Genomic DNA, 115343 nt, shown 5'->3' on the forward strand with positions numbered 1-115343 from the left:
ATAATTGTTCGATTGCTACAATGACATTGGATAAAACTACTTTTGATTGTTCTAATGTTGGAATCAATACGGTGATTTTAACCGTAACAGATACAGGTGGAAACTCTGATTCGGCTACTGCAACGGTTACCATAATCGATGATTTGAAACCAATAGTTTTGACTCAAAATATTACGGTTCCATTAGATGCTTCTGGAAATGCTACGATCACTGCGGCGGCTATAAATAATGGTTCGACAGATAACTGTTCGATTGCTACGATGACTTTGGATAAAACTACTTTCGATTGTTCGAATGTTGGTGTAAATACCGTAATACTTACTGTTACCGATGCAAGTGGAAACTCGGCTTCAGCAAACGCAATTGTTACTATACCGAGAGGTACACCTCCCACCATAGCCAATACGCTCCAAGAATTTTGCAAAATTGATAATCCCCTAATTTCTGATATCGAGGTAAATGGTCAGTCCGTACAATGGTATGAAACAAGTATATCAACGACAGCGCTTTCTTCAACGATGGAACTTAAAACAGCAAATTATTTTGCAGTAATTACTCAAAATAACTGCAGTAGCGACAGAATTGCTGTAACTATTACTGTAAATGATGCAGTAACTCCTACAGGTGCATCGATACAATATGCATGTACAGAAAACAAGGGAAGAGTTGTTGATTTAAAAACCGATCAGAAAGAAGTAATTTGGTATGAAACTCCTACTGGAGGAAATCCTTTGGATTTTTCAACTCCGCTTGAAAATAATAAAAAATATTATGCAGCATATTTGGGGGCTTACTGCGAAAGTGCAGCACGATTAGAGGTGTTAGTCATTCAAAGCTATTGTGATGTTAGGATTCATAACGGTATATCAGCAAATGGTGATGGAAAAAATGATTTCTTAGCTATTGAGGGAGTCAATGAATTTTTAGATAACAGTATTGAAATCTTCAGTAGTTCAGGAGTATTGATTTATAAGGTCAACCATTACGGTTCAAATGGAAATGTATTTCGAGGCTATCCCAATGTAGGTACAAATTCAAATGGATCACTGCTACCTTTTGGAACATATTATTATGCATTTACTTTTATAAATCAAAAAGGGGAGAGCAAGGTAAAAACAGGCTTCTTACATTTTACTAATTAATTTAGAGTTTAAAACATGAATTTAAGATACATCATAATCCTATTTTTTCTCACATTATTCCCTGTAACAGCGCAGCAAAACCCTCAGTTTTCAGATTATAAATTAAATCGCTCTATCTTTAACCCAGCTTTTGGTGGTTTTTTTGACGGAAGTGTTTTATTATTAAACAGAAGTCAATTTACAGGAATTGAGGGAGCACCTCAAAGTGTGAATTTGAGTATAAATGCCCCTTTAACAGTCAATATGGGAATGGCGCTAAATGTCATAAGTGAAAAACTTGGAGTTACAGATGAGGTGACTATGACAGCTGATTACTCCTATACTATTTATGTTGGGGAGTTAAATATGCTAACCTTCGGGCTAAAAGCGGGCTTCAGTAATTTAAACATTAATTATTCACTACTTGATTTAGAAGATACTACAGATATCAGCTTTGCAACAAATATTGAAAATAAAATTTTGCCTCGAATGGGTATTGGTTTTTTATTTAATACACCTAATTTATACATAGGACTTTCTACTCCAAATTTTATTAATAAAAATTATGATGCAACAGTAAGCGGATCGACAATTTCGAGAACTCCAAGTTTTTTTTTCAATATGGGGTACAATATGCGATTAAACAACGATCTAGTTCTAGAACCCTCTGTTCTAGTAAAATTCGTGGAAAACGCTCCTTTAGCGGTTGATATGGCGCTGAATTTTGAGTACCAAGAAGTGATGCGTTTTGGAGCATCCTATCGATGGAATAATGCTGTAACGGGATTAATTGGTTTTGAAGTTTTAAGAGACTTTCAAATAGGATATGCTTACGATTATAATATTAATGCACTTGCCAAATACGCACCTAGTTCACACCAATTTTATTTGAAATATACGTTCAAACGACCTAGAGAACTGATGAGACAATGGCAGTTATAAGCAATTATCCAATTTATCAAATTATTTGATAGCGGAATAAAGTATAAACAAATAATGTGCTTTGTATAGTATAATTACAACATAGTCAAATTATAATTAAATTTAGCGAGTAATTAAAAAAAGAGAACCCTTCGAAGCAGAATACTTTGATGGGTTCTTAATTTTGTATCATTTGATGTGAATGTCTACGCCAATCGCTGCTTCTATCTTTTTGCCTAATCCCCAACTTTTGAACTTGATCCCCTTAATCCTATCTTAGGATGGTAAGCATTATAAACGAAAAAAGCTGCAATTAAAATTGCAGCTTTTAGTTTAGTGGGGAGAGTAGGATTCGAACCTAATCGGCTGAACCCTTATCTATGCTGCATCTCTATGAATTTATAATCAAATGTGCCACGATTTTGCCATCAAATTCTAACTAATTAACCTCACAATTAAATAATTATTGCTATATGTAAATCGACCTAATTTTAAAGATTATAATAATTCTAATATTCTAAATAACAAAAGTATATAAATTTTTTAAATAATTGTAGTGAAATTATTTATAGTAATAAAATTCAACTTATGATTATTAAATATTTAATCGTAATTTTTGATATTAAATTCAAAAATATATTAAGAAAAGTGATCCTTTTACTGGGCAAGAAATTACGAACAGTAAAAAAGTTGAGAATGGAGGTTACGCTTCAATGGTAGATTATACAGATGATTGTATCAAGTAAGTCATTATTTTTTGGATAAAAACAACCTTAGACAAAACACCTTAATAGCTGCCAGTCGAATAATCAATATAACTAAGGGCAAAGTGTTAATAACTTGTTAAAGACTCAAATAGCAGGAACACTTCCAATAGGAAAGATTGTGGTTTATACCAATAATTTAAGAACTGATGTTGGTATTTAAAAAGTAACGGCTACTGTTTCAGGATCTAATTATACGACTTTGGTTATAGAAGCCGATTTAGTAATAATAATAAAGGTGATTTTTAAAAAAGAATCCTATAATGTTGACTATGTTGTAATACGAAGTTAAGCTTTTTACATTTTGGCCCATGTCCTGCGTATAACTATCGTTTGGAAGCAAATACTACTGCTCGCTTGGTTAATAATGCCTATAAAACATTGTCTGTAACCGAAGATTTGTACCGCTTCCTAGCTTATTTTCCCCAATAAACGAAAGACCTTAAAGGTCAAACAAAAGAGTACATGAACACCAATATTGCCGATGGTGGCGGTTGCTTTTTTGAATACCATCAAGAAGGTGTTGTAGCCAAAGTTATTTTTACCATCCTTTACAGCACCGATAAAAAGGACGCTGCTTTAATCGCTTTCAAACATTATATTTATGAGAGGATTGCGTATTTGAATGGGGTTAAATGATTGGTCTAAATTAAGCATAGGTCAAAATAAAGCTTCCTTTTTTATTGTCTCTTCTAAAACTATTAATTAGTTCATTCTCCTTTATAATAGTTAAAAAGTTTTTGATCTCATCATTAATATCAAAAACAACATCTTCATTCTCTAAAATACCTTTAAATTTGCCTTCCATTTTTTCTAAAATATCTGAAATTTGATGTTGATTTTCAGGGTTAGAAAAGTACATATTAAATAAACCTATCCTATAACCTTCATCTAAAGCTGAAAAAACTAATTTCTCAAACAATTCTAAAGAAAAATCCTCTAATTTATTTTCATTGTAGAATCGAGCAATTCTATTTAGAAGTTTCAAATTTTCAGTTTCCATTATGTTAGACTCTTTAAAATCAATGATTACGTTTAAATTTTTAATTGATAATTTTGAGTTCAATAGAACTTCAATGAAATCAATATCAAAAGTATAATCTCTTAAATCCGAAATGAATCTGTTTTCATTTTGTTCAATTAATTTAATTAATAGTTCTCTATTGTTTTCTAATAAAAAATTAAATTGATCTTCATCAAGTTTTAAAGCATCTTTTTCAATTAAAAATAGAATCCTAGACTCTAATGTAATTTTATTGGATTCTAATTTTAAATTCCCTGACTTTTCAAAAATGTTTTTAAAAGAATCTTCAGTAAGACCTTCATCATTTATAAGATCATATATAAAATCATGACCATCTTGTTTGTCTTTAAAGAAATCAGCTAATCCTTCAAAAAGTTCAGTTATCAAAAGCTTTGTGAAATTCTCTTCAATATTTAAATAATTAGTTAAAATTGGAGTTAATGGACCGAAATGATTATAATATTCAATAATATTTATCCATGAAGCTGAAATTTTATTTTGTTCAATTAATAATGACTTAACTTCTTTTGATTGGATTTCTCCAAATTTTTCTAATTTACTATTAAACCCTTTTTGTATTATTTTTAATTTATTTTCTAAACTGATTACTTCATCTTTTAGTTCTAATAAATGTAAAACCTCTCCACTATTTTCATTTATATTTTCTTCAATTTTAAGATAAACATTTTCTATATATTGATTTAAATCTGAACTAATTCTTTTATATAATATTGTATCTGTCTTAGATTTTAAAAAAGTAAAATTGGCTTGCGAAAAATGTTCTTCTTTATAATCATATTTTTTGTCAACTTGAGCAAAAAGTTTTAAGTTGTCAATATTGATTTGATAAAGATTATTTTCATAAATTTTAATTAATAACTCTTCAATTTTTTTATCGGGATTTATTAATTCAAATTTTACTTCTAAAAGCATCAAGGTCTTTGTAAATTGATTTATTGAAATTCTGTCAAATATATCTTTTAAGAAATTTTCATCACTATTAATATATTTAGTCATCCCTTTGTTTTTATTCAATTTAATTAAAGTTCTATCTCCTATATCATCAGAAAACAATTGAATTAGATCAAACAAAACTACTCTTTTAAAATTTTTTGAAAACTTTACCTCCACTAAATTCCAGAAATTATCCCATTTTGTTATTTCAATATAAAAATTAGATAAGATTTCATTATTGTCACTTATTTTTTCAAAAAAACCTTCTAAAAAATAAGTACTATTATCATTGTAATTTTGAATTTGACTAAGTAAAAAATCAAGTTTTTTGTTTCTCAAACTAGGTTCTTGACAGTCTTTTAATAAAAAATAAAAAATATCATAAATTAAAATAGACTGATTTTTAAATCTAATATCTCTTGTACTCTTCACTAAATTCTCTACATTGTCAATTTTTTCATCAAAAGAAGTGAATTCGTTTTGATTTATTTTCATCATTAATTTATGATCATTAGAAGATAATGATCCTGGATAAAAGTATGATACGTATTCTATAAAATCTTCATTTAAATAATCATTTATAAATAAATATTTAAAAAGACCGATATTTGGATTTAATTTAATGTATTCAAATTCTTTACCATCGACGTTATTATATATTTTAGAAGAATATACTAAATCTAAAAATTCTTCAATTCCGTCATAGTAATTTTGATATAATTCTAATAAACTTAGATTTTTAATATTTTGTTTTTCATTTTTTAAATACAGTATTCTTCTCTCTAATAGACCAATTTTATTTTCACGGAAGGATTTAATAAGATTTTCACGAGTATCATATGTTGATTTGATATTTACTTTATTTTCGACCTCTTTGAATGAGATATTAGAATAATTATCGCTAGAATATTTATAACTATATTTAATATTACTAGAAGTTTTTATTTTTTGAAAATTGTCATCAGTAATCAACTTACTATCCAGTTTCAATTCCTCAATGTCTATAATTTCTACATCATGTTTTTCAACAATCATAGCAATAAGATTGAAAATATAAATATTCCTTAGTTCGGCAACATCTCTTATAATCAAATCACTTAATTCTTTTTCTAGCTTGACCTTTTCCTCAATTTCTTTTTTTAATTTCTCCTCAATTTCTAAAATAACCTTTTCTAGTTCTTTATCATTTTTAAAATCTTTCTTAAAGATTCGGTGCAGTTTTGATTCGTTTTTTTGAATTCGTGCAAAGTCATCTGGATAGATGTTTTTATAAAATATGATTGCAAATAATTTGTTTTTGTCAATATTAGGTTTGTCTATTTTCAAAATTTCATTATACAGTTTGAATTCATTACAAATATTAATAACTGTTCGCATATCATACACGTAATTAGAAACTTCCGAAATAAAATATCTATCTAAATAACTTTTACTTATTTCAGTTTTTATATTTACAACTACTTCTTCTTCAAAAAAGCTCTTTAATTTTAAAAGAAACATATTTTTTGAATTGCTATAGTCTGTAATAGGAATAACAGGAATTATAATGTCAAAAAATTTAGTTTTATCTTCTAATATAAGTTCATCTTTGACTGAGTAAATAAACTTGACTGGTTGAATAACATCCTTCGACTGCTTTATCAAAATAGAAAGCTCTCTAATTTTAGAATATAATTTGATTGCTATATTATCACTAAATCTGTCAATGTCTTCACGATAACAATATTAGTATTAGTTTTTTCAAAGAAGTAGATTATTTCGTCAATATTTCTATTGAAAACGGATAAATCCTTATCTGTTTTCTCATTAACTATCTCTAGACTATTTGGTGTTAACTTTGAGAATTTTATGTTTTTTATTTTATCAAATGATTTGAATAGAATATAGAAAAGACCCAAAATAAAAGTAATCTGTATGAAATTTGTATTAGTGTTGTCAGTGTGAAATATTGTAATCTTACTATTTATATTTTCAAAAAATAAATAGACTACAGTGTAAAGCCAGACAACTAATGAAAATATAAATATAAATTTGTACGATGGTTTTGTGAAGTGAATTCTTTTGTATGAGGATTCTTTAATTTTTAATTTTTTCTCGTAATAAAGAATTTGTTGAACGATACTAGTTTCAATTAATTTTTCATCTGCTTTTTCATCATTAAAACCTGCTAAGGAAATGTGTAGATATTCAAATCCTCTATTTTTTTTACAAAATTCATTAATAATTGTACTTTTACCTGTTCCAAAACCACCTGTTAAAGCTATATTGATTACATTTTTATTACTTACAGCAAACCGTAAAGAATTTAAATAAGTTTTTAATTGATCAAAGTTTTTCTCATTAATAAGATTAGCCGTTAAATCTTCTAGTAATAGATCATTTTGGATTACATTCTTTTTGGATAATATAAGTTCAATTTTAGCTAAATTATCAATACTAGTTTTAAGAATAAATTGTAAACTTGTTATCATAAAAAGTTTTAAACTCTTAAGTTTTTCCTGTAAAAACTTTTTACTTCTTTTAAAAAATATCAATATTATTAAAATAGTTAATAAAGCTAGAATGTTTGAATAGATATATTCTATCATTGTTTGAAAATTTATTTCCTCAAATATAATTATAATAATTTTCCTAACATTACGGCAATCCGTAAAAACCCAATAAATCCGTTTATTTTCGAATGAAATAAATCAAATCCATTCCTTAGCGCCTTAGCGCCTTTGCGCTACATGACAGTCATTAGTTTTTGCGCAGTCAAATAACAATGAGCGCTAGTGCTCCTGTACAGCACTAGGCCTTACAACTCAGTAATGCAACAAATGTTTTTAATAGTTGTTTTTTTTGAGTTCTATTGCGGTTGTGTACCTGTAAAGACATAAGTTTTACTGTGAAACACATGTTTTGTATAGAATAGCAGAATCTTTACCATTCTAAATTTTGTTCCATACTAATAAACGATTTCATGATTACTAGAAACCGAAAATTAATAGCTCCTGTGGTATTCCTTTTTTTATTGGGTTGCTCTCAGATAGGTATCGCTCAAAAACGCAAGGGGAATACGGTGTATTTTGATACTACCATTGCGGCTGATGCTACTCCCGCCGTTTTGGCTCAGTTTATGAAATCGGATGCCAAATCGATTGCAGAAATGAAATTTGAAAAAGGTATCTATCACTTTTATCCTGATAAAGGTTTTGAGATATATGCGCAATTGTCAAACCACAATAACGGATTGGCAAAAACAGCGTTTCCGATTTTCAACATGAAAAACTTGACGATTGATGGGCAAGAGGCTACCTTTATATTTCATGGTATCAATATTCCGTTTTCGGTAGAGAATTCACAGAATATCAAAGTCATGAACCTATCGATTGATTGGGGAATGTCGTTTCATAGCGAAGGGAAAATCGTAGCGGTAGATCCGGTCAAGAAAACCTTTGACATGCAAATTGCAGATGAATATCCGTATGAAATTCGAAACGGTCAGCTCATTTTTATCAAAGAATATTACGAGCACAATATAGGACAATCGATTTTGTTTGATCCTAAAACTACGGCAATCTCCTATGACACCGAAGCCTATACGTCATTGACCACCAGAACCAAAGTAAAAACACAGCACAACGTCAAAAACATCAAATACAAATATCCTGTAGATCCAAAAGCACCTGAAAATTCAAGAGTGGGAATGGAAGATAAATTGGTAGTGGAGCAACTACAACCAGGACTGCTAAGAGTTTTTAACCACGGAAAAAAAATACCTGAAGTGGGTAAAATTCTAACGATGAAAGGTGAACAAGGACAAAATCGATTTGCACCTGCTTTTCATGTGGTTGCTTCTCAAAATTTTGAAGCCAACAATGTCAATGTGCACCACGCGTGTGGCATGGGGATTATTGTAGAGAATTCAGAGAACCTGACTTTGGATAACTTCAATGTTACCCCATCACAAGGAAGAATGGTTTCGACCACGGCTGATGCGACTCATTTTGTAGGCTGTAGAGGTAAAATCACGATCAAAAATTGTACCTTCAACAACCAATTGGATGATGCGGTCAATGTACACGGTACCTACCAAGAAGTGGTGGATGTTCTAGGCGAAAACAGCATCGGAATCAAAGTCGGGCACTACCAGCAACAAGGCTTTAGCATCGGAGTTCCTGATGATACAATTGGTTTGGTTAATTTGCACCAATCCTTTTTTGAATATGATAAATTAACGTTAAAGTCTATTGAGAAAATTAATAGCCGCTACCAGATTGTAACGTTCAAGGAAAAAATACCATCTTCCTTAAAAAAGGGAGATTATATCGAAAACTTGTCGGCTTATCCGGAGTTGCTGGTGCAAAATTGTACCATTTCAAAAAATAGAGCAAGAGGATTGTTGCTGTCAACGCCCAAGAAAATTGTGGTCGAAAATAATTATTTCGCTACCGAAATGGAAGCGATTTTAGTACCTGTAGAAAGCGGGTACTGGTACGAGTCTGGCAGTGCTTTGGATTTGACCATTCGAAACAATACCTTCCAAGACTGTAACATTGGTGGACAAAACAGAGGAATCATACGTTTTGAAACCGATGACGAAAGTAAAAATGTAGCTTTCAAAAACATTCTTATCGAAAACAATAAAATCAATCAATTTGACGATTTAATTTTGGAAGTAAACAATACTGACGGCCTTAGATTCAAAGGGAATACAATTTCAAACTCTGGTACTTTCAAAATGATCTATCCAGAAAACCCTGCTTTTTCGATTAAAACATCAAAGAATATTATTTTCGAAAATAATAAATATTTAGGCAAAGCAAATCCTATTTTGAAAACAGATGGCTCTGTTCCTAATTTAAAATTTAAATAATAACGATGCATACATTTTTAAAAATAGTCTTAGTCGCAGGACTTTCAATCACGACTATTTAAACACAAGCACAAACAAAACCAAAGCCCAATGTCATTTACATTTTAGCCGATGATTTAGGCATTGTAGATTTAAGTTGCTACGGACAAACCAAATTTGAAACGCCAAATATTGACAAATTAGCGGCTCGAGGAATAAAGTTCACGCAACATTACTGTGGTTCGGCCGTTTATGCGCCTTCTCGCTCAACTTTGATTACGGGACAACACACAGGACATACTTCTATTAGAGGGAATCTCGAAAGAGGTAAAGGTCTAGAAGGGAAAATTGCAATGGACGGTACCGAAGTTACAATTGCAGATGTGTTCAAAAAAGTAGGTTATGCTACTGGAGCTTTTGGAAAATGGGGATTAGGATTTATTGATTCTGAAGGAGACACATTAAACCAAGGTTTTGATGAATTTTGTGGCTACAACTGCCAGGAAAAGCACACCGCTATTTTCCTCCGTATTTATGGCGCAACAAAGAACAAGTGTTCTTAAAAGGAAATATTTATACCAATAAAGTGACTTATGCAACTGATGAAATTCAGAAAGCAACTCTTGATTTTATTACAAAAAATAAAAAGAAACCGTTTTTTGCTTATGTGCCATTTGTATTGCCGTATGCCGAGATAATTTCGCCAGAAGATGCTATTTACAATGCATTCAAAGGGAAATTTAAAGAGGATAAACCTTTTGTTTTGCCAAACGATTATTTGTCGGATTACGGACCTAATATGGTCGAGTACAAATATGCTTCGCAATTAGCGCCTCACGCGGTTTATTCTACGATGGTCACACATTTAGATAATTATGTGGGCGAAATCATGGCTAAGTTAGACGAACTAGGAATTGCAGGTAATACACTAGTGATTTTTACAAGTAATAACGGCCCCGCTGTGGAAGGAGGTGCAGATCCTGAATTTTTCAATGCTGCATTAGGCATGCGCGGTGTAAAAAGAGATTTGTACGAAGGCGGAATTCGTACGCCATTTATAGCAGTTTGGCCTCATAAAATTAAGGAAGGGACAACCTCAGATGTTGTTTCTGCTTTTTGGGATATGAAATCAACCTTTGCTGAGATGACCAATGTAAAAGAAATAGGGAATACAGATGGAATTTCCTTAATGCCTACTTTTTTGGGACAAAAAAATCAAAAACAACATCCATATATGTACTGGGAATTTCCACAAGCAGGTGGTCGTAAAGCAGTTCGTTTAGGAAACTGGAAAGGTGTGATTTATAATATTGATAAAAAAGACAAACCAGAATTTGAATTGTATGATTTAGAAAAGGATCCTTCTGAAAGGAAGAACTTAGATTCGCAAAACCCAAAGATAGTTGCCGAAATGAAAGCCATTATGAAAAAGGAACATGTTGACTCGGCTTTGTTTTCTATGGGGAAATAGATTTATTAGTTTGGTAGAGAGCGATTCTAATGATGAAAATTATTGGGGTCGCTTTTTTTTGTCTCATAATTTGAGATGTAAAATGGATTTTATAGTATAATAGATTTTATATAACATTGATACTGAGTGAACCAATGCAGTTTGTAATTAATAATTATTTAAAATCTGTATCAGTAAAAATATTACCTATATATTATGATAATTTATTTAATGATTATTTTCGTTATACGGATATGCTAATGGGTTGTTGTTGAAGTGTTTGTATTTTTTTATCAGTATTATTTACTCAGGAATACATCTCCTGTACGTGTAGAAACAAATTAAATTAAGTTTTTATTAACCTTTACAATGATGATGTTATAATTTTATATGTATGTTTTTATAAAAAGTAGAAATAATAACTTAAATAATTAAACATTTATAAACCGTATAATGCATCAAGCAACTAAAATTTAAATATTGAACTAAACAAACCAATTATGAAAACAGAAAAACCAAAAATTAATTTTAAAAAATTCAGAATGATAAATAAGGGGCCTTTCAAGCTGAAGTCACCTGAAAATTATCAAATTATAGTTCATTTCTAATTATTAAAATACAATATAATACTGTCCAGTTTTTAGTAAAACAATCTAATATTTTAATTGAGATATACTGTTACTAGGTAGTAGAGTGACTAAAACTAATCAAATGAAGATAAATAAAACAATGAAGTCTAAAAGTAATACCTCACATTTCTTACTAATGTTGTTATTGGTATTTCTCTGTAATTTCACTACGCATGCACAGGAAGTTATTATTCAAGGAATTGTCAAAAGCAGTGATGATAATTTACCTATTCCTGGAGCTACCGTTATGGTGAAAGGATCTAAAAATGGAACAGTAACTAATTTTGATGGAGAATATTCTATAAGAGCTAAAACAGGAGATTTATTAACTTTTAGCTACATAGGTATGATGACCAAGAACGTTACTGTCAACAGTAAGTTTATGAACGTTTCATTAAAGTCTAAAAGTCAAGACTTAGATGAAGTTGTGGTAATTGGATATGGTACAGTGAAGAAAAAAGAAGTGACTGGAGCGGTATCAAGTTTGAAATCAACTGATATTGAAAACTTTGTAACTCCTGATTTAGGTAGCGCTATGCAAGGTCAAATTTCGGGAGTTAATATAGTTAGTTCTTCTGAGCCTGGAGGGGCTTCAGAAATTTTAATCAGAGGAATAACTTCTGTCTCAGGTTCAAATACACCCTTGTTTGTTGTTGATGGTGTGCCTCAGGAAGGCGATCCCGGAATTAGCCCTAACGATGTCGAATCAATCGATGTTTTGAAAGATGCTGCCTCGGCTGCTATCTACGGTACTCGTGGTGCTGCAGGTGTTATTTTAATTACTACAAAACAAGGAAAAGCAGGTGTAATGCAAGTGCGATTTGACGGAAGCATAGGATACGAAAAACTTAAAGGAGGTATTGATTTGATGAATACAGCCCAACAAACATATTTTGATTTAATTTATAACAGAAATCTATCTCCAGGTACTCCCGATGATCAATTTGCATTAAATTTAGATAAAACTCCCTCAGGATTTCAAAATGATTCAAAATTAACAGATATATTATTTATTGACAATGCTAAAACGCAGAATTATAATCTAAACCTTTCGGGAGGTTCAAAGGATTTAACTTATAGTATTTCCACCAATTTATATGATAAAACAGGGGTAGTGCGCAATACTAGTTTTCAACGTTTCAATACGAGAGCAAATGCCACATATAATAAAGGTAAGTGGAAAATCAATGCAAGTGTTGGTGTTTATCAAGAACAAACTAGTAAAGGAGCATCAGGAGCAGTAAATCAGCTTTTGAAATATTTACCTACTCAACCTTCCATTGATTTTGACAATCTAGATGGTCCGATTTTAAGTGAGGATAATGCTCAAGCACTTAATAGCTTAGCAAATGTTTTAGGGAGTTTTAATAATTCCGATATTACGAAATCGGCCAAATCATTAATCAATTTCAATCTTGGATATGATCTTGCAAAGGGATTAAATGTTTCGACTCAAATTGGCTTTAATCAATCAAATAGTTATAGGAAACGATTTGTACGCTACCAACCTATTATCTTTTCTACAGGAGCAGATTCTGGTAGAGCAGATAACAGTAATGTTCAAAATGATGCACAAATAAAGTCGTCTTTGGTTTGGACAAGTGCTATTAATTATAAAAATTCTATTGGAGATCATAATTTTGGACTGATGGCTGCTTACTCGAGGGAGCAGTACAATACCGAACAATTCTCTGCCCAGAAATTTGGAGTACTGGATAACGCAGTGCAAGTGCTTAACGGAACAACAAATAGACCTGAAGTGAGCTCAGGACCGGATGAGGTACGAAAGTTGACGGGTTTTATAACAAGATTTCAGTACGATTATAAAGGGAAATACCTAATTAGTTCTAGTGTACGCCGAGATGGATCTACTCGTTTTGGAGCGAAAAACAGATACGGGACCTTTCCTTCAGTAGCCCTGGCGTGGAATGTTTCAGACGAAGATTTTTGGTCAAAGATGAAAAATGTAGTTAATAATTTCAAAATTCGTTTGAGTAGCGGTACCGTTGGTAACGAGAGTATTCCATCATACCAATATTCAGGTAATATTACGCCGGGATATGATTATGTATTTGGTGGGATCTTGAATTATGGCTTAGCGCAAGATGCCTATTCTAATCCGCTTATTAAATGGGAAACTTCTAAGCAAAACAATATAGGGATTGATTTGGGTTTCTTCAAAAACAAATTGACCTTATCTGCAGAATATTATGATACGAGTAAAGACGGGATGCTGTTTCCTGTAACACTGCCAGGTTCTGCAAGTGGTGAAGATGGATCAACGGTTATATACAACATTGGGGATATGACCAATAGCGGATTTGAATTAGCCTTAGGTTATACCGGGAAAATAAATAAATTAAATTACAGAATGAATGCTACATTCACGACCAATCAAAACGTGATTAAAAAAATTAATGGCGAAGGAAGCTACTTGTTTACTGACGATTCAGGATTGGTGAGTGGCGCTAAGGCTGATTCTCAAGTCACTGTTTTGGCAGAGGGTCATGAAGCTGGTGCGTTTTATTTATTTACTACAGATGGTATTGCCAATACAGCCGAAAAATTAGCAGCGTATCAAAAAGTGATGCCGACAGCAAAAATTGGCGATTTGATTTATAAAGACAATAATAGTGATGGAGCGATTACGAACGCAGACCGTGTATATGCGGGTAGTGGTCTGGCTAAGTATCAAATTGGATATAACTTAAATTTAGATTATAAAGGCTTTGACTTCTCCTTTAATTTGTATGCGGCTTTAGGACAGGAAATTATGAATGGAGCGAAGGCTACTGCTTATGGATATGGACGAAGCGAGGATTTGTTGTATGCCTGGTCTAGTGCGAACCCAGATTCAACAATCCCAGCCTTTAGAGGAGATATAAAATCACATTCAAACTATAAAGGATATACGGATCAATGGCTGGAAGATGGGTCATATTTAAGGGTTAAAAATATAACTTTTGGTTATAGTCTTCCAAAGAAAGTGGTTAGTTCACTTGGGATTTCTAAATTCAGATTATATGTGACAGCTCAAAATCCTTTTACATTCACTAAATATACTGGTTTTGATCCTGAAATTGGTGGTGGAATTAATTCTAGAGGATTAGATAAGGGAAACTATCCATTGGCTAAATTCTATTTAGTTGGAATGAATTTTAACTTTTAAAAGTACAAAGAAGATGAAAAAATCAAATTATAAATATATTGTAATCCTAATGATTGGACTTTTGAGTTCATGCAATGAAGATTATTTAACAGAATCGAATCCAAACTTAATTGCTAGCGAAAATTATTGGAAAGATTTGACAGACACCAACAAAGGATTAACGGCAGCTTATTCAGCACTTTTGAATCCATCTACGCTTAATATCGCCGAAGATGCTTTGCGATCGGATATGGGATGGCCCGGCTTCGGTCGACCAGTTCCCACAGGTAAAGGGGATGGTAGTTTTTGGTATTATCAAACATACAATAATGGTACTTCTGGAGTAAATGACCACTGGAATGCTTGCTATAAAGGAATTTACAGAGCCAATCAAGTGATTGAAGCGTTGAACAACCTTCAAAATAACGGTACTATTACTGCAGCTACAACAGCTAGTTGGACAGAGCAAATGGCCGAAGCTCGCTTTTTAAGAGGATTGTTTCATTTTTATTTACACTCGTCTTACAATAAAGGGAATATTATTATTCGAAATTCAGTACCAAAAGTACAATCGGATTTCACTACGCCACTTTCTAATTCTAGCGATGTAATTATGTTTTTTAGAGAAGACCTAAAATTTGCTTTCGATAATTTGCCTTATGCACCCTCAGTCAAGGGAAGAGCAACCAAAGGAGCTGCTGCCACTATTTTGGGAACGAGTCATCTTTACGAAAATCAATTGGTTGAAGCTAAAATTTATTTTAATGACATTATTACAAACCCGGCCTACGGGTATGAGTTGGTGACCGATATGTCCTTGCTTTTTACATCCAAAGGAGAATTTAATAAAGAGTCTATTTTTGAAATAGAATACAATAATGTCAACCGATTGGATCTTAGTAATTTTGATCCTCAAAGTATGACGAGCCCTTTGGCAACGTACACTATGAGTTCTGGGGCAAACAGTTTTTATGTTCCAACCTGGTTAGCCTACGCTTACAAGACAGAAGTAAAAGATCCGAAAGATGCTCGAAATCATATTGGCAACGATTTGACCAAAGCATTACGTAATGTACCGTTGCGTGCTTCAGCCATGGTGACTTTGATCGAAGACGAACAAACTTTATATTATTTAACGGGTTCTGTTACAGAAAATGTAAGTACTTCTAGAAACGGTAAAGGTTGGGGATACTCTTTTTATAAAAAATATTCTAATCATGACTATTTAGCTTCAGAAAACAGCTTGCCTGTTAATAAAAATTATTCAGGTAAAAATGTTACGGTGAATCGATTGGCAGATGTGTACCTCATGCAAGCTGAATGTTTACTTAAAACAGGAGATGTACAAGGAGCAATTGTTTTGATTAATAAAATTAGAGCGAGATGGGGTTTACAATTGCTAGGCGTCAGCTATGATAGTAGTAAAACATTTGATGGTGTCACATATACGGCCACAACGCTGATGAATCGTTTGATGTATATCGAGAAGCCACTGGAGCTTTCAGTAGAAGGTCATTCTATCCGATACAATGATTTGCGTCGATGGGGAATTTTGGCATCTAATTTTCAAAGGTTAGCAAATGATAATTATTTTGTTGAAGATTACACGTATATCTCGGCAGTAACCGGTAAGTCAGCAACAAAGCAATTAATGTCAATTGTAAAAACAAAAGGAACAAAACCTAGTCTAGCAGTTGATTATGAATATGATATTTCAGTGAACAATTTTAACGAAGCAACACAAAGTTATTTACCGATTCCGTTTAGTGAATATGCTAATAATAGCGCTATCAAACAATAAGAAACAAAATATGAAAAAGATATCAATAATCATCTCAAGTTTACTACTGCTATTAAGTATTGGTTGTACTAAAGACGAAACTGAAAGAACAGTATTTAATGAATTTACTTGGTACACAAGCATTCCTAATGGATTGGCTTATACTGTTAAAGCAGGCGAAAACATCTCGTTTATAGATTTGTCACAAGGAGCGCTCTCGCATGAATGGACCATTCAAGAAGGCAATTTTTACTTGTCTCCAAAATTTGTAAAAGGAACCAATTTAACGCCCTATATTATTCCGAATAAAGGCTTGGTTACTGACGACACAACCGTACATGTGCTTTTCCCTGCTGAAGGTACGTATACTGTAAAGTTAAAAAACACCTACAATAGCAAGATTGTTTATCCTGGAACTGTACCTATTGAAGCAGTACAAGTAGGCGATGTTTGGATTGCCGAGAAGGTGTTTACGGTTATAGTTACTCCTCTGTAAGCAGTTTTAAATACAATTTTAAAAGGTTGTAAAATGATGTAAACGCTCATTTTACAACCTTTTTCTATTTCAATAAATAACAAAATAGAAAGTGTAACCGTCATATTAAGACTATCTTGACTGTTGAGCTGGTTAGTTATTACGTTAATATTGTGTTGTTTAAGCTTCTGTGGAGAGTTTAATTATTTCAGGTCTGCTATTCCGATAGTAATGAGGTTTTTTCATGAAGATTAAGGAGTGGGCTGCAGTAGTATTACATTTTAAACTAAGGTTATAATACACTGTGAATCATATTTTTGCTTCTTTTTACGGGTAGATACATTTAATTTACTTAGACAAACAACTGTTTTTGCTGTGTTCTCTAGTTTTAGATGAATAAATAATTTTAAAAAACTATATTATGAAAAAACAACTACTTCAACTCATTGTACTAGCTATTTCAGCTGTATCTCTTTCAGGTTTGCATGCGCAAGTTGCCAGTTTTGATTCTGCTGCTTGGGGTTTCGAAAAAACGGCGGTCTCTTATGGAGGCGCCACAGGAAACATTGTCGAGGCTTGGACGCAAGTAAATGGGTTTACGCAATCGCCTGCTCAGAAACATTCTGGAAGCTTTAGTATGGAAGCAGATTTTTCTGCAGTAGGCGGATTGTCAACTGCACCCAAATTGCAAACTTTTAGATCGAATACAAATAAAGAAGGGAACTTTGATATACTTAGCCCTGGTAATTATCAAGTTTCAGCTTGGTTTTATGTTACCAATGTTACTACAACAGGTGTTTTTAAGTTAACAGTTCAAAAAAATGGAGAAACGGCTAATGCAGTTACCTTCGACTTAACAACTTTGCCTGCTGGTACTTGGACTCAGGTTTCAGTACCATTGACAATCCCTTCTTTTGTTACCGATGGAACAGCAGTATGGAGTTCTATTAATTTTCCATCGACTCCAACAAACACTGTTTTTTATGTTGATGATATTAATGTGAGTTATGTTTCTAGTTTAGCTACAACACAAAATACGCTTGAAAGGGTTGCTATATATCCTAATCCAGTTTCTGATTTTGTGACTATAAATGCTCCAGATGGAAGTGCGGTACAAATTTATAATGCATTGGGCGCCGTAGTGAAATCTATTTCAGAATTTAATGCATCAAAAACGGTGTCGATTAGTGATTTGTCGGCAGGATTATACCTAGTGAAGGTAAGCAATAATGGAAAAGTATATCAAGACAAGATAGTGAAAAAATAATTTTACAGTATTTTATTTCAGCCGCTTAGAGAAGTCTAAGTGGCTTTTTATTTTTAAGGAAATTAGTAAAGGAAAGGACTTGTATTAACAACCAATTCTAATTGTTAAAAAGGTAAGTGGTAGATTTGATTGGTTGCTACTTCAGGGATTGTTCTTCGGGATAATCCTTTTTGTCGTTTATAAGAGCAAGACACCACTGGGCCGATTCGATGTCTTTCGTGAAGTTAAATGTCGAATTTCAAACTGTTTTTTAGATAAAAACAAAAGTGTTAATGGCATCTGAATTTTTTTAAGCTAAGTAGAGTGAACTGGGGCTTGTACGGCATTTATTTCGAGCGAAATAGACCTCAGGAGACAATAAAATAACCTACAAATACAATAAAAATGCGATGTTGAAATAGATTTGTTTACTGTTCTAATAGAAAAATTATTTTCCTTTTCTAGCAGTTAAAAATGAAGTTCGTTACGTGATGCTATTCAGGAAGTGAGTTCTTCTTGATACCTTACGATAATTGCACTTTTAAACCAAAAAAACAAACTAAAATTTTAATTTATGAAACAAAGTACACATTTTAGTCGCACTTCTTATCTGTCTTCTAGGCTGAAGATGACGTGTAAGTTAACGGCTCTATTTTGCATGGGCACTGTAGCATCTCGAGGCGCTACAGCTCATTTTAACAAAAAATATGACTTGATTCAAACGGAAGTATTGAAACCTGCCTTGCAACAAATTACAATCAAAGGGACGGTAACAGATGCGGACGGAATGCCAATTCCAGGTGCTAATGTTTTGGTCAAAGGAACTGCCATTGGCACTACGACAGACATCGATGGGAATTATGTATTGGGTGTGCCTGTGACGGCGAAAACATTGGTCTTTTCTTATTTAGGTTTAAAAACTACAGAGTTTGCCATTAATGGTAAGAAAGTAGTTAATATTTCGCTGCAAAATGATGCCGCAACCTTGGAAGAAGTTGTAGTAGTAGGGTACGGAACCGTACGAAAATCAGATGTTACGGGTTCATTATCTTCTGTAAGTACTGATGAGATGAACAAAACACAAAATACCTCGATTGCTCAAGCCATTCAAGGTAGAGCCGCTGGGGTTACGGTATCCAAAGGGTCTGGTGGTCCGGGTGCTACACCAACGGTACGTATAAGGGGTGTGGGTACGGTAAACAATGCCGATCCTTTGTATGTGGTAGATGGAGTTCCAATTGGCGATATATCAAGTGTGAATATGGCCGATGCCAAATCGGTTGAAGTTTTAAAAGACGCATCAGCAACGGCAATTTACGGTTCCCGTGGAGCCAATGGAGTCGTTTTGATTACAACAAATGGTGGTAAAAAAGGAAAAACAGTCATCAGTTACAAAACCTATACTAGTTTTGACAAACGCATTGACAACTTAGATGTTTTAAATGCACAACAATGGGGTGCCTTATATAATGAGGGTAATGTTAATGATGGTAAAGCTGCCGATCCTAGTCTTGCCGATCCTGCATCGTTACCAAATTACGATTGGAAGGATGCTGTGTACCGAGGAGGAAGCATTCAAAGTCATCAATTATCTGCTTCGGGGGGTACTGATAAATCTACTTTTTATGTTGGTTTTGGTTATATCAATCAAAAAGGTATTATTGATGAATCAAGTTATAAACGAACCAACTTTAGAGTTAATAATACCTATCAAATTACACCTAAAATTAAATTAGGAAACAATATGCAATACGCTGTTTCCAATACACAATCTATACCGTCATTTGGATTTAATTCAAATGCCAAAGCGGCTTTTAGTGGTTTTTTTATCGATCCAGTAACACCATTTCATAATCCAGATGGAACATATTCTATTCCAAAATATGCAGCTCAACCAATCAATCCCCTAGGCCTGACTACGTTTGGTGTAACTCCAGAGAAAAAAGAAAACTTTTTAGGAAGTGTTTTTATTGAAGCTGAAATTATCAAAGACCTTACTTTTAAATCAAATTTTGGATTGCAAATCAATAACACTTCGGTAGACAATTACAAACCGGCTTACTATGTTTCCCCTATTTTTAGTGCTCCTGTTAGTTCCTATAATTTGAGCCGTTCAGAGAATCGTTCTATTATAGTATCCAATACTTTGAATTATAATAAAACAATCGCCAAAAAACATTATTTCAATGCCTTGCTGGGGCAAGAAATCCAGAATGCAAGCACGAATAATGTTAATGCTAGTAGAAATTCAATTCCTACAAGTGTTGGTCAGCCAACCCTTAATGCAGGTGATGTATCTTCATCTACAAATGGAGGGTTTATTTCAGAATCGAAATTATTATCCTTCTTTGGAAGATTGAATTACAACTACGATGACAGGTATTTGCTGACTGGAACTTATAGAATGGATGGTTCTTCTCGTTTTGGAGCCAATAATAGATGGGCAAAGTTTCCTTCATTAGCTGCGGCGTGGAATTTGCATAAAGAAAACTTTTTTAAGATTGATGCCATCAGTCAGTTCAAAGTTCGTGCGGGATGGGGTGAAACAGGTAATCAAAATATTCCTAACGCGGCCATTTATAATACGCTAAATGTAGGAACCAATTCAATCGTTGGGAAAGATGAATCAACAGCGTTAGGAATTGCTCCTTTGACCCCCGGAAATGCAAACCTAAAATGGGAAACTACGATCACAACCAATATAGGGTTAGACTTGGCTCTATTCAGTAATGCTATTACGTTTACAGCAGATTACTTTATCAAAAACACCTCAGATATGTTGATGGCTACTCCAATTTTATATTCGTCAGGATATGCAAATAGTCCATACACAAACGCAGGTAATATTCAAAATAAAGGTTTAGAGTTTACGACCAATTATAGAAAAAAGATCAAAGATTTCTCTTTTAATGTAGGAGGTAATATTTCTTTTATTCGAAATAAAGTAACGGCTTTGGCCTCTGAGGGAAGTGTTATTTTGACGGGTGACGGTAATAATTTTTATAATATCAGTAGAACTGAAGTAGGACATCCTTTGGCTTCTTTTTACGGATATCAAATGATAGGTATTTTTCAAAATCAAAAAGAGATTGATGATAATGCCTCTTTGTTGAACACCCAACCTGGGGATGTGAAGTATAAAGACGTGAATGGTGATGGACAAATTACAGATAGCGATCGTACGTTTATTGGTTCACCTTTTCCAAAATTCACATATGGAATGAATCTGGACCTGTCTTACAAACAGTTTGATTTTACAGCTTTCTTTCAAGGCAGTCAAGGAAATCAAATATTTAATTCCACAAATTACTGGTTGGAGGGTGACTTAGCATCCAACTCGAGTACATCAATCCTAGGAAGATGGACGGGCGAAGGAACTTCCAATACCATTCCTAGAGCTACTTTTACCAATGCGGGTAACAATAATCTTCAATCGAGCCGCTTTGTCAAAGATGGTTCGTATTTGCGATTGAAAAATGTGCAGTTGGGATATACGTTTACCAAAAGCGTTTTGGATGCCATTAGTTTACAAAATCTAAGAATTTATGTAGCGGCACAAAATCTATTGACGTTTACAAAATACGACGGAATTGATCCTGAGTTAGGAGTTGATGCTTCTCAAAATAGTCCATTGGATATAGGGATTGATAGAGGTAGATACCCTTCGGTGCGGTCATTTTCTTTAGGTTTAGATATTAATTTTTAATCAGTACTAGCGATGTATACATACAATATAATTAAAAAGAGCATAACATATTCAAGTCTTGTGCTAGTAGCAGCTTTGACATCTTGCAGCAAAGATTATTTAGAAATAGAATCGTTTGGTACGCCCGAAGTCGAAAATTTCTATCAAAATCCAGCCGATGCGGAGCAAGCATTGAACGCTGCTTATTCTCCAATGAGAGAGATTTATGGCAAAGAAAATTTTTGGGCTGTAATGGGAACCGATATTATTCAAGGGGATATTGGAACGGATGATTTTATAAAAGGAGGAAACCGATTAAATGATAATCTTCCATTATTTGAAAAAGAAAGTTATACCATTTCGAGTACCAATGTTGCCATAGAGCAAACTTGGCAGACCAACTACAAAGGAATTTTATACGCCAATCTAATTTTAAATAAAGTAGTCAACATTGCTTTTGATGATGCCAATCGTAAAAAAGAAATCCTGGCTGAAGCACATTTTCTAAGAGCTTACTATTATTTTGATTTGGTGAATTCTTTTGGAGGTGTTCCCTTAATCGATAAATTGCAAACAGCGGGCGAGTATGATATTCCTCGTGCAACAACACAGGAGACTTATATCTTTATAGAAAACGATTTGAAAGCGGCCATTGCCGATTTGCCTTCACGTTTTACAAAAACTACAGCCTACCTAGGGCATGCAGACAAAGGTGCTGCTTTGGGCTTGATGATGCGGGTGTCTTTGTATCAAAACAAAATGGATCAGGTAAAAACCTATGGTGAACAATTGTTTGCGTTGCCCTATGTGTTGCAAAATTATGCGACTATTTTTCAAGTAGAAGGGGAGTGGTCACCAGAGTCAATTTACGAAATCAACTTTGTGACCAATGCAAGTATATTAGGAACCGGAATCACGCAGCGTATCTCCCCTAGATCAAAAAAAGGTGGAGGATTCATGCAAGCGACAGACGATCTTTTAAATGAATTTGAAGCGAATGATCCACGCAAAGCAGCCACTTTTTATAAATTAAATGAACCCACTGCCTATGGAACCGGTTGGTACATTCGAAAATATTCATGGGCACCTTATAGTAATTATGCTAGTCCTACTATTGGAGGAACAACCAACAGCGCCAACAACATTCGTGTGATGCGACTGTCTGATGCTTATTTGATGTATGCAGAAGCGATTTATAGAACAGATGCTCCTACTGCAGTGGCGTATGTTAACAAGGTACGCAAGCGCGCGAGAGGTACAGCAGCAAGTACGGTAGTACCTGATTTGGCACTCACTTTGAGCGGTGATCCGTTGCGTGATGCGATTTATCATGAACGAAGAGTGGAGCTGGCTGGTGAAGGGTACCGTTACCATGATTTGATTCGTACAGGTAGAATTCAATCTGTCCTAGTGCCACGAGGCTTTATCGCCGGTAAAAATGAGGTAATGCCCATACCGTACTCACAAGTCACTTTGTCAAAAGGTATTTTACTTCAAAATAATTATTAATAAAGGATAGGTTAGTTTGTTGGTAATAGGGGCTTAATCTTCAATAATTAAGCCTCTTTTTTATAACTATAGTTCCTTCCTAAAATAGCGATAAATTGATCGTTATGCAGACAAAATCAACTGATAGCTTTTTTACTTGCCAAATTTTTATAGTAGTACTCATTATTAAAACTAATAAAATTTTAAATTAATTGGAATCAAATAATAAATTTTAATTTACTCAGAATATCCATTTTGCTGTAGTCAACTTTATGATTTTAAAATTAGTTAAATTGCATTGAAGGGTAGTTGTACTAGTAGTGATTACTGAATACGACAGGGAGATATAATTAACTTATGATAACAGCAATTTTGTTAACTAAAGTATATAGTGTTATAACTGCTAGTAATTAAATTAAACCTTTTTTATTTTTTTTTTATATATATTGGGAGTTAATTAATTATACTAAAACAAGATGATATTACGTTATTTTAAAGATAAATATTATAATAAGGTTATTTTAAAATATAAGTGTAAATAATGTTAAATATATATATTGCAACTAGAGACAGTGGCGTGGCTACGGGAAGTCATTAATTTTTTAGAAATAATAAAGTACCATTAGAAAGTAAATCATGAAAATATATACATTTTGCAGTCTTGTTTTTCTTGCAGGAACAACATTAGCCACAGCACAAACAGATTTCTTTAGAAAATTAAAAAAAGAAGATGTGGCTTCTAATCCTAGTATTCAATGGACACAGTTTGGCCCAGGAATGAGCGGAAATAATAAGTCAGCTTTTTGGCATCCATTAGATCCCAATGTTCTTTTTATTTCGCCAAATATGGGAAATTCATATCGAACTACGGATAAAGGATTAACATATGAAACTGTTTTAGACGAAGATGGTTCTTCTATAAAAATGGGAACTCGTGGCCCAGACGAATTCAATAGTATTGATTTCTCTAGACAAAACCCCAATTTTGGTTTCAGTACAGATTCTAGGCCTTTGGGGTTATTTATGACGACCAATAAAGGGAAAACTTGGGTCAAAAATGAAGAGTTAGTAAAGGTATTTGGTAAATCAAGATTATCCTGTATCACGGTGAATCCAAAAGATGAAAATGTTTGGTATGTTGGCGCAGGAGCTATGAGAGAATGGGGTCGAATTCTTTTCAGTAAAGCAGAACCACATGGAACATATATTGACGCTAACAGCCAAGGTAAAATTTGGAAATCTACTACTAAAGGAAAAACATGGGAACTTATCAATTCAGGTTTGCATGAAAAGGCAGAGATAGAAACCATTATTGTAGATCCTGTGGATACGAATATTATTTATGCCAATTCCAATTATGGTTTTTACAAAAGCACCGATGCTGGCAAACATTGGGAACTAAAAATAAACGGAATTGATACGGATGTGATTCGCTCGTTTACGATGCATCATGACAAACAAACGAATAAGGTGACACTATTTGTTATCGCTAGTGTTTTGTGGGAAGCCGATGGTAAAACCATAAAAGATGCTGCTGGAGGAATTTTTAAAAGTACCGACAAAGGAGAAAATTGGACTAAAATAAATGGTGATTTGGCAGTTGATATGAATCAATTTGCTAGTGATAAAAGCATCATCAAAAGTTACTACAATGTTGTGGGGTACTTTTTTGGTGTGTCTATTGCCAAAGCACAGGCGATGTTTCCAGAATTACCCCAAAGCCTTACGTTTCGATTCAACGAATTAACTGTGGATCCTAATAATGCTAATAATTTGTATTTGGTCAATATGTACTCTAATGCGTCGAGGAATAATTTTATTCCAGGTTGTTTGTGGCGCAGTAAGGATGGAGGGAAACATTGGTTTGTAACGTTTAGAAACGGAAAAAATTGGAACCAAGGCAAAGATGTTAACTATTGGAAACAAAGAAATAATCCAATGGGAACGAATGTGTCTTTACTGTATTTGCACGATTGGATTAACCGTGATACGTATGATCGAAAAGCTTGTAATTTTGCCCGATTCAATGCCGATGGAACAGTATTGCACACCCAATTGGCCAAAATTTCGCTGATGTCTTATGATAAAGGGGATACTTGGGTAGATATTGATGATGTAAAAACAGCTTCAAGTGACGAAAGTTATATTGGTGCAGGAAATAGCAATTTACCTGGTCATGGTTTTTATCAGGATTTGCGTTTTCCAGGGAAAGTTTTTTGTGCTGCTGGAGAAAATTCACTTTGGGTTACCAATGATGACATCAGTAAAGAAAGACCTAACCGCCAGTCAGCAACGTATCACGATTTACTTGAAAGCGAATCTTCTTTGAGTTGTTACGCTATTCATCCTAAAAATCCATTAATTCATTTTGCTTTGTTTTTTAGACAAGATAAAAGAGGTAAATTAATGAAATCAATTGATGGAGGTAAAACATGGAAAGAACAAGGAACTCCAATCCCTGCTTGGGAAGTAAAAGCACATAGCGGTGATCAATCCGTACATCAATTGAGTTTGATTATTGATCCTGTACAACCTGATAATATGTATTTCTGTGTACCAAAAACAGCAAAAAACATGGAGTTTGTAGGCGATAGCGAAACGGGTTTTGGAGTGCATAAATCAACTGATGGAGGTTTTACATGGTCTGAAATTAATAACGGATTAGCCCCATCACGTGATGTCTCCATGCTTAAATTTGACCCTAACAATCCTGCTGTTTTATATGCTACCGTGCAAGGAAATAAGGGGGAATTATACAAATCAACCAATCGTGGAGAACAATGGGAAGAAGTAGAAAGTACCAGTGATATCAAAGGTAAATTTGGAATTAATGACATTCACTTTGCTCCAGATGGAAAAGTCTATATCACATCGGGTTACAAAAATGCAGCTGCTGATGATGGTGGACTTTGGGTAAGTGATCAAAAAATGAAATCTTGGAAAAAAATATTTGATTATCCTTGGTGTAATCGCGTTGAGGTGGCTCAATATGATTCGAAAGTGATCCTGCTTTCAACACTGGCAAATACAAATGTCGAAGGCCGCAACGCAGGGGTTTACCTGTCTAAAGATGGCGGTGCAACCTGGATAAAAATGAACAAAGGAAACGGACAATCAGACCGTGTGAATGATATTGCAATCGATTATTTCACTCCAGGAAAATATTACGCATCTACTTATGGAAGTGGGTTTTATGTAGCTAAGGAGTAATCGTAAAGTATAATTAATTATGAGTAGCATCAAGTGGAGTCTTTTATTAAGTTCGTTTTATTAGGAGCAGAACGTAGCGTTCATTCAGGTAAATACCGTCCTGCTATCCGCTCTATCTTGTGGCGGCATAAATGCCCGCCGCCACAAGGATGCCGCTTCTATCAGGGCTCAAGAGTCCGTTTTTTGCATTTATTCAAGCATCAAAAAAGGAGTAATTACCTATTTGAAAAGCAAAGCCATGACACCGTATCATGGCTTTTTTACGTTTCGTCTGCACTAAATTATCAACAGATACATAATAAAAACGGATACATACAAAAATCATCTAGTTTTCAAATATTTTTGAAGTAGTGTTATATGCACTTAACTTTAATCAAATGAAAATCAAACTTACTTTTTTATCATTTCTCCTTTTTGGAATCACGATTGTTGGTACTATTAATTCTTACGCAAATGGAACTCCACCGTCCAAAGGAATTTTTAGTATCGAAACAGGATACACAATCACCAAAGTGCGTACAGCATTGGATAAGAAAAAATCTTTTGTAGTAGCAAGTAGCTATGAAGGAACGCTTTTAGGAATTTCCTATGAAGGTAAAATTCTTTGGAAAAATGCCTTATCGGGTTTTATGAATCAGGACATCTGGTGTCAGGACATTACTGGCGATGGAAAAGACGAAATTCTAGCCGCCAATTCGGATGGAACACTATATTGCTTAAATGCTGACGGAAAATTGATATGGCAATTCAAGAAAGACGATACTCCTATGTATGCCGTTTGTGTAGTCAAAAAAGACAAAGTTCCGTATGTAGTTTGTGGTGGTTTTGACAAAAGTATTTACTACCTCAATGCTGATGGAAAAGAAGTAAAACAACTGAAATCAAAATCGTATTCGATAGAGAAAAACTCAGGGAAACTAGAAGGCAAAATTCCAGAAAACAATACACATACCCCAAATTTTATTCGTTCTATTCCGCAAGCGGATGGGAGTGAAGTCTTAGCAATTTTAGGAACCAACAATCACATGAGTTCTTCTGGTACGATCTATTTATTCAAACCATTGGAAGACCAGCCTTTTCGCAAGGATAAAGTAACGGTTCCAAGATCGATGGGAGATTTTAAAGTAATGGATCTAAACGAAGATGGCGAAAACGAAGTTTTTTTAGGGAATTCTGTTCATACAAGTGATACGGGTTACGGGATTTACTACCCCAAAACAGGAAATACTAAAGTGGTTAAGATTAAATCAAAAGACCTAGATACCGGCTATTTAATTGTTCAAGGAGAGAAAATAGGTGCTGGTAAGAATAGTCAATTGTTGGTTTTAATGGGAGATCGCATCTTGTTAGTAAACCCAAATTTGGATATGAAAAAAGCAGAGACCTTGGTGTCCAAACATGCTTTTAATGATGTATGGAAAGATCCTTCTACAGGCAAAATTATTTTGGCAAGCGATCAAAGTGGTGGGAGTTGCATTCATATCATCGATACCGAAGAGGCTAATTGGAAAAAAGAATACATCAATATCAACCCTCCGGGGAAAATACAATCAATTCTAAAAAACACCGAAGTTATTGTAGAAAGCATCAAGAAGTTCAAACCTTTGGCTTGGGAGCGAAAACCTTTGCCGGTTTATTTCATGTCTGAGAATTTCAAAACACCTTTGGCAATTTCAGTTTCAGATAATATCAAAAAGAATTTTAGTAGTCCTGTTTTTCTAAATAGCAAACACATGACGCAAGTGCAATCTCCCGAGAGCTGGAACAGAGATGCAATGACCAACGAAAAATACCGCAACAAACGTGATAGAAGAAAAAAATACAATTTAAGTCAACAGGAAGTACTTGATATTTTGGGTAAGGAGTACATAAACAGTCCTGGTTTAGCGACTTGGGGTGGTCATGGAAATGATCCTTATTTCTACAGTTTACAAACCACCGAAAAATTAATTGATATTGCAGCAGGAAAAAAAACAGTATTGATTTATCCTGAATTGGAAGATCATACAGATGATTTTCAATTTGTATTGAATGACTTAATTAATCCTTTAGCGAAATATTCGCAAGGAAAAAATACCAATTTGTTTTTACGAACCAAAAATATTTTTTGGCTAGGTTCTATTTACAAACCCGAATGGAAAAATTTCATGTCGGGAGAATATGCTGATGTTTTTGTACCCTCAATGGAAGAAACCACCGATAAAATCATGGAATTAAGTCTTTCGGGTCGTTTAGGAATTTGGACGAGTGGCGCTACAAACAGTTGGGGATCACGTGCTGTGAGAGACAACACTAGTTTTGACCGCCAACGTCAGGTGTCGTATCAAACCATTCCAAACCATTATTTGCGCATGTTGGTGTATCATATTTCGTATGGAGCTACTTATTTAGATAATTTTCCTATTGACCAAGATTATATGAGTGTACTTTGGGATTTGATTGCCAAAGGAGCTTTGTATGTGCCTAAAAGCGAAGAGATTTTAAGTTTTTCGCCAGTACATTTGGCTATGACAGAACCAAATGAGAATTTTATTCAAGAGGGTGGAAATAACAAATACACCACATTCTTCGATAAAAAATATGAAGACGAGAATCCAGCAGTTTTCAGCAGAATGACAGGTTGCTGGCCAGGAGCTCAGGTGACACCTTGGGATTTTTCAAGATATGCGGCTGGAGTAACCGATCGCCGTTTGAATTTCTTAGCGCCCTATAAAAACGGAATGGTATTAATTGTGCCTCCGCAAAAAGGAGCTTTGGCTAAAACGGATGAACCTAGAGGAAAACTTACCGATCATTTGCATCCTTTCTATAAAAACAATATCAAAGAATACATCACAGATGGTAAAGATTATATTTCAGCTGATGGAAAAGAAAAATATCCAGCTAATAACTATTACAAAGGAATTGAAAAAGACATCAATGAAAGTGCAAAATTATTGCCTATCACGGTTTCAGGAGAAGTGGCTTGGGTAGTTGCACAAACAGCTCCAACACATTTACGCCTAACCATCATCGATAGTGGATACATTAACCCTGCAGAACGCCTAGCAAATATTAGTTTCAATGGCGTAAAACCTGTAAAAATCACAGATGTTTTGACTGGTGAAAAGTGGGATGCTAAAAACACAGCTTCGGTAAAAATTGATGTGCCCTTAGGTTCTTTCCGTTTTATTGATGTGGAATTAGAGAAAGCTTTTTAAATAAATTTTGTCATCCTACAAGGTCTTTTTTGACTTTGTAGGTATAAATTAACTCTAATTTGGATTTTCCTAATAAGAATTATTTTAAATAAGACTAAATTAAAATAAGTTATTAAACCTTATTTTATTTTTAAGGTCTTACTTTAAAAATGACTAACAAAAAACTAAAATGAAATCAACCAAACAATTAATTTTTATTGCCGTCTTATTCGTAACAGCCTTATGTTTTTCGCAAGACCGATTGACCGATAATGAAGACCGATTTTACACCAATAAAATTCCCAACAAAGAAGTTGAAATAATATTCACGGGTAAAAAGGATAAAACCGATAGTGAGTTGTTGAACGCTAAAATAAATTCCCTATCAAAATCAGGAGGTGGAATCATCCGAATCAAAAAAGGAAATTATACCCTTAGTGATATAAAATTACAATCGAATATTCATATCAAAATTGACGCTGAGGTAACGATTGAACCCAATCTAAGCGGAGATACAAAAAAGATGAGTAGTGTGATTTTTGACGTTGGAAATGAATTCTTGGTCGAAAATGTAGCGATTACCAATACCGATGAAAATAATGAAAATAAAAACAGTTGGTATCGTGTGAATTTCCCAAAAGGAGATTACCGCATGAAATTGATTGAAGGGAGCAATGTTAGAAATTTTAAATTCTCAGGAGCTCAAATTATGGATTGTTTTACACCCTTCTCGGTTATTGTTTTGAATTTGGCTGATAGTGGTGATCGTAATGAGATTCCATTCAACGGTATTGTAAAAAATATTTTGTTGACCAATGCTCATGTAGGTTATGGTGTGATCCAAATTCAGGTTGGTAAAACGATTTTGTGTAAAAACCTAGAAGGAATCGGCGGAGTAACTTTGCGTGTAGAAACGGGAAGTGGAGAAACTGGTAAACTAAACGAAATGACTGTTGATGATATCGTAGGAAGAAATATTCGAGTTCGTAATGGGGATTCAGGATTCAACTGTTCACCACACAGAGTCGATCAAGGACGATTTGATGTCGAAGGTGTAGTAGCAATCAATTCGACTTTTGCGGTACAGTTTGCAGCTGGTTTTTTGGATAAAAAGTCAGGAGGCGTAGATAATATAGGTACGTTTGATAGCCGCTCCTATATAGGTAATATAACCGTTACTGGCGGAAAAGGAGCGCAAATAAAATCCAAAGACTTTATTTATTTTGATTGTGCTGAGAGAAAAGAATTGGAATTAAAATGTCAAAATGATGATTTCGAAAGTACCTCTTGGAGGTCAGTAGGAGTGATTCGCACCAACGCAACCTTAGCGAGCGGGTGCAAAAACGGTGGTGACGGTGGTTGCTACGAAGTAAATGTTGGAAAAATTACCAAAACAAATACTGATTTTTTAAGTCCTGGGAATTACACCTATAAAAATATGGGAATTAGTGGTTGTGAAAAAACTAAAAAGCTAGAAAATAGCGATTGCTTAGAGCGACCAAAAGAAACTAAGAAAATGAAAAAATAATAATTTGGCAAACAATCCAAAGTCTGCAAAAATAAAAGTAACTCTTTTGTCCAAATTAAAAAATTGGAGAACAAATAGTAATCAAAGACAAAGGCATTTTGGATGGATTTGAGGCTTGAATGTGTTTCCATACAAATGCCCAACAGCAACAGTAAATGAGTGAATTACGATTTTAATAAAGTAGGTTGGCCAGCATGGTATCCTACAAGTAAGCTAGAAGAATGGGAAAAAGCAAAAGCCTTATGGAAACCGAATGTGTTTCGTAGTCCAACGGCTCCAATGGAAAATCCTAATATTAATAATTTACCTGCAAAACATAAAAAAGAAGCAGACTAACAGATTAGTGTTTTTAAATTATTTATTCTAAAAGTCTATGAATGTTATGGTGTCTATCGCAAAATTAAAAATTAGTATGAAGAAGTTTTTTGTAAATATTGTAGTATTCGTTTTACTCTTAGGTTGCCAAATACTTTTCTCAAAAGAGTTAGGTGTTTATAAAAAACATTACAAAGAAGGGAAATCTTTGATTGTTGAGTCTGCTCAAGGAGATAAACTCAGGTTTACACCTTATGGAGATTATATGTTACGGGTTCAAGTGGTTGAAAAAGGACAAAATTTCACTCCAGATGATCGATATGAAATGGTAATTAGCCATGATTGGACAGGGGATTTCACATTGAATGAAAAGAGTGATATTTTAGAATTAGCATCTGCTGCACGGGATGGATATGTATTACAAATACAAAAAAGCCCACTGCGTTTAACTTGGTTCAAAAAAGGAGATCCTACTTTTTTATTGAAAGAGAAAAAAGGATTTATTTGGAAATCAGCATTAGAGAAAGATAAAAACCACACAATTCGTACCCTATTGATGGATTATGAGTTGGATTCAAAAGAACATTTTGCAGGTTCTGGTGGTCCAGATCGTGATGAATTACGTCCATTAGATCTAAAAGGGAAGTCTATTTTTAATCAATATCCTGGTCATGGAGAAATGTTTATACCGTTCTATATCAGTTCTAAGGGATATGGATTGTATATAAACAGTACGTTTGGGACTAATTTTAATTTTGGTAGTGATGGAAATTACCAAATAGCACTCTATAACCGTAGTGAAGCTAATTTTGCAATGGATTATTTTTACATTTCAGGGCCTAGTTTACTATCTGTTATCGAACGCTATACGGATCTAACAGGAAAACCTCGATTATTTCCTAGAGCTTTTTTAGGATTACAGTTAAGTGATAGAGGAGCACATTTACCTGAGAAAAATAGCATCAGTGAAAAATGGAAAAACACCGTCGAAACACTTAGAAAGCAAGATTATCCTTTAGATGGAGTGATTTTTGATAATTTTTGGCGAGCAGGAGGAGGGAAAATGAGGGAATCTCGTTTTGAATGGGATTTAAAGCAAACTCCAAATCCAACCGAATTGGGCCAATGGTTAAAAAAAGAAGGCCTAGTACTTTCATTAGACTTAAACCGTCAAAACAATAAACTATGTACGGGCTGGAAACCGAGTTATAATATTCCGGGTACCACAAAAGTAAAAACGCCAGAAGGAGAGTGGGTAGAAGGAACAGATCAACAAATGAATGATCCCGATTCTTGTCCTGATTATACAAATCCAGAAGTGCGTCAATGGAGTTGGAATTTAATTAATAAAGAAGGTTTTGGCCCCAATGGAAGCTATCCAATGGATGCAATTTGGTTGGATGGCACAGATCATATAAAATCGGATCCAGATGATATTCAGTTTAATGGATGGCGTTGGGAAGAAGTGAAAAATTACTATACATTCTTAATTGCCAAAACTTTTGTGCAAGATGGATGGGATAAAACTGTCGGCGAGAAGCAACGTTCCTACATCTGGAATAGAGCCGCTTTCCCTGGAGTACAACGGTATATGATTCATTGGTCTGGAGATACGCATCCTAGCTATGAAGGCTTAAAACAACAAGTAGTGAATTTACAGTCTTCAGGGATTTGTGGTTTCTCCTATTTTAATCATGATGCAGGTGGCTATTTAGAAAAAGGCCCAAGTGAAGAATTGTACCGTCAATGGACCTGTGCTTTCTCAAGTTTTACACCTATATGGAGACCACATGGTATGGGGCCAGAGGGTTCAAGACGTCCGGATACAAAATCAGAAGACACCCAAAAAGACTTCAAACGCTTTGCGAAAACGAGATATGAAATGATTCCTTTTATTTACTCGTATGCTCATGAATCTGCAACCTCTGGAATACCAATGGCTAGAGCTATGTTCTTGGAGTTTGAAGGAGAAAAAGCTTGGGATTATCCGCACCAATATATGTGGGGAAATGAAGTTTTGGTAGCACCAAACGTAAACAAAGAAACTGAAAAAACAGTTTGGATTCCAAAAGGGGATTGGTATGATTTCTGGACTAAAAACATAGTAAAAGGAGATCAAGAAATAAAGTTAAATGTTGCTTTGGGAACTATTCCAGTGTATGTGAAAGCAGGAGCTATTATTCCCAAATCACCTTATCGTTTAAGTACGCAGTTTATTCCGAAAGACGAACTTTTGATTGATGTTTATACAGGTGCAAATGGATTTTTTGACCTGATGGAAGATGATAATGTAACCGAAAAATACAGAAAAGGCGAACTTCAAAAAACAAAATTAGAATTCAATCAAGCGAATCAAACGCTTACTGTCAATGCTGCAAAAGGAACGTATGAGGGGGCACCAAAACAAAAAAAATATACCATTACCGTATTTGGACTTACAAAGGAAGGAAAGGTAAAAGTGAATGGAAAAAAAATAGAAAATAGTGCTATCACTTGGAATAAAACAGAGCAAATATTAACGATAAAATTGGCTCCTCAGGAAGTTTCAAAGGAGTTAACTATTGCTTGGTAATGAATACGATTTATAAAACTATAGTTTTAGAATAAGCGTCTTTTCCGTAATTAAAATTATAATATTGAACTACTTAATATAAAATTTATGAAAACAATTAATATAGTAAAAACAACCTTGTTAGCGATAATGGTTAGTATACCATTCATAAAAACACAAGCCCAAAAGAAACCCAATTTAATAATCATTCATACTGACGAGCATAGTTTTAGAACCTTAAGTTGTTATCAAAAGTTAATGCCCGAAGAGCAAGCGTTTGTTTGGGGAAAAGGAAACAATGTAACCACAACTAATATTGATAAATTGGCAGATGAGGGAGCGATTTGTACCCGTTATTATGCTTCGTCGCCAGTCTGTACGCCATCACGTGCTTCCTTAGTAACTGGCTTACATCCTCAAGCAACAGGTGCGCCCGTGAATGGGATGCATTTAAGTAAGGACGTAACCACTTTTGCACAGGTTTTAAAAGGCGATGGCTATGCTACATCATATGTTGGAAAATGGCATTTGTCTGGAGATGATAAGTACCAGTTTGATGTCGAATATACGGCAGGTTTTGATGATGGTCGCTATATAATGCAAGGCGGTCATGCTAAATATTTGTATTTTAAAGATGGAAAAACAACCGGAATTGGAGATAAACAGTACGCTAAATTAGAGGAAGAGGATCGTAAAAAGAATGCTTTTTATGTGACGGATTATTTTACTGATCGATCTTTAGAAATATTAGAAAGAGATAAAAACAAACCCTTTTGTTTGATGTTATCTATTCCAGACCCTCATACTCCAGATTATGCAAGACCACCATATCATACGATGTATACTGATATGAATGTAGAGGCACCTATGACTATGAATTCTAATTTATTAGCCCAAAGACCTAATTGGGGAAAAGGCAGTAAAAAAGATAAAAATGAAGGAAACGGTTTTGAAGGCGAGGCTTTGCAACAATATTTCGGAATGGTAAAATGTATTGATGATAATGTGGGTCGAATTCTTTCCTTTTTGGATAAAAATAATTTAAAAGAAAACACCATCGTTGTTTTTACCTCAGATCACGGAGATCAATTTTTTGAGCACAACCGTAAAAATAAAGATACGCCTTACGAAGCTTCGGCCAGAATACCTTTTGTAATTCGTTATCCCGAAAAAATCAAACCAGGAAAAGTAATTGAAACCGCTTATACTAATGTCGATTTTGCACCTACTATTTTGAGTATTATGGGAGTTAAGAATAATGTTCCTTTTCATGGAATGGATACTTCGGCAGACTTTTTGAATGATAAAAAGGAAATCACTAGCAATAGAATCACCTATTTCGCCAAAGTTGGTGGAGGTTGGGTTGCTGCTGTAGATAATCGATACAAATTAGTCTTGGCCAAAAACGAAAAACCTTGGTTGTTAGATTATCAAAAAGATCCATTTGAATTGACTAACTTTTATAACGATAAAGCATATAAAGAAGTAGCTCAAAAATTAGAAAAAGAACTTTTTATTCAAATGAAAAAATATAAAGAACCTGCTTTGGAAAACAAACCAGATTTAATGAATTAGAATCAATTCATTTAAAAGAAAAGGAACTATCAAAAACGATTATGAAAACAAAAAATATTTTTAGGTTCGCTATTTTAGCAATACTACTATGCGTACCCTTGGTAAAAATGAATGCCCAAAAAAGTCAGAAAACCAATTTGATTTGGATTATTACTGACGAACATAATTTTAGAACCATCGGTGCCTATAGAGACCAATTGACCCCAGAACAAGCATTGCTATGGGGGCCAAAAGCCTTTCCAGAAACCCCAAACTTGGATGCTTTGGCCAAAAACGGAACTATTTTTAACCGCATGTATTGCAGTGCGCCTGTATGTTCGGCTTCGCGTAGTTCTATGTTTACAGGCATGTATCCTGTGACCTTGGGTATTCCAAACAATTCAAACACTAATGGCGATGGGAAATACTTAAAACCAGATGTAACGACTATTGCTGATGTTTTATCAAAAGCAGGATACATGACTGGTTATACAGGCAAATGGCACCTAGCTGAAAGTAGAGATGCATCGGGAGATAAAGACCATGATGAGTGGTGGTCTCCTTATCCAGTAGGTGCTCCTGAGGACACTTATGGTTTTCAAGATAAAAGATTCATGTTCAATGGTGGACATGAGAAATACAAAGGGATTGACGCCAATGGAAATCCTTATTTTGCAAGCAAAAATGTAAAATTAATTGGAAAAGACAAATATGGTCAACCGTTATTTGAAGATACTAAGTCTAAGAATGTAAAACATACTACCGACTTTTTGACGGACCGAGCATTAGAATTTATTGATACCAATAAAAGCAAACCTTTTTATTTGGTGCTAAGTATCCCAGACCCTCATACCCCTGATGTAGTGCGTGCTCCTTATGATGCCATGTACAAAGGAACGGTAACACAATTGCCACCAACTTATAAAACAGCTTACGAGAATAAAACCAATCCAGACCTACCTTCTTGGCAAAAACCAGATGCAAAAACCAAGAATGAAACCAAATTAAAAAATGAAATCGAACAGTATTTCGGAATGGTTAAATTGATCGATGACAATCTAGGACGTTTGGTTCAAAAACTAAAAGACGACGGTGTTTATGAGAATACGATTATTGTTTTTTCATCAGATCATGGAGATTTGTTAGGTGAACACGGACGTGTAAACAAAGGAACCATTCACGAAGCTTCGTCTAAAATTCCTTTTATCGTTGCGCAAGGAGCAACAGGAAAATCGCCTTTGATTCCAAGAGGAAAAGTAATCAATGAAGCAGGGAATACAACGGACTGGATGCCGACTTTCTTAAAAGTTTTGGGCGTAGATTGTCCAAAGGTCGCTGGACGTGATTTATCACCTTTGTTGAATAAAAAACCAGTTAATTGGAACGATGTGACTTTTGTAAAGTTGGGTTTCTACGCTGCCGTTACAGATCAATACAAATTGGTACTCGCTCAAAAAGACGAGCCTTGGTTATTGGATATTAAAGCGGATCCAACAGAAAGAATCAACTTTATCAATGATTCAAAATACAGTGCAGTAATTAAAAAACTAGCAATGGAATTAAAAGGTTATATGAAAAATAATAAAGATAAAAATGAGGGTGTTTCTAAAAAACTAGACGTACTAATTTCGAAATAAAACAAATAATGATGAACAATTTAGCAATAGTAATTTTTGTAACTGTATTCTCTTTTTTTGGCGCAAAAGCACAAGATTTAAAAAGCAGTCCGTATATAGATGTTTCAGATATGGATTTATTTCCACCAAAATTTGATTCGAATGATGCAGGTTCTTCTTCAGAGACCACGCCTGGACCAGTAAAAAACTTTAGTCACATCAATGGGAAAGATGATACAACTCGTTTGAATAAAGAAATTGATGGACTGTCAAAAGGAGGAACAATAAATGTAGTTGCTGGAACTTATATTTTTGAGAGTGTAAACATTACATCCAATATTCGTTTGAATTTTGCCCCAGGGGTTGTTGTCAAAATTCCAGCAGGTAAAGATGGTTTTTATATAGGTAAAGAACCTAATCAAGCTAGAGTAGAAAATGTTAAATTTATTGGCACAGGTAGTCTTTCAACCAGACCTAAATTTATTTTAGAAAGAGATGGAAAAAAAGTAACCAGACTGATGCAAATAGGATATGCGTATAATGTTTTACTGCAAAATTTCACCATTGAAGACAATCAAACAAAAGGAGCAGCCATTGCATTTAATCCTGTTCAAATAGGGAAAACCACCACAGCCTACAGACCTGAAAAAGTGACGCTAAATAACATTGGACAGACAGGTGGATCGGTTGGTTACGGACTAGCACAATTAAACGTAGGGCAGAACATAACCATGCGAAATTTAAGCTGTGAAGGAGGTGTAACCTGCAGAATAGAATCGCACAATGGTCGTAAATATGATTTAGGAACAGCCGATCTTCGAATGTTGAATGTTTCTAATAAATTTGGTTTTGCTACGGTACTATTGCAACCACACTCTGTAGAAAATGGGACAATCACCGTTGATGGAGCAACTTCTTACGGAAGTGCTTTTACCGCATTTATTGTAGAAGGTTTTGTAGCTCAAGAATCCAAAAGAAAACAAGTTGGAACTTTCGCAGCCAATTCTTCGTTTAAAAATATTAGTATGGTATCTTTTGATGAAAAGGCGACATTACCGTATAAAAATTTGAAATACTTAAATAAGGAATTGAATAAATTATACAAAAATCCTGAGTTTTCCATTGACAAAAATGATGTAAATGTGCAGTTTGATTCTAATGGATTACCTTCGGATAACACACCACTTTTAGGACCTTCGGCAGCTGCTATTTATACAAGTGCCGTAACCTATCAACCGATATTTCCCGCTTTGAATGATATTAAAATTGAAGGGAAAACAGACTTCAGAGAGAAAATTCTAAGGAAACCAAAAGCTAAATAACTGTAATAAAGTTCTTTTTTGAGAACAGGTATTACGGTTTGATTTAGGCTAACATATTCAGCAATTCTTTAGACCTTAGGTCTACATAAAATATTTAAAATGAAGTTATCAATTATCACAATCGTAGTTTTCTTGAATTTAGTTTGCTGCTCCATGTTTGCACAAACCAAATTGGCTTCCATTTTTGGAGATCACATGGTCTTGCAGCGCAATACCAAAGCAGCTGTTTGGGGAACTGACACACCCAATACAAAAATTAACATTCAAGCCAGTTGGGGAGAAAAAATAACAACGACCACAGATAAAGAGGGAAATTGGTCCACTTTTATTAAAACAACCAAGGAGGGCGGACCTTATATTTTGACCGTTAGTGGTTCCAATAAAGTTGAAGTTAAAGACATTCTTTTAGGAGAAGTGTGGTTGTGTTCTGGTCAATCCAATATGGCTAGAGAATTAAAAGGAGCCAAAGACCAACCTGTTGAAGGAAGTGAAGGGGCTATTGCGAATAGTAACAATCCAAATCTGAGATTTTTCACTGTTAAATTAGCGATGAGTTTAAGTCCGTTGAACAGTTGTAAAGGAGCATGGGAATTATCAGAACCTAAAACGGCAGCAAATTTTAGTGCTACGGCTTACTTTTTTGGAAAAAAATTACAAGAAGAATTAGGTGTTCCCGTTGGGCTTATTTCAAGTAATCAAGGATCAACACCTGCAGAAGCTTGGACACCAAAAGAAATAGCAAGTAATTTCCCAAGATTGGATAAAATACTAAAGGAGCAAACTGATATCACTATAAAGTCACCAACAGTCCTTTATAACGCGATGATCAATCCTTTAATTCCATTTACAATTAAGGGAGCGATTTGGTATCAAGGGGAAGCGAATAGAAAGTATGCAACAGAATATACTACCTTATTTCCTGCAATGATTAAAAGCTGGAGAGACCAATGGAAACAAGGTGATTTTCCGTTTTATTTTGTTCAGTTGGCGCCTCTAGGTTTTGGAGGAGAAGAGTTAGTGGCTTTGCAACAATCGCAATTGAAAGTCTTTTTGAATACACCCAAGACAGGCATGGTGGTTACCAATGATATTGGGGATGAAAAATGCATTCATCCACCCAAAAAGAAAGAGGTAGGAGATCGTTTAGCACTATGGGCTTTAGCCAAAAATTATGGTTTTGATAAAATAGACTACTCGGGACCTATTTATAAATCGATAGTAATAAATAAAAATCAAGCCATATTAAATTTTGATTATGCTTCTAAAGGATTATCAAGTAACGGAAAAGAATTAACCGATTTTGAAATGGCGGGTAAAGATGGTGTTTACTATCCAGCCCAAGCAACCATCATAAAAGGCAATCAGTTGCAGGTTACTAGCGATAAAGTAGATGAACCCGCTGCGGTTCGCTATGCTTGGAAACCCTTTTTAGTAGGTAGCTTATTTAATACTGCTGGATTGCCAGCATCAGTATTTACAACAGACTCTAATTTTGTGTTTTCGGAAACTAGTGTCAAAAAATCAAAAAAGAAAAACGAATAAAATTAACTAACAATGAAAAACCGCTTAACAATACTATTTTCCTTGATTGTAACTATAATCTTTGCTCAATCAGTAATAATACCTGCTGATAATGTGTTTTATAATCCAGATATAAAATCATATCGTAAAACTATTTCCGAGCCGACAAACACTACAAACCATTCCGAGTTACTTCAAAACGCTATTGACGAAGTAGCCAAAAAAGGTGGCGGAATCTTGACCATTGAGGCAACAAAAAACAATACTAAATACAATATAAATACTGAGATTGAAATAAAGTCAGGAGTTCACATTCGAGTAAGTCCTAACGTGGTTTTCACTACTACAAATGCTAAAAAAACAGTTTTATTTTCAGCAGGAAAAAATGGAAACAAACAAATTTCCAACATTAGTTTTTCTTGTACTGATAGTAAATCTTTTTTCACCTTTGATTTTTCAAATCGTCAAGGCGGGAAAAGCACCACTGAATTTGGAGTTATAGCTTTAGCTTTAGGCGGGGTTCAAAATTTTAGAGTGGCAGATTTCAAAGTGATTGATAATTTCACACCATTTTCGGCTATAACAGTTAATTTATTAGACTTGAATAACGGTAAATATTTATTTGCTCATGACGGTATCATCGAACATCTTGAAATCACCAAAGGACATTATGGTTATGGTTTGATTCAATGTCAAGCAGCCGTTAATGTATTGTATCGCAACCTTAATGGAGAAGGAGGAGCAACTCTTCGATTAGAAACAGGAGCTATTGGTAAAGCCTATTTAACCGATAAATCGATAAAAATCGATCAAGTCTACGGTAAAAATATAATTTGTAAAAACGGACAAGCGGCGATTACTTTATCTCCGCATACCATCATCAACGGTAAAGTGTTTGTCGACGATCTTACAGCTATCAGTTGTGAAGCTGGAGCGATTATCGCTTCAGGATTTTTAAGCGAAAAGAAAGGTCAAAAAGATGAAACTGGCGAGATGATTGAAGGATATGAATTGGGGATTTTTGATCCTAGTTCTGTTATTTCAAATTTAAAAGTGACTTATGGTACTACGGCTCAATTGAGAGGTTCGCGACGTGCTTTTGTTCCTTGTAGTCAAAGAAGTTTAGTCAATTCAGAATTTAATACTGATGGCGAAAGTTACCAAGGACCTACAGTAACGGGATTAATGTATTATGCCAAAGGAGGAACTGACTTATCAAAAGGATATTATACCGTAAAGACACCTGGTTTAGTTTTGAAAAACTTCCCAATGATCGACGGAAAAATGGAAAATAAAGAAGTAATCGTTTCACCAAAAGAAGCTATTAATGGATGTGATATCACTTTCGAAAAAGAGAAAGCACAACCAAAAGAAGAGAAAGCGAAGAAAGGTCAAAATAAGGGACAGAATAAAGGAAAAAAAAAAAAGGATAATTAATCAACCTATAGAATTTAAAATTAAAAATATTTCAAAGGCAGCAATTTTAATTTGCTGCCTTTTTTGTTGTTTGAAAGTTTTTAAATGGAGTCTGAGGCTATGGTATTAGATAAAAGGGATTGTAGTCTTAAAAGAATAACGACCAAAGACAAATTATAAACTAACAAAGACATTGTATCAATCTTGTTTTAAGTACTTAGCACTTAATTAAAACAACTCAATAGTATTGATTAGTATCAAATTAATGATAACCAACTCCCTCTCTAATAATGAAAAATAAAATTACTTTATTAACCATCATTCTTTTTGTCACATTAGGTAGCGGATTAAAAATGAATGCACAATTTGCACCGCAATTTGATGGTATAGTGGGTTCGTATGAAAAAATATTGGTAGTCAATAATTTTAACGATGGTACTGCTGCTTTACAAGCTTTAATTGATGATGTCACTTTACAAGCTACTGGTGGAACTATCAAACTATCAGGTAATATCAAATTATCTAATATTTATTTGAAATCAAATGTTCATATTGATATTTCCAAAGGAACAATTATCAAAGGGGATTTAACTTTGACCAAAGCCGCCATTTTTGAAATAGGAGATACCCCAACTTTAGTAGAAAATGTTAAGATATTTTGTAGCCAAAGTGATCGTTCAAAACCGAATGATGATCTCACTGAGAAATTTGTATTTGATCTAACCGAATTTGGAATGAACGGAAAAATTAGAGCGATTATGTTGTCGAATGTGGCTAATTTTTGGCTTTCGGATATCTATATTAAAGATGCGCTCACGCAATTTAACGGTATTACCTTGAATCCTTATATTATTCAAACAAGTACAGATAATTCAGTACATCAAGGATTACGGGACTACAAAATAATAGGATCGCCATCCAAAGGAGAAATTCGGAATGTTTATGGTAAAGACCAACATTATGGATATGGATTAATCCAAATTCAAAGTGCTAGAAACGTAAATTTTGTAAAACTTTCAGGTAATGGTGGGGTTATTTTACGAATGGAATCAGGATCTAATATTCAGTATGTCGGTACCGATAATGAACAAGAGCTTGGAATTATAAAAGGAATAAAAGCAAGTGATATTAATCAAACAAATGGTTTTGCCGCTGTGATGATGTCCCCACACGGACGCGTAAACGGTGATGTGTATTTAGAGAATATAAAATCAACATCTTCAACTTTTGCAATTGTTATGGCAACCGGTTTTTTTGATGCCGAATTGAAAGACGCTAACGGGAATTTAGTAGATCCTGTTAAATTTAAAAAAGGTCGTTTTGCAGGTCCCATAGTCATAAAAAATGTTGATGCTACTTTTGGTATAAACGCTTATGGAAGATTAGGTCAGGAATACAGCTATGTCGAAAAAGGTATACAGGCGCAATATCCATGGGCAACGTTAACCGTTTCGCCAGAAACTGACAAAGCCCGAATCATGCCATCAGCAGCAGCAATAGGGCATTTGTGTCTTCCATCAAAAGGGGGAACTCCTGATATTGTTGAAGGCGAATATGTAGCTCAAATTGATGGTCCTGTTACAAGTAGTGGTTTTAAATCTTGCATTAACTCGTTTTATAATAACACTTTATACGAAAATGATAGTAAAAATGTAGATTGTAGTACTCTTTCATTAAAAAAAAATCAGCTCAATCCGAATGTATTTTCACTCTATCCAAATCCTACGACCGAATATGTAGCTATTAATTGGACTGTACAAACAAATCGATTAGAGGTTTACAACGCTAGTGGAATTTTGGTGCAGTCAGTTTCTAAATTGGAGGATGTCAACACTTTTAATTTAAATGTTACAGGCTATGCTAAAGGAATTTATTTTGTAAAAATGATAACCAATGATGGAATCATAGCAAAGAGAATAATAGTGAATTAAAGACTTGTCTTGGGTAATAAGGTATAAAAATGGGACCGTTTTTTGGTATAAATTGCGGCCATCTTATTGAAATTAATAGCATATTTAAAAGTAAGACTGAAATGAAAAAGTATTTAAAATTATCTTGTGTAAGCATGCTGTTGGTAGTTGCATTATTTGCTACAATGACAGCTTGTAGAAACAAAGCAGAAGGAAGTGAAGCAGGGAGTTCAAAACCTAATATCATTCTTTTTGTGGCTGATGATCATGGTATTGATGCCTTAGGTAGTTACGGGAATCCCGTTATTAAAACGCCAAACCTTGATAAATTAGCGGCCGAAGGAACTCGATTTACAAATGCTTATTGTACTAGTGCCAGTTGTGCTGCTAGTCGTTCTGTGATTTTATCAGGTAAATATGGTCATGCAACGGGTTCGTATGGGCACGTACATGATTACCATCATTTTAGCACTTTTGATGATGTGAAAACATTGCCTGTTTTATTAGAAGAAAACGGATACTTGACAGCTAGAATTGGGAAATACCATGTCGCTCCCGAAAAAGTATATCATTTTCAAGAAGAACTAAAAGCCAATCCGAGAAATACATACGAAATGGCCGAAAAATGTGCTGCTGTTTTAAAATCAGACAAGCCGTTCTTTTTGTATTTCTGTACAGATGATCCACACCGCGAAAAATCAACAGATGCAGGTAGATGGGATGCTCCCAATAGTTTCGGAAACAAACCCGAAGGATTTCCTGGTGTAAAAACTACAATCTACAATCCTAAGGATGTTCTCGTACCATCGTTTTTACCAGACACGAAACAGTCACGTGAAGAAATTGCGCAATATTACCAAAGTATCTCTCGTATTGACCAAGGTTTTGGAAAATTAATGGAGATGTTGAAAGCATCAGGAAAAGATAAAAACACGATTGTATTTTATATTTCAGACAACGGAATGGCGTTTCCAGGAGCAAAAACCACAGTATATGAACCAGGACTTAAATTGCCTTGTATTATCAAAGATCCTTTTAAATCTGCAAAAGGAAATGTAAACAATGCCATGATTTCATGGGTAGATTTAACGCCAACGATCCTTGATATGGCGGGAGTTGATGCAGGAAAAACCAAATTTCACGGGCGTTCATTCAATTCCATTATTGACGAACAAAATCCTAAAGGCTGGGACGAAATCAATGCTTCGCATACTTTTCACGAAATCACCATGTATTACCCAATGCGCGTAGTACGTAAAGGAGATTATAAATTGATTTGGAATATCGCTTATCCTTTAGAATATCCATTCGCATCCGATTTGTGGGCATCTTCCACTTGGCAACAAGTGTACAGAGATAAGGCAGAAAATTACGGAAAACGAAAAGTTCAGGATTATTTACACCACCCAGAATTTGAATTGTTTGATTTGAAAAACGATCCCGATGAGACTAATAATTTGGCTACCGCTAAAAAATATACTTCCACTTTGGAAGCAATGAAAACCAGTTTAAAGGAATTTCAAAAAAATACGCGAGACCCTTGGATTATCATGTGGGATCATGATAGCAGTTTTCAAGGAACAGGAGTAAATCTATAATATTGACTATATATAATGAAAAAGATGAATCATTTATTTTTAAAACTAGTGGCTGTTGGACTGTTGTTTGTATCCGTACAATCTTCAGCTAAGGCGGTAATTGAAATCAAACATCAAGAAGGTGATATGACTACTATTGTCAGAAACGCTATTGAGAAAAACACCGATAAAGACCTGAAAATAGTTTTCGAAAAAGGAAAATACCTTTTTCTGCTTGACTATGCTCAAAATAAATACAGTTACATTACCAATCACGGAAACGGACTTAAGAAAATCATTTTTCTATTAGAAAATTATGATTCTGTTGAAATCGAAGGTAACGGTGCCGAACTTATTTTTCACGGTCAAGTAGCGCCTTTTCAAATTAAAAACTGCAAAAAAGTAACCGCCAAAAATTTGACTATTGACTGGGATATTCCTTTTGTTTTTCAAAGCGAAGTAACCGCTGTCAACAAAGCCGAAGATTGGATTGAAGTAAAACCGTTTACAAAAGGGTTTTCATGGAAATTAGTTGGAGAGCAAATTTCGTTTCCAGATATTGATGGTTTTTCGTTTTTTGAAATGGGAAGTACATTGGCTTTCGATTCAAAAACAAGACGTGTCGCACACGGTGCTTATGATATATCTAGTCGTCCTCGTTATGTAGAAAAACGTCCTAACGGAATTTTAAGAATCCACGAAAAGCTAAAAAGATATACCCCTAATGTAGGTGATATTTTAAATTCAAAAGGTGAAGGCGAGCAAAATCGATATGCCCCCGCTTTTCAAACCTTAAATTCACAAAACATCCTTTTCGAAGATATTACCATTCATCATGCCCTTGGAATGGGATTTTTATTCGAAAGATCAGAGAATATTGTTATCTCAAAATGCGGTATTTTTGTTCGTCCAGGTTCTGATAGAGTCGTTTCAACCATTGCAGATGCTACTCATTTCAGCAATTGCAAAGGCGATATTTTGATCGAAAATTGCAAATTCCAGCACATGCTTGACGATGGTACAAATGTCCACGGAACCTATGTTGAAATTAATAAAATTGTAGATGCAAAGACCGTAATTGTAGAGCTAAAACACTTTGAACAACTAGGATTTGAATTCGCTGGCAAAGGAGACGAAATGTGGTTTATCCAACAACCAAGTCCCGATAGAGCATCGGTAAACACAGTAAGTTCTGTAAACACCATCAACGACCGATTTATCCAAATCGCCTTCGAAAACAACTTACCAACCAACCTTAAAATTGGCGATAATCTAGAAAATAAAACATGGAATCCAGTCTTTACCATGCGTGGTTGCACCATTAACGACCACCGCGCTAGAAACGTGATCATCAAAACACCTTTGAAAATCGTAATCGAAAACAATAATTTTTCGTCCATGATGTCGGCCATTCAGTTGCGTGGCGACAATTATTATTGGTTCGAATCGGGTGCTGTCAATGATGTAACCATTCGCAACAACCGCTTTGTACATTGCGGATATGGCGGAGGCGAAGCGGCTATATTGTACGTGACCCCACGTTTAGGGAAAACTTTTGACGAAACGGCTTTGTTCGATAGCAACATTCGATTTGAAAACAATACCATCGAAACTTTTGGTAACCGAATCATTTGGACCGATAGAGTGGATGGATTAACGGTTACCGGAAATACAATTATCAAAACTAAAGACTCAAAGGAATTGTATCCTGATGCGCCTATGTTCGATTTAATCAATTGCAAGAATGTTGAAATTTCCAAAAACACCTACACGGGTAACGCAAAGAATACCGTTCTAGCCGATGAGAAATCCAAAAAGAACTTAAAAGTAAAAGGTAATAAAGGATTTTAATATCATGATTTCTTGGGCGTGCCCATCCGTTATCCCGAAGCTTCGGGACGGGTCGGGCTGTACGTTCCCGCTTTTTTTATTTGTTTATTGCCTTAGAATAAAAGGCAATAGATAAATAAAAAAGAGCTCTCCCGACAGTTCGTGACAATCCCTCACGCAAACCACCGTGCTAAAATGCCAACACCCAATCCTAATTATGATCCTTCAAAAATAGATAAAAAACGTGCATATTAGCATGTTTTTTTTATTTTACAAATTATCCAAGTCGATGTCCTATGTCACATTGAGCTTGTCGAAATGCATAGTTATAAGGTCTTCGACACTCGACGCTTCGGGACAGACTGACAGTATTGGTGCTATTTCAATTTTTGTTTAATTAAATTTATCCCCATTTGGTTACCTATGTCACATTGAGCTTGTCGAAATGCATACTTATAAGGTCTTCGACACCCGACGCTTCGGGACAGACTGATATTATTAGTTTTATTTCAAATGTATCATTATTTAACCGATCATTGTTTCGTTAAATTATCCCAACTGCTTATTAACCCTATATTGAACCCACAGAGACATCTTATTTATTAGGACCATTATATTTTACCCAATATATGCTGAATTTTAACCATCTAAAATGTATTAATTAATAACTAAGAATAATTAAGAATGTCAAATATTAAAAAAATAGGAGTCGCAATTGCATTAGCACTATTGAGTTTTTCGTGTAACAGCAGCAAGAAAACAACGGTAACCGAAAACACAAAACCCAATGTAATCTATATTCTAGCCGATGATTTAGGATATGGCGAAGTAGGGTACAATGGTCAAAAAATGATTAATACCCCTGAGTTGGATTTATTAGCTAAAAACGGTCTGCGTTTTACGGATCATTATTGTGGGAATGCGGTTTGCGCTGCTTCTAGAGCAGCTTTGATGACCGGATTACACCCAGGTCACGCTTACATCAGAGACAATAGCCCCGGTTATCCTGATGGACAAACACCTTTACCAAAAGGCACGGAGACTGTTCCTAAATTAATGCAACGTGCGGGCTATACTACAGGATTAATTGGGAAATGGGGATTGGGTTCTATCAATGATTCAGGAAGTCCATTGGCACAAGGATTTGACCATTTTTATGGCTTTACCGACCAAGTTTTGGCACACAATTACTATCCAGAATATTTATGGAGTCAAGATAAAAAAGTAATGTTGAACAATTCAGCTACTGAGGAAAACGATTACAGCCACGATTTATTGACAATCGATGCCTTGAAATTTATTCAAGACAACAAGAAGAAACCTTTTTTCTTGTACCTAGCCTATACCATTCCACATGTTGATTACCAAGTGCCAGATTTGGCACAATACAAAGACAAAGACTGGCCAGAGGATATGAAAATTCATGCGGCTATGACTTCGCGTATGGATGGTGATATTGGTAAAATAAAAAGATTATTGGAAAGCATGGGGATTTCTAAAAACACCATCATCATGTTCAACAGTGATAATGGAGCACACGGACAATTTGGTTCAGCTGATTTCTTTAACCTTCGTGGAGAGTTACGTGGATTAAAACGAGATATGTATGACGGGGGAGTTCGTTCGCCTATGATAGCTTACTGGCCAGGAACGATAAAACCAGGTTCAGTAACAGATCATATTTCTGCTTTTTGGGATCTATTACCAACACTTTCTGAATTGACAGGAGTCCCTGTTAAAGGGAGAACGGATGGGATTTCGTTGCTACCTACCTTATTAGGAAAACAAAAAGAGCAAAAAGAGCATGAATATTTGTATTGGGAATTGTACCCTGGTAAAACGCCTAATCAAGGGGTGCGCTACGGAAAATGGAAAGGTGTTGTTGCTGATAGAACCAAAGGAATGAATATCGAATTATACGATATGTCCAAAAGTGAAAGCGAACAAAAAGACGAAGCAAAAGTGTATCCTGAAGTCGTGGAGCAAATTCGTAAAATGATGTTGGAAGCACATGAACCGAGTCCGTTTTGGGATGCTACAACCAAGCCTTTTTTCAATTTAAAAGCGGCAATGGAAGCGAGTGGATTGAAATATGTACCTAAGTCTAAAAAAGAGGAACATTCTTCAGCGGAATAATTTACACGGTTCTACACTCAACTGTGTGGATTTTAACAAATAGATTTTTTTGTAAAATAAAATCTGAAAAACGCACCATTAAGAAATTAAGGCTAATTAAGGGATTTTATGTCTTAACGAATCTTAATTTCTTAATGGTGAAAAATTTAAAATTTTATAACCCACACAAAACGTGGTAGAATAATTTATATACAAAGAGATGACAAAAAAGAACCTGTTAATTATATGTGCGTTAGTAGTATCATTGACCAGTTTTGGACAAAAAACAAGCTTCAATCAAGATTGGCTTTTTGTTCAAAAAGAGGTGGTTGGTGCGGAAGCTATGCAATTTAGTGATGCGTCTTGACGTAAGCTAGACCTTCCGCACGATTGGAGTATCGAGGGAGATTATGATATTAACAACCCTATGGGAGATAAGTGTGGGTATTTGCCAGCAGGAATTGGTTGGTATCGCAAAACCATTACGGTGCCTAAAGCATGGAAAGGCAAGCATATCGAAATTATTTTTGATGGTGTTTTTATGAACAGTACCGTTTGGGCTAACGGAAAAGAGCTAGGAAAACGTCCGTATGGGTGGATTAGTTTTGGCTATGATATTAGTGAAATAGCTAAAAATTCAGATAAAATCACCTTTGCCGTTCGAGTAGATAATAACCAACAACCATCAGCGCGCTGGTACACTGGAAGCGGAATTTACGCGAACACATGGATTGATGTTCGTGAGCAAGTGAATGTGGTAAACGATGGTGTCTATGTACGTACGGATGGAAATACGATAAAAATTGATACAGAAATCAAAAACCATTCGTCCAGAAAATCCAAATTATCGTTGAAAACTTCGATTGTTGATGCTTCGGGTAAAGAAGTGCAATCAGTAGTTACAAAATTAAAAGTAGGTTCGAATGAAGTTCAAAAAATCGCTCAAGTAACCACGATTAAAAATCCTGTATTGTGGTCAGTGGAAATACCGAATTTATACAAAGCAGTAAGCCAAATTTACGAAGGTAAAAAAGTAATTGACCGTTTTGAAACCACTTTTGGTATTCGTGATATCAAATGGATTCCAGAAACGGGTATGTGGATTAACGGAAAAAATGTCAAAATTCAAGGGGTTTGCAATCATCAAGATGCAGGCGCATTGGGAGCAGCCGTACCGGATAAAATTTTGCGTTTTAGAATTCAGCAGTTAAAAGACATGGGAGTGAATATCATTCGTACCGCTCACAATCCACAAACACCACAGTTTTATCAGTTTTGTGACGAAATGGGAATGATGGTCATGGACGAAATATTTGATGGTTGGAAACAAAAAGCTACCCACGATTATGGAGAAAAGGACTTTGAAGGTTGGTGGAAAAAAGATTTAACTGATTGGATTCGCCGTGATAGAAACCATCCATCAGTTGTGATTTACAGTGTAGGAAACGAAACCGAAGGCGAAGTAGCCAAAGACTTAGTAGCACAATGCCATGAAATAGATCCTACCAGACCAGTGACTTCGGGACATTCAGGTTCTGAATTTATGGATGTTTTTGGGGTAAATGGACATAGTGAAAGAAGAGGCTTTTTTGATGATTTAAAAAAAGAGAGTGGTGGTAAAGTTTTCATTGGAACCGAAAATACGCATACGTGGCAAGTAAGAGGTTTTTACAGAACCAAAACTTGGTACCGTGACGGCTATCCAAATAAAAAACAACAACCGTACGAAATTCCAGATTTGACCGAAAAAGAGGTTTTTACCAACGACTGGATTGAAGAGGCTAAAAGAGGCAATCGCAAGCAAATTTTCAATTCAAGTTATGACAATGCCATAGTGCGCATGACTTCTCGACATAATATTGCTCAAATACGTGATATTCCTAATTATGCGGGTTCTTTCCGCTGGACAGGACACGATTACATTGGCGAAGCGGGCTACGTTCATGGTGGTTTTCCATTCAAATCCTTTATGGGTGGTGCGATTGATATGGCCAATTTCGAAAAAGATTTATTCTATCTGTACCAAAGTCAGTGGATTACGAAGCCAATGGTGCATATTTTACCACATTGGACACATCCAAAAATGGAATTAGGAACTGAAATTCCGGTTTGGGTCTATTCTAATTGTGATACAGTCGAATTGTTTTTTGATGGAAAATCTTTGGGAAAAATAAACCCAGGAACGGATTGGGATAAAATGCAATGCCAGTGGATGGTACCTTGGAAACCGGGAACACTAAAAGCAGTAGGTTATAAAAACGGAAAACAAATTACTGAAGAAACCATTCGCACAGCTGATGTTCCTTCAAAAATAAAGTTATCGGTCGATGGTGAAGGTTTAGCGACCAAAGGAAAAGACATCGTTCAAGTACGCGTTACCGCAACAGATGACAAAGGCGAAATGTATCCTTACGGCGAAAACAGAACTTATTTTACCATTTTAGGAGCAGGAAAAATTTGAGCCTTGGACAATGGAAGTCCTATAGATGTTGAAAAACATTTTGAAGCAACAAACCGAATCGCTTTTTATGGTCTGACTCGTGCGTATATAGAAAGCACCGAGGATTCTGGTGATGTAACAGTAGTCGCTTCAGCAATTTTAGGAGAGAAAAAATTAATCAGGTCTGATAAAGTGAGTATCGATACTCAGGTTTTGGCTTTGAGAGGAACGGCCCCGAAGTTAAATAGTCAGGCTTATTATACGCTCGATGGTTCAGAACCTACGGTGCAATCGACAAAGTTTACTGCCCCTTTTGCGGTAACGCTTGGAACCACGGTAAGGTCTTTGATTACTATTGATGGCAAGCCAACACAATTCTTGTCGGAGCGTTTTGATCTTGATGAAGGTTTTGTTTGGAACGAAGACAGCGTTCAAGGAAAAATCATTGGCGACCAAGCCGAAAAAGCTAATTATGAAGGTGTTAAAGTCGCTTCGGATGGCGAAGGATTCAATGGGACAGGTTATCTTGTTTTTGGTAAAAAAAATAAAGGATATGTGGAATGGTACCAAGAAAACGACGGTATTAAAGGCATTTTTACTATCAAAATAAGATACAGTGCCAATAGCACTTTGCGTTCCACATACAAGGTTCTATTAACAGTGAATGGAAAAAAACAAGAAATTGAAATTCCGGCTACTGCAAAATTTAAAAAAGACTGGGGAGTACTAAAAGCAAAAGTTACTTTTGGTTCCGGTGCAAATACTGTTCGATTAACATCACTTGAAGATGATGGATTGCTGATTGATGAGATTCAGGTGGATTAAATATATCTACAACGACATAATAGTTACTAGTAACATTATTGATAAGGATATAAAACATGAATTTTGATTTAACAAAATCTAAGATTGAAACGTATTCGATAATACGTCAAAAAACATTAAAACTAACAAAAAATGAAACTAAAAAACCTAGTACCAACTTTATGCCTCTTTTTGTTTTCAGTGGCTATTACAGCGCAAATTGATAAAGAGAGTAACTTTTATAAAGTAGTTAAAAATGCAGGAATTCAAAAAAATCTAGTTAAGGATTACAAAGCCGTAGCTACTTTCGAATCTAATTCGACTACTAAATTACAAAAGTCAATTGATGAGGTTGCTAAAAATGGGGGAGGAACAATTGTGTTACCAAAAGGGAATTACCTTTTGTCTCCTGTTGCTCTAAAATCGGATGTACATATAAAAATTGACAAGGACGCTGTTATCCGATTTGTAAAAGAAGGAAAAACGAGTACTGTTTTTCTTTTTGGAGAAAAAAATGAAGGAACTGTCAAAAATGTGAGTGTTACTTGCTCTGACGATAAGAAAAAATACACAGTTGATTTTGAAAATTCAGGTGATGACCCCGCTTTATTTCAATTGGGAAATGTAGAGAATTTTTTAATTTCGGGTTTTGAGGTTAAGGATAATTTTACCAAGTTTTCTTCAATTCGTTTAGGGATTAGTGAGTACAATGGTGAATATTTTTATCCAACAAATGGAGTTGTTAAAAACTGTAGTACTATTAATTCTCATTATGGTTATGGTTTGGTCCAATCTCAAGCGGGACGTAATCTTTTATTCAAAGATTTGAGTGGTATTGGTGGAGCAACTTTGCGATTAGAAACAGGTGCGAAATTGGTAAATGATCTACAAATTGGTGGAAATCATGATATCGTAGTTCGAAATATTTCTTGCAAAAACGGAAACTCAGTAGTGATGCTTTCTCCACATGCAATGAAGAATGGAAAAGTTGATATTGACGGTGTTTATGGTGAAAGCTGTGGTTTTACACTCCGAATCGAAAATGGATTTATCGCTACAAAATACAATGTAGATGACAATATTAAAGTGGGTGGTTTTGAAAACGTAGTAGCCAAAAATATCAAAGCGGTTTACGGTGTGGAATCACAATTAAAAAGCAAGCATTTTAAATTCATGCCTTGTGAGTTGGTTAGTCAATTACACCTTGCTCCTGAAAACATGAATAGACCAGCAATTGCTGATATGCCAATTTATTTAGGGCCATCTATAGGTGCGGTAGTAGATACGGATAATTATCCAACGACTATTTCGAATGTAGAAGCAATCGGTTTTGTTAACAAACCTATTTTGAAAGAAGCCGACGTAACGAATTGTGGAGACGCTATTGCTAAGATTACAAAAGGAGAAAAGAAAGTGGTTAAGAAAGATAAATCGAAAGGCAAAAAACCTCTGAAAGACAAAATGAAGACAAAAGTTAAAAAAGAGAAAGCATAAGGATAACACAATTTTACCGATTATAAAATATATTCAAAAAGTCACCAATTCACGAATCCTATAGGTAATTCGTGAATTGGTGGCTTTTGTTTATGTGGCATAAAAAGGATTCGGTTTTTAATCAAACTTTAATCAATTTGATAATATTTTGGCTAAAATGCGATAAATAAATGTATAGGGACATCGTTTTTACTATTACATACAAGTTTTGTTTTTGTCTAAACGTATTTTGTATTTCTTGATAGTGGATAAGTCATCATTCATTTCAAGAGATATAAACTAACAATTCTTAATTAGTACTCAAATTAATCTATAATGGTTGATTTTAGTTATTAATTACAAACATCTTATCTATTATGAAAAAAAAAATATTGAATTGCACTTTTTTACTTTTGTCACTTAGCTTTTTTGTAAAAGTAAATGCCCAAAAAAAATCCCCAAATATTGTAGTGATTATGGCGGATGATATTGGTTTGGGTGACATTGGTTACTACCATAAGCAACGCACAGGTAAAGATGCGGTAGCACCTACCCCAAATATTGATGCTTTGTTCGGTCAAGGAATGCGTTTTTCTGATGCGCATTCTCCTGCATCTTTGTGTGCGCCAACACGTTTCTCGATGCTGACAGGGAATTATTCGTATAGAAATAGTCGTCCTTATGGTGTTTGGTCGCCCGAATCAGATGCATTGATCGACCCAAAATTTACTACTAGTGCAAGAATTGCCAAAACGGGTGGTTATAAAACAGCTTTCTTTGGTAAATGGGGTTTAGGTGGTGTTTGGAAATCTAAAAAAAGTGCTGATTATACTAAAATTGAAGAAGGGGCTCTAACTTATGGTTTTGATTATGCGGTTGAATTACCTCAAGGAATTCAAAATCAGCCATATGCTTTTTATGAAAATCGCAATTGGGTAAAGCTAAACGCAAATTCAACTATGGTTGATTTAACCGCTGACCAAACAGGGTATTCAAGCGAAGGAAATAATAAAGACGAACATGAAGATAGAGGTGGAATTGGAGATTCTTTTTGGGATCCAAGAAACGCTGGTAAGTTTCTAGCAGACAAAGCAGTTTCGTATATCAATAAACAAAATAATGCGGCTCCTTTCTTTTTATACTACTGTAGCCAAGCGGTTCATGTACCACACATGCCACCAACAGAGTTTAACGGAATGAAGATAGCAGGAGCTACACCAGGTAGACATGGTGATATGATTCACGAGTTAGATGCGCAAGTAGGACTCATCATCGCGGCTCTTAAAAAAGCAGGAGTGTATGAGAATACATTATTCATTTTTACGTCGGATAATGGTGGTTTGAACATTGACGATGCTATGAAAAAAGCAGGTCACGACTCAAGCAACGGATTGTCAGGAAAAAAGGGGTCGATTAATGAAGGTGGACATAGAGTTCCTTTTGTAGCAGTTTGGCCTGGGATTATTAAACCTAATACAGAGTCGAAAGTGGCTATTGTTGGTCAAGATATAGTAGCTACTGTGGCAGCGCTAACCAATCAAAAATTAGATACTTCAAAAGTATTTGATTCGGCTAACTTGATTCCTGTTTTCAAAAACAATACTACCGAGCCAGTACATCAATATTTAATGCATCAATCAAAAGTAGGACCTACTTACGCTATCAGAGACGGTCAGTGGAAATTGATTATCAAAGGAGTGTCCTCAGGTGACATGAGCAAAAATAAAGCCGTCGCATTGTATGATTTGAATGCAAATCTAAATGAAGTAGAAACAGAAAATTTGGTAGCAAATCCAAAATATGCAAATCAAATAAAGGAAATGTTGGCAAACTATGAACGTTTAAGAACTTCGGGAGTAGCCACTACAATTAAAAAATAAATTTTATAAAAAGTATTAAGATAATTGTAATTGTGACCTTCTGTCCCTATAATACGGTGCTAAATGTACCCACAAAGACATTTTATATATAGATAAAGACATCTGTTGTGTACAACAAACTTAATTTTGGTAGATTAAAATAGCTGACTGAGACAATCATCACATGTATGCGATCTTGACATCAAGAGCTTTTTTAAAACAGTGCTATTTTCTACCAAAACCAACAGAAATGAATTTTATCGAACAAATTTACCACGAAAGAATAAAGCAACGCAAGCCTTTTTTTAATCTAAAAATGGCTTGTGTTCTACTACTTTTTTCGAGTCTAGATATGAAAGCACAACTAGAGCAAACCGCTTTGTCAAAGATTAAAGAGTTACAAACTTTGATGACTCAAGCCGAAAACAAAGGTATTGATGTTACCAAAGAAAAAATGACCATTCGTACCGCTCAGGTATTCTTGAATTATGCTAATTGGGATCAGGATAATATGTCTATAAACACCGATCAGTTTGCATTGGTGACGGCGTATAAAAAAAATGCCGCTCAAATGGCGCAAGATTTACCTGATTTTGAAAGAAATGATATTATCAAAATGCTTGATGATTCAAAGGCGTATTTAAGCAGATTGATAGCAGGAGATATAAAAAGAAAACCAACTCCTAGTATTGATTGGGCAGCTGTGAACATCAATGGAAATAAAGTAGTTTATCAAGGCAAGCCTGTTTTCTTATCTGATTTTAGCTGGAAACCAGAAATTGGAACACTAACGGACTACTTTGGTAATTTAGATGGTTTTTTCCTGAGCCCTGTTCATGTTAGCAATGCTATGGGAACCATCAAAACTTCGGTTATAAGTGACTTGCAAGGTAAACCTTCAGGACGTTTTGGAAGTGTATTTTTAAATCATAAAAATGTACCTGATTGGGCTGAAACAAAATACGGCCCTGGTTTTAAAATGCGTGAAGGTACTTTTACAGCATACGATATTGACAACCCTGGAGCAAGAGAAATGCAAGGCTATTTATTGGGAGCAACTGTTCCTAAAATGGCAGGAAAAAAATATACTGAATTAGGGTATTTGTTATGTAACGAACCTCATTTTTTCACTACCGAAGGCGTGTGGGCAACAGGGCCCGTATCCACTTACACTATAGAGAAATTCAAGATTTGGTTAAAAGACAAACACAATACTATTGCGGCTTTAAATGCTGTTTGGGGAACTAGTTTTACTTCTTTTGACACGGTTACGATTACGATTCCTATCGCGGCTAATTTATTAGGAACACCTAAGTGGTATGATTGGGTTACTTTTAATTCAGATCGTGTTACAGATTGGTACACTTTTTTAAAAACAGAGATTAAAAAATATGATTCGAATGCAAAAGTGCATCTCAAAATCATGCCTAATCTATGGACAGAAAACAATCGGAATCACGGTATTGACTTGGAGAAATTAACCAATTTAAGTGAAATAATTGGTAACGATGCCGGTGCTATCGATTCTCATATGTGGGGAGCAAAGCAAGAGTGGGAAGATCATTTTGGTTTTGAATGGCGAGAATTATGCATGGGATATGATTTTATGACTTCCGTAAGTCCGGATAAAATTATATACAATTCAGAAACCCATTTTTTATCTACCGCATCTTTTCGAGATTTATATCTTAAGCCAGACTATGCTCGTTCGGTCTATTGGTTGGGTTTTTTACAAGGATTGAATGTGAGTCAAACCTGGTATTGGTCACGTAGGGAAGATGGATCCATGCGCAATCTTGGCGATAAAGGATATGCAGGTTCCAATAATCAACAAGCTCGAATTATTAATGAAGTCACGTCTACAGTAATGGACTTGAATACGTTCTCGGAAGAAATTGATGCATTGCAACATCTAAAAAAGCCTATTAGAATTTTCTATTCTGAAACTTCAGCTACCAATAAAACGTCGCATATGGATGATATTTTCCATTTGTATCAAGCATTGTATTTTAATGGATTACCAATAGGATTTGCAACTGAAAATATATTATCAACTCAAAGCAAGGCCAATTGGGATGTTGTTTTGGTGTACAAAACACCTTTTGTGACAGATAAGGAATTTGCGGCTTTACAGGCCTACTTGAATGCAGGCGGAACAGTAATAGCGGATACGGAGAGTCTACAAAAAAATGAATACAACCAGCTGCGTTCGGCAACTTTGTCAGCAGGTAGTGGTTCGTTAATTAGTCTTTCAAACTACGATGCGATGGCTTCAAAAGCTATTGAAGTCGTAACAAGTAAAAACCATGCCTCACGATTTGATTTAGTTGAAACCAATGCTTTAAACGTAAAAGGGTGTATGTGGAAAGCAACTACTTTACCGGATGGGAGGAATATTATTTCGATTGTGAATATAGGGAAGGGAACCGCAACGATAGCGCTTTCATTCGATGGAAAAACAACGACTCCGTTTACAAATTTACTGACAAATGAGGTTGTTCCTGCTACATTTACGATGAATTCAGAAACCGTTTTATTATTAGAAGCAGGTAGTGCGTTAAAGGTACATGATTTTAATACTAAAGAAGAAACATTACATGTCTTTCCAAACCCAACTACGGGCAGTGTAACCATTGATGTAGATACTAATAAGACTCAAGTAGAAGTGAAGCTCTATAACTCAAATTCTCAATTGGTGATGTCTAAAATGGCGGTTGTTCACAATAACCAAATACAGTTGCATCTAGAAAGTGTACCGGCAGGAGTCTATGTTGCAAAAGTGGCATTAGAAAAAAAATATGCTATAAAAATCATAAAAAAATAATTCAGATATCACCTTGTAAGTTAATGTTCTACTACTGTAATAAGTAGTAATTGCTTCTGATCAGATTGAAAAAGAAAACACTAAGTTAAACCTTATGTAACGTAATAATCTAATCTACACTCCTAGTTTGTATGCAGCATAGGATTAAAAACTGGTTTTAAATTTATAAATAACTGGTACGGTAGCCGAATGTTTAAGTCATTATTAGACTAGCTTTGTTTATCACGTAGCAAACAATCAATTCGAATTATCAACAATCAAAGTATTAAAAAAATAATAATAATCTAAATATGTGTTTAAAATTCTCTAGTATGAAATACTCTTTAATTTTTGTCCTTTCATTGTCTTTGTTAGGATGTAATGTAAGTAAAAACAAGCATGAAGATCATGCACAAGCAGAGGCAAATTCAAAACCAAATATCATCATTATTTATGCTGATGATTTAGGATACGGTGATCTTGGTGCTTATGGTGGAACAGGAATAAAGACGCCAAATATTGATAAATTAATCAATGGGGGAATGATGTTTACAAGTGGTTATGCTACATCTGCAACCTGTACACCTAGTAGATATGGATTATTGACGGGTACGTATCCTTGGAGAAATTCAGATGCTAAAATCCTACCAGGAACAGCACCATTGTTGATTGATGTGAACCAAATGACTATCCCAAAGATGTTGAAAGACTCGGGCTATGATACTGGAATTGTAGGGAAATGGCATTTAGGTTTAGGGAACGGCGATGTAGACTGGAACAAGCACATTAGCCCAAGTCCAAACGAAGTTGGTTTTGACTACAGTTTTATCATGGCAGCTACGCAAGACAGAGTGCCTACAGTATACATTAAAGATGGTAATGTAGTGGGCTTGGATCCAAAAGATCCCATCATGGTAGATTACAAAAAGAATTTTGAGGGAGAGCCTACTGCAATTAGTAACCCAGAAATGTTGACAATGAAATGGCACCACGGTCATAACAACAGTATTGTTAACGGTATTCCAAGAATTGGTTACATGAAAGGTGGAGAAGCTGCAAAATGGAAAGACGAAGATATGGCCGATACTTTTTTGGCAGAAGCTAAGAATTATATTGGAAACCATTCCAAAAGCCCATTCTTCTTGTATTATGCTTTACAACAACCACACGTACCACGTACGCCGAGTCCACGTTTCGTAGGAGCATCAGGTTTAGGACCAAGAGGCGATGTAATTGTAGAAGCGGACTGGTGTGTAGGTGAATTGATGAAAAAGTTAGAAAGCGAAGGACTTTTAGAAAACACTTTGATTATCTTTTCTAGTGATAACGGACCCGTTTTAAACGATGGTTATTATGATGATGCGGTCGAAAAATTAGGAAATCACAAACCAACAGGACCATTAAGAGGTGGGAAATACAGTTTACTTGATGGTGGAACGAGAGTTCCATTCTTTACCTTTTGGAAAGGGCATATAAAACCAGGAAAATCGGATGCTGTAGTGTGTCAGATGGATTTGTTGGCCTCATTAGCCTCTTTAGTAGGAAGTAAAGAAACAAGTCTGAGTGATAGTCAAAACTTACTAAGTGATTTTTTAGGAAAAAGCAAAGATGGGCGAGAAGCTTTGGTTTTAGAAGCCAATTCAAAAACACTATTGAGAAAAGGAGATTGGATTATGATTCCACCGTACAAAGGCTCACCAAAAATAAATACAGAGGTCAATATCGAAATGGGTCCTGATGACGATTACCAATTGTACAATACTAAAAAAGATATTGGTCAAACCAATAACGTAGCAAAATCAAATCCTGAAAAATTGAAAGAGATGATAGCTACTTTTGTTAAAGTAAGAGGTGCTGACTATAAAAACACTACAGAACTTAAATTGCAATAAAAATAGTTTGTAATAGTATTGATTAGCAACTCTCTAAAAGTGTGAAACTTGAGGAGAGTTGCTTTTTTTATAGGATGCTCAGTTACCCTAGTGCCGCCAATCTATTTGCTATTGTTGGGGATTGTTCAGCTGTTTTTGCTTATATTTAGCCTTACCAAAAAACTAACCATACCACACCGCCAAATGTTAAACAAAATCATACGAATCCTTGTTTTTACTCTGTTTGCCTTGAAACTTCAGGCGCAGGTGGATCAATTAACTTATTCCAAAAATATTTCGATATCCAATGGCTTGGCGCACAATGGTGTTACTTCTATTTTAGAGGATTCCAAAGGGTACATTTGGATAGGAACTTATGATGGATTAAACCGCTATGATGGTTACGGATTTTCAATATTTAAAAATTCTGTTGACAATGATATTTTGGTCAATAACCGTATTCGCACATTAGCTGAAGACAAAAAAGGCAACTTGTGGATAGGTACCGATGAGGGCATTTCGATCTACACCTATACCAAAGAAAAATTCACCACCTTATTTTCTAATGATTTAGTGAAAAAAGGAACTACGGGGCCTATTGTAAGAAAAATACTTTTCAATACCGTAAAAAGAATAGTTGTTTGTGCCACCGAACATAAAGGACTCTTAATCTTCAATGATGATTACAGTTTTAATCATCAATATGTTCCTGTTCTCAAAGGATCTAAAAGCATTTCATTTTATGACGGAATAGCTATTGATGATGAAAATTATTTATTTTCTACTTCGATCGGAATAATTTCGTTTAATCTAGCGACTAAAAAATACAAATTAGAACTAGCAACAGCTATCCGTTATTCTAAATCACTTTTAAAAATAAACAAGACGCAATTGGTCGTAACTCTAGATAAAGGTGTAGCAGTAGTAGATTATAAAAAAACAGGAAGCAAAATTCAGTATCACCTTAACCATACCGATTTAAAACAATATGAATTTGTAACGGCAGCGGTTGACCATCATAACAATTTATGGTTAGGAACCACGAGAGATGGATTTCTTCACATAAACAATGCTTCGTTGTTGGGCAACAAAAAGCAATATAAAATTAAGGAGTGCAGCTTTGCGCCAAGTTTGCTTAGAGTGAGTTGCTTTGCACCCTTAAAAAATAGTTGTTGGGTAGGAAGTTATAATAAAGGACTTTTTAAATTCGAATTGAATGAAAACCCGTTCAAGCATTATAATAAAAGTAAAAATCTCCCTTATGGTTTAACGACAAACGAGGTTTTGAATATAGCGCCTATTGATGCCAATCGAGTATATCTCTCAACGATTCAAGGTGGTTTGAGTTTGTTTAATACGGCTACAGATGTTTTTGAGCCTATTCCTTTTGCTATTTCAAAAGAAAATTTAGATAAAGTAGGAGCTGTTTTTGTAGATAGCAACAAGAGCATCTGGTTTAAAGTAGCAGAAAAAGGTCTTTTTAGAGTCAAAAAAGGCAGTACCCATCCGGAATTTATTTCACTTTTAGAATCTAAGAAGTTCGGCTATGATTCAGTTAAAGTACTTGCCGAAGATGCCGAAGGGAATATCTTAATTGGAGGTTCTGAGGACTTTTATAAACTTGTTTTGGACGCTAATAAAGCGGTGGTTAGGGTAGAAATGCTCAACAATAATCCTTATTTTAAAGATACAAAAATCTCATTGATTCGTTGCATATATCCAGATCCGCTCTACAAAAACTTGCTGTGGATTGGTACCAATGCCGATGGCTTGTACCGACTCGATTTGAGCCATAACAAATCAATAGAAAAAGCTAAAATTGACCGTTTTACCAATGACAAAAGAAACAAAAAAACGATTTCTAGTAGTTTTGTTACTTCCGTTATTCGATTACCCAACAAAGATTTATGGGTAGGAACAGAGAGAGGCGGAATTTGTAAAGTCATAAATAGTGATAAAGATCCCGAGTTTATTTCTTTTTCTGAAAAACAAGGACTCTCAAATAATGTGGTGAAGAGTGTAATATATGATGGAGCCAAATCATTATGGATCACGACCAACATTGGTCTGAATAAATTCAATATTGAAGATTATAGATTTCAAAAATTCACCATGACAGATGGTTTGCCTTTTGAAGATTTTAACTATGCTTTTGCGGTTTTAAAAAACGGCTATATTGTTTTGTCGGGTTTTGATGGGTTTAGTTATTTTAATCCAAAAAAGTTACCCACCAATGAAAAACTACCTCGTTTAGAACTGGGAGATCTCAAAGTATTTAGTGCCAATATCAAAGCGGGCGACACGATCAATGATCGAATTTTGATGGACAAGCGCTTGAGTGATTTAGAGCAGCTTACACTCAAATACAATGAAAATGTGTTTTCAATTGGGGTTACTTCTTTGCATTTTTCCACACAAAGCAATCATTTTATAAAATACCAATTACTGCCGATTAATAAAGAATGGATCGAAATTCCTTCGGATCAACGAAATATTTATTTTAACGGATTACCTCCTGGAGATTATGTACTGAAAGTGAAAGCATCAAATACGTTAAATAGATGGACCAAAAGTAAAGAGTTGAAAATAGTTATTGAACCACCATTTTGGAAAACCTCTTGGGCGTATATTTTGTATTATTTGACGGTGATCATCGGAGGTTATTTTGTGCTTCATTTTATATTGAGAATGCAGCGATTGAACCACAACATGCAAATTGAAGAATTAGAAAAAAGCAATATCAAGGAGATCAATGCGGCCAAGATGCGCTTTTTTAGTAATATTTCGCATGAAATTAAAACACCTCTAACATTAATTTCGGGACCAGTCGAGACACTCTATGCCCGATTTAAAAACAATCCAGAGGTTGAGGAAACTTTGAAAATTGTCCAAAAACAATCGCGTAAGATCTCAAAATTATTAGATCAAGTTCATGATTTTCAAAAAGCTGATGCTAATTTATTGAAAATGAATTATACTTATTTCAACTTCAATTCATTTGTAAATGAGTTAATCTCAGAGTATCAATTCTTGGCACAAATGGAGCATAAAGTGATTGAATCGGTACCAAGTAGTGACAAGGTATATGTGTACGCAGATAAAGATAAGCTCGAAAAGATTTTTAATAATTTATTGACGAATGCATTTAAATACACCAAAAAAAGTGATTTGATTCAGATACGCTACCATGCGGAGGCAACCGATTTGTTCATTTCGGTGATTGACAAAGGTCGTGGAATCGATGCAGATGATTTGCCACACGTTTTTGAGCGTTTTTATCAATCCAAGAAAAAAGAAAATATTTATATCGGCGGATCGGGTATTGGGTTGGCATTTTCAAAACAGTTGGTCGAAATGCATTATGGATACATTAATGCGGAGAGCGAGGTAGGTGTTGGAACAACTATCAACGTCAAATTACCAATCGTGCATACGGAGTACACTGAGGATCAAAACGAAATTGAATATGAATTGTTGTCTGCAGAGCAAATGGTCAAACACAGTTTCTCTTTCAGTTCTATTGATTATAAAACGCTTCAGTTTGATAGTAGTTTTGCTGATGCCAAAATATTTATTGCAGAAGATAATGCCGATTTACGCAATTATATTTCAACTACACTTTCTAAGTTCATGACTATTGAGGTCTTTGTAAACGGAAAAGAATGTGATGATGCGCTAGAAAACACTTGGCCAGATTTAGTTTTAAGTGATGTTTTGATGCCGGAGTTAAACGGGTTTGATCTGTGCAAACGAATTAAATCGGATATTAAAACGAGTCACATTCCAGTGGTGCTATTGACCGCATGTACAACGATAGATGATCAGGTAAAAGGGTTGATTGATGGAGCCGATGCTTACATTCAAAAGCCGTTTAATATGCAATATTTGTTGTCTACAATTGAGTCTATTTTACGCAATAGAAAATATTTACGTGAACGTTTTCAAATTGATCTTCCTCTTAAGTTAACGTCAAAAGACAATAGTAACGACAATGTTTTTTTAGAAAAACTCTACAGTTTGATGGCCGAAAACTTAGACAATCAAGACTTGGATTTGGATCATTTTGCCAAAGATTTGTATTTGAATCGAACCCATTTTTACCAAAAGGTGAAGACGTTGACCAATTGCACGCCATTTGAATTATTAAAAGGATATCGATTGAAAAAAGCTGCCGAATTCTTGGTCGAAGGTACCTTATCTGTCAATGAAGTTTACATGATGACAGGTTTTAAAAGTAGAACACATTTTAGCAAATTATTTAAGGATAAATACGATGTAACTCCGGGTAAATATGCTAGCGAAATGACCAATAAGTACGCAGACTCAAAAGGCGAAAGCCCAAGTTGATAGAGTGAAAGTGGGTAATTTAATACCTATTTATGATAAAAAATGTTTAATAATCCAATTGAAAATTTATTTTCTTTGAATAACCAATGTAGCAGGATGAAAAAGAGTATGAGTATGTTCATGATGCTGTTTGTCCTATGTACGGTGACGGCACAAGATAAAATAGTGAAATTATATCAACAGGTTCCCAGTAGCAAACAAGCGACAGGATATGCTGAAAGTGCTGATACAGCTGCTGATGGTAACATTCGAATAAAAAACATTACAGATCCAGAAATGATCGTCTTCTATCCCAAAAAAGGGAAATCCAACGGGGCAGCAGTCGTAATTTGTCCTGGTGGAGGATACGGAATTGTATCGATGACCAACGAAGGCTATTCGATTGCTCAAAAATTAAACGAGAACGGCATAACTGCTTTCATTTTAAAATACCGTTTGCCATCAGATGGAATCATGGTAGACAAGACTATTGGGCCATTGCAAGATGCACAGCAAGCCTTAAAGTTAGTTAGAGAAAATGCAACAGAATACCACACTGATGCGAATAAAGTTGGGATCATGGGCTTCTCTGCCGGAGGACATTTAGCTTCTACGGCAGGAACACATTTTAATCAAGTGGTGATTGATAATCCTAAGAATACCAATTTGAGACCAGATTTCATGGTATTGGTTTATCCTGTTATTTCGTTTGGAGACTACCAACACAAAGGAACAAGGGTGCATTTAATTGGCACAACTCCATCTGCAGAATTGGTGAATTTATATTCGAATGAGTTGCAAGTAACAGGATACACCAATTACATTTCTAGTCCATGCAGCCGATGATACAGCGGTGCCGTACCAAAATAGTATGCTGTTTTATTCCAAATTAATTCAAGAAGGTGTAAAGGCAGAGTTGCATGTGTACCAGCAAGGAGGTCATGGTTTTGGCTTACACAATAAAACGACAAAAGCATCTTGGTTTGACTCCATGCTTACATGGCTTGAGGCAAATAAAATGATTCCATAAGCAGCCCAGTCCAGTTTTTTTATCGAATAAGAAAATGAGTTAGTAGGATTTTGTCTTACTACCTATGGAATTGCCATGCATATTTTTTAATGTTTTTATTCGAAAGTGTCTTAAGTCGATATTGTTTTTCTTTTTCGAAAAAAATACAGAGGACCAGCAGCAAAAAGTTGGTTCTGTGCAAAAACGGGACATAAAACACTTGATATTTACGCAGAGAGACTATTGAAATACCGCTAGAGACATCTGTACGCCATAAAATTTGAAACTTTGTTACCCTAATGCTATACTAATCGATACAATGAAAAGACTATTATTAATTACCATAAGTTCCTTGTTGGGTTTTGGGCACACCACAATGGCACAAAAAAAAATAAACAAACAACCAAACATCCTCTTTGCAGTGGCCGATGATGCGGGCTGGAAACACTTTGGAGCCTATGGATGCAAATGGGTAAAAACACCAGGCTTTGACAAAGTGGCCAAAAACGGAATCCTATTCAACAACGCTTATACGCCCAACGGAAAATGCGCCCCCTCACGTGCCTGCATTATCACAGGACGCAACAGCTGGCAATTAGAAGAAGCAGCAAACCATTCGCCAAGCTTTCCTGCAAAATTCAAAACCTATGCTGAAGCATTGGCTGACAATGGCTTTTTTGTAGGGTATACTGGCAAAGGTTGGGGACCAGGAGATCCTGGAAAAGTAAACGGAAAAGAAAGAGATTTAACCGGAATCGAGTTTGACGAATTCAAATTGACACCGCCTACCAAGCAAATTTCAAATGTTGACTATACTAAGAATTTTGATGCTTTTTTAAAAGCGAGGCCCAAAGACAAACCTTTTTGTTTTTGGTATGGAAGCAAAGAGCCACATCGTGCCTACGAATTTATGTCGGGGGCAAAGTTGGGCGGAATGGATGTTAATTCCATTGATGAAGTACCCTCTTTTTGGCCAGATAATGAAGTGGTTCGTAACGATATGCTTGACTATGCTTTTGAGATTGAATATTTTGACAAACACTTACAAAATATTTTAAAATTATTAGAAGAAAGTGGCGAGTTAGAAAACACCATCGTCATCGTCACCTCTGATAACGGAATGCCGTTCCCACGTGTGAAAGGGCAAGTGTATGAATATTCAAATCATTCTCCTCTAGCGATTATGTGGCCAAACGGAATTAAAAATCCAGGTAGAGTGGTAGATGATATGGTGAGTTTTATTGATTTTGCACCGACCTATTTAGAATTGGCAGGAATTTCAGACAAACAATCCGGAATGGCATCCTTGACCGGAAAGAGTTTGACGGATATCTTGTTCTCAGAGAAAGCAGGGATTGTCAATAAAAAACGCGATTTCCAAATGGTGGGTAAAGAACGTCATGATGTAGGTCGTCCTAACGATGAAGGCTATCCTGTGAGAGGAATTATCCAAAACGGATTTTTATACTTACATAATTTTAAAATTGATCGTTGGCCAGTGGGGAATCCAGAATTGGGTTACCTAAACTGTGATTCAAGTCCAACAAAAACCGAAGTTTTAAATTCCAGAAGAAAGGACGGAATTATGAAATACTGGGAACTTAATTTTGGAAAAAGAGGCGAAAACGAATTGTACGATATCAAGAAAGATCCCTTTTGTGTCAACAATTTAGCAGATGATGCTAGTTATGCTAAGTTAATGGCTAATATGCACAAAGCCATGACAAAGCAATTAATCAAAGAAGGGGATCCAAGAATTTTAGGCAATGGAGATATTTTTGATCATTACCCGTACTACGGTGAAGGTGTTCAAAATTTGTACAACAATTATATGAGCGGAAAACCACACCGAAAAGCTCGAATTGAGAAAGAAGATATTGATCTAGATATGATGGATAAAAATTCACCAGTACCCACGGTTACCTTACCTAAAAAAATAAAACAATGAGAATAGTTTTTTTTACACTCTTTTGTTTGCTCAGTTTTGGTGCAATCAGCGCTCAAAACGGTAGTGATAAAATTGTACAAATAGTACTTTTGGCAGGGCAATCCAATATGGCTGGAGCGGGAAATTACACAGCTTTAGGCCAATCTGTAAAAGATAGAGTAGCCAAAGTCCAAGATCGAGTTTTAGTAAGCAATTCAGGTAGAAAACCGATGCCTTTGTCTTTTTATTTGGCAAAAGGACATAAAGAAAGATATGGTTTCGAAGAAGCTTTTGGTCCTGAGTTAATGGTTGGGGTTACTCTAGCGGAGAAAAATCCAAATACTCATTATTTGCTTATCAAAACTGCGCAAGGAGGAACGGCTTTGTATGGTGCTTGGAATCCTGAATGGACAGCTGAAAAAGCCATTGAAGTGGAAACTGAAGGTTTTAAAAGAGAGTTGAAATTGTATTCCAATTTTGTGAATGATATCAAAGAGAATTTAAAAAATCTGGAAGCACAAGACAAAAAATATAAAATCATCGGTATGGCATGGATGCAAGGCGAAAACGATGCTGCCAAAGAAGTTTCGGCTTTGAGTTATGAAGGTAATTTGGTAAAATTGATAACAGGAATCCGCACGGAATTTCATGTGAACGAAATGCCTTTTGTATTGGGGCAAATCAATTCACATTATGGTAGGTTTCCTGCAGGTCCTGAAACCGTTCGTACTGCTCAGGTACAAATTACCAAAGTTTTGAAAAATGTAGCGGTCATAAAAACGACTGCTGATGAGCCTTATGATGATTTTCCTAAACATTCGGATAAGGTCCATTATAACGTATTAGGACAATACCGTTTAGGAACAGCATTTGGAGAAAAATTACTTCAAATGCAGAATAAGAAATAATTACACGTCGCTTTAAATATAATAAAAATGAAAAAATTAATCGTTGTTTTAGTGTTTTTGATGGCACTACAATTAAGTTTTGGACAAAAGAAACCCAATGTCGTTCTGTTCTTTGTGGATGATTTAGGATGGGCAGATGTAGGGTATCGCAATGCAAAATTTCATACTCCTAATATTGATCAATTACGTCAAGACGGAATGGAATTTAGCCGTGCTTATGTGGCTACACCTACTTGTAGTCCTAGTCGTGCTTCGATTTTGACAGGAATGGAGCCGGTTCGTTTTCAAATGGTACGCCACGTTGATGATGGTAACGGAATTGATTTTGACGACAAAGGAAATTCTATAAATGACTTTAGCTTATGGCCTAATGATCCAGTGCAAATGCCATCAATCAATATGTTGCCATTGAAAGAGGTCACCTATGCAGAGCGTTTGAAAGAACTAGGATATTATAATTTTTTCTTAGGAAAATGGCATTTGGGTGATGCTCGTTATTACCCAACGAAACAAGGATTTGACGAAGAATATGGTGTTTGTAATTACGGACATCCAAAGAATTATTATCCACCATTTTTCAAGGATGTTAATCCATTGGCAAATTTTGATAAAACGGATTTATATTTAGAAACGGTTTTGGCAAACAAAGCTTTAGATTTTATTTCGAATTATAAAAATGAAAAACCATTTATGCTTTCGTTCTTTCATTATGATGTGCATGGACCACAAATAGGTCGAAAAGACTGGGTGGAACAATACAAAAAAGAAGGATTAAAAGGAAAAGATGCCGAATATGCTGCGATGATTTCGGCTGTTGATGAATCAGTAGGAAGAGTTAGAAAAGCATTGATCGAAAAAGGAATTGCTGATAATACCGTGATTATATTTACTTCTGATCAAGGAGGTTTTTTTACCAATGCGCCTTTGAGCGGTGGTAAAACTGGTGGAAATACCTTAGGTGAAGGTGGTGCAAGAGTACCGTTCTTACTATATTATCCGGGGGTGACTAAAGCCAATACCATTTCGGATATTCCAATTCAAACCACAGATGTTTTTCCAACATTAGTAGATATTGCTTCAGGAAAAACGTGTACTGATAAACAAGTAAACGGAAAAAGTTTAATGCCTATTGTAAACGGGAAAAAGTTTAAAGACAGAAGTTTGTATTTCTTCCGTAGTTATGAAGACCAATATGCGGCTGTGATTGCAGGCGATTGGAAATTGATTAAATACCACAGTGGGAAATTCCAATTGTTTAATATCAAAAATGATCTTTCTGAGCAAAAAGATTTGATTACTATCGAATTGAAACAAGCAGAAAAATTGAAAAAAGATATTGCTAAATGGGAGAAAGAGGCGGTTCCAAATTATAAAAAAGGATAACTAGAGAGATGATAATTTTAAAAAAAATAATACCTGTAGCAATTGCTTCCTTATTGAGTATTTCTGCAATTGCTCAAAAAGAACTCAAAAGACCGAATATTATTTGGCTGATGGCCGAGGATATGAGTTTGGATTTAGAGTGTTACGGAATGGAAGCCGTGAAAACCCCTAATCTGAATAAAATGGCGGCCGAAGGAGTGCGTTATGACAATTGTTTTGTAACCAATCCTATTTGTTCGCCAAGTCGTTCTGCAATGATGGTGGGGACACATCAGCTTAAAATTAATGCACAAAACCACCGTTCGAATCGTGATGTGCCTTTGGATTCTCGATTCAAACCGTTTACCGCTTTGTTAAGAGAAGCTGGATATACAACAGTTCTAGGGAATCATGCCGTAATGGGACTAGGTCGTAAAACGGATATGAATTTCAAGTCGACGGCTATTGGGCCTTGGGATGGAAAAACGCAGTTTGGTTTGTTTGACAAATACGATACGTTTGAAAATGATGGCAAACCTTTCTTTGCTCAAATTCAGTTGGTGGCAAGCCATAGAGGAGATTGGTGGAACGAGGTTAGAGAAAAATCAGCACATCCAGTTGATCCAAATAAGGTGAAATTACCTTCGTATTTAGCGGATGATCCTGCTATTCGTTTGGATTGGGCGAAATATTTAGACCAAATTGAGTTTTTGGATAACGAAGTCGGAATGATTTTCAAAGAATTAGAAGATAAAGGATTGGCTGATAATACGATTGTCGTTTTTATTGGTGACAACGGAAGATGTAATTTAAGAGGAAAAGGCTATCTGGCCGATTCGGGTTTGCGTATTCCTTTTATTGTTCATTATCCTCAAAATTATAAAGGAGCACATGTGAGTAAAGAAATCGTTTCGGCGGTGGATATTACGGCTACTATTTTGGATTGGGCAGGAGTAAAAGTGCCGTCTTATATTACCGGAAAGTCAATAGCACAAAAAGGATTTAAAAACGATTATGTGTATGCAGCCCGTGATTTATGGGATGAGATTGAGGAAAAATCAAGAGCAGTAACCTCGGATAAATGGAAATACATTCGTAATGATAAGCCTGAAGTTCCGTATGATGCTCATCAAGCCTATCTGGAGTTTTACCGTCCTGCGGTACATATTATGCGCAAATTGAACGAAGAAGGAAAGTTGAACGAAGCTCAAAAACCATTTTTTGCTAAAACAAAACCAGTTGAAGAATTGTATGATTTAGAAAAAGATCCAGAGGAATTACACAACCTCGCTTTCGATAAAAAATACAGTAAAACACTTGCCGAATTGCGTAAAAAAACACTTTGGTATGATAAAGAAATGACGCCTGTAAGTGATGTTTATATTCCCGAAGAAGCTGATGCTGTGAAAATTTTTGAATGGGTGAAAAAAGAAAAGCCCGAATTGTACCAGCAAATGCTTAGTGGTGTTGAAATTGGTTTCAAAAAAATGGGAAATCAGTATAAAGCAGCAAACAAAACAAAAAATAATACAAAACAAACAAAAAATAACGATGAATAATTCCTTTTTAAAGACATCACAGTTGTGGTTACGGTTTTTTTTTATAGGCTTTTCTGTGGCTACAATAGCTCAGGAAACGAGTGTAAAAATTGATTTTAATAAAGATTGGAAATTCACCAAAGTTAATGGTACAGTAAATGCCGATAAAGATTTGGTGCAAGCAAATTATAATGATTCCAATTGGGAAAAAGTACGTTTGCCTCATACTGCTAATATCGAACCTTTGGTTGTTAATAATCAATGGCAAGGCATATGTTGGTACCGTAAAGCCTTTAAGGTTGAGGCTTCTGCCAAAGATAAAAAAGTATTTCTAGAATTTGAAGGTGCGATGAATATTGCTACCGTTTGGATTAATGGCGTTCAAGTGGCATACCAACAAGGTGGATATTTACCTATTTTGATTGATGCTTCAAAGTTTGTAAAAGCAGGTGAAATCAATACCATTGCTGTAAAATTAGACAACACCGATAATCCTATTACAGGTCCTAAACCACTAAAAATATTAGATTTCAATATGTACGGTGGTTTGTATCGTAACGCTTGGATTACCTACAAGGAAAAAGTGTATATTTCGCATCCTTTATTGGCTAATAAAATGGCCGGTGGTGGTGTTTTTATCACATTTCCAAAGGTTGATAAGCAATCTTCAGATGTGGCTGTTAAAACGCATTTGGTAAACGAAACGAATGCATCACAACAAGTAGAATTGATTCAATCGATAACATTTAAAGGAAAAAAAGTTACCGAAAGAAAATCTCAAACTACGATTGCTTCTAAAGGGGATGTTGAGTTACAAGCTATAATTGCAATAAGTAACCCAAATTTATGGACACCTGAAAACCCTAATTTATATCAATTGGAAACTAAAGTCTTAGTAGACGGTAAGTTGAAAGATAAAGAGACTACTAATTTTGGAATTCGTTCGTTAGAATTTAGAGGAACGGATTTGTATGTGAATGGAGTGAAAACTTATTTGCGTGGTGTGAATCGCCATCAAGAATATCCTTTTATTGGTTATGCATTATCAGATAACGCACAATACCGCGATGCTAAAAAGATTAAAGACGCAGGATTCAATTGTATCAGGTTGTCACATTACCCACAATCGCCTGCGTTCTTGGACGCTTGTGATGAATTAGGATTGTTTGTGGTTGATGCTATTTTAGGATGGCAATATTATAATGAAAATGAAGCTTTCAAAAACTTCTGCTATGAGTCGGCTACTAATTTAGTGCGTCGTGATCGCAACCATCCATCTGTAGTTTCATGGGAAGTATCATTGAATGAAACGAAGATGCCGATTCCTTTCATGGAAGAATTGGATAGAAGAGTACACCAAGAATATCCAGGAAGCCAAGCTTTTTCTTGTGGATGGATGCCTGATGTATACGATATTTATTTTCAAGCCAGACAACACCGCATTATGCATGGGAATGAAAACCATGATACAAAACCGAAACCTTATTTTGTTTCAGAATATGGGGATTGGGAATACTATTCGAGCAATGCTGGTTTGAATCAAGATAAAATGCCAAAAGACATTCGTTTGGAAAAAAGCAGTCGCCATTATAGAAAAGAAGGGGAGCAAGCCTTATTGCAACAAGCGTTTAACTTACAAGAATCTTATAATGATAACTTAAATACAGCCGCTTTTGGTGACGGCTATTGGGTAATGTACGATTACAACCGTGGATATCACAATGATATTGAAACTTCGGGGATTATGGATATTTTCCGTTTGCCAAAATTTGGTTTCAATTTCTACGAAAGTCAAAAAAGCCCTGAAGAAAATATAGTATTAAGAATAGCTAGTTATTGGAATACAAAATCGAATTTGAATGTAAAAGTATTCAGTAATTGTGACCAAGTGGAGTTGTTCCTGAACGGGAAAAGCATTGGGAAACAAAAACCAGATAGCGATAAAAATACCACAAAACTACCTCATGCACCTTATACATTTAAGGTAGCTAAGTTTGAAGCAGGAGAGTTGAAAGCAGTTGGTTTTAGGAATGATAAACAAGTAGAAACGACTACAGTTAAAACTCCAGAATCAGCAGTTAAATTAAAAATTTGGGTAGATGAAAGTGGCAAGAAACCACAATCAGGAGTAAATGATGTTGTTTTTGTTTATATCGCTGCGGTGGATAAAAACGGAACAATACTTCCAGATTATGATGGGAAAATTGATTTTTCAATCAAAGGTGACGCAAAAGTGATGAACGTAGGTGGCGTAAATGCCGAAGCCGGAATTGCCACTGCATTGCTACAAATAGGAGACAAGAAAAGTAAAATTTCAATGACTGCGACAATTAATGACTTGAAAGGGAAATTAGTCGTTAAGCCAGTTAAATAAAGATTTGAATAGGATGGTTTTCTAATTTTAGTAAATTAAATTTTCAGTTTGAAAGACAGTAATTAGGGAAACCTTGTTACTGTCTTTTTTTTTAATATAAATTTATAAAAAGAGAATTATTCGAACTGAATGATGATTATAAAAAATGATTAGATTCATCAAATTGAATGTAGTATTATTTTAACTATATGAATTTTGCACTCTATTTTTGTAATTATACTTTTTATTAGCGTTAAAATTATGTTATTGGTATTTTTTGGGTAATATTTTCTTTATTTTTGTATTTCAATGTTTAATATCACTATGATAAATGGAATTGTATTTGATATTTAATTAAGTATAGATAATGCTATGAAACTAACTTACAAACAAACCGAAAGCAAACCAGAAAATTCTTTTTCAGTAAAACATGATAAAAAACCTTGTTTAGATCATGACTGGCATTTTCATAAGGAGATCGAATTGATTTATTTTATTAAAAGCTCAGGAACCCGTTATATAGGGAATTCCATTGGGACTTTTAATGCGGGTGATTTGTATATGATTGGGAGTAATGTACCGCATCTTTTTAAAAATGATAAAGTGAATCCACTTTCACCTGTTGAGGCTGAAACAGTAGATATGATTGTTGTTAAATTTGATCCAGAGTTTTTAGGAAAACAGTTTTTAAATCTATCTGAAAGTCGTGCGTTGCAGTTATTGTTAGAAAATGCTGAAAAAGGATTGAAATTCTCAAAAGCTATTTCGAAGGTAGTGCATCAAATTATGGTGGAGCTAACGCAAAATAATGGACTTAAGAATATTATAGGTCTTTTAAATGTTTTAGAAGTTTTGTCATCGACGGACGATTTTCATTCTTTGTGTTCAGAAGTAGTGGTAAGCAGTTATACTAATAAAGAAAAAGAGCGTATGGCAAGAATTATTTCGTTTCTAACGGAGAATTTTGATAAAAAAATTGAGCTTGAAGAAGTAGCTTCGGTAGCTTATATGACTCCCAATGCTTTTTGTAGGTATTTTAAAAAGAGAACTAGAAAATCATTTACACAATATCTTAACGAAATCAGATTAAGAAACGCTTGCAAATTATTGATTGAAGGTGAGATGCAAGTAGCAACAGTTTGTTATTTATCAGGTTTTAATACCATTACTAATTTTAATCGTCAGTTTAAATCACTTATGAATGTGACGCCGTCTGAATATATTAGCCGTTATGCTATTAATGCAATTAATTAAAATATAGATATAAATTAGGATTCTGTTTTAGTCCTGATGAAGAGAAGCTTATTGAAACCCAGTTTCAATAAGCTTTTTTTGTTTTACAGTTTCGGAGTTTAAAAGTCTTATTTTTTCTTCTTTTTTAAGTAAAAATTTAACTGTCAGCAAGGAGTTCTATCATGTATAATATTAAAAAGAACCGATTTTGATTAAAATGTTAAAATAGTGCCATAGTAAGGTAAATTCAATTACGGTAAACTCGTTTTATTCCCTTTTATTTGTTAAAAGAAAAAATTTATGGAATTTACATTTATACCTTTTGCTTTAGTATTGTTAGCAAGTATTTTTCAAGGATCATTTGGACTTGGAATGAAGTTTATGGCACCTCTTAAATGGGAGGCATGGTGGTTAGTGCATGCAATTGTTGCTATGCTATTAATCCCTTTAGTTTGGGCTATGATAGTAGTACCTAATTTGTTTGATGTAATTGCTCAAGCACCCTCTGACGCTATTTTACAAGGGATGTTCTTTGGAGCACTTTGGGGTGTTGGTGGAATTATGTTTGGAAAAAGTATTCCTTATATCGGTATCTCATTGACTTATGGGATTGTTATGGGAGTATGTGCTGCGGCAGGAAGTTTGATTCCTTTCTTTTTGATTGAAAATGCAACTAATTTACCTGCTTTCCCTTATGTAATAGGCGGGGTTTTATTGATGTTAGTGGGAGTAGCATTTACTGCTTTTGCTGGAATTCTTCGAGATAAAAACACACAAGATAGTAATGATACAAAAATTGACCTTAAAGCAGGTTTAATTATCGCTGTTCTTAGTGGTTTGTTATCGGCGGCATTGAGTGTTGGTTTTGATAAAGGAAAATCAATTGGGGTCCTTGCAGAAACTGCTGGGGCATTAACAAGAAATACCAGTTTAGCTATTTGGGTAGTAGTGCTTTGGGGTGGATTTATCATCAATGCAGGTTATGCTATCTTTTTATTGTTCAAGAATAATACATGGAATTCTTTTGGTGTCGAAAAATCAGGTAAGGCATATATGTGGGCAATCATTGCCTCCATACTTTGGTTTGGAGCTTTAGGGATTTATGGACAAGGTGCTACTTTGATGGGAGCAATGGGTTCTGTAATAGGATGGCCTATTTTATTAGGTGTTTCATTGATTGTTGGGAATTTATGGGCATACCTAAATAAGGAATGGCTAGGTGCAGGTAAGGCTTCATCTTATTTGTTAGTGGGACTTTTTATTTTAATTGGAGCCACTATTATTTTAGGATATGCTAATAGCGTTAATTAAAAGAATAGTATTTATATAATATAGAACTTAAGATGAAAATTAAATCAATTGAATGTTTTATTCTTGCAGATAAACTTAAGGAAACTTTTTACTTTTCGCAATGGGAATATTCGGAAAGACGTATATGTGTAGTTAAAGTTACTTCTGATTCAGGACATGTAGGATGGGGAGAAGGATATGGTCCTGCGGGTCTAATTAAGGCTGGTATAGAGTTTTTGACTCCTCATGTGGTAGGAATGAACCCGTTACAGACTGAAACGATTTGGAGTGTAATGTATCGTAGAACTTTGGATTTTGCAAGAAGAGGAGTGCTAGTGGCCGCTATAAGCGCTATTGATGTTGCTTTGTGGGATTTGAAAGGTAAAATTTTAGAGCAACCTGTTCATCAGTTATTAGGTGGTAAAAAGCGTGATACTATTGTACCTTATGCAACGGGTATGTATTTTACTGAAGGTGGAGTAATGGCTGATAAATTATGTAAAGAAGCTTTAGAATATGTAAACCTTGGGTATAAAGCGATGAAAATGAAAGTGGGATTAACACTGGAAGAGGACATCGAAAACGTCAAAAAACTTAGAGAAACCATTGGTCCAGATGTTAAATTGATGATTGATTCGAATCATGCTTACAATTTACGTGAAGCTGTTCAGTTAGCTAATGCAGTGGAGAAATATGATATTTCTTGGTTTGAAGAGCCTATATCTCCTGAATATTATGATCAATATGCTGAATTAAGAACGAAAACAACTATTCCCATTTCAGGAGGTGAGTGTGAATATTTACGTTTTGGTTTTCAAACTTTATTACAGTCTAAATCGGTAGATATTATTCAACCCGATATTTGCGCTACAGGAGGACTTACTGAAGCCAAACGAATAGGAACTCTTGCTACTGTTTACGGAGTAGAAGTTGTCCCTCATACTTGGGGAACTGGAATTGCTTTTGCGGCAGCTTTACATTTTATTAGTAACTTAGATTGCATGCCGGGGCGTTTGCGTTCTCCAGAATGTTACATTGAACATGATCGTACAGAAAACCCTTTACGTGAACAATTAACAACTAGTGATATGGTTTTTGATAAAGGATTAATCAAAGTTTCAGACAAACCGGGACTTGGATTTACTTTGAATGAAGATGCATTATATAAATTTGCTTTAAAAGAATAGTTATGGATTTTGGACATAAAAAATTATATATAGACGGACAATTAATTGATGCTAGTAACAATGCAACTTTTGATGTAATTAGTCCGGCAAACGAAGAGAAAGTTGGATCACTTGCTTGGGCAAGTAAAGAAGATACTGAGAGAGCACTTCAAACCGCTCAAGAAGGATTTAAAACATGGTCTGTTTTGCCTCTAGAAGAACGTTTGGATTGGATTGATAAATTACGAACAAAACTGATTGAAAACAGTGATTTGTTGCGTAACAGTATCATGCATGAAATGGGTAAAACTTGGGAAGGTAGTAGTGAAGACCTAACGAGTATTACCAATTCTTTAGCTTTTTATTCTGAAGAAATTAAAAGAAGACATATAATTGATATTGAAGATAAAGAAGGAACACACCAACACCAAATTTTATCTCAACCATTAGGAGTTGTAGTTGCTTTTTTAGCGTATAATTTTCCATTATTAAATTTAGGTTTTAAACTAGGTCCTGCTTTAGCAGCTGGTTGTAGTATTATTATCAAACCTTCTGAGTTTTCTCCTTTATCAGCGCATATTATTGGTGAAATTTGTGCAGAAATTAATTTCCCAAAAGGAGTCATTACAGTTCTTTCAGGAGATTTACAAAATGTAGGTATTCCGCTGTGTGAGAGTACTATTCCAAGATTAATTACAATGATCGGTTCTACTGAAACGGCTCAAAAATTAATTGGTCAAAGCAGTAAAACATCTATCAAAAGATACAGCATGGAGTGTGGAGGGAATGCCCCTTTTATTGTTTTTCCTGATGCTGATATGGATTTAGCGGTTACCATTGGTGCGGCTTTAAAAATTGGTAATTCTGGTCAAATATGTGTGGCTCCTAATCGATTTTTTATCCATGAATCCGTTATCGAAGAATTTAGTAACGGAATGCTGGAAAAATTCAAAAATGCTAAAATAGGTTTTGGTAAAGAAAACCAACCTAATATGGGACCTATTGCTAATAAAGTGGCTAGAGAAAAGATTGATGGTCTTGTAAAAGAAGCGATCAGTCAAGGTGGAGAATTGATTTTTGGTGGGGAAAATGTAGGCGATAAAGGATATTATTATGCACCAACATTGATTCGTTTGGAGGATAAAAAAGCAGCTATTTTACAAAAAGAATTTTTTGGTCCAGTGGCTATCCTAGTGCCATTTTCAACTCAAGAAGAAGTAATTGAATTAGCCAATGATACTGATGCTGGTTTGGCTTCATATGTGTTTTCAACAGACGAGAAAAAATTACAGTTTTTTGCTGAAAATTTAGAGTTTGGTGAAGTGCAATTAAATGGTGTGAAATACGATATTTATTTGCCTCATGGTGGAGTTAAAAATAGCGGAATAGGAGTTGATTGTTCGGGGTATGCACTAGATGATTATTTGATTAAAAAACGCGTTACAAAAGCTTTATAGTAGCATGAAACTTCCAAAATATTTTATTAGCTGTGATTGGGGAACCAGTAATTTTAGGCTACGATTAGTCGAAACCGAAAATTTGAACGTTCTCGAAGAACACAAAACAGATCAAGGAGTCAAAACCATTTTTGAAAAATTTCAAAAACAAGATTCACTAAGTCAACAGCAATTTTTTACGGATTACTTAGTAAGTCAAATTCAAAACCTACCTGCGGAACATCAAAAACATTTGGTTGTTTTAGCAGGAATGTCTTCATCTAGTATTGGTTTATATGAGCTTCCGTACACGGATATGCCTATTACAATGGACGGTAAAAGTTTGCTTTGGAAAAATTTGAATTTGGTTCCTGAAGATTTGAACTTATTAGTGATTTCAGGTGTGAAAACGGCAACCGGAATGATGCGTGGCGAAGAAATTCAAGCTATTGGTTTGGAAGATGAATTAAAGCAATTTGATTCAGGTACGCTGATTTTACCAGGTACACATTGTAAGCATATGTATTATGAAGTGGGTACGTTTACGGGATTAAGAAACTATATGACCGGTGAACTTTTTGAGGTTTTATCGTCTAAAAGTATTTTGAGTAATTCCATCGAAAATTTAGGTTGGAATACGGATAGTGAACAAGCTTTTCTAAAAGGAATTGAAGTAGGTTTTGAAGGTGAATGGAGTGCTAACTTATTAACTGTTAGAGCTACACATTTGTTTGGTGAATCTAAAAAAGAAGATAATTTTTATTATCTAAGCGGACTTTTAATTGGTGATGAATTGTCTTATTTGAAAGGACATACAGGCAAGGTTTTCCTTGCTGCCTCTGGTGCCGTTTATAAATTATACAAGTTAGCCCTTGAAAAATTAATCGTTGCTGATAATTTAGTTTGTTTTGATAGCAACACCTTAGAAAGGGCTTTATTAATAGGACAAAAGAAAATAATTGTACTTAATGAAAAATAATTCAGGATTTTCGTGGGAGCTTTTTAATGAGTCTCCAGTAGTAGGTATCGTGAGAGGAATTCCATTGGATGTTGTTTTGAAGGTAGCGGCTGTGTACAGTGATGCTGGTTTGTCAACAATTGAAATTACAATGAATACTGAGGGAGCAACCGAAATAATTACAGCACTTAGAAAAGAATTTCCAAACTTGAATGTAGGAGCAGGAACTGTTTGTACACTTGCTGATTTAGATAAAGCGGTCAATGCTGGCGTTCAATTTATTGTAACACCTATTATTGATGCTGCCGTTATTCAAAAAGCAGTGGAATTAAATATTCCTATTTTTCCAGGAGCATATACGCCTACTGAAATTTATCAAGCTTGGCATTTAGGAGCTTCGGCAGTGAAAATATTTCCCGCAACACAATTAGGAACACAGTTTATTAAAGATGTAAGTGCACCTTTAAATGAAATTAAATTACTGCCTACTGGCGGTGTTTCTGCTGAAAATATTGATTCTTTCTTTAAGGCAGGTGCCGTTGGTGTGGGAATGGGAAGTTCTCTTTTTGATAAAAAAATGATTGATAACGGTGATTTTGAAGCCTTAAAGAATCATTTCATACGTGTTAAAAACGAAATAAAATAATACAATCTCCAAGAAAGCATTTCTTTTTTGGAGTAAAAATAAAGATCTTTGAGTAGCCTTCTTTTTACTCAAAAACAAAACCCATTCTAGCGGTTTTTGTTGGTTATAATATTGATTACAATCCTTTAAAAATGAAAAATAAAACATCACTTATAGTATTGCTAACCCTTCTTGCTACGCAGTGGATTGGGGCACAAAATGATTGGGAGAATGAGTTTGTTTTCGAACAAAATAAAATGGAATCTCGTGTTCCATCCTATTCGTATAAAAATGTCCAAGATGCTCTAAAGGGCAATCGTGACGCTTCAAGAATGCTATCATTGAACGGCGTTTGGAAATTTAATTTTGTCGAAAAATCAGAAGATAGACCGACTGATTTTATGGCAAAAGATTTTCAAGGCGCCAACTGGAAAGATATTCCCGTGCCATCTAACTGGGAATTAGAAGGATATGGACAACCTATTTATACTAATATTACCTATCCTTTTACACCAAAAGCAAGTTTTGAGAAAAAATTTGATTGGAAAGGACCACAACCTCCTGTTCCACCAAAAATTTACAGAGACAATCCTGTAGGAACTTATTATCGTGATTTTGAAGTACCTGCTGACTGGAAAGAGCAATCTGTTGTTCTTCATTTTGGAGGAGTAACTTCGGCTTTTTATGTATGGGTTAACGGGAAAAAAGTGGGCTATAGCCAAGGCAGTTGTTTGGCAGCTGAGTTTGACGTTACTGATTATTTGGTTTCAGGTAAAAACCGTGTGGCTATTCAAGTTTTTAGATGGAGTGACGGTAGTTATCTAGAAGATCAAGACATGTGGCGATTGAGTGGAATTCATCGTGAGGTTTTGCTTTTGGCTCAGCCAAAAATTTCCTTAAATGATTTTTATATAAGAACAACTTTGGACGAAAGTCTTAAAGACGCTTTGGTTGAAATCCGCCCTAAAGTATGGGTTAAAGAGGATCAAAATAATTTGAAAGGTTGGAAGATTAATGCTCAATTGTATGATAAAAACAATAATAAAGTTTTAGCCGATGGACTTTCAACAACCGTAGAAGGCGTTTTTAATGAAAGATGGCCTGCTAAGGATATTACGAAATTTGGTTTTATAAAAACAAAAATTACCTCTCCTCGTAAATGGTCAGCTGAGGATCCGTATTTATATACAATGGTGTTTACAGTAACCAATCCAAAAGGTGAAATTGTAGAATCCAGAAGCCAAAAAATAGGATTCAAAAAAGTAGAATTTTCTAAGAAAAACGAATTACTCATTAATGGAAAAGTAGTGGAGATTATGGGGGTAAACCGCCATGACCACAACCCAATTCGAGGGAAGGCGTTGACGCATGATGATTTACGTAAAGATGTTGAAATTCTAAAAAAGTTCAATATCAATGCTGTAAGAACCTCTCATTACCCTAATGATCCTTATTTTTATCAATTGTGTAATGAATACGGTTTGTATGTGATGGATGAAGCTAATGTGGAGAGTCATCATGTGGGAGGACTACTTGCTAATACACCTTCATGGTCTGGGTCTATTATGAGTCGCATTTACCGTATGGTGGAAAGAGATAAAAACGAAGCTTGTATTATTTCATGGTCTCTAGGGAACGAGTCTGGTACAGGACCTATCTTTGCAGCTGCAGCTAACTGGATTCGTTATTACGACCCTTCGCGTTTTGTACATTATGAAGGTGCTCAAGGGGATCCAAGCAATCCAGCTTTTATTGAAGACGCTGGTTATCTTACAAAACAATTGCCTACTATGGCAAATCCTGATGATCCTAAATATGTAGATGTCATCAGTAGGATGTATCCAAGTTTTAAGCATGTTATTGGACTAGCAACATCACCATATATTAATAGACCGATTATTTTCTGCGAATACCTACACGCCATGGGTAATTCCTTAGGTGGGTTAACGGAGTATTGGGACGAAATCAGAGCGCGACCAAACTTAATAGGTGGTTTTATCTGGGACATGGTAGATCAAGGTTTAGAGAAAAAGACTAAGGACGGTAAAATGTTTTATGCTTATGGAGGCGATTTTGGCGACTTCCCAAATGATAGTAATTTTTGTGTCAACGGATTATTTGCTCCTAATTTAGAACCAAATCCACAAGCATGGGAAGCTAAGCATGTTTTTCAACCTGTAGTTTTTGAAAAAGTAATCAATCAAAAAGAAACGGTACGAGTGGTAAACCGTTTTAATTTTACAAATATTGATCAGTACGAGATCAGATGGACACTTTCTGAAAACGGAAAAGAAATCAAAAAAGGGACACTTTCAAATATTGATATTCCTGCCGAAAATTTTAAGGAAATTAAAATCCCTTTTGGAAATATCAATTATAAGGAAGGTAATGAGTATTTCTTAAGAATGAGTTTACACGAAAAAGCAGATAGATTGTGGTGTAAAGCTGGATATGAAATTGCAAGTAACCAAATTTTAATACACGAGAGTTTACCTGTGAAAGCGGTAGTAACAGACAAACAAGTGGATGGATTTGACTTTGCTGATAACTCAAACGAAATCATTGTAAGCGGTAAAAAGTTTTCAATAACCGTTTCTAAGAAAAACGGTCAAATTGTTTCGTTTAAAAATAATGGTGTTGAACAACTTATGGCTCCGTTGAAACCTAATTTTTGGCGTCCAGCCATTGATAATGATCATCGTGGAGGTTATGGTGGGGAGTGGAAAAAATCACAAGGGTTGTGGAAAGATATTTTGAATAAGTTACAAACCAAATCAGTAGTGGTTTCTAAAGAAAACGGAAATTTAATTAGCGTTGTAGTTACACAATCTTTAGATGCTAAAGTCAATTTAAAGCTCAATTATCTTATATCAGGAGATGGCGCAATTACAGTAAAAATGGATTTAGATGCTGCTGAAAACTTACCTGATATTATGAGAATTGGTTTGACTATGGGAGTTTCAAATACACTTGTCAATACCACTTATTACGGAAAAGGACCTTATGAGAATTATAGTGATCGAAATAAATCTTCAGAGATTGATGAATTCAGTGTCAAAACAGATGATATGTTCTTTCATTACATAAAACCTCAAGAAACGGGTAATCATACTGAAACTAGATGGATGCGTTTGCAATCTAATAATAAAAAAGAAACTGTAATGTTTACTGGAGATCCTATTTTTGAGTTCTCAGTTTGGGCGTATGCTGCTGAAGATATTGAAAAAGCACCCCATGTAACTGATCTTGTTAAACAAGGTTTTTATACGGTAAACATTGGTTTAAAACAACGTAATTTAGGTTGTACCTTATCTGAACCTATGGAAAAATACCTTATCAAATCAGGTAAATACAATTTCGAATTCGGAATGAATTTCATGAATTAGAGGAAATTGATTATAGATTTCATTAAAAGTAGCAAGCTTCTGTTTGCTACTTTTTTTATTTACATTAGTTTTAAATGATAAAATAAGCTTATTCAAAGGTAAGTTAAACACATTATTAGTTGCTGTTATTAATTATTTTTGGGAGTTAATCAATATTTGGATATGAAAAAATCACAATGGTTTCTAGTCTTGTGTGTAATCTTTTTTGAGGTTGGGCTTTATGCGCAACATGCACCTATAATAAATGATGTAGATTCTTCTAAAAAATGGGAGTATCAGGAAAATTTGTCGGATGAATTTAATTCGGGTTCGATTGATTGGACCACTAAATGGTTTTTGAATAGTAATCTTCCTAATGTAAGCGCTTGGAAATGGAATAATGCCAGCAATCTAAAACTGGTTAATAATGCTGTTGAAATTCAAATGAGCCATAATGCTAATAATGTACCTGTGGATGGCACTTACTTTAGCTCCGGAATATTAAAAACAAAAGGCACTTTTACAACCGGTTACGTAGAAGCCAGAATCAAAGGAGCGGTAATTAACATACCAGGATCAGATAACGGCAGAGGAGTTTGTCCTTCATTTTGGTTGTACAGTGATTTTGATCGTACAGCAGCTGAGGGTAAAACGGTTTATTCAGAAATTGATGTGGTTGAATTACAACAATTTGATTATTTCAATGGTGTACAAGATAATGTGTATGATATGGATCTTAATTTGCATCTGGTACGTAAAGTAAACGGAGCAGATGTTTGGTTTCGTCCAAAACAAAATGTAGAAACGCAAAAAAATAGATATACAGCCCCATTTGATCCTACTCAAGACTATCATGTTTATGGTTGTGAGGTCAATGAAACTGAGATTATCTGGTATGTTGATGGTGTTCGGGTAGCGAGCAAGCCTAATACGTATTGGTATCGTCCTATGAATGTTACGGTTTCTTTAGGACTTAGAGTGCCTTTTGTACAATTTGTTAACAATGCATTTGTTGCTATAGATCCTATTACAAATGAGCGTGCTAATAAGCAATTACCTGCTATTCCTGCAACTATGTCTGTTGATTATGTTAGGGTATGGAAGAAAAAAGAAATTCTGAGTGTACCAAAAATTAAAGATAAAAAAGTAGGAAGGCAACTCTTTCCTAATCCTGCTAAAGATACGGTAAACGTTGTTCTGAATGATTTTGAATTTAATTCGAAAGTTACCTTACTAGATAATAATGGGAAGGTAGTTTTAAATAGCATAATGGATAATGCAACTTTTAAAATGCCTATAGGATTTTATACTAAAGGTGTTTATTTTTTCAAAGTTGAAAACTCAAACGGATTGTTTACCCAAAAACTTTTAATACAGTAAATTAGTAGCAGTATAGTTGCTTTATTAATGGTATTTAATTGTAAGTCAGTAAAATAATTAAGTGTTTTTGATTTGTCTTTTACTATGGAATTTATCTCATTAAAATCATTAATTGATTAGAATAAGGTAAAATAATGTAAGTTAATGGTAATTTATAGATTTACATAAATGGGTTTTTAGGCTTACTTTGTGTATTCGATCAATTTTACACAACCTTAGATAGGATGTGGATACTGAATAAAAAAAAGAACCAATCAAATTATTAGAATATACCAAAAACAAGTAGATAGTAGTGCAAAAAATTGAACTACTTATATAAATATAAAAAATGAAAAAAATGAAAATTAAGTATGGTTTAGCTGCTGTAGGAATGCTTTTTCTAAATGTTTCTTTTGCTCAGAATAAAGGGATTGTGGATAATACAAACAGTCCTAATGTAAAGTTGAAAAGCATCAACATTGGTGATTGTCATTGGACCAAAGGATTTTGGGCGGATAAGTTTAAAATTTGTGAAGATAAAATGTTGCCTTATATGGGCGAGGTTTTAATGGGAGATGTAGGACACGGTTACAATAACTTCAAGTATGCCGCCGGTCTTGAAAAAGGAAAGCACAAAGGTTTTGCTTGGCATGATGGCGATTTTTACAAATGGATGGAAGCGTCTTCTTATGTCTATGCGCAAAATAAAGATCCAAAAATCTTAAAACAATTAGATGATATTATTGCTGTAATTGCCAAAGCGCAATTGCCAAATGGATATTTGCAAACCACCATTCAATTGAGTGGAAATAAGATTGATCCTTTTGAAAACCGTAAATACCACGAAATGTATAACAGTGGGCATTTGTACACAAGTGCTTGTATTCACTACCGTGTTACGGGTAAAAAGAATTTCTTAGATATTGCTGTTAAGCATGCTGATAACCTGTATTCAGTGTTTTTTCAAGATACGAAACAATATGCACGTTTTGGTTTTAACCAAACCCAAATTATGGGATTAGTAGAGTTGTATCGTACAACAAAAGATAAAAAGTACTTAGCATTAGCGGAGAAATTCATTAATCGCAGAGGTCATAACGGAATTGAAGAAAACTCAACTACTAAAGGATACCCAGTAGGGGATATGGTTCAGGAATTTACTCCTTTGCGTGAGTCTAGTGAAGCCGTAGGACATGCTGTTTTAGCATTGTATTACTATGCAGGAGCTGCTGATGTTGCTGCTGAAACGGGTGAAAAAGCCTTGGTAGTGGCTCTTGATAGATTATGGGAAAATGTTACTGAAAGAAAAATGTATGTAACAGGAGCGGTAGGTCAAACGCATTATGGGGCATCAACTAACAGACAAATGATTGAAGAAGGTTTTATTGATGAATACATGATGCCAAATATGACAGCTTACAACGAAACTTGTGCTAATATTTGTAACTCTATGTTTAGTTACCGAATGATGGGGCTTAACGGAAAATCAAAGTATGCTGATGTAATCGAAAATGTATTGTTTAATAGTGCACTTTCAGGAATCAACCTTGAAGGGGATAAATATTATTATTCAAATCCATTACGTAAAATTCATGGTTCTAGGGACTACTCAAAAATGAATACGGAATATCCAGAGCGTCAATCGTATTTAGAGTGTTTTTGTTGTCCACCTAACTTAGTGCGTACTATTGCTCAAATTTCTGGATGGGCTTATAGTTTGGCTGATAACGGTATTTCAATCAATTTATACGGAGGAAATATTTTAGATACCAAAATGGTTGATGGATCTAAATTAAAATTAGAGCAAGTATCAAACTATCCATGGGACGGAAACGTAAAAGTGACTGTTAATGAGTGTAAAAAAGGTGCTTTCGAAATGATGTTCAGAATCCCTAATTGGGCTAAAGGAAGTTCATTAAAGGTGAACGGCCTTGACGCTGGTGTTACGGTAGTTCCTGGTGAGTTTGCTGTTATTAATAGAAGTTGGAAAAAAGGAGACGTTGTTACCCTTGATATGCCAATGGAAGTAAACTTAGTTGAAGGACATGGTCGTATTGAAGAAGTACGTAACCAAGTAGCGATTAAGAGAGGTCCAGTTGTTTATTGTGCTGAATCTACAGATTTACCAAAAGGAACCAGTATCTTAGATGTATATCTTTCAGGGAAAAACAATTTTGATGTTATGTATCGTCCAGAATTATTAGGTGGAATCACATCAATCTCGACTCAAGCATTGATTAGAAAAGACAAAACGACAGACGCTATGTATCACACGGTTGCAAAACCAGTTTTAGAAAACACAAAAGTTTCCTTTGTGCCTTATTATAGCTGGTCCAATAGAGGTGATTCAGAAATGACAGTATTCATGCCAATTATTTGGGATTAATTTTTTTACAATGACTAATAAAGTTTTTATATGTTTAATTTTGTCTTTGGTTACTTTTTGTAGCCAAGGACAAAAAAAACAACCTAATATTCTTTTTATAGCCTTTGATGATTTGCGTGCAGATCTAGGTTGTTATGGTTCAGATGTGGTTCAGTCACCTAATATTGATGCTTTGGCAAAAGATGGGGTGCAGTTTAATCGAGCTTATTGCCAGCAAGCCATTTGCGGACCTTCACGTGCTAGTGTGATGACAGGAGCAAGAACACAAACAATTAATGTAATTGATTTGTTCCAAGACTTTAGAGCCAATCGTCCGAGTATTATAACCCTTCCACAACATTTTCGTGAAAACGGTTATGAAACAGTGTATACAGGTAAAATTTTCCATGGAAAATATACAGATGATGAATTATCATGGAGTCGTAAAGCCGTTCGACCTAAAAAAGATCCTTCCATTCCAGAAACTATTAGCCAATATGCATTGAAGGAAAATCAACAAATGTATGTGGACAATAAAAAAGCATTGGATGCCAAATATGGAGAAAAAATGATTCGCGAAAACTGGTTGGCTAAAGGTCCAGTGGTAGAATGTGCGGATGTTCCTGATGAAACCTATGAAGACGGAGAAAATACCGTTGCAGCGATCGCTACACTTAAAGAATTAGTGAAAACGGACAAACCTTGGTTTTTAGGACTAGGTTTCTTGAAGCCTCATTTGGATTGGGTAGCCCCAAAAAAATATTGGGATCTATATGATGAAGCTAAAATTCCAATTGCTAATCAGGTTAATCCTCCAAAAGATGGTGCTACTATGGGATTGTCTGAATCTCTAGAAGTGCGTGTAGGTGCTGATATGCCAAAATCAGAAGCTTTTTCACCAGAGTTGCAACGCAAATTGCGCCACGGGTATTTTGCTTGTGTAAGTTATGTAGATGCACAAATGGGAAAAATGATTCAAGCCTTGAAGGACGCAGGACAATATGATAATACCATCATTGTTTTATGGTCTGATCATGGTTTTAACCTTGGTGAAATGGGATATTGGGGAAAAGCAACCAATTATGAAATTGCGACACGTGTTCCTTTTATAATCGTAGCTCCAGGAGTAACTGATAAAGCAAAAGGTGAAAAATCAGATGCATTAGTTGAGTTAATTGATATTTACCCTACACTTTGTGATTTAGCCGGTTTGAAAAAGCCGAATACTTTAGAGGGTAACAGTATTGTTCCTTTGTTAAAGAAACCTTCTAAAAAAGGAGATGAAGCAGCTTTTAGTGTTTTTCCAACACCCGCTTTACGCGAATGGGCTGCAAGACCGTTTACACCTCCGTTTAGAAACTCTTTCTTTGAACCTTTGATTCAAAAAATAGAATCAAAAATTAAAAATCAAATGGGAAAAAAGTGGGATAGAGCTTCATTTGAAGAATTTGTGATGGGCTATGCTATGAGAACGGATCGTTATCGATTGGTGATCTGGAAAGACAGAAGACATCCTAATGATGCCCCTTTATTTGTAGAACTTTTTGACCATCAAGAAGACCCTACTGAAAGTTCTAATATTGCAGCCGCTAATCCAATGTTGGTAAAAACATTAACCAAACAATTTGATAAAAGTCAGAAAGTAGTTTTTTCAAATTAATAGTTTTTAATACTCAAAAAATGATGAATAAAGTAATAAATACAAAATTAAGCCATGTACTGTTGATGATGGTTTGCTGTTTTTCTTTTGCGAAAGCACAAACCTCAAAGCCCAATATTCTTGTGATTCTATGTGATGATCTAGGGTACAATGATGTTGGTTTCAATGGATCTACAGATATTATCACTCCTGAATTAGATAAATTAGCTGCTAATGGAGCCATCTTCAGTTCGGCTTATGTGGCACACCCTTTTTGTGGACCTAGTAGAGCTGCTTTGATGACAGGACGTTACACACAAGAAATAGGAACTCCATATAATTTAAGAGATGATGGTCGCGATACTCGTAGTGGTGTTCCAGTTAAAGAAACTTTTATGAGTAATATGTTGCAAGATGCAGGATATTACACATCAGCAATTGGAAAGTGGCATTTAGGTGATTATCCAGAATTCACACCTAACAAAAGAGGGTATGATGATTTCTTTGGTTTTTTAGGAGGAGGACATAAATATTTTCCTGAAAAATTCCAACCGTATTTTGAAAAACAAAAACAAGCGGGCGCGTATCCTATCAATGTATATTTTACGCCTTTGTTACATAATGACAAAGAAGTTAAAGAAACGGAGTACATTACCGACGCTTTTTCAAGAGAAGCGGTACGTGTTATAGAAGAATCTAAAGTGAAGAAAAAACCGTTCTTTATGTACTTAGCTTACAATGCACCACACGTGCCATTAGAAGCAAAAGAAGAAGATTTGAAAGTTTTTGAAAACATCAAAGATCTTGACAGACGTACCTATGCTGCTATGGTGTATTCAGTAGATAGAGGAGTGGGACAAATTGTAAAAGCATTAAAGGAAACCAAACAATTTGAAAATACCTTGATCGTGTTTTTGAGTGATAATGGTGGGAATTTTGATCATGGGGCAAATAATTATCCACTTAAAGGAACTAAAGGTGATACTTTTGAAGGTGGTTTCCGTGTGCCAATGTTTATGCACATGCCTAATGTTATTGCCGCTGGAACTCATTTTGATCACGCCGTATCGGCTCTAGATCTATACCCTACTTTTGCTTATTTGGCCAAAACGAACTTACCGAAAGGAAAGGTAGTCAATGGTAAAAATATTTGGAACGATATAAAATCCAATACTAGTCCGCACAAAGATGAGATGATTTACGCTTGGCGTTACCGTGAAGGATATTCAGATGTATCAGCTAGAAAAGAAGATTGGAAAATTGTACGTATGGGGAATGAACCTTGGCAATTGTTTAATATCACAAAAGACATAGGAGAGCACAAAGATTTAGCAGGTCAGTTTCCTGATCGTGTAAAAGAGATGGTTGATGAAACTAAATTATGGTCTAAAAAGCACATTACTCCTTTGTGGTTTTACTCTCAAGCTGATGCTGATTATTGGGCTTCGGGTAGGTTTCCTGGATTTGAGGATACATTCGAAATAGATAAGTTAAGAATGTCGCCGAAAGAATATACGGAGTGGACTGAAAAGCAGAAAAAATAATTTGAGGTTGAAAGTCTAAAAGGGGTTTATTGAATTTTGTTTCAATAAACTCTTTTAAATATAATAAAAACATAGAATCCAAATTTAAATGTTTTTTTTTTTAATAAAATAATGAGATTATGAAAAAATATAACACCTTAATTAAGGTAGTAGTAGCTTTTATATGTTTGCAATCCCTCTCAAGTTTTACGGTAAAGGAAGGTGTAAAACAGCAGTCAGTAGTTGCTACTGATATTGTACTTGAAAATAAAGTATTAAAAGTAACTGTAGACGATAAAACAGGGAGTTTTACTGTATTCGAAAAAAAATCAGGACAAGTTTGGGTATCAGATCCGTGGGAAGTTGCTGCAGGTATTTTAACTATGAACGATTTAAAAGGAAAACAACAAACGGTTAATATCTCTAAGAGTAAAACGATCAAACTAAACAAAACTGGAAATACAGTAACCATTGCGTTTACAAATCCAGTTTTAGAAAATGACACTGTTGCTGAAGGAGTAACCATTACCACTGAATTGCGCTTAGATGCTAAGGATGCAAAACTAGATGTGGAAGTCAAATCAGTACAATCCGGGAAATACAAAGTATTGGATTTAAGATATCCATCAAGAGCGTTTAGTTTAGAGACTGATGTGGATCGTGGTGCAGCTGTTATTCCTCAAAAACAAGGGGTTATTAGTCCATCCTATATTTTCCCTATGAACGGAGGTGCTTTTTGCAGGTGGGATGATGCAACTTATGTAGCTAAATCAACAGGTACATTGGATTTGTTTAATGCATCTGGTTTGTCTATGCCGTGGTGGGGAACCTACAATGAAAAATCAGCTGTTATCGGAATTGTTGACGAAGCTTCAAGACCTAAAATGTTTTACAACATCAACAACAACGGACAATATTTATACAACTCTGAAGGAAAGATGTCTCCTAACAAAAGAATCGCTTTTTTAGATCCTATTTGGAACCTAAAAAAAGAAAATCAACCTAAAATAATTAGTTACCAATTTATTCCAAATGGAAATTACGTGGACATGGCTAAAGTGTATCGTAAAGAAGCCATTAAGAGAGGGTATTTTGTATCATTAGAAGACAAAGCTAAAAGAGATCCAGATGTTAAAAAACTAGCAGGAGCAGTTTACATGGGAGTTTATGGTGGTTATCCACACTATGTAAACATGCCAGGAATGGCATTTACGTTTGATCAATTGAAAGAAATGATTAAAACCACCCATGATGAATTAAAGGTAGATAACGCCTTTTTCCATGCCTGGGGAACATTCTCTAATTTTGTTCCTAATTGCTGGCCTATTAGTGAGGCTTTAGGAGGTGTTTCTAAATTAAAAGAAGCGGTTGATTTGACTAAAGAATACGGTTATTTATATTCATCTTATCATGCTTATTCAGCAACATTGGAGAATGATCCAAAATTTGATACCGGTTTATTTGCAAAAGACGCTTCGGGAAAATTAAAAAGTGCAGGAAGTCGTTGGGCGAATATTGACCAAAACAAACAATTGGCTTTGGCACAAAAAAATCTTGACAAAGAGATTGCAGCTTTAGGTTTAGAAGCTGATATCACGGACATATCCTTTTCCTATTTTGCAGATGAAGACAATTCAGGTTATTTTAATTTAGCAAAGTACCTAGATTCTAAAAACCTAGTAAATGGAACAGAACACGGGCAACAACAGTACATTCCGTATTTTGATATGTTTGAAGGAATGACGTATTTGAACTCTAGTTTATCTGAGATTTCACATAGAGCTCCTTTGTTTAATTTAGTGTTTCATGATGCAATTGCTGTTTTTGGAAAAATACAAGATCCAGATAATCAAATTTCTGAAAACGGAGATTTTAAAGTAAAGTCTTTGCGTAACATGTTGTTTGGAGTAGGATCGACCATTTTCTTTTCGCCTTATGAATTTGATGGTATGAAAGATATGATTAAGATAGCAAATCAAGTAGTAAGTCCTGTAAATAAAGAAACGTTCTTCTCAGAATTGCAGTCACATGACTATTTAAGCCCCGACTTTAACTTGCAAAGATCAAAATTCACATCAGGTACTGAAATTATTGTAAACTTAGGACCAGTAAAACAAAAAACGAAAGAAGGATTAGAAATTCCAGCCTTTGGTTACCAGATCACTTATAATGATGGTAAAGTCAAAAAAGGGAACTTTCAGGTTAGTTATAAATAATAATAAAAAATATTGATTTAAGAAGTGGAGCATTATACTCCACTTTTTTTATAAATTATATAAAGTTAAAAATTATTAAAGATTGCTTTTATGAGCATCTGTCTAATTAAAAAAAATAAGAAATTCATACAAATTTGAAGAGTTATTTTAAGGACTTCCCAGTAAAATAATTTTGAAAAACTTTGTAGATTTATTTCATCAGTGTTAATATTGAACCATTAACTTCAGTGAAATATCTCAGTACGATTTTTAATGATATGATTAGCGGACCATTTGCGTGAACGACCTGAGAATTGTCGGCTATGATTGTTTTTTTTTTAATTATAATGCTTCCTTAAATTCTATTTTCATAATCTTGTCTTTCATCAGTAACTATATCATCAACTCCAGCCTATCCTTTTATAGCTACAATTATTTCAATTTCAGTAGATATAAAATTTTAAAAGGCCTATACTTACTTCAATACCATCTATAAAATCCATAAATATTATTTATAAATTTATTGTAGCTGTTTTTAAGACTAATTTTTAATGAATCTTGAAAAATAAATAGTAAAACATTTTTATTCAATATTTTAACCTTTCTGCGCTCATATATATTTACTGTTGTTTATCTTCTTCCGAGACTACCATTAAATAAAAGATGATCGGAACCATCATAATCATTAGCTGTTAACATTTGAGAATCGCCTAAACTTCCTGTAATATCTGTTCTTGTAATAGCACTAAATACGAATTGTGGCGTAATTACATTATTATCCTTCAATAATAATTATAATATTTTTCTCATTAATATGACAATCCATCGAAAAACGAAAAAAATATCCTTCTTGATTTGTAAAAAAGTCCGTGCCTGAACAATTAAATCCTAAATATCTATCGTACGTCAGTTCTTTACTAAAATTGAATATTTTGCATGTTAAGGGTAAAATAATAGATGACATTCAGTTTCTAGTCAAATATTAAACCTTTTAAAAAAGGATTTTATTTGTTCTACAACTTTTTTTACAACGTTTGTCAATTCGAGTGCAGTCGAGAAAATATTCAACATTGACAACTAAAGCTATTACCAATTACCAGATAGGCAAAACTTTACCTCATTTTATTAAAAAGGCTGGTTTATTAATTAATTATAGTATTCTACTGTTTAAATAATTTATGATGCTCATTGATTTTTTAGTGAGATGTTGTGAAAAATAAGTATTAGAAAATTAGAACTTAAATATAAGCAATAAGCCCGATAAAATATCGGGCTTATCGTTAAAACACATTAAATTTCGAACGCTTTTTCAGGCTTGATTATTATAGTTTTTAATAATTATTCTGCTTTAAAACTCCGTTCGATAGTGTAATTTCAGAATAGGGTAGTGGCATTAATTCATGCTTTCCTTTTATAAAACCAAGAGGGCTTAATAAAGTTTCTGCTCTATTTGTTCTAATTAGATCATGGTATCTAAAGCCTTCACCAGCCAGCTCAACTCTTCTCTCGTGGTAAATTGCATTTAGTAAAGCAGTACCTGTTAAAGTAGAAGCTATGTTAGGTAAAATGGCAGAATTACTGCCCCTCGCTCTTGCTCTAACTAAATTCACATATTTAATAGCTTCACTTGGATTTGTGCTATAAACAGCCTCTGCATACATTAGATACGCATCAGCTAATCGAATTACTCTTATATTATTAGCACTATTATTATTTCCGCCAACAGATGGAGTTGGATAATTACTAAATGGAGCCCAAGCATATTTTCTGATAAACCACCCCGTACCATAAGTAACAGGAGTCTGGTAGAATGTCGCGGTTAACCTGGGGTCATTAGTTTCAAATTCATTAATAAGATCTGGTTTTGCCTGCATACAAGCATATCCTTTTTTACTTACTGGTGAAATAAATTGTGGTATACTAGTTCCAAGTAAACTAGTATTAGTTGTATAATTTATTTCAAAAATAGAACCAGAGTTCCATTCCCCTTCAGTTTGAAATATAGAACTATAATTAGAAAATAAAGAATAGCCTAATGCAAATAACTGATCACCATAGATTTTAACTTGATCCATCTTATTTTGATAAATTGATACACGCATCATTAAGCCCAATGCAGCTCCCTTGTCAGCATGACCTGTATATGACTGAGGTTTCTCAAAACGCGATGGCAGGTTGGCAATAGCTGCTTTTAAATCATTTTCAATAAAAGTATATGATTCATGCTCTGTTGAGCGAGGAACATTAAATTCTCCTTGCTCTAACGGTCTATCAATAATTGGTACGCCCCCAAAACTATTTACCAAATCAAAGTAATAATAGGCACGCATAAATTGCGCCTCGGCTAGAATTTCTTTTTTTCGTGTAGTATCTATAAATTCAATGTCCGGAACTTTACTCAAAATTAAGTTACAATATAAAATTCCTTTGTAGTTAATTTGCCAAATTCTACTTACAGCTAGGTTTGATGTAGGAATGTTATAACTTTCTTTTTGATATAGTGGTACATTATCAACTACGCTTATACCTCCTTTTATAAAATCATCGGTTCCTACATCACCAAATGTAAGGTCGCATGACATTCCTGCCCAGAAGTTTTCTTTTCCATACATTTCTCTCATAGGATTGTATGCCGCATTTATCCCTTGTTCAGCATCATCAGAATTTTTATAAAAATTTTCCAAAATAGGTGTGCCGTACACTTTTCCTTCCAGTTCATTACTGCAAGAAGCCAATAATGCAGCAGCTGCTATCAAGCAGTACCGAGCATTTTTAATTACTATATTATTTAATTTCATTTTCAGTTTTATTAAAAGTTAATATCAAGTCCAAGCGTATAGGATCTAATGGATGGATATCTCCCTCTATCAATCCCGATGTCCAACGGACTATTTTGGGACGGATCAACCCCTGCTTCTGGATCTAAACCATCATATTTGGTAATAGTAAGCAGGTTTTGAGCTGCTACATATAACCGAAGTTTTGATAAGAAAGACTTACTTAAGAAACTTTCAGGAAATGAATATCCGATTTGGACATTCTTTAATCTTAAATACGATCCATCTTTCACGAAGCGGCTAGATAATTGTGAATTGTTATTTGTACTAGAAAAAGATGCTCGCGGTATAGTGTTTGAAGTACCTTCCCCTGTCCAACGATCTAAAATTACGGTACTCGAATTGGTAGAAATGTCTGTTTGCAACCAGTAATCTGTTGTATTGTATATTTTATTTCCTTGGCTTCCTTGTAGGAATGCTGTTAAATCAAATTGCTTATAAGATAAATCTATGTTGATTCCGTAAGTAAATTTAGGAAAAGGGGAACCTATAAATTTTTTATCATTATCATCAATTTTTCCATCTCCATTCAAATCTTTATATTTTACGTCACCCGGTTTTGTGCTTGGTAAAGATGCGTTACTATTAACTTCGTCTAGATTTTGAAAAATTCCAACCATTTCATACCCATAAAAAGAGGCTAATGGATGACCTGCTTCCGTTCTACTAATGTTATAAAATGGATCGCTATCTCCTGTTTGAATAATACTTCCATCTCCATTTAAACTAATAACCTTATTCTTAATGAAAGATATATTTCCGCCCAAGCTAAAATAAAATTCATTTAAAGATTTTTTGTAATTAGCAGTAAGTTCTAGTCCTTTGTTTTCAATATTTCCTGCATTTGTGTAAGGATAGTTCGTGTAGCCAGATGTTTGAAGTATGGGACTCGGCATTAGCATATCAGTCGTGTTTTTAACAAAATAGTCAGCTGAAAACGTAATTGAATTATGCAAAAATGCAAGATCAAGTCCAAAATTGGTTGATACTGTTGATTCCCATTTTAAATTTTGATTCCCAGGTGTTAAGGGAGCTACTCCCAAAGCGGTAACATCATTTCCGTAAAGGTAATTTGTTCCAACATTTAATGTATTAAATACAGCAGTAATGGGTATGTTTTGATTTCCTGTTTTCCCCCATCCCACTCTAAACTTTAACTGGTCAACTACATTCGATTTGAAGAATTTTTCATTATGAATATTCCATGCGGCAGCCAAGGATGGAAATTTTGCCCATTTGTTGTTAGCACCAAAACGAGATGATCCATCCACTCTGTAAGTACCTGTTAATAAATAGCGCTCATCATAATTGTAATTAAGCCTACCAAAGAATGATACTAATTCTGATTTGGATATACCACCGTTTATGATGGATGTTGACGACGATCCGGCACCAATTGTTGGATTCTCGACGCTGCTAGGTATATTGCTCTGTTGACCACTCACAGAATTTGAACGTAATATTTGTTGTTCTTGTCCTAATAAAGCGTTTAAGTTATGTTTGTCACCAAATTTTTTGTTATAGTTTAATGTGTTTGATACTATAATTACTCTATCTTGGTTTCTTTGAATATTATAAACACTTACAGGAGCATTAAAACGTGGAGAAACATTGTAAGCAGGTTTAAAATTATCAACATTATTATTATTTATTTGAAGGCCATAATTGGATTTAAACGTTAGTCCATTAATAATTTCAGCTTCAATAAACACATTCCCTAAGAAGCTTTCTTTTTCTGACGGTGTTTGTCCATATTTAACCAAACCAAGTGGGCTTACAGCTTGCAAGGAATATTTTGATAAACCTAATGATCCATCAGCATTATATAAAGGAGTTACAGGATCAATCATATAACCGACAAAAGCACTTTTTAAATTAGAGTTAAATCCATTTTGAGGAACAGCCACAGTATTTGAAGAAGCATATTGTATATTATGGCCCACCTTTAATTTAGGTTTAATTTGGTAGGTATTATTAACTCTGAAATTTGTTCTTTTGTAAGAAGATTGATCTACAATTCCTTGTTGTGATACAGATCCAAAAGAAACATAATAAGTTAATTTTTCGCTACCACCGGTAACAGCCAGTTGATGACTTTCTAATGTTCCCGTTTTATAAACAGCATCTTTCCAGTTGTAATTAGGTAGTAATGATGGATTCGCTAAATCAGGATTTGCGGGTTTACCATCATTTACATTAGCTTCATTATACAGCATAGCCCATTGATTTGAATTTAAAACTTTTAAATTATCAATGCGATTTTCTACGCTAGCATAGGTGCTATAACTAATATTTGGTGCTCCCTTCTTACCGCTTTTAGTAGTAATCATAATAACTCCATTGGCTCCTCTAGAGCCATAAATAGCTGTTGCCGAAGCATCTTTTAAAACTTCAACGGATTTTGCATCTGCCATATTTATGCTCGAAATGTCATTTATAGGTACTCCATCCACAACATATAAGGGATCGGCACCGTTGACAGTACCAATTCCTCGAATACGCACTGTAGGAGTTGCGCCTGGATCACCTGAACTTTTTGTCACAGTAACTCCTGCTAATCTACCTTGAATAGCTTGTGCAATAGATGTATTTTGTGTTTTATTTAATTCTTTGGTATCGGCTGATGAAACTGAACCTGTCAGATCTGATTTTCTTACCACACCATACCCAACAACTACAACCTCCTCTAATACGGACTGATCACTTGTCAAAATGGTGTTAATTACATTTTTGCCATTTATATTTATTTCTTGTGTTTTTAATCCCAAATAGGAGAAAACTAATGTTTTGCTCGAGCTGGAAGTTGCTAAAATATAATTTCCGTCCATGTCCGTAGTTGTTCCTGAAACCGTTCCTTTTATCAAAACGTTTACTCCAGGTATCGGCATCCCGTCTGTATCCTTTACAGTACCACTAATCTTTGTCTGTTGATCTAAGTAATTAGATACCAAACGTGGTGATTTACTTACATCCATTCCGTACGAGTTGGTATGCATTACTATTCCAGAGATTAATAAGATACAAGTAACGGATCCTACTTTTAAATTACTTTGAAATGGAAAAAGTGATTTTGCTTTATTCCGATGGTTTTTGTTCATATTTAATTGTTTAATGTTTATTTATTTCCCGAGTCAGTTAAAATGTTACATACGCTGGTTTGTTTAAGGTTAATTATTTTATTTTTAATTTTAAAAAAGGATCTTGAAAATAGTTGGTATAAGAAATACAGGTCAAATTTTGTTAAATCAAGATTCTTTTAAATTTTCGGTATTTGCAAATGTATTACAACTTCAATATATCTACTGTGTTGAGAATTATCCTTTGGTAATACTATTTTAGCTTATTAATCGCATTGTGCTATTTTGCATTTTATACTAGCTACTGCAGCTAATATTATTTTTAAAAATTAATATCGCATTAAGATTTTATAGGGAGAAAGAAAATCACAAAATGGAATGTACAGTATAAAAAAAATAATGTTAATTATTATTATCAGAATTGTGGTAATAGCGAGTTAAAATTGTCAGAAATTAGAATTTTCAAAGATGTTCCCACTATAGAATAGGCGCAGTTTATTTTTTATGTGGTGCAATTTTCTATACTGTTATTCCAAAAAATATTGGAATATGTGCGAACAATAAGCCTCATAGCAATCTCTTGAAGTTATATGTAGGTATTTTTTTCTTTTTTTGCAATATTAAAACTGTTTCTTTACTGAGAGGTAAAATAGTGCTAGGAATGGGTAATTATCTTTAAAATAATTAATTAACATTTTGCTTAATTTGTATAAATGTTTAACATTTTTTTAATATTTAATAAATAATACTGATTTTAATAAGATATTGTTTGATTGTGAAATTAAAAGATGTTAAGCTTATTTAATAAGTAACTAAATAATAATTAAAATTAACCAAATGAGAATTAGAGAAATTAATAAACAAAAGAATGTTTTACGACGTTTTTTGTTTCTTGGCCTACTGGCACTTTTTTTTACTGCTACTGCACATGCACAAATGGGTGTGGTACGAGGAACTGTTTCGGGAGACGAGGACGGTCTTCCCATTCCTGGAGTAACAATTATTGTTAAAGGCCAAGCAAAAGGAACAACTACAGATTTTGACGGGAAATATGCTATTAATGCAAAAGAAGGCGATTTACTAGTATTTAGTTACATTGGTATGATGACCAAAAACGTAAAAGTAGATGGTAAATCTGTAAATGTGAAGTTGAAATCATCAACGCAGCGACTAGATGATGTGGTTGTGATTGGATATGGTACTCAAAAGAAAAAAGAAATTACTGGTGCTGTAGCTAGTGTGAAAGCTGCAGATATTGAGAATCAAGTAACTTCTGATTTAGGAAATGCACTACAAGGTCAAATTTCGGGAGTTAATGTAATTAGCTCATCTGAGCCAGGTGGGACTTCGGAAATTTTAATTAGAGGTGTAAGTTCTATTTCAAATAATAGTGGTCCATTATATGTAGTAGATGGTATAGCTCAAGTAGGTGATCCAGGATTAAATCCTAATGAGATTGAAACAATTGATGTTTTGAAAGATGCTGCATCTGCATCAATTTATGGTAGTCGTGGAGCAGGAGGAGTTATCTTAATAACTACTAAAAAAGGTAAAGCGGGTTCAATGGTAGTTCGTTTCAATGGGAGTTATGGTATAGAAAAAATTTCTGGAAATCAGGTGTCTTTGTTGAATGCCAATGACCAAGGGTATGTAGATGTGCTTTATAATAGAAATCAAGGTCTTAACGATGATTTGATTTTAGGGACTTACCGAAATAAATCTGCTTACCAAAATGACACAAATTTGCTAAATGCAATCTTTGTTGATAATGCTGCAACACAAAACTATTCGTTAAATCTTTCCGGTGGGACTAATAATTTGACATATAGTGTGTCAACGGGTATTTATGATAAAAAAGGGATCATTAAAAATACTGATTTTAGTAGATTCAATACGAGAGCAAATGCAACATATACTAAAGATAGGTTAACAGCTACTATCAGTGTTGCTATGATAAAAGAAAAAAATGACACTGGAGCTTCGGGAGCGGTTAGTCAAATATTACGATATTTTCCAACCCAAGATGCTTTAGATCCTGGTGCAGTGCTACAAGATTTGGAAACTGCTGGAGGTGAAGATTCTAATCGATTAAGTTGGGTATTGGGTAGTATTAACTTTAAAAACCAAAGAGAAACTACTAGAGCAAATGCTACTTTTGACTTTAATTACAAACTATTTGATGGTTTAAGCGTAACTGCTCGTGTTGGATTGAATGACGCGAATAATTATAATACTCAATTTAGAGAATCTCACGATATTTTTAATATACAAACTGGTTTAACACAGTCAGATGCTTTAACGGCAAGTTATGTTCTTAATGAAGCTGCACGATTTACAAATACGACTTTTGATGGAATTCTAACCTATAATAAATCATTATATAAAAAACATAATTTTGGTTTGACTGTGGCTGTTTCTAAAGAAGAAAGAGAATTTAAAAGTTTTTTTGCTAGAAAATCAGGAGTTGTAAATAATAATTTTGAAGTACTTAATACTGCTACTGGTATTTCTTCGGTAGGAAATGGTTATAATACCACTAGTCAGTTATTAGGAATAATTGGTAGATTTCAATACGATTACAAAGGACGTTACATTTTGAGTTCTAGTGTTCGTAGAGATGCATCATCAAGATTTGCTGAAAATAATAGAGTGGGTGTTTTTCCTTCTATTGCAGCAGCGTGGAATATTTCTGATGAAAAGTTTTTCAGTAGTTTGACTAATGTTGTGAATAATTTCAAATTCAGAGCAACTAGTGGATCCGTAGGTAATGACAATGTAAGAGATTATAGTTACTCTTCGCCTGTAACTAGATTGATTGATTATGCTAATCCAGATGGTACTATTAGTTCAGGAGCAACTCAAATTACATTTGGTAATCCAAGTTTGAAATGGGAAACATCAAAACAAAATAATATTGGTATTGACTTAGGATTCTTTAAAAATAAATTAACTGTTACGGCTGATTATTACCAAACTAAAACAGAAGATTTGTTATTTAATGTTTCTACTCCTGGTTCTGCAGGAACTACCACGACAGATAATGCTTCTTACAATAGAGTGGCATTCAATATTGGCGAAATGACCAATAAAGGGTTTGAGTTAGCTGTGGGATATCGTAATAATATTGGGAAATTATACTACAATATGAATGGAACTTTTAGTACTAATGAAAATAGAGTGACAAAGATAGCTTCTACCGCACCTTTCGTACTAACGGAAGATAATGGAATTGTAGTTGGAGCTAGGAATGAATCTCAAATTACAGCAATATCTAAAGGACATGAAGTAGCATCCTTCTTCCTATTCGAAACAAATGGGTTGGTAACACCTGAGAATATAGCCGAGTATAAATTGTTAGTTCCAGGTGCTAAACTGGGTGATTTAAGATATGTAAATAATGATCTAACTGAAACCAATGGAAAACAAGTCATTGACGAAAGAGATAGAGTATATAAAGGAAGTGGATTGGCAAAATATGAAGTGGGTTATAACTTTAAATTAAATTATAAAAACTTTGACTTCTATACACAATTGTATGCGGCGGTAGGACATGAAATTATGAATGGAGCCAAGGCAACTGCTTATGGTAACCAACGTCATCAAGATTTATTGTATTCTTGGTCAAACACAAATACTGAAACAACAATTCCAGCCAATAGAGGAGATCTAAAAGCATCACGTAATTATAGAGCTGATTCAGATTTATTTGTTGAAGATGGATCTTACTTAAGAATTAGAAACATAACATTTGGATATAGTTTGCCTAAAAAGTTAATCAAAGACTTAAGTATTACAAAATGTAGATTTTATCTAACAGGACAAAACTTATTCACATTCACTAATTATAGTGGTTTCGATCCTCAAGTGGGTGGTGGTGCCAATGCTAGAGGTTTGGATAAAGGAAATTACCCTTTAGCTAAGATGTATTTAGCTGGAATGAGTCTAGATTTTTAATTTTAATAAAAAAATATCATGAAAATATATAAATATATACTTGTCTGCCTATCCATTATGATGTTGGCATCTTGTTCAGATGAAAATTTGACGGAGTTAAATCCTAACAATGAGGATTCTTCAAATTTCTTTACTAATTTAAAAGAAACGCAATTAGGCTTAAATGCTACTTATTCAGCTATGTTGGCTTACAATGCTACTATAATACGCGAACAGACCATACGCGCAGATATGGGATGGCCAGGTGCTACAAGACCTAATCCGAGTACATTAACTCGTGGAGATGTGTTTTATACGCATACTTATAATGCAAGTACACCTGAAGTAGATTTCCATTGGAATGCCCTTTATAGAGGAGTTTTGAGAGCTAATATTGTCATTGAAGCTTTAGATAAATTAAAAGGTACTGTAAATGAAGTAACCTGGAAGCAACAAATGGGTGAAGCTCGTTTTTTAAGAGGGATTTTTTACTTTTATCTACACACTACCTTTAATGGTGGAAGTGTTGTACTTCAAAAATCAGTTCCAAAATTAGCTTCAGATTATACATTACCTCTTTCCCCAGCATCAGAAGTTTTAGAATTTTTTAGGGCAGATTTGAAATATGCTTATGATAATTTAAGCGGGGATAGAAACAACGGTAGAGCAAATAAAGTCACTGCAGCTACTATTTTAGGAACAAGTCATTTATATCAAAATGAATTCGATTTGGCAAGTGGATACTTTTCTTCGGTAATTTCAAACCCCAATTATTCGATTGTTACAGATCTTACAAAAATGTTTACTACTAAAGGGGAACATAATGCAGAATCTATTTTCGAATTAACCTATGATACTAATTTAAGAACCGATATTACCAATGCTTTTGACGAACAAAGTTTAACGAATCGTTTATCCTTTTTTACATCAAACTTTGGTAACCTTTTTGCGGTTCCAGCATGGCTAGCTTGGGAATATAAAAATGAAGCAAAAGACCCTAAAGTTGCCGCAAACCATATAGATGGTGACCTGTTAAAACCCCTACGAAATGTTCCTTTGAGAGCCTCTGCAATGGTAACAATAGCTGAGGACGAACAAACTGCTTATTATGGAAGTACAGTTACTATAAAAGGTGTTTTTGGAGCAACGGCCGGACCTAGTCGATATAAAAAATATTCAAACTTCGATATTTACACTGATGTTAACGAAACGGATAACCCAACAGGATCAAGCTTAAAGTCTGGTAAAAATGTTACTTTGAATAGATTGGCAGATGTTTATTTAATGCAAGCCGAATGTTTGATTACTAAAGGAGATGCCGCAAGTATTACTGAAGCGTTAAGATTGATAAATATATTAAGAGCTCGTTGGGGACTTCAATTATTAGGGCCTGTAGTTGATGCGACTAGAACTTACTTAAGTGACGGTAAAGATTATACTAATCCAACGACATTAATGAGCCACTTAAAAAACATCGAAAAACCATTAGAGCTTTCCGCAGAAGGTTATGCTATTCGATTTAATGATTTAAGAAGATGGGGGATGTTGAAATCAAATTTTATCGATTTAGCATCAAGAAAATATTACTTAAATGCCTTTGATAGAGGAGCAACAGGTTTTACACCACGATATAGATTTGGAGCTTCTATTACCAAAGTAAAATCGGCTAGTGCAACGCCTAATGTAGCTCCTGATTTTCAAACAGAAATTACAAATGAGTATGTAGGAGCAAGTACCAATTTTAATGCAGCGAATCATAATTATTTTGAAATTCCTTCAACTGAAGTTGCCAACAACCCTAATTTAAATTCTAAATAAAAAATTATGAAAAATATAGCAATAGCACTCGTATTACTTTTTGTAGTAAGTTGTTCAAATAATTATGAAGCACCCCCTTATCCTTTTCAGGATGTGTCTTATTATTCGAGTTTAAGCGGACGAGATCTTAATCTTTCACCGGTTCAAGCAGGTACAAACCTTACTTTTATCGATTTTTCACAAGGAGCTTTATCGCATGAATGGAGTATAGAAACTGGAAATTTTTACTTAAAAGAAAAATTTCCAACTACTACTGGTGCAGATCTTACTCCGTATATAGATACAGAAAAAGGATTGACAACTACTGACGCAAAAGCACATGTATTGTTTCCTAATGTTGGAACTTTTAAGATTACTCTCACTAATACCTACAGTGAAAAGGTTACATATAAAGGAGCTATTCCCATTGATGCTGTTAAAGTAGGAGATGTTTGGGTTTTTACTAAAGTTTTTGAAATCACTGTAAAAGCAAAAGTAAATTAAGACAGTATATTAAACACATTTTTTGTAGTTAGTTTTAGAGGCTATTTCGCTTTGTAAGTGGAGTAGTCTCTTTTTTTTTATTATAAGTTTTTGATTCCATTAATAGGTAGCACTCTCGTAATTTATCTTTAAAATTGTGATATATTTATTTTATCTGTTTTAAATTATACATTAATTCTGTGTTTTTGTTAGTACATGCTTTTTAACGTATTAGCCTTTGAGACTATGAAATCCGACAAAAAATGTTTCATTTTTTTCTTTCTTTAGGAATAATTTTCACTAATTTTTTAGAGAAGTTATATAAATACCTAATAAGATAGTTCTTGTATTTTATGAAATTAATTTTAAAAAACCCCGAAAATTTTGGGAATGCTCATTTGAATATCCGAGCGGCTTTAGTGCCTTGTAAAGATTCCTTTTGGCATTATCATTCACAATTTGAATTGTTGTACATCTCTGAAAGCATTGTGTGTGTTTTGTAGGAGATAATGTTTCTCATTTTTTACCAGGTGATTTGGTATTGGTTGGTCCTTTTTTACCTCATTAATGGCGTAACGATCCTTCGTATTTTGATGAAAATCAGGATACTCATTTGAAAACCATAATATTAAAATTCACTAAGAATTTTTTAGGAGAAGGAACCTTCAATAATCCAGAATTTTCAGGAATCAATCATTTGTTGGAACAATTTAAATTTGGTGTATCCTTCAGTAAAAATCTAAGTGAAAAACTACACAACGATTTGATTGAAATTGTGGATTTGTCCCTAGCGGAACAATTGATAAAGTTTCTTGGTTTGTTACACCGATTGTCATTATCGCCAGAAAATGAATTGTTGTCCTCATCAGATATGAGCCAGTTAATAACAGATGATTCTGGTCGATTAGATACGGTAATTAAGCATATTTCTGATAATTATGCTAATAATATTAATTTAACACAAGTGGCAGATATTGCTTGTATCCAATTCTTTTTGTCGATTTTTTAAAAAAATGACTAATAAAATGTTTACAGAGTTTTTGAATGAAGTTCGTATACGTAATGCTTTGCGTTTATTGATACAAGAGGACTTACCGATTTCAGAAGTAAGTCATTTAGTGGGTTATAAATCCATTACCAATTTTAATAAACAATTTAAACATATCAAGGGTAGCACACCTAAGAATTACAAATCTGCTTTGTAAAAATCTGATGTATTGGTTGTCTGATTTAATTTTTTTAAGTTGAAAAAGCTTCTAAAATAATTTTTAATAGTGTTTTAAAATTACTATTATTTTGTTAATTTGAAAAGGTTAGTTTTTTAGAAAGGATAATTTTGGTCTTATTTAGGGTAAAATAGGCCTTATGGTACTACGGTTTTATTTTTAACTTTATTGATTATTAAACCAATTAATATTAAACTATGAAACGAATTATTTTAGTACTTACATTACTAATGGCAGTTACTGCATCATTTGCACAAGATAAATGGCAACAAAAACAAATCAACTATTTTGTTGATTCGGCAGTAAAAGAATTTGCACTATCTGATAATCAGAAAAAAGACCTGACGACATTACGTACTACTGTGGTAATGGCATATGTTATTTCAGCCGAAAAATTAAAAAAGGGAGAAATTACTGCAGATGAAAAAAAAGAAATAGGTCAGCAAGCTTCTAAAGACTTTAATGGTGCGATGACTAAAATAACAGGTAAATCGTATGCTGAATTACAACCATTTTTTCAAAAAATGCAAGAAGAAATGAAAAATGTTAAGTAATTTTTTTTTTATTTTATAGTCAAAATATTTCTAAAGCACTTTGTGTAAAGTGATATCAAAAGTTTTCACAATTTTATAAGTGATTTTGAAAAGGATGAGCTCGATACTATATCGGGCTCATTGCTTTTAGATTAAATTTATTCAGATTTTACAACACTAATTCAATTGATGTAAATTTTACGCATAATGAAACTAGGGAATGATATTATTAATGGTAATTCTAAAAGAATAGTTCTGTAATAAACAAAGAACCTGCGTGGGGGGCTATAATTAAAGGAAGGAAAAATAGTTTTTGTAAATGTAATTATTTTTCTAACCGTTGATTTCTTTTGTCTTGTTATAGATTTTTCAAAAGACGATCTAGATATTAGTACTTGCAAGACTATAAAAGAGAGATAAATAAGTTAGGATTTTAAATAAATTAAACCAGTGAAACATTCAAAATTAATAAGTCTATTGTTTATTCTAGGAATGATAGGGACAAGCTTCGCTCAAGATTTTGAGAAGGATGCACAAGCTAAAATAAAAACGTTAAACGGACTAATTGCTAAAGTTGAAAAACAAGGTAAGGATGTATTGAAAGAAAAAATGACTGTGCGCACCGCGGAAGTTTTTTTAGACTTTGCTAATTGGGATGCCAAAAACATCGAACAAAACACGAATTTGTTCAAGATGACCACTCCTTATAGAAACAATGCTGCGCAAATGGCACAAGACTTGCCTAATTTTGAACGTGCTGATGTGGTTAAAATGTTGGACGAAGCCATTGCCTATATCACACTTTTGAAAGAAGGAAAAGTAATAAGAAAACCAGCGCCGAATATCGAATGGGATAAAGTTATTATCGAAAAAGACCAAATAACCTACAACAAACGTCCCGTTTTTCTAGCCGATTACACTTGGAAACCAGATGTGCCTATATTAACCGAATTTTTTGGAAACAAGGGAGGACATTATATTTCCCCGAAACAAGTTTTGGATGAAAAAGGAACGATTCAGCACTCTGTCATTAAAGACTTGGATACCAAAAACGACAAGCGACCTTGGTTTGTTTTCATAGATAGTGGGCATATGCCAGACTGGTTCAGTGGCAAAGTAGGGACTGAAGCGACCCAATTGATGGGAGGGCCATTTTATCATTATGATATTGACCAGCAGGGAACAAAAGAGATTATTTCGAATCTATTTAAAGAGACGGTTTCGAGAATGGCAGGCAAAAAGTACAATGCTTTAGGATATATGTTAGCCAATGAACCCCGTTGGATTACCTATAAAGATAGTACTAAGAAAGTATGGTACAACAGCAGCGTAGGTGAAAATACCATCGAAAAATTTAAAGTTTGGTTGCAAAACAAACACCATTCTATTGCAAATTTAAACCAATTGTGGAAAACGAATTTCAGTTCTTTTGATACGGTAAAATTGGATATTCCTATTGATATTGCCTTAGTAGGAACAGCGCAGTGGTACGATTGGAACACCTTTAATGATCAACGTGTGGTCGATTGGTTTACATGGATGAAAGGTGAGCTTCGTAAGAATGATCCAAAAGCTAAATCACATTTGAAGATTATGCCTTCATTTTTTACTGATAATGACCCTTGTACGGGTATTGATTTGGAGAGACTAACAGAGTTGAGCGAAATCAATGGTAATGATTGTGCGGCACATTACAATAATACTAAAAAAGAAAAAGAAGGTTGGCAAGACAATTATGTTTTTGGTTGGAGAGAACTTTTTTTAGGGTATGATTTTTTGAAATCGGTACGTCCTAATCAAATTAATTTTAATACAGAAAGTCATTTGTTGAGTACAGGACATACACGTGATTTGTATATGAATCCCAAGTACGTAAGGGCTGCCTATTGGGCTGCGCACACCTTAGGGATGAATGCTTCACAGACATGGTATTGGCCTAGAAAAGCGGATGGTTCTTTGAAAGAAAACTTTAAAGACAATGCGTATGGCGGTTCCAACAACCAGCAACCTCGCGTCACTAATGAGTTGCATTCAACGATGATGGATTTGAATACCTATAGTGAGGAAATTATGGCAATGCAGCGCCAAGCAAAACCTATTCGGATTTTTTATTCCGTCACTTCGGCTCATAACAAAAGAGACTATATGGATGATTTATTTAAACTATACGAGTCATTAAACTTTGAGGGTGTTCCGTTGGGTTTTGCAACAAAAAAAATATTGGAACAACAAAATCATTCGAATTGGGATGTGGTTTTAGTGCGAAAAACAGAACGCGTGACTCAGGATGAATTAAAGCAAATTCAAAGTTATTTAGATAAAGGAGGTGTCGTACTAGTGGATGATGTCAGTTTGAAATCTAATGAGTATGGTGTTAGTTTACCAGCATTGAAAGAAAGTAAAGGAAAACTGATTGTAGTTAATGCTATTGCTGAAATGAAGTCAAAAGCCTTATCCATTGTAGAACAAAAAAAGCATCTACCTGAAGTGCTTATTGTTGAAGAGAATGGGACAAGTCTAAAAGGCTGTACTTGGAAATGTGTCAAGAATGAAAAAGGTAATAATGTACTGTCTATCATTAATATGGGTAAGAACGAAGCAAAATTGACTATTAAGTTAAAAAAAGCTAAAAATGGAACTAGTTGCTATGATTTAATTAATGGAATAGCAGTGTCTTCTCAACCGATATTAAAACCTAATGAGGTATTATTTGTGGAGTTAAAGGATAAAAAGTAGTGTTTTTTAAAATAGTACAACTACAAAATTATAATGTGGTTTTGCAAAATGATAACTTAAGAGGGTGATTTTTCATCCTCTTTTTTTGGGTTTATAATTAGCTAATTATTGATAATTTCGGGTTAATCTTATCATATTCTCTTTTGTAAGTTTGGTTATTATTTCTAATACTTTTTACTTTTCTTAATATTAAAGCAATATTTTATGACAAAAATTACTTTATTGTTTAGTAATTCTATAAATACATTATTCAAACGTTTATTGTTGTTGACGCTGTTATTGCCTCTCTTAAGTTTTTCTCAAGTGATTTATACTGGACACTATGATACTAGTGGATGGAACAATCTTTTGAGTCAAGTTAATGCTAAGAAATCAACTCATGATAACTTAATTGTTCAGGCTCAAGGCCAAAGTTTAGAAGTAGCTTACGCTGTAGGATCTAAATTAACAGTTGATGAATTTATTAAATATGCTACTTGGGATTTCAACAATTATTCGACCTTAAATACTGTTTATAAAACCTTAACTTCACATTATAATGGTGCTAAAAGTCAGTTGGAATTTTATGGTGTTACCGCACCCGCTGATCCAGCCAAAGTAGCGCCTTTTCAAGAACTCTATGACTGTATTAAAGTACTAGATTTTTCAATTAGTGAATTAAACAAACAGATAGCACTGTTTTATCACCTACACCTAATTTTGTCACTGAGGCACCAAATGTAAAATTAGACGGAGCATTTTATAAAATAAACAATAATACAAAAGTTGTTTTTCCGAGCACCTTGTGGGGAATACCTGCCACTACTAATTTAATGAATACTGTAAGTTTTCAAGGAAGTGCTTTTTATTCGCCTGCGCAAACACAATCACCGGATGGATTTATAACACCTAATTATGCATTAAATCAAGCTAATGCAATGGCGAGTAATATAAATGAAGGTCAAGTGCCACAACAAATACATCTTACACATACCAATCTTCCTAGTTGGATGATTACGGCAAATCCTAATATTGGGGCATATCCTCGAGCTGTTGTTCATTATGATATTGATTATCCTGGATTAGCAACCTATAATCAGAATATGATGGTTCCTTTTGTTTCACAAATTGTGTCTAAGGCAGGGACAACACCTTTAGTTCATGTGATAATGAATGAACCTCACTGGGAATTAGAGCAAGGAGCTCCGGGAGCTAGTACAGGAGTCTCGGAATATACTTATCTTAAATTTGAAAGTTTTTTGCAATCCAAATATGGAACGATTGCTAATCTAAACGTAGTATATGCTCCTTTTAATGGCAATGTGAATTTTGCAAGTTTCAAGGCGGATATAGATAAATATACTTGCTCGTTGCAAACCGTAAACAGAGGAACGCCTTCATGGTATGATTGGTGTCGATTTAATATGGACAGAGTTAATGCTTAAACCTTGTCATTAAATGGCAATATACGTTAATCTGATCCAAATTCGCCTGTTTTAGTTAAGTTGTTAGGCAAGCAATTTCAAGAAGACGGAGGAGATGATGGTATAGATATTGAGTATCAATAAGATTTACAGGAAATGATGGGAGCTGATTTTCAGGTGGTTCCCAATGAAACTTTTAGAATCCATAACGATCGATATTCTGATTGGAAAAATTGTCATTTTTTAGACTGGAGAGAGCAAACCATCACTCTCGATTTTGCCAAATCATTACATCCTACAAAACTGTTTTTTGATGCGGAATGGCATGATCTGTTAAGTAATGCTTGGGGAAATATCTAATTATCTCGAGGATATATCCGTCCGGCTTTATGGATGGGGTTTTCTTTGGGTTTGAGTATGATTAACAACTTGGTGGTGCAATCGTGATACTACGCCTACAACTCCAGCAGCTGATTATGGTTAGTTTAAGTCGAATGCAACTTCGAGCGGTGTAGTGGGATCAGCCTCGACACAACCTGTAGCCTATGATGATTAAGGAAGAACAATGAAAGAATTGATCGCTAACGGAAATGCGCTTTGAAGGCTTATTCTGCAAATCGTGAATTTTTGATTTATTTTTGTACAGAGTCAGCTATTCAGGACGCAAGTTATACAGTCAAATGACAGATTTTTACGAAGCGCTCAAACTAATCTAGCAACTGTAGGATTTATTACGGCTTCGAAAGTAGCTTCATTAGGCTACACACCAAAAGCGATTATTATGCCAGCATCTCTTAATATTTCTAATTCAAGTTTAGATGCGATTAGGAATTATAAAAACGCGCACCCATCAGTTGATATCATGCGATTCAATAGAGCAAGCGGTACGCAAACCTTTCCTAATAATGCGGTAGGAATAGTGGTAAGTCCTGCAAGAGATGTTTCATTTGCTAACAAATCATTTAATTTTAATATTGCAATATTGATAATAAAAAGGAATCTGAGCTCCACCTTAGCAATTCCTAAACCGGTTATTGATTTTACTCAAAAAGATACTGGTGGGAGTGATGCCGTAGGGGGTTTTGTTTCACAAGGAAAGATGTTGATAATGCTCCATTAGAGTTGTTGATTAATCTAGGGACTTCAGATAGGGTAATAGCCTTTACCGATGCACCAAGTGATTTTGTTGATTTGATTACCAAAAAAATGATTTCCAGTACTACTACCAAGAAACCGTATGATGTTTTGTTAATAAGAAAAGGTACTTTATTGGCTAGCCAAAAAAATGACAAAAACACATTCAAATTTAAAGTGTATCCTAATCTAGCTAAAGATGTTTTAGCGGTAGAAAATGACTATGCAGGAAAATATATTTTGTACAATACTTTAGGGAAGGAAATGAAATCGGTTGTTTCAACGGAGAAAAATCTAACAATCACTTTAGAGAATTTAAGTAGTAGTGTGTATTTTTAAAATTTATATTTGATGAAGGACTTATGGGGATTCAAATTATAATCATCAATTAAAACGTGTGTTATTTAGTTTGTTAAAAAGGCAGATAATGTATCTCATCTGTTTTTTTTTTGCTTAAAACAGAAAGTGCTCGATAAAATACAGTTATAGAGAGGTAATTATAAGTTAAAATAAAGAATGATTTTTGTTTTATTTTGTATAAAAGCCTTCTGTGTCTTCGTAGAAAGGTTTCTGTTAACTAATAAATAATTAGAGTTTTTATTCTTTAAACTCTTTTTAAACCAAAAAAAATGATAAAATATTTACATATTTTTCTAGCTAGTTTCATGCTAGTTTCATTGCCTAATTTGGCACAGAATAGAATTAATAAAAGCAATCAGACCAAAGCATCAAAGCCCAATGTTATTGTAATCTTGGCTGATGATTTAGGGTATGCTGATGTAGGGTTTAATCGTGCTACCAATACTGATGTTTTTCCTGCTGATAGAGGAATTATACCTACACCTAATATTGATGCTTTAGCCAATAATGGAATAATTTGTAAAAATGCTCACGTAGCCCATCCTTTTTGTGGACCAAGTAGGGCAGCATTATTAACTGGTGTGTATCCTCATAGAATAGGAGCTCAGTATAATTTGCCTAATGATATCACATCAACATTAGGAATCCCTACTAATGAAACTTTTTTCCCCCAATTAATTCAAAAAGATGGATCAGGGAATAAACTATATAATACAGCTGCATTTGGGAAATGGCATTTAGGTTTTGTCGAGGGATCTTATCAACCTTTGGATAGAGGATTTGATCACTTCTTTGGTTTTTTAGGAGGCGGTAAAAATTACACCAGAGAAGCATATGATAAAATTTGGTATTGAATTTTGATCAACCGATAAACGTATTAGAGATTGAAATTTTATCCATGTTTGGAAAAGTAATGAAGAGAATTAAAGGGACTAACAAAGATAAACCACGTATCGATATTTCTAGTTTGCCAGCAGGTAATTATTTATTAAGAATAAAAGCAGATGGTAAATTATCCGTAGAGAAAATGATAAAAGTATAAAGGTTTTTTAATTGTTGAAAAAAGGTAGTCTGGGGATTTTTCTTGGACTGCCTTTTTTGTTTTAGAATAAAGGAAAGGTAAAATTAGCTTAGAGCAGGGTAAAATGAGAATATTAGATACAAAATCGTTTTCTTTTATTTGTTAGTTGGGTTTATAATCGTCGGTTAGTTAGTGGTTTGTGAAAAATGTAAAATTATGAGTATGAATATAAATAAAAAGATTGTGTTTTTTGGAATTGTTTTTATAACGTTGATAAGTTGCACTAAATCCAAAGAAGACGAAGTAGTTGAAATAATAAAGACAGAAATTATTGAGACTACGCCCAAAGAACTCACACCTTTATCAGATCCCAATAATACTGGAGGATGGGTTTTGAATAAAGAAATTAGTGACGAGTTTGATGCTGCAGTTTTGGATGAAACCAAATGGCACATACAAGGAAAAGGCGGTGTTTATCAGTCTAATTTTATAGGTAGAGCACCCTCTCAATTCTCTACGGATAATGTTCGGCTTGAAAACGGAATGTTGAAATTAGAAACCCGTTGGGAACCTACTTTTAATTTTTCAACAAAAATTGATAATGGGGTAAAATATGAAAATATTACCACGGCTGCTATTATTGGTAAAAAAGAGTTTACTTATGGCTACATGGAAGTCAAGTCAAAAGCGGCTGATTGTGAGGTAACCAGTTCTTTTTGGGCAACAGGATCAGGTGTTGAATTTGATTTTTTTGAAATGTTTGGCGATCACAAGCAACCTTCTAAAGAAACCGCAGGAAAGGAACGCGAACTTTGGTGGTCTATCCATGATTGGAGTAGTGCTGGTTCGGGTAGAACGACTTATACAGAGTACCAAGATTTAGGTTTTAGAGTGGCAGCGGCTTTTCATGTTTATGGATTTGAGTGGAGTGCTGATGGAGTGAAAATTTATATTGACGGTAAGTTATTTAGAGATGTATCAAGAACGGCTATCAATTCGTATGATGATGTTTTAAAGAATAATGGAGGCAACGGATCTAATGAGAATTTTGTCATCACAAAGCCTATAAAAATTTGGTTTGACCAAGAAACTTTTCCTTGGCATGGTGTTCCAGATACAAAAGAAGAAGTAGGAAGCAATGGAACTATAGACTTTGAAATTGAATATTTAAGAGTTTGGCATAAAAAATAAATCGTTTGGAAAAGACTTAGGGTAAAATAATGTAAGTAGTTGGTAAAAAACAATGCTTGATATTGCTGTTTAAACCCTTAGTTTGTAGAAGTGCTGTTTTTTTAATGAATGCATTGATAAAAATGGAACGGAATAATTTTTAATGATCTATTATAAATAAAATGAAAAGTATTGCAATCCAAATCAAGTTGGCTTTTATGAGCCTGTTTTTAATTTCAACGATGCCAATATTTGCTCAAGCGGCAAAACCAAATATTTTGGTTATTTTGTGTGATGACCTCGGTTATGCTGACGTTGGTTTCAATGGTTCTAAAGATATTATTACTCCTGAACTAGACAAATTAGCTAAAAATGGAACTATATTTTCATCGGCTTATGTGGCACACCCTTTTTGTGGGCCTAGTAGAGCAGCCTTGATGACAGGACGTTATCCGCATGAATTTGGTGCCCCATACAACCTTCCTGATGTAGGGATGAATTTAAAAGATGGTATTCCTATCCAGGAAACATACATTAGTGATGTTATGCAAAAAGCAGGGTATTATACTAGTGCCATAGGAAAATGGCATTTAGGATATGGTGAAGCTTTCCAGCCAAATAACAGAGGGTTTGACGATTT

The 115343-nt window shown here is 34.5% G+C and carries 70 protein-coding genes and 2 pseudogenes (1 of these 72 running past the window's edge); 69 read left to right on the forward strand and 3 right to left on the reverse strand.

Going from position 1 to position 115343, the window contains the following annotated elements; genetic code table 11:
• The 3 genes from LXH21_RS14445 to LXH21_RS14455 all read left to right on the forward strand — a co-directional run.
• On the forward strand, positions 1-1142 hold a 1142-nt coding region (locus LXH21_RS14445), incomplete at its 5' end, for a gliding motility-associated C-terminal domain-containing protein (protein WP_239867415.1).
• Positions 1143-1157: 15 nt separating this feature from the next.
• Positions 1158-2063 (forward strand): PorP/SprF family type IX secretion system membrane protein, encoded by a 906-nt coding sequence (locus LXH21_RS14450; RefSeq protein ID WP_239867418.1) that lies wholly within the window; start codon positions 1158-1160, stop codon positions 2061-2063.
• Between the two features lie 1208 nt (positions 2064-3271).
• Entirely contained in the window at positions 3272-3445 is a 174-nt protein-coding gene (locus LXH21_RS14455; RefSeq protein ID WP_239867421.1) for a hypothetical protein, read from the forward strand.
• A 10-nt stretch (positions 3446-3455) separates the two neighbouring features.
• On the opposite strand, the pseudogene LXH21_RS14460 reads toward LXH21_RS14455, so the two are convergent.
• Positions 3456-7372 (reverse strand): annotated as a pseudogene (locus tag LXH21_RS14460) (YobI family P-loop NTPase).
• Between the two features lie 374 nt (positions 7373-7746).
• Here LXH21_RS14460 and LXH21_RS14470 point away from each other — a divergent pair.
• The 50 genes and pseudogenes from LXH21_RS14470 to LXH21_RS14710 all read left to right on the forward strand — a co-directional run bounded on the left by LXH21_RS14470 (position 7747) and on the right by LXH21_RS14710 (position 93014).
• Positions 7747-9642: a right-handed parallel beta-helix repeat-containing protein gene (locus LXH21_RS14470; RefSeq protein ID WP_239867430.1), complete on the forward strand. Its 1896-nt coding sequence runs from the start codon at positions 7747-7749 to the stop codon at positions 9640-9642.
• 122 nt (positions 9643-9764) lie between these two features.
• On the forward strand, positions 9765-10184 hold the full coding sequence (locus LXH21_RS14475; protein ID WP_317208814.1) for a sulfatase-like hydrolase/transferase: 420 nt from the start codon (positions 9765-9767) through the stop codon (positions 10182-10184).
• Positions 10106-11092: a sulfatase-like hydrolase/transferase gene (locus LXH21_RS14480; protein WP_239867436.1), complete on the forward strand. Its 987-nt coding sequence runs from the start codon at positions 10106-10108 to the stop codon at positions 11090-11092. The genes LXH21_RS14475 and LXH21_RS14480 overlap by 79 nt, the downstream gene beginning before the upstream one ends.
• A gap of 690 nt (positions 11093-11782) precedes the next feature.
• A complete protein-coding gene (locus LXH21_RS14485) occupies positions 11783-14869 on the forward strand; it encodes a SusC/RagA family TonB-linked outer membrane protein (protein WP_239867439.1) in 3087 nt (1028 codons plus the stop codon).
• 13 nt (positions 14870-14882) lie between these two features.
• Positions 14883-16649 (forward strand): RagB/SusD family nutrient uptake outer membrane protein, encoded by a 1767-nt coding sequence (locus LXH21_RS14490; protein ID WP_239867442.1) that lies wholly within the window; start codon positions 14883-14885, stop codon positions 16647-16649.
• 10 nt (positions 16650-16659) lie between these two features.
• The gene (locus LXH21_RS14495) at positions 16660-17124 is read left to right on the forward strand and encodes a hypothetical protein (RefSeq protein ID WP_239867445.1); all 465 of its coding nucleotides are present in this window, start codon (positions 16660-16662) and stop codon (positions 17122-17124) included.
• A 400-nt stretch (positions 17125-17524) separates the two neighbouring features.
• A complete protein-coding gene (locus LXH21_RS14500) occupies positions 17525-18370 on the forward strand; it encodes a T9SS type A sorting domain-containing protein (RefSeq protein WP_239867448.1) in 846 nt (281 codons plus the stop codon).
• 553 nt (positions 18371-18923) lie between these two features.
• Entirely contained in the window at positions 18924-22055 is a 3132-nt protein-coding gene (locus tag LXH21_RS14505) for a SusC/RagA family TonB-linked outer membrane protein (RefSeq protein ID WP_239867451.1), read from the forward strand.
• A gap of 12 nt (positions 22056-22067) precedes the next feature.
• The gene (locus LXH21_RS14510) at positions 22068-23543 is read left to right on the forward strand and encodes a RagB/SusD family nutrient uptake outer membrane protein (protein WP_239867454.1); all 1476 of its coding nucleotides are present in this window, start codon (positions 22068-22070) and stop codon (positions 23541-23543) included.
• Between the two features lie 615 nt (positions 23544-24158).
• Positions 24159-26732, forward strand: coding sequence for a sialidase family protein (locus tag LXH21_RS14515; protein ID WP_239867456.1), 2574 nt, complete (start codon positions 24159-24161; stop codon positions 26730-26732).
• Positions 26733-27109: 377 nt separating this feature from the next.
• Positions 27110-29932 carry a PQQ-binding-like beta-propeller repeat protein gene (locus tag LXH21_RS14520; protein ID WP_239867459.1) on the forward strand — a complete coding sequence of 941 codons (2823 nt, stop codon included), beginning with the start codon at positions 27110-27112 and terminating at the stop codon, positions 29930-29932.
• A 169-nt stretch (positions 29933-30101) separates the two neighbouring features.
• Positions 30102-31439 carry a glycoside hydrolase family protein gene (locus LXH21_RS14525; RefSeq protein WP_239867461.1) on the forward strand — a complete coding sequence of 446 codons (1338 nt, stop codon included), beginning with the start codon at positions 30102-30104 and terminating at the stop codon, positions 31437-31439.
• 159 nt (positions 31440-31598) lie between these two features.
• A complete protein-coding gene (locus LXH21_RS14530; RefSeq protein WP_239867464.1) occupies positions 31599-31775 on the forward strand; it encodes a hypothetical protein in 177 nt (58 codons plus the stop codon).
• A gap of 76 nt (positions 31776-31851) precedes the next feature.
• A complete protein-coding gene (locus LXH21_RS14535) occupies positions 31852-34326 on the forward strand; it encodes a glycoside hydrolase family 31 protein (RefSeq protein WP_239867466.1) in 2475 nt (824 codons plus the stop codon).
• An 87-nt stretch (positions 34327-34413) separates the two neighbouring features.
• Positions 34414-35880: a sulfatase family protein gene (locus tag LXH21_RS14540; RefSeq protein ID WP_239867469.1), complete on the forward strand. Its 1467-nt coding sequence runs from the start codon at positions 34414-34416 to the stop codon at positions 35878-35880.
• Between the two features lie 41 nt (positions 35881-35921).
• Positions 35922-37496, forward strand: a complete 1575-nt coding sequence (locus tag LXH21_RS14545) for a sulfatase-like hydrolase/transferase (protein ID WP_239867472.1) — start codon at positions 35922-35924, stop codon at positions 37494-37496.
• Positions 37497-37504: 8 nt separating this feature from the next.
• Entirely contained in the window at positions 37505-38797 is a 1293-nt protein-coding gene (locus LXH21_RS14550; RefSeq protein ID WP_239867475.1) for a glycoside hydrolase family protein, read from the forward strand.
• Between the two features lie 99 nt (positions 38798-38896).
• Positions 38897-40339: a sialate O-acetylesterase gene (locus tag LXH21_RS14555; RefSeq protein WP_239867477.1), complete on the forward strand. Its 1443-nt coding sequence runs from the start codon at positions 38897-38899 to the stop codon at positions 40337-40339.
• A 12-nt stretch (positions 40340-40351) separates the two neighbouring features.
• A complete protein-coding gene (locus LXH21_RS14560; protein ID WP_239867480.1) occupies positions 40352-41755 on the forward strand; it encodes a hypothetical protein in 1404 nt (467 codons plus the stop codon).
• Between the two features lie 269 nt (positions 41756-42024).
• Positions 42025-43665 carry a T9SS type A sorting domain-containing protein gene (locus LXH21_RS14565; RefSeq protein WP_239867482.1) on the forward strand — a complete coding sequence of 547 codons (1641 nt, stop codon included), beginning with the start codon at positions 42025-42027 and terminating at the stop codon, positions 43663-43665.
• A 101-nt stretch (positions 43666-43766) separates the two neighbouring features.
• The gene (locus LXH21_RS14570) at positions 43767-45242 is read left to right on the forward strand and encodes a sulfatase family protein (RefSeq protein WP_239867484.1); all 1476 of its coding nucleotides are present in this window, start codon (positions 43767-43769) and stop codon (positions 45240-45242) included.
• Between the two features lie 24 nt (positions 45243-45266).
• Positions 45267-47072 (forward strand): right-handed parallel beta-helix repeat-containing protein, encoded by a 1806-nt coding sequence (locus tag LXH21_RS14575; protein ID WP_239867487.1) that lies wholly within the window; start codon positions 45267-45269, stop codon positions 47070-47072.
• Between the two features lie 663 nt (positions 47073-47735).
• Positions 47736-49187, forward strand: a complete 1452-nt coding sequence (locus tag LXH21_RS14580) for an arylsulfatase (RefSeq protein ID WP_239867490.1) — start codon at positions 47736-47738, stop codon at positions 49185-49187.
• Between the two features lie 364 nt (positions 49188-49551).
• Positions 49552-50712: pseudogene (locus LXH21_RS17275) on the forward strand (glycoside hydrolase family 2 protein); the annotation flags it as partial.
• 537 nt (positions 50713-51249) lie between these two features.
• The gene (locus tag LXH21_RS17280; protein ID WP_262916222.1) at positions 51250-51627 is read left to right on the forward strand and encodes a DUF4982 domain-containing protein; all 378 of its coding nucleotides are present in this window, start codon (positions 51250-51252) and stop codon (positions 51625-51627) included.
• A 3-nt stretch (positions 51628-51630) separates the two neighbouring features.
• Entirely contained in the window at positions 51631-52431 is an 801-nt protein-coding gene (locus LXH21_RS14590) for a chitobiase/beta-hexosaminidase C-terminal domain-containing protein (RefSeq protein ID WP_239867495.1), read from the forward strand.
• A 132-nt stretch (positions 52432-52563) separates the two neighbouring features.
• On the forward strand, positions 52564-53904 hold the full coding sequence (locus LXH21_RS14595; RefSeq protein WP_239867498.1) for a glycoside hydrolase family protein: 1341 nt from the start codon (positions 52564-52566) through the stop codon (positions 53902-53904).
• A 356-nt stretch (positions 53905-54260) separates the two neighbouring features.
• Complete coding sequence (locus LXH21_RS14600) at positions 54261-55763, forward strand: sulfatase family protein (protein WP_239867501.1); 1503 nt, start codon at positions 54261-54263, stop codon at positions 55761-55763.
• A gap of 229 nt (positions 55764-55992) precedes the next feature.
• The gene (locus LXH21_RS14605; RefSeq protein ID WP_239867504.1) at positions 55993-58566 is read left to right on the forward strand and encodes a T9SS type A sorting domain-containing protein; all 2574 of its coding nucleotides are present in this window, start codon (positions 55993-55995) and stop codon (positions 58564-58566) included.
• A gap of 311 nt (positions 58567-58877) precedes the next feature.
• The gene (locus tag LXH21_RS14610; RefSeq protein ID WP_239867507.1) at positions 58878-60437 is read left to right on the forward strand and encodes a sulfatase family protein; all 1560 of its coding nucleotides are present in this window, start codon (positions 58878-58880) and stop codon (positions 60435-60437) included.
• A gap of 183 nt (positions 60438-60620) precedes the next feature.
• Positions 60621-64763, forward strand: a complete 4143-nt coding sequence (locus LXH21_RS14615) for a hybrid sensor histidine kinase/response regulator transcription factor (protein ID WP_239867510.1) — start codon at positions 60621-60623, stop codon at positions 64761-64763.
• 96 nt (positions 64764-64859) lie between these two features.
• Positions 64860-65588 (forward strand): alpha/beta hydrolase, encoded by a 729-nt coding sequence (locus LXH21_RS14620; protein WP_239867513.1) that lies wholly within the window; start codon positions 64860-64862, stop codon positions 65586-65588.
• Positions 65589-65613: 25 nt separating this feature from the next.
• Positions 65614-65772, forward strand: coding sequence for an alpha/beta hydrolase family protein (locus LXH21_RS14625; RefSeq protein ID WP_239867516.1), 159 nt, complete (start codon positions 65614-65616; stop codon positions 65770-65772).
• Positions 65773-66070: 298 nt separating this feature from the next.
• Complete coding sequence (locus tag LXH21_RS14630) at positions 66071-67699, forward strand: sulfatase family protein (RefSeq protein ID WP_239867519.1); 1629 nt, start codon at positions 66071-66073, stop codon at positions 67697-67699.
• On the forward strand, positions 67696-68586 hold the full coding sequence (locus tag LXH21_RS14635; RefSeq protein ID WP_239867522.1) for a sialate O-acetylesterase: 891 nt from the start codon (positions 67696-67698) through the stop codon (positions 68584-68586). Before LXH21_RS14630 ends, LXH21_RS14635 begins: the two co-directional genes overlap by 4 nt.
• A gap of 27 nt (positions 68587-68613) precedes the next feature.
• Positions 68614-69969, forward strand: coding sequence for a sulfatase (locus LXH21_RS14640; protein ID WP_239867524.1), 1356 nt, complete (start codon positions 68614-68616; stop codon positions 69967-69969).
• 8 nt (positions 69970-69977) lie between these two features.
• Positions 69978-71507, forward strand: coding sequence for a sulfatase family protein (locus tag LXH21_RS14645; protein WP_239867527.1), 1530 nt, complete (start codon positions 69978-69980; stop codon positions 71505-71507).
• On the forward strand, positions 71500-73860 hold the full coding sequence (locus tag LXH21_RS14650; protein WP_239867529.1) for a glycoside hydrolase family 2 protein: 2361 nt from the start codon (positions 71500-71502) through the stop codon (positions 73858-73860). Before LXH21_RS14645 ends, LXH21_RS14650 begins: the two co-directional genes overlap by 8 nt.
• A gap of 351 nt (positions 73861-74211) precedes the next feature.
• The gene (locus LXH21_RS14655; protein ID WP_239867532.1) at positions 74212-75093 is read left to right on the forward strand and encodes an AraC family transcriptional regulator; all 882 of its coding nucleotides are present in this window, start codon (positions 74212-74214) and stop codon (positions 75091-75093) included.
• A gap of 279 nt (positions 75094-75372) precedes the next feature.
• A complete protein-coding gene (locus LXH21_RS14660; protein WP_239867534.1) occupies positions 75373-76383 on the forward strand; it encodes an L-rhamnose/proton symporter RhaT in 1011 nt (336 codons plus the stop codon).
• A 32-nt stretch (positions 76384-76415) separates the two neighbouring features.
• Entirely contained in the window at positions 76416-77549 is a 1134-nt protein-coding gene (locus tag LXH21_RS14665; protein WP_239867537.1) for a mandelate racemase/muconate lactonizing enzyme family protein, read from the forward strand.
• 2 nt (positions 77550-77551) lie between these two features.
• Positions 77552-78985: an aldehyde dehydrogenase family protein gene (locus LXH21_RS14670; RefSeq protein WP_239867540.1), complete on the forward strand. Its 1434-nt coding sequence runs from the start codon at positions 77552-77554 to the stop codon at positions 78983-78985.
• Positions 78986-78989: 4 nt separating this feature from the next.
• On the forward strand, positions 78990-79943 hold the full coding sequence (locus tag LXH21_RS14675) for a 2-dehydro-3-deoxygalactonokinase (protein WP_239867543.1): 954 nt from the start codon (positions 78990-78992) through the stop codon (positions 79941-79943).
• A complete protein-coding gene (locus LXH21_RS14680; protein ID WP_239867546.1) occupies positions 79933-80568 on the forward strand; it encodes a bifunctional 4-hydroxy-2-oxoglutarate aldolase/2-dehydro-3-deoxy-phosphogluconate aldolase in 636 nt (211 codons plus the stop codon). Before LXH21_RS14675 ends, LXH21_RS14680 begins: the two co-directional genes overlap by 11 nt.
• A gap of 131 nt (positions 80569-80699) precedes the next feature.
• Positions 80700-83933, forward strand: coding sequence for a glycoside hydrolase family 2 TIM barrel-domain containing protein (locus LXH21_RS14685; RefSeq protein ID WP_239867550.1), 3234 nt, complete (start codon positions 80700-80702; stop codon positions 83931-83933).
• 162 nt (positions 83934-84095) lie between these two features.
• Positions 84096-85292, forward strand: a complete 1197-nt coding sequence (locus LXH21_RS14690) for a family 16 glycosylhydrolase (protein WP_239867552.1) — start codon at positions 84096-84098, stop codon at positions 85290-85292.
• 337 nt (positions 85293-85629) lie between these two features.
• Entirely contained in the window at positions 85630-87657 is a 2028-nt protein-coding gene (locus tag LXH21_RS14695; protein ID WP_239867555.1) for a glycoside hydrolase family 127 protein, read from the forward strand.
• A 10-nt stretch (positions 87658-87667) separates the two neighbouring features.
• A complete protein-coding gene (locus tag LXH21_RS14700) occupies positions 87668-89296 on the forward strand; it encodes a sulfatase (RefSeq protein ID WP_239867558.1) in 1629 nt (542 codons plus the stop codon).
• 20 nt (positions 89297-89316) lie between these two features.
• Positions 89317-90819 (forward strand): sulfatase-like hydrolase/transferase, encoded by a 1503-nt coding sequence (locus tag LXH21_RS14705; protein WP_239867560.1) that lies wholly within the window; start codon positions 89317-89319, stop codon positions 90817-90819.
• Between the two features lie 119 nt (positions 90820-90938).
• Positions 90939-93014: a DUF5696 domain-containing protein gene (locus tag LXH21_RS14710; RefSeq protein ID WP_239867563.1), complete on the forward strand. Its 2076-nt coding sequence runs from the start codon at positions 90939-90941 to the stop codon at positions 93012-93014.
• A 1310-nt stretch (positions 93015-94324) separates the two neighbouring features.
• On the opposite strand, the gene LXH21_RS14715 is transcribed toward LXH21_RS14710, so the two are convergent.
• Together LXH21_RS14715 and LXH21_RS14720 are read right to left on the reverse strand one after the other, a co-directional pair.
• Complete coding sequence (locus LXH21_RS14715; protein ID WP_239867566.1) at positions 94325-95791, reverse strand: RagB/SusD family nutrient uptake outer membrane protein; 1467 nt, start codon at positions 95789-95791, stop codon at positions 94325-94327.
• 11 nt (positions 95792-95802) lie between these two features.
• Positions 95803-98928, reverse strand: a complete 3126-nt coding sequence (locus LXH21_RS14720) for a SusC/RagA family TonB-linked outer membrane protein (protein WP_239867569.1) — start codon at positions 98926-98928, stop codon at positions 95803-95805.
• An 816-nt stretch (positions 98929-99744) separates the two neighbouring features.
• Here LXH21_RS14720 and LXH21_RS14725 point away from each other — a divergent pair.
• The 16 genes from LXH21_RS14725 to LXH21_RS14800 form a co-directional block, all read left to right on the forward strand.
• Positions 99745-102861: a SusC/RagA family TonB-linked outer membrane protein gene (locus tag LXH21_RS14725; RefSeq protein ID WP_239867570.1), complete on the forward strand. Its 3117-nt coding sequence runs from the start codon at positions 99745-99747 to the stop codon at positions 102859-102861.
• A gap of 18 nt (positions 102862-102879) precedes the next feature.
• Positions 102880-104658: a RagB/SusD family nutrient uptake outer membrane protein gene (locus LXH21_RS14730; RefSeq protein WP_239867575.1), complete on the forward strand. Its 1779-nt coding sequence runs from the start codon at positions 102880-102882 to the stop codon at positions 104656-104658.
• A gap of 6 nt (positions 104659-104664) precedes the next feature.
• Positions 104665-105141, forward strand: coding sequence for a hypothetical protein (locus tag LXH21_RS14735; protein ID WP_239867578.1), 477 nt, complete (start codon positions 104665-104667; stop codon positions 105139-105141).
• Between the two features lie 592 nt (positions 105142-105733).
• Entirely contained in the window at positions 105734-106129 is a 396-nt protein-coding gene (locus LXH21_RS14740; protein WP_239867581.1) for a hypothetical protein, read from the forward strand.
• Positions 106130-106133: 4 nt separating this feature from the next.
• Positions 106134-106325 carry a helix-turn-helix domain-containing protein gene (locus LXH21_RS14745; RefSeq protein ID WP_239867584.1) on the forward strand — a complete coding sequence of 64 codons (192 nt, stop codon included), beginning with the start codon at positions 106134-106136 and terminating at the stop codon, positions 106323-106325.
• 218 nt (positions 106326-106543) lie between these two features.
• On the forward strand, positions 106544-106900 hold the full coding sequence (locus LXH21_RS14750; protein ID WP_239867587.1) for a hypothetical protein: 357 nt from the start codon (positions 106544-106546) through the stop codon (positions 106898-106900).
• A gap of 429 nt (positions 106901-107329) precedes the next feature.
• Entirely contained in the window at positions 107330-109615 is a 2286-nt protein-coding gene (locus LXH21_RS17305) for a beta-galactosidase (RefSeq protein WP_239867590.1), read from the forward strand.
• Between the two features lie 204 nt (positions 109616-109819).
• A complete protein-coding gene (locus LXH21_RS14760) occupies positions 109820-110338 on the forward strand; it encodes a hypothetical protein (protein WP_239867593.1) in 519 nt (172 codons plus the stop codon).
• Between the two features lie 89 nt (positions 110339-110427).
• Positions 110428-111039 (forward strand): hypothetical protein, encoded by a 612-nt coding sequence (locus tag LXH21_RS14765; RefSeq protein ID WP_239867596.1) that lies wholly within the window; start codon positions 110428-110430, stop codon positions 111037-111039.
• A gap of 135 nt (positions 111040-111174) precedes the next feature.
• A complete protein-coding gene (locus LXH21_RS14770) occupies positions 111175-111378 on the forward strand; it encodes a hypothetical protein (RefSeq protein ID WP_239867599.1) in 204 nt (67 codons plus the stop codon).
• 421 nt (positions 111379-111799) lie between these two features.
• Positions 111800-112138 carry a hypothetical protein gene (locus LXH21_RS14775; RefSeq protein WP_239867602.1) on the forward strand — a complete coding sequence of 113 codons (339 nt, stop codon included), beginning with the start codon at positions 111800-111802 and terminating at the stop codon, positions 112136-112138.
• 2 nt (positions 112139-112140) lie between these two features.
• Complete coding sequence (locus tag LXH21_RS14780) at positions 112141-112491, forward strand: T9SS type A sorting domain-containing protein (protein WP_239867605.1); 351 nt, start codon at positions 112141-112143, stop codon at positions 112489-112491.
• A 290-nt stretch (positions 112492-112781) separates the two neighbouring features.
• Positions 112782-113366 (forward strand): sulfatase-like hydrolase/transferase, encoded by a 585-nt coding sequence (locus LXH21_RS14785; RefSeq protein ID WP_239867608.1) that lies wholly within the window; start codon positions 112782-112784, stop codon positions 113364-113366.
• Positions 113363-113554, forward strand: coding sequence for a T9SS type A sorting domain-containing protein (locus tag LXH21_RS14790; protein WP_262916219.1), 192 nt, complete (start codon positions 113363-113365; stop codon positions 113552-113554). Before LXH21_RS14785 ends, LXH21_RS14790 begins: the two co-directional genes overlap by 4 nt.
• 201 nt (positions 113555-113755) lie before the next feature.
• Complete coding sequence (locus tag LXH21_RS14795) at positions 113756-114724, forward strand: family 16 glycosylhydrolase (protein ID WP_239867615.1); 969 nt, start codon at positions 113756-113758, stop codon at positions 114722-114724.
• Positions 114725-114885: 161 nt separating this feature from the next.
• Positions 114886-115343, forward strand: the 5' portion of a protein-coding gene (locus LXH21_RS14800; RefSeq protein WP_239867618.1) for a sulfatase family protein. 991 nt of this gene lie beyond the right edge of the window; the window shows 458 of its 1449 coding nt (coding positions 1-458); its start codon is at positions 114886-114888; its stop codon lies beyond the right edge, outside the window.

The sequence above is a fragment of the Flavobacterium algicola genome, assembly GCF_022399565.1.
GTDB lineage: Bacteria > Bacteroidota > Bacteroidia > Flavobacteriales > Flavobacteriaceae > Flavobacterium > Flavobacterium algicola.

Coding starts and splice junctions, on each gene's coding strand:
- LXH21_RS14450 (WP_239867418.1), top strand. CDS start 1,158: ATGAATTTAAGATACATCATAATCCTATTTTTTCTCACATTATTCCCT.
- LXH21_RS14455 (WP_239867421.1), top strand. CDS start 3,272: ATGAACACCAATATTGCCGATGGTGGCGGTTGCTTTTTTGAATACCAT.
- LXH21_RS14470 (WP_239867430.1), top strand. CDS start 7,747: ATGATTACTAGAAACCGAAAATTAATAGCTCCTGTGGTATTCCTTTTT.
- LXH21_RS14485 (WP_239867439.1), top strand. CDS start 11,783: ATGAAGATAAATAAAACAATGAAGTCTAAAAGTAATACCTCACATTTC.
- LXH21_RS14490 (WP_239867442.1), top strand. CDS start 14,883: ATGAAAAAATCAAATTATAAATATATTGTAATCCTAATGATTGGACTT.
- LXH21_RS14495 (WP_239867445.1), top strand. CDS start 16,660: ATGAAAAAGATATCAATAATCATCTCAAGTTTACTACTGCTATTAAGT.
- LXH21_RS14500 (WP_239867448.1), top strand. CDS start 17,525: ATGAAAAAACAACTACTTCAACTCATTGTACTAGCTATTTCAGCTGTA.
- LXH21_RS14505 (WP_239867451.1), top strand. CDS start 18,924: ATGAAACAAAGTACACATTTTAGTCGCACTTCTTATCTGTCTTCTAGG.
- LXH21_RS14510 (WP_239867454.1), top strand. CDS start 22,068: ATGTATACATACAATATAATTAAAAAGAGCATAACATATTCAAGTCTT.
- LXH21_RS14515 (WP_239867456.1), top strand. CDS start 24,159: ATGAAAATATATACATTTTGCAGTCTTGTTTTTCTTGCAGGAACAACA.
- LXH21_RS14520 (WP_239867459.1), top strand. CDS start 27,110: ATGAAAATCAAACTTACTTTTTTATCATTTCTCCTTTTTGGAATCACG.
- LXH21_RS14525 (WP_239867461.1), top strand. CDS start 30,102: ATGAAATCAACCAAACAATTAATTTTTATTGCCGTCTTATTCGTAACA.
- LXH21_RS14535 (WP_239867466.1), top strand. CDS start 31,852: ATGAAGAAGTTTTTTGTAAATATTGTAGTATTCGTTTTACTCTTAGGT.
- LXH21_RS14540 (WP_239867469.1), top strand. CDS start 34,414: ATGAAAACAATTAATATAGTAAAAACAACCTTGTTAGCGATAATGGTT.
- LXH21_RS14545 (WP_239867472.1), top strand. CDS start 35,922: ATGAAAACAAAAAATATTTTTAGGTTCGCTATTTTAGCAATACTACTA.
- LXH21_RS14550 (WP_239867475.1), top strand. CDS start 37,505: ATGATGAACAATTTAGCAATAGTAATTTTTGTAACTGTATTCTCTTTT.
- LXH21_RS14555 (WP_239867477.1), top strand. CDS start 38,897: ATGAAGTTATCAATTATCACAATCGTAGTTTTCTTGAATTTAGTTTGC.
- LXH21_RS14560 (WP_239867480.1), top strand. CDS start 40,352: ATGAAAAACCGCTTAACAATACTATTTTCCTTGATTGTAACTATAATC.
- LXH21_RS14565 (WP_239867482.1), top strand. CDS start 42,025: ATGAAAAATAAAATTACTTTATTAACCATCATTCTTTTTGTCACATTA.
- LXH21_RS14570 (WP_239867484.1), top strand. CDS start 43,767: ATGAAAAAGTATTTAAAATTATCTTGTGTAAGCATGCTGTTGGTAGTT.
- LXH21_RS14575 (WP_239867487.1), top strand. CDS start 45,267: ATGAATCATTTATTTTTAAAACTAGTGGCTGTTGGACTGTTGTTTGTA.
- LXH21_RS14580 (WP_239867490.1), top strand. CDS start 47,736: ATGTCAAATATTAAAAAAATAGGAGTCGCAATTGCATTAGCACTATTG.
- LXH21_RS17280 (WP_262916222.1), top strand. CDS start 51,250: ATGGAATTAGGAACTGAAATTCCGGTTTGGGTCTATTCTAATTGTGAT.
- LXH21_RS14595 (WP_239867498.1), top strand. CDS start 52,564: ATGAAACTAAAAAACCTAGTACCAACTTTATGCCTCTTTTTGTTTTCA.
- LXH21_RS14600 (WP_239867501.1), top strand. CDS start 54,261: ATGAAAAAAAAAATATTGAATTGCACTTTTTTACTTTTGTCACTTAGC.
- LXH21_RS14605 (WP_239867504.1), top strand. CDS start 55,993: ATGAATTTTATCGAACAAATTTACCACGAAAGAATAAAGCAACGCAAG.
- LXH21_RS14610 (WP_239867507.1), top strand. CDS start 58,878: ATGAAATACTCTTTAATTTTTGTCCTTTCATTGTCTTTGTTAGGATGT.
- LXH21_RS14615 (WP_239867510.1), top strand. CDS start 60,621: ATGTTAAACAAAATCATACGAATCCTTGTTTTTACTCTGTTTGCCTTG.
- LXH21_RS14620 (WP_239867513.1), top strand. CDS start 64,860: ATGAAAAAGAGTATGAGTATGTTCATGATGCTGTTTGTCCTATGTACG.
- LXH21_RS14625 (WP_239867516.1), top strand. CDS start 65,614: ATGCTGTTTTATTCCAAATTAATTCAAGAAGGTGTAAAGGCAGAGTTG.
- LXH21_RS14630 (WP_239867519.1), top strand. CDS start 66,071: ATGAAAAGACTATTATTAATTACCATAAGTTCCTTGTTGGGTTTTGGG.
- LXH21_RS14635 (WP_239867522.1), top strand. CDS start 67,696: ATGAGAATAGTTTTTTTTACACTCTTTTGTTTGCTCAGTTTTGGTGCA.
- LXH21_RS14640 (WP_239867524.1), top strand. CDS start 68,614: ATGAAAAAATTAATCGTTGTTTTAGTGTTTTTGATGGCACTACAATTA.
- LXH21_RS14645 (WP_239867527.1), top strand. CDS start 69,978: ATGATAATTTTAAAAAAAATAATACCTGTAGCAATTGCTTCCTTATTG.
- LXH21_RS14650 (WP_239867529.1), top strand. CDS start 71,500: ATGAATAATTCCTTTTTAAAGACATCACAGTTGTGGTTACGGTTTTTT.
- LXH21_RS14655 (WP_239867532.1), top strand. CDS start 74,212: ATGAAACTAACTTACAAACAAACCGAAAGCAAACCAGAAAATTCTTTT.
- LXH21_RS14660 (WP_239867534.1), top strand. CDS start 75,373: ATGGAATTTACATTTATACCTTTTGCTTTAGTATTGTTAGCAAGTATT.
- LXH21_RS14665 (WP_239867537.1), top strand. CDS start 76,416: ATGAAAATTAAATCAATTGAATGTTTTATTCTTGCAGATAAACTTAAG.
- LXH21_RS14670 (WP_239867540.1), top strand. CDS start 77,552: ATGGATTTTGGACATAAAAAATTATATATAGACGGACAATTAATTGAT.
- LXH21_RS14675 (WP_239867543.1), top strand. CDS start 78,990: ATGAAACTTCCAAAATATTTTATTAGCTGTGATTGGGGAACCAGTAAT.
- LXH21_RS14680 (WP_239867546.1), top strand. CDS start 79,933: ATGAAAAATAATTCAGGATTTTCGTGGGAGCTTTTTAATGAGTCTCCA.
- LXH21_RS14685 (WP_239867550.1), top strand. CDS start 80,700: ATGAAAAATAAAACATCACTTATAGTATTGCTAACCCTTCTTGCTACG.
- LXH21_RS14690 (WP_239867552.1), top strand. CDS start 84,096: ATGAAAAAATCACAATGGTTTCTAGTCTTGTGTGTAATCTTTTTTGAG.
- LXH21_RS14695 (WP_239867555.1), top strand. CDS start 85,630: ATGAAAATTAAGTATGGTTTAGCTGCTGTAGGAATGCTTTTTCTAAAT.
- LXH21_RS14700 (WP_239867558.1), top strand. CDS start 87,668: ATGACTAATAAAGTTTTTATATGTTTAATTTTGTCTTTGGTTACTTTT.
- LXH21_RS14705 (WP_239867560.1), top strand. CDS start 89,317: ATGATGAATAAAGTAATAAATACAAAATTAAGCCATGTACTGTTGATG.
- LXH21_RS14710 (WP_239867563.1), top strand. CDS start 90,939: ATGAAAAAATATAACACCTTAATTAAGGTAGTAGTAGCTTTTATATGT.
- LXH21_RS14715 (WP_239867566.1), bottom strand. CDS start 95,791: ATGAAATTAAATAATATAGTAATTAAAAATGCTCGGTACTGCTTGATA.
- LXH21_RS14720 (WP_239867569.1), bottom strand. CDS start 98,928: ATGAACAAAAACCATCGGAATAAAGCAAAATCACTTTTTCCATTTCAA.
- LXH21_RS14725 (WP_239867570.1), top strand. CDS start 99,745: ATGAGAATTAGAGAAATTAATAAACAAAAGAATGTTTTACGACGTTTT.
- LXH21_RS14730 (WP_239867575.1), top strand. CDS start 102,880: ATGAAAATATATAAATATATACTTGTCTGCCTATCCATTATGATGTTG.
- LXH21_RS14735 (WP_239867578.1), top strand. CDS start 104,665: ATGAAAAATATAGCAATAGCACTCGTATTACTTTTTGTAGTAAGTTGT.
- LXH21_RS14745 (WP_239867584.1), top strand. CDS start 106,134: ATGACTAATAAAATGTTTACAGAGTTTTTGAATGAAGTTCGTATACGT.
- LXH21_RS14750 (WP_239867587.1), top strand. CDS start 106,544: ATGAAACGAATTATTTTAGTACTTACATTACTAATGGCAGTTACTGCA.
- LXH21_RS14760 (WP_239867593.1), top strand. CDS start 109,820: ATGACAAAAATTACTTTATTGTTTAGTAATTCTATAAATACATTATTC.
- LXH21_RS14765 (WP_239867596.1), top strand. CDS start 110,428: ATGAATACTGTAAGTTTTCAAGGAAGTGCTTTTTATTCGCCTGCGCAA.
- LXH21_RS14770 (WP_239867599.1), top strand. CDS start 111,175: ATGATGGGAGCTGATTTTCAGGTGGTTCCCAATGAAACTTTTAGAATC.
- LXH21_RS14775 (WP_239867602.1), top strand. CDS start 111,800: ATGCCAGCATCTCTTAATATTTCTAATTCAAGTTTAGATGCGATTAGG.
- LXH21_RS14785 (WP_239867608.1), top strand. CDS start 112,782: ATGATAAAATATTTACATATTTTTCTAGCTAGTTTCATGCTAGTTTCA.
- LXH21_RS14795 (WP_239867615.1), top strand. CDS start 113,756: ATGAATATAAATAAAAAGATTGTGTTTTTTGGAATTGTTTTTATAACG.